This is a genomic window from Planktothrix sp. PCC 11201 (genome assembly GCF_900009135.1).
Taxonomy (GTDB): domain Bacteria; phylum Cyanobacteriota; class Cyanobacteriia; order Cyanobacteriales; family Microcoleaceae; genus Planktothrix.
The window spans coordinates 186,128-301,470 of record NZ_LT797711.1; the positions used below are offsets into that span (position 1 = coordinate 186,128).

Genomic DNA, 115,343 nt, shown 5'->3' on the forward strand with positions numbered 1-115,343 from the left:
GGGGGAGTAGGAGGAGTAGGGAGAGTGTGCTCGCTTGCTAAATATAAACAATCAACTATTAGTTGCTACTATGGGGGAAATTCTCCAAAGTTGCCTATTCCCTCAATAACTAATAGCCTGAATTTTTCGGGACTATCTAAAACCCAACTTTGGGGACTATTACGAGTTTTGGAGTCCGTTGTTTTTGTGCAGCCGAATTTAGAGGTTGTGGTACAGTCTTTATGGGAAGCATTGGTGGAAAATGGAGTTAAACCAATTCAGGAAAAAGAATCAGAACCCCAAAAGCGAATTTTTATTAATTTAGATTATATTCTAGCCGATGAAAACCAGGATCGGGTTGACGGTTATCAAGAACAAATTGAACTGTTATGGCGTGATCCCATTGGTGGGGTAATTAATTTTAAAACCTGGATACCCGCCCAGGAAAAAAAAGTGGAAGTTACGGTTTATCCGGTGTGTTTGCATTATGTTCGCCGGGCAAAATATCTCAGTGCTTTTGGGTTTGACCCGGAGGGAAAGTTGGGCTGGCATAATTATCGGTTAGATAGAATAGCTTCAGAATATCTTAGGGTTTTGTCCTGGGGCGATCGCCATATTCCCCCGGAACTTAACAACCTCTGGTTAACTGAAAGTCTGCCTACTTCTGATCAAATACAAACGGAATTAGATGCGGCTTGGGGGTTTAATTTCTATTTACCGAGTCAATTATTAATTATGCGATTTAACCCATATTTCGACCGTTGGTATGTGAATAATACCGACAGACACCCCACCTTTAAGCCGATTTCCTATACCGATTTACCCCAATTAATTCGCCGTCATATTCCTAATTTAGAGGAACAAAAGGCGGTATTAGATATTATTCGCCAACGTTCTCCCCAGGATTGCTATTATCAAGGATGGATACGGGTGGGGGATATTAATGTGTTAATGCGGTTACGAGAATGGCGGGGAAATGGGGAAGTTATTGCTCCTTTTTCTATTCGTCAACGGTTACATCAGGAGGCGTTAGATGAGTTATCAAATTATTAGAATATGGGATATTTTAGAAAAAATTGCTATAGTGGTTTCAGAGTTTGAATTCTCTAGGGAGGTGTTTCCATGACTATTATAATCTCCGATGAAATTATCCAAGCCTCTCAACTAACCCCAAAGGAGTTTTGTCAAGAAATTGCACTCTATTTATTTGAGACGGGTCACTTAACAGTCGGTTATGCCAGTCAACTGGCGGATATGCCTACTGATGTTTTTCGTCAACTTCTGAAGCAGCGCCATATTCCTCTTTATTCCTATGATGTGGAAGATTTTGAACTGGACTTGAAAAACTTGCGGGAGTTGGGGCGATTGTGATTATTATTAGTGATACATCGGTAATTACAAATCTAGCAGCAATTGGATATTTGCACCTCCTCCCTCAACTCTACAACCAAGTTACGATTCCTGAAGCTGTTTATGCTGAACTTGTAGATATTGATCCTCCTGTCCCTGGGACTTTGGAAATTCAAGCGGTTTCATGGCTTGAAGTTAGACCCGTGTTGCATCATGATTGGGTAAAAAGGCTTCAAGGTGAGGCTAAGTTAGATCTAGGGGAATCTCAAGCGATCGCCCTAGCTTTAGAAATTGATGCAGATTTATTATTAATTGATGAGCGTCGTGGAAGGGCAGAAGCTAATCGTTTAGGACTCAAAATTACTGGGTTATTAGGTATTTTGGTTGAGGCTAAATATCGCCTTCTAATTGTTGATGTAAAACCTCTCATAGATAGTTTGATTACTACTTCTGAGTTTAGAGTGTCTTCAGTTCTGTACGAGCAAATTTTAAAAATGGTAGATGAAGTCTGAATTTATTTGTACTGATTTTACCCCTTTACTTAAAAAATTAAAACTTACGCAAATAAACTATTATATAACTATTTAGTATTGTTTCCGTCCCCTTGCGGGGAAAAGATAGAAAACTACCGGGGGGAGAGATTCAAGTGCATAGCGATCACCTGGTTTTACTCTCCTGTTTCCGTCCCCTTGCGGGGAAAAGATAGAAAACTACCTATAAACCTTCTAAGAGATTTAAGAAATAGTTAAAACATTATAGGGTTTCCGTCCCCTTGCGGGGAAAAGATAGAAAACTACCTGAAGTTGAAATTGCTACACCTCGTGAAGGTTCTACCAAGAGCTCTCACTTGTTTCCGTCCCCTTGCGGGGAAAAGATAGAAAACTACTTGTGGTAGTTCAGGAAGTAGAGATTATTGTTAATGATATGTTTCCGTCCCCTTGCGGGGAAAAGATAGAAAACTACACCAGGCATACTTCCTAGGAACACTTAGTCGCAATACAGAGTTTCCGTCCCCTTGCGGGGAAAAGATAGAAAACTACCCACCCCTTTTGTTCTTCCCATCCCCATTCATTAGCAGGACGTTTCCGTCCCCTTGCGGGGAAAAGATAGAAAACTACTTATGTTTACTCATTTAAAAGGACAAGGACCACGACTGTTTCCGTCCCCTTGCGGGGAAAAGATAGAAAACTACTTAGATACTACTAAACCATCTGGTGATATTAAATGTTCTAAGTGTTTCCGTCCCCTTGCGGGGAAAAGATAGAAAACTACTCTCATCAACTGCTTCGATTTCTCTGATAAAAAGGGTGGTGCCCTTGTTTCCGTCCCCTTGCGGGGAAAAGATAGAAAACTACTTGATGGTAAGTTCGATTGCTTGGCAATCGAAAAACGACGTTTCCGTCCCCTTGCGGGGAAAAGATAGAAAACTACGAAGACTTAAAAATTCAGACACCCAACCGGAATCACTTTTAATGGATTGAAGTTTCCGTCCCCTTGCGGGGAAAAGATAGAAAACTACCTCAGGGAGTAAATCCCCTTAACGTTGAAGTGGATGAATGTTTCCGTCCCCTTGCGGGGAAAAGATAGAAAACTACTGATTTAGTAAGTCCTTTCTCCTTCTTAATCTGAGTAATATTACGTTTCCGTCCCCTTGCGGGGAAAAGATAGAAAACTACACTAATGGTGAGGCTGTTTCACCTCGACTTTTCAACGTTTCCGTCCCCTTGCGGGGAAAAGATAGAAAACTACTTGACACTTTGCTGAATCCTAGTTCAGAGGAAGGTCAGAATTACTGGTGTTTCCGTCCCCTTGCGGGGAAAAGATAGAAAACTACCAAGGATTTGAAGTACGAACTACTACTACTAATAAAGTGTTTCCGTCCCCTTGCGGGGAAAAGATAGAAAACTACTTGAGAAACTCGTTTTTTGATGATGTCATCCTTTCTTTTTAATAAGTCTGGCAGGTTTCCGTCCCCTTGCGGGGAAAAGATAGAAAACTACTTATGCAGCAACAGCTTGCCGCATTAAGTCTGAGTGTCTTTGTTTCCGTCCCCTTGCGGGGAAAAGATAGAAAACTACTTCCGAAGATGTAAAAGATATCCCTGATGTTAAAACAGGTTTCCGTCCCCTTGCGGGGAAAAGATAGAAAACTACAACAAAATAATAGCTCTAGCTTCATCTTCTGTACTTACTTGTGTTTCCGTCCCCTTGCGGGGAAAAGATAGAAAACTACAAAAGATTTATGAGGTATTTAATCTTTGGGATTAAAGAAACCTTAGTTTCCGTCCCCTTGCGGGGAAAAGATAGAAAACTACGCAAGTAAGAAACAAATTAATAGTAAGGATGTTCCATCATTTGTTTCCGTCCCCTTGCGGGGAAAAGATAGAAAACTACTGGATTAAGAGAACGTCATCGGTTAGCCCAACTTGAAAAAGGTTTCCGTCCCCTTGCGGGGAAAAGATAGAAAACTACCGATTCAAATGATGTGAAAAATATCCCAGATTACAAAGTTTCCGTCCCCTTGCGGGGAAAAGATAGAAAACTACATGTTGACTAGTCAAGCACTTGCTTAACATATAAAACTTTATAGGAGTTTCCGTCCCCTTGCGGGGAAAAGATAGAAAACTACAGGGTGTAGTTCTGACTGACAACCTTCAGCAAGCAATGGGTTTCCGTCCCCTTGCGGGGAAAAGATAGAAAACTACGTTATTGCTGATGAAGGTGCTGCAGTCCCTGATAAATATAACATGGTTTCCGTCCCCTTGCGGGGAAAAGATAGAAAACTACCCTACTGGCAAGCATTAAATTTTTGCCAGCTTTAGACTGTAAGTTTCCGGTTTCCGTCCCCTTGCGGGGAAAAGATAGAAAACTACACTTATAAAATATTTAATGTGCTAGTATATATAGTATACCAAGTTTCCGTCCCCTTGCGGGGAAAAGATAGAAAACTACTGTGTAGTCAAGGCGATGATGCTATGTTACGAGAAGGGTTAGAAAGTTTCCGTCCCCTTGCGGGGAAAAGATAGAAAACTACCCTACCCTTATGGAAACCTTACGCTATTTAGTTTTCAAAGTGCGTTTGCGCGAGAGTACGGATAAAGGGCTGGTATAAAAACGAAAATAGGTTATTTTTAACTGCCCGAACCTGTAAATTTCTCGATATTCAAGACTATAACCGAATTTCCCTAACGAGTCAACCCCCAAATCCATAAAAATCTCAAAAAATCTTCATCCCTGACGTCGTAACGCTTTCTAGCTTCTTGCGACAACGAAGGAGAAAACCCCACAAAACATTACAATCCCATAAAACCCCATAAAATAGAACGCTTAACCCCAATTTGTTGATCAAATCCGAGTTAAAACGTTCTAAAAATCTGAGAAAAAGTAATATTCCGTTACAAAATCAGATAATCCGGCGGTTCATAGGGCGGATCACTGCCAAACACCCGGGTCTGTTGCTTGGCCATATTATCCAAAGGATAGACCCGCAAACTATCCTCATCCAACTTCAACACCTTCAGCCAACGCCGTTCTAACAAATGTTCCAAAACCGCAGGTTTCAAGGGACATTCAAAAACCGAATATTGCACCCGTTGACAACGCTGTTCGAGCAATTTTGCCAACTTATTCCGGCGCTTATCATCTCGGACATCGTAACAAACTAACCATAATTCAGCCATCAGCGATCGGTTATTAGTTAACAGTTGTAGGGGCGGGTTCTTTTAGATCTTTGCTAATCACCTCAATCTCGATGAACCCGCCCGTACCAGCTATCAGTCATCAGTTATTAGTAGACTTAAAATCTACTACTTTCTTTCTAGGTTAGATCCCCCCTGGCTTAAAAAAGGGGGGAACCGGACGTATTGTTCACCAGTATTTATTACCTAAACCATAATTAACCCACCTTCGTGATCTTCAAAGTCCCCGTTTTTAATATCTTCAAAGTCCCCCTTTTTAAGGGGGATTTAGGGGGATCTAATCTAGGATAAAAACACTAATCTTCCCCATTCGTAATTCGTAATTCGTAATTACTTATTTCAACACAAAGCCCTGATAATCTAACCTCGACTCCACCAGACATCGGGCCAGCGATCGCGCCTGTTCCAATAAAATTTGACTCAAACTTAACCGACGATTTTGAGCCGGATACAGAAAAGGTTCCCGCAGACGACGCTCTAGTTGTCCTAACAATAACTTTTTCGCCGTTACTCCCAACCAGATCCCCTCCCCATCGGGAGACGGTTGAAAATCCTCCCGTTGCAGTAAATCAGATTTAATTATAGAAATCACCGCCTGATCCACCACCACCGGGCGAAATTCCTCCATTAAATCTAATACCAAATTCGGGCGATAGGGTTCAGTGGCGTGGAAAAACCCCAAATAGGGATCAAGTCCCGCCTGAACACAAGCCGCAAATACCCGCGCCAGTAATACCCCATAACCCCAACTCAATAGGGCATTAATGGGATCAAGGGGCGGGCGGCGGTTGCGTCCGGTAAAATTCCACTGGGGCGGGAAATAATGCCGCAACGCCTGATAATAGGTGCGGGCACAAATTCCCTCAATTCCCATCAATTCGGAACGGTTGAGGGGAGTGGAAGTATTTTTCAACTGGATCATATAGGCGGCGATCGCATCTATCGCTTCAGCTAACTCGCTAATTTGGGCTTTTGTAGACCGATGGCGCTGTTGAAGTAATACCCGTTGGTTACGAATTTTTGCCATCACTAAAAGTTGGGCCAGCGCCATCCCAAAAGTTGTATCAACTATTCGATATTGGGCTAGTCTGAACATCGGGTTAGTTTGAAATTGTCCCTGAAGACGTCCGCGAAACTGTCCATCCCGTCGGAGAAATAGGGTTTCTATTCCTCGATCTAGGAGTTGGGCGATCGCTTCATCGGTTAACTGGACTCCAGGCAAAATCACCACTAAGGTTAATTCCCCTAACCGACAGCTATGGGTTTTATCCTGATATTTGACCGAAAAACTCTGATTTTGATAGCGAACAACCGTTCCAGGTTCTGTTAAGTATAGAGTTGTCATAGCCACAAATTACAAAACCAGCAAACCCGGTTATTGTCTCGGTGCTGTGGAAGACCCCATTTCTACACCCAGCCATAATGAAAGATAAGAAATCAGCAAACCTGGTTTCTCAATTTTATCGAGAATTGCGATATGCCAATTTCCTTAGCTCGACTCCTGGTTCGTTACCGTATTCTGAGTGTAGCGATCGCCAATGCAGGTATTACCTGGATCATCTTAATTATTGCGCCCCTGGGACTTTTTGCCGTGATTACCTGTACCCTAGCTGTGTTTATGGGTAGTCTGATCGTGACTACGTTAGGCGATCGGGCACTCGATCATCTCTTACACCTCGAAGGCGAACAACTGCGACAAACAGACCTGACCCCAAACCCTGGTGCATCAACGTTTCAAAGCGATCGCCACCTATCCCACCCACAACGCCGAGAAATCAGCGATCGCTAATTTACCAAAAATGCGTAAAACCTGAAAATTGAACCGATATGAATATAGATCCCTATTAACCGCCATGTCCGTTTGCTTACATCTAAGTCCATCCCAAACCCATGAAACCCTGTCCTATCAGATATTAACCCTAGAACTGACCGGACAAGACCGAATTATTGAACCCCAGGATATTGCAACCCTGGAACTCCCAACCGGAATTAACCCCCAGGGGGGAATAGTGATATCAGGACGCGGCCCCATTTGGTTATATGGCTACCTGATCCATGAACTCCATCCGACCGCTTGGATCGCCTGTTATGACCCCCGTTTGGGGGCGATCGTGGTTTCCAGTCATAGCCGAAAAGTGAGGGTAGGTCAAGTTTTACCCCTAGCCATTTCTCTTTTTAATCAGTCCCCCGCCCCCGATCCCCTGTGTCCTGCCTTGATGATTGTTGGGCCGCCGGATAGCGGGAAAAGCGTCCTGTCCCATGCCTTATTTAAAGCCCTTCTGCCCGAATATCCTAACATTTATTTACAAAGAGCCCATTGGGATGGAGAGGGCAATTATAGTTTAGAGTTAGGAGAGGATAAAACACCGGAGGTGATCGAAACGTTTAAAGCCCAAAATCGAGGCGGGTTAACGGAGCGTTTTTATCCCTATCATGCCCAGGGTATCCTACAACTGCGACGGCAGAAATCGTTAATTATTGTGGATGTTGGCGGCATGGTACAACCGGACAAGTATCCTATATTAGAGGCCTGTAGCCACTATTTGATTATTAGTTCTAAGCCCGAAGCGGTCAACCCCTGGCACGAATTCTGTGGTCAAAGAGGGAATTTAACCCCTGTAGCGGTGATTTCTAGTGTGTTAACGAATACGGAGGAGGTGCATCAAATTCAACCCTATATTGAGATTACCAGTGGCGCTTGGGTGATGGGTCAAGCTCCTGCTATTCCAGAAGTTTTGTTAAAGAAAGTTAAAGCCTTAATTCATAATTAAACAGAAGGATATCAGATGAATAATTTAGAGGATCATGTATCATTTAAGGCTGCACGGGGAGTGATGCAGCAAGCTGTTGTCGAATTACTAAAATGGTCTAAGTTTAGTTTAAATAGTGAGTTTAAAACAGACTTAGAGAATCAGGCAATTAATAAGGCTAAACAACTATTCTCGTGGACAGAAACCAGCGAAATTAAACCCCTACGTCTATTATTTGATGCGGTTAAACTAGAGCATAAACAAGATAATATCTATTACGCCCAACCCCAAGTTATTGAAAATCAAGATCCAATTATTCCCTATCCAGTCAATCAAGAACCAACAGCAAATGAATTACAGACTCTTAAAGATCAAATTAATAAAGAAATAAAAGAACTAAAATTAAATCAATCTGACTGGGATAATTTATCATTATTAACCCTAATTGTTGAGAAATACGGATCATTTATCAGTTTTGTTTATCCTAATGTCGCCTTAATTGATATAGCGCGTTCAACGGCGGCGGTAGCTTCGGCGTTAGCAGAAAATTCTGAAGCTCAAAACCTCTATTTAATCGCGGGTGATTTATCAGGAATTCAAAATTTTATCTATACAATTTCTTCCGATGGGGCGTTAAAATCTTTACGCGCTAGAAGTTTTTATTTAGAATTAGTCACAGAAGAAATTGTTCAACAACTGTTAATCGAATTAAAGTTACCTAAAACTAGCGTTATTTATGCGGGGGGCGGAAATCTCTATATTCTGTCATCGGGAGATGAAAAAAAAGCTAAAGATGCGGTTCAGGAAATAGGCGATCGCTTTAATAAATGGCTCATAAAAAGTTTTCAAGGTAAAGTATTTTTAGCGTTAGATTATGTTGAGTTACCAACGATAAACGTAAGTCAAAAATCTCTCTCGGAAGCGTGGGAAAAAGTTCCTCAAAAGTTAGGAAAACTCAAACATCGAAAATTTGAAGCAGAAATTAGTGACTTTCTAGCCATAAAATCCAGTTATGAGCCCTGTGGAGTTTGTCATCGAGATGATACGGAAAATTTAAAACCCCTTTCTGATCAAGATTCGGTTTTAGCTTGTCCAACTTGTCGAGATATGTTTGCTTTAGGAGGAGAATTACTCAAAGTTGATCTGATTATTCGCTCTCCAGAAAAAGAATTAACAGGATCACACCATCGGATTGATTTTGAATGGGAGCAAACCCCCATTTACTATCATGTTTTTCGCCAGTGGAAACAGATTACTACTCAAAAATCTGATACGGTATTATTAGTTAATGATTGGGATTTAGAACACTATCGTTTTCGCTGCTTTAAAAATCCATCTCCTTTGTTTTTAGGACAATATGCTCAAGAAAGTTACGAGGAACAAAATTCAACCATTCGTGCTAATGAATTAACGGATATGGCTGAAGGAATTAACCGAGTTGGTTATCTGCGAATGGATGTTGATAAACTCGGTCTAATTTTCGCCAAAGGGTTAGGAGATGATCAAAATTTACCCAGACTCGCGGGGTTATCTCGACAAATGACTTACTTTTTTAAGGTATATCTGAATAGTTTAGCGAAAAATCGTAAGGATAATTTCTTTCAACCTTTGGGAAATTCGGTAAAGTCTTTAAGTCAAAGCGATCGCCAAAATTTAGTATTTATTTATGCGGGAGGAGATGATCTATTTATTAGTGGAGCGTGGAATGAAGTTGTGGAATTTAGCTTTGATGTTTATCAATCCTTTCGCCACTATACCGGTCAACATCCAGATATTACTATTTCCGGTGGAATTAGTTTAGCGGGAGCAAAATTTCCCCTCTATCAAGCCGCTTCAGAATCAGGAAGTGCTGAAGAAAAAGCTAAAGGAAATGGACGGGATAGTTTGGGGTTATTTAATGCAGCATTAAAGTGGGAAGAATGGTTAGGTAAAGAAAATATAAAAGTTGCACAATTACAAACCATTGATGCTAAAATCAAAGAATATTTAGGAACGGATTCTCTCCCGGATCTGTTTGGAGTTCTGCCCTTTGTGCAAAAACTTCAAACCCTAGAATTAGAAGTAAATACCTCCAGAAATTTTGTCCGTAACTTATTAACAACGGCTCAACTCCAAGAGCAGAAAATTAAAGATTTTAAAGATAAACATCAAGAAAAAGGAGATGAACATTCCCTAAATGATATTCGATACTATTTGCATTTACCAAAAGTTGCCTATACTTTAGCGAGACTACCGGATAAGGTTCGCAATAATGAAGGATTTAGACCCGTTATGACTTCCCTAAAAAATCCTTATAATGCTCCTTATTTTCGAGCGATCGCTACTTGGATAGAATACTTAAATCGTCGATCAAATTCTCAGGATTTATGATATGATTACAATAACAACTCCCCCAAAACTTTCATTTGAAAACTATCTAAATTATGATGATGGGACAGATAACCGTTATGAGTTAGAAGACGGAGAATTAGTTCTAATGAATCCCCCAACATTTGATCATGCGTTAATTATCCGCTTCTTAACAAATGCCTTGGAAGCAGAAATTAATCGAGTTAATTTGCCTTGGATAACATTGCATAGTATAAGAGTCAGAACATCTATTAATCGCTCTCGCATCCCAGATATTTCTGTTATAAATAGAGAGCAAATCACCCGCAGGGATATATCAGCTATTGTCGAATCAGCAATTATAGCAGTAGAAATTGTTAGTCCCGAATCCAAAATTAGGGACTACCGCTATAAAAGATCAGAATATAGCGTTGTCGGGATTCCTGAATATTGGATTGTTGATCCAAGCGAACAAAAAATCACCATTTTGCAGTTAGTGGAGGGACTGTATGAGGAACAAACTTATCAAGGAAATCAGAGAATTATTTCTCTGACTTTCCCCGAACTCAATTTAACCCCGGAACAGATTTTTAACCTATAATTTGAGTTACTTATGCCCATTGATAAAGACATTGAAGACTACATCAAATCTCTGAAATTTCTCAAAGACTATTCAATTAGAGATTTAGTTAAACACGCTCAGGAATTTGGCCCTTATCTAAAAGAGCAGAGATTGGAAACTAACCAAGTTCGCAAATTTTTAGATGCTATTAATCGACTGAAAGTTAAAATTACTCAAAATGCTGATCAAAGTGATCAAAATACTGAGGAAAAGAACAAAAAAGTGTTGAGCAAAGAAGAAAGTAACAAGAAAGTGTTCAGTAAAATTGAGCCAGAAGTTGTCTTGTTAAAGCCTAAACTTGCCTATGCTGCCGCTCGACAACCAGCCGCTAAACCACTTAGTAAAGTGATATCTGTCGCCATTGACAAAGTACATAGTATAGAAGACTTTGAACGACTTGTTCAATTCATTGAATCAACCATTGCCTACCATAAAGCTGAAGGAGGAAAATAAATCATGACTGTAATTGATAGACCTCAAAAAAACTTACTCGGAAAAATTATTATTAACAGTACATTGGTAGTTGAAACCGGATTACATATTGGCGGTGGCGGTGAAAATTTAGATATTGGGGGGTTAGATAAACCCGTTATTCGTGACCCCATGACCCAGCGCCCTTATCTCCCTGGTTCTTCAATTAAAGGAAAGCTGCGGGCGATATTAGAACGGTGGTTAAAAAAACCCTTAAATCGTTCAGGAGGAAGCGGAACCTATCGTTATGAAAGCGACGATTTAGAAGACGGATATACAGAGATTTCTCCAGGTAAATTTGTGCGCTATCAAGGGGCAAAAACCTGTGAATTAAGTCGAGTATTTGGGTCAACGGGAGGATCAAGCTGTTATCTCAAAGCTGATATTATTGGATTAGAAGAATTAGAAAATAAAGGCAATCCTCAAACCATTAATGGTGAAACCTATATCAAAACCAAAGGACGGAATCATCCCGCACGATTAATCGTTAGAGACTGTCATTTAACAGAAGAATCCGCTAAACAACTAGAAAAAATTGACACAGGTTTGTATATGACCGAGTGGAAATTTGAAAATGGAATAGATCGAGTGACGGCGGCGGCAAATCCTCGTCAATTAGAACGGGTTCCCGCCGGTTCTAAGTTCAAATTTGAAATAGTATATACCGTTGAAAATGAAACTCAAGCCGCAGAAGATTTAGAGAATTTAGCGATCGCCCTTGCCATTTTAGAAGACGATGCACTCGGCGGTCATGGTTCCAGAGGTTACGGAAAAATCCGCTTTGAAAACTTCAAGATTGAGTATCGGGATATTGAACGTTATCGACAAATTGCCAGTGGCGATGGAAAATTCCTCCCCGTAGCGATTAAAGATATCGGAGAATTCTTGAGTCGTTTTAGTGATGTCAAAGCCCTGTTATCTGACAAAAAATCATAAATTATGAGTAATTGGAAATTAATTAGACTCAATTTCGGGCAAACACCTGCCCATTTTGGAGAAGTGGGAATCGGACTAGAAGAAAGCCGAGAAAGAGTCCGATCCGATACTTTATTTAGTGCTTTAATCAGTAGCTATGCTCGTTTGTTTGGTACACAAAAGGTAGAAGAACTATTAGGAAACTTTCAACAATCGCCTTGTTTTCGTCTGAGCTCTACCTTTATCTATCGTTATCAAAAATTAAAGTATACCTACTATCTTCCTAAACCTTTAGCTTTCCCTAAAAAATATCCAATTGGAAATGATTTAGAGTTTACCAAAACCTACAAAAAACTCTCCTATTTGCCCTTAGAGGTTTGGCAACGATGGTATCAAGGAGAAGGATTTACAGACAGCGATCGCCTAGAACTAATTCATACAACAAACAAAACTGCAAAAGATAACGATCCTTTGCACAAAGCTGGAACCTTTGACTACAATCAAGCCTTCAAAATTGATAAAAATCCAAAAGTTGCAATTGATCGCACCACTCGATCTACTAACTTTTATCATACGGGTTTTGTCCATTTTGAAAGTCACCCCAATGAAGATAAAAGCAAACCAGAGAACCACTCAGGATTATATTTTATTCTGCACTTTCCTACAACTAATCCCCACCTAGAAAAAGAAATTCAGGCGACTTTAATTTTCTTAGGAGAAGAAGGATTGGGCGGAGAACGTTCGAGTGGTGCAGGACGTTTTAAAATGGAGTGGTTAGACTTAACCCCAGAGTGGAAAAAAGTAGTTCAGCATCAACAATCAAACTACTGTTTAATTAGTTTGTTTTGGGATGATTATGATTCAATATCGCCGGAACTATTAAACCATGGCGCTTGTTATGATATTCAAGAGCGAGGGGGTTGGATAGCATCTTCTCCATCCGGTTATCAAAAACGGCGAAAAATGGTGAGAATGTTTACAGAAGGATCGGTTTTTTCCGCTTGTCCTCAAGGAAAACTTGCTAATGTCACCCCGGAGCGATTTAAAGATCATCAAGTTTATCGGAGTGGAGTCAGTTTAAGTCTACCCATTTCTATTAATTCCTAATCAAAATTATGGTTGCTACTCAACAGTCCAAAATCAAAAAACCCGAAGTCTATGACTCTCGAAGAATTAGATTAACCAGTCCTATTTTACATATTGGATCTGAAGTTTCCAAGTTAAGTCCCTTTGAATATGTACAAACCTCTAATAAAGTTTATCTTCCCGATAAAGAAGCATTAGCTAGAGGTTTACAGTCCAGAGGTAAACTGCAAGATTATATTAATGCTATTGATAATAGAAGGGAAATTACAGGCATTCTCAGACAAGCATTTGGGGAAAATTGGCAAACGGCAACGGATACCAATGAAAATCCTATTTTTCCTGAAATCGGGATTAGCAGTAACTGGACAGGGACAGAAGATAAAATTACTGATCTACGTCCAATGATTAGAAATGGTTTCGGACAGCTTTATATTCCCGGAACTTCGATTAAGGGGGCGATGAGAACTGCGATCGCTTATTATCTGATTAAACACGCCGATAAATATAAAACCCCGAAAACAGTCAGCCATATTGAACAACAATTAAGACGAAAATTAACATCCGGTGAACTCAGGGGTGCGTTTAATCAAAAGTTTGCCGATGACAACTTATTTATGAATAGTCTCTTTTCTGATTTTACCTTAAAATATCAGGAGTATGCGCCCCAAACCAGAACAGGGCCAAATACAGACTTTATGCGAGCAATTCATGTGAGTGATACTGAACCTTTGCTGAAAAAAACATTAACTCCTGCTAATGGAAATAAAACTATAGTTAATGTACCCATTGTTACGGAAGTCTTAGTTTCTAGCCACTTTGAGAATAATAATGCTAAACATCGAGCGTCTATTTACGCGGAAATGGTGACAGATGTTAGAACAGAATTTACTCTCACAATTGATCATGAAATGTTGAGTTGGTTTCGCCATCAACAAGGAATGATTATTCCCTTTAAAAATTCACAAGAACTCTTGAAAATTTGCCAAGAATTTGCTCAGGAACAATGGGATGGAGAGCATGATTATTGGAACAATATTGAAGATCATAAAAACCAAGGAAAAAACTTGTATTTTGATAAAATTAGAGATTTTTATGAAGATGAAAAATGTCCTTATCAAACTCGATTAGGTTGGGGAAGTGGGATGACAGGAACAACAATTAACTGGTTATTAAAAGATGATTTAAGATCCCAATTGCGAGATACCTGTGGGATTAAAGCACCGGGTTTTGAAGCTCCAAAATCTCGAAGGACAGTTACTAATCAAGACGGAGACAGCAGTTATCTCCCCGGATGGGTGAAGCTTCAACTCCTTAAAAATCAGCAACCTTAAGCAACAGGGTTTCTTGCTATTACCTAACAATTTTTAATCATGCTCATTCGTTCAACTTGGATATTAACCCCCAATGAAACCACCATTTTACCCCGTGCTTATAGTTTGGAATTGGTGAAACAACTCCATGAACAATTAGGATTAGAAATTGGGAAAGAAGCAATTCCTTCCGTATCTTTTGCCGGATTAACGGGACGTTGTTTAGCATCAGAAGGATTTTTAACCTTTAATTTAGGAGAGTTTTATCAATTATCATTATGTGGATTAGAAGAAAGAGCCGGAAAAGCGATCGCATCCCTCAATCTTTCCGATTCTATCACATTTTTAGGGGCAAATTTTAATATTATTAATCGAGAAGATGAGATTACCAGTTATGAAGAACTTTATACCACCTTAGTTGCCAATGAACCCGAACCCACCAGAAAATTTAACCTACAATTTGTCACCCCCACCGCTTTTTCTCAACAGCAAAACCATTTATCCTTACCTGTTCCAGCGTTAATGTTTCGCAGTTGGTTAGAGCGTTGGAATCATTTTGCACCCATTTATTTAGGAGGTGATGAATTAATTGCTTATTTAAGTGGTTTAATCAAATTACAAAAGCATCAATTAAAAACCCGTAACTTTCAACTCCCCCGTGGTTATTTACCCGGGTGTACGGGTCAAATTACCTTACAAGTTCCCCATCGAATTGATCCATTATTAGCAAATGTGGCTCATTTATTAGTGAATTATGCTACATTTGCGGGGACGGGGGTTAAAACCCGATTGGGGATGGGGAAAACACAAATTAATTCTTATCAAGGTGAACCATGAAAATTATTTCTTTTTTAGGCTTTAACCAGTATATTGAAACAATGTATCTTCATCCTCAAGGAACTGATAAGTGTTTCACAGCTTTTTTTCAAGAAGCACTTGTTCAGTTTTATCAACCTAAAACTTTATATGTATTACTCACTCAAACTGTAGAAACTCAACCCCCAAGAAATGCAACAGAATCTAACTGGACTGTATTACAAAGACTGTTAAAAGATCGAGTTCAGTTAGAAGCTATTAAGAATATTCCAGAAAGGAATAGTCCTGAAGATATTTGGTGTATGTTTCAACAAATTGATAATTGTTTAGAACCTGGGGATAAGGTTATTTTTGACATTACCCATAGTTTTAGATCCGTTCCTATTTTAGCCTTAATTGCCGTGAGCTATTTGCGAGTAGTGCGCCAAGTAACTATTGAGGGATTACTTTATGGTGCTTTTGAAGCCAAAAATAAAGAAACCAATGAAACACCCACTTTTGACTTATTACCCATTGTGAGTTTATTAGATTGGACAACTGCAACCGATCAATTTATCAAAACAGGGAATGGGGAATCACTAGCAAGTTTACTTCATAGTAGTAATTCTCAGACCGAAAAACTAGCAGCAAGTATTGATGGAATTTCCAAAGGATTACAACTTCTAAGACCTATGGATGTTATGCAAGAAGCAGCAATGTTACCCCATCATATTGCAGAAGCATCACCTATAGTTTCTCAATCTGTTCCTCCATTTACCAGTTTACTTGAGCGTGTAGAAAAAGATTATGGTAATTTTGGTTTAGAAAATCCCTCTGATTATATAAATCATCCTCAAGCATCTTTACTGCGACAACTCAAGATCATTGAATGGTATGCAGAAAAAGGGCAAACTGTTCAAGCTTTATCTTTAGCTAGAGAGTGGCTACCTTCTTTATTATCTTATCACTTTAAACTAGATCCTTTGGATAAATCTAATCGAGAAGAAATGGAACTTTTATTAGCTGGAGGTAAAATCAAAGACTCGGAAGGAAATCTAATCAAAGAATCAGTTTACTTAGAACAATGGTCAACTTTACCTAAAATACAAAAAAGCCAACTTAATCGTTTATGGGGTAGTGGTTTTAACCTGGCTAATCTTCGTAATGATGTTTTACACGCAGGGTTTCGTAAAAATCCTAAACCCGCTCAAGAAATTCTTGAAAAAACACAAAGTATTATTCAAGAATTAAAACTGGTAGCAAAAACTTGGAATTTAGAAGATGATAGCCTTTAAAAGTAGGTTTGCTTGAGAAACAAATTTCACTTATTCTCACCCTAACACGACTTTTAATTTTTAATTAATGAAACTCTATAGGTGCGTGCACTTTAATAGCCACACCCTACAAATTTAAGTTATTATTGAATCATGAAAACTACCCTAATTTCTACTGTCGGAACTAGCTTAATTTATCCTAATTTATCAGGACTTCCTGTTGATGAAACAACTTATGAAGCCTGGTTAAAACGTCAACCTTTATCGGAGCAACCTTTATTGAGTTATGAACTCATCTCTAATATTAGAACAGCCCTACAGCAGAAAAACTGGAAACAATTAGCAGACTATTTAGGGCAAATCCCCGGAACAACTCGACTCTGTGGCGCAGAAATTAACTCAATTACCGATTTAATTCAACGAAAATACTGTATCGAAAAATGTACCTTAATGTTCTGCCATTCAGCAACGCCAGAGGGAGAAAATATTGCCGAAATCTTGAAATATTATTATCAAAATAAAGGACATCGTACCGAAACCCAAAAAATTGAAGGGTTACAGGATGATCAACCGAAACTATTTAGAACCAAAGGACTGCGAAATTTAGCAAAAACCATTAGTCAAATTGTGCGGGAACAAACCCCACAATATTGTGCGATTAATGCGACCGGGGGTTATAAAGCTCAAATTGCGATCGCAGTTTTAATGGGACAAGCATTAGGAGTTCCCGTTTATTATAAACACGAACGCTTTAGCGAAATTATCGCTTTTCCTCCGATGCCCATTGGTTTAGATTTTAGTTTATGGTTAGAAAAAACGGGTTTATTAAGTGCTTTAGATCGTCAAGATTTAGTGCAATGGCAAGAGGTTGAAGAAGACTGGGATGAACGCCTGGAAGCGTTAGTAGAACGAGTGGAGATGGATGGAAAAATTTATTTAGAATTATCTCCCACCGGTCAAATTTTTCACGAAACTTTTAAGGGTCGTTTTGCTTCAGAATATGATCAAGTTTTGCCCCCGGCGGTTCCTATTTCTCAGAAACAACAACCGGATTTAACCAGTCATGGTTGGGGAAACGCTAGAACTCCTATTTTAAATTGGTTACAAAAAATCACCGATGATTGTGCTTATGTTCAATCCTGCCGCACCCATTATTGGAATCAACATTTGCCCGCACCTGTGTTATTTAGATTGAGAGGAGAACAAATTGAAGGTGTGTTGAGTAATGGCACTTGGACAGTGAAATTTTATGTTGATACCTCATCTAATACCCCAGGACAACGGGCGGCTTGTGTGGCAGCTTTAAATCAGAAAATAGAACAGTGGAAATAAGGATTAAACAGCAACAAAACTAGAATAATAAAAATGCTTTCTGTATAATAGAATAGGTTGCCTACTTCAACCCCTGACGGGCTAATTTGGCATAGGTTTTAACAGTTTCATAGGGCATTTCTAAATCCTCAGCAATCTCTTTTAACGATTCCCCAAACTCCTGACGGGCTAAAATTGTAGCCCTAGTTTCACAGACCTGCATAGCTCTTGTCCCTCCCGTGCGTTTTTGAGTTTGCATTAGGGTTTGGGTAATTTGTTCCACCCGTTGAGCAAATAATATCTCAACCGTTGTTGTTTCTAATAATTGTTGTTGCGTCCATCCTAACTGAGTTTGACCTAAACCAAATGTAGTTTTATGTCCGGTTCCACAATAGGGCGCAAATTCACCTAATGCGGAGAACAATTGTACAAATTTCGGTTGATTATAGGCTTCTTCTGCTAATCTATATTCAATCGCTCCCGTAAACCCAGTGACTGACCCTTTTTTACCCGCAGAAACTTTTAAAGATTGTAATTGATGACGCAAAATGATCACATTTTCATCAACCCAATTTAAAAATGTGTCCTGGTCAAAAGACTGTTGAGAAAAATCATTCCAACGTCGCAAATAACTATGAAATACATTAAAGGGTAAGGGTAAGGGAAAATGATGTCCTTTACGCCTAAAGCTCGTAGGAGAAATAAAACTTAGGGCTAAATTTTGAGTTATAGAGGTCTGAAATAACTGTTGGTATGTGGCGGGAGTTTGAGCGATTTTAATTTCTTTAATATTTAGTTTGACTTGTCGTAAATCAATGGTTTGAGGTTGATTTTTTAACCAATTAATTAACCCAGATACCATAGATTTAGACAAGGCACTAACTGACCATTGGTAGGTTTGATTAGCATAAATTTGTAGTTGTTTTCCTGCTGTTCCTATTTCTCCTTGTAACCCCGATAATGTGAAGGGTTTTTCGGATTGTCCATCATGCAAATATTGAGATAATTGGGGATCAATTTGACGGATTTGATCCAAAAACCAAGCATGAAGTCCAATCGTATATTGAGGAATTAATAAGGCATCGGTTTCAGGAACCAATTGAAAGGTCACGGCTACAAGTTCGGTGGTATCTGGTAAATTTAAAGGAGAAGATGATGTTTTTTTTATCATATTATTTTTTAAATGAATCAAGTAAAGTGAGAAGATGGTTATAGAAAATTAGGGAAATAAAAACTCAATAAATTGAGTATCTCAGATGTCTTGAAGAATATAAACTCTATATTGTTTATATAAGATAGATTATTATTTGACCTGAATTATTTTCTTATATTCCTCAATGTACTTAAACGGAAAAGGAATTACGGTACTTTGACCCGTGCGAACAAAATCAACATCCATCGTTGTTAGCAGTTGTCTGAATATCAATTCCGAACCATCTACCGCAACAATTTTACGAAGATGGCAGCTATCTTTAAAAGAAGATTGTACATTTTCTTTGCGATTTCCAACAAAGTAATAAGCCTCTGTTGCGGTTTCACCAAAATAATTTATATTGAGAGAAGCAGCAAAGATGTCATCCAGACTGTGTTTATCTTTTGGGAAATGTAATCTAATCTGATGTTTAGTTAAAAAATAATCTCTTAGTTCAGATGCAATTGTCGATTGTTTTCCTAGCTGTTCATTAAGAATTTTTTTGAAGCTATTTTTATCAATTTCACTGTCACCTAATTTTTTTAACTCCTCATGAAATTTGACCAGTTTATCTCTATTTTCTATGACTCTTTCTTCCATAAATCCTTGTATAATTTCTGCTAAAGCATCTCCATTTCTCTTGTTTTCAGGAAAAAGCATTTCAACTTCTTCGATAATAGTTCTAATTTTATCAAGGTCGGGAATAGTGATTTCCTCAGTACGGAATATTTGATTGATGTCGCCTACATCAGAGACAACAAGACCTTCTAATGTCCTGAGTTTCTTGGAGTTATTGTCATCCGTCATAAAGTTTTGATATTGTTCAAATTTTTTCCAATTAAATAGGTCTTTTACCCTATGGAATTCAAAATCCCCATTGGGTTGAATTTCCATAAAAATAACGTGACTTTTATCTTCATCCCAAGCAGCAAAAGTCCAAACTCCTTTGCACTGAAGTTCAGCCCAATTAAACAGGTTTAACTTACCGGAGCTAATATCACGCTTGATGAGCAGTTCTTTTATACTTGTTTTAACAATAGCTTGATTTAGACTTGCAGTTGATTCAATAGTAAGATTCTGTCGTTGTGTATTTTCGTCAGAGGCGATATACTCATCATCAAGTCCATTTTTTGAATAGTAGGATTCATTATGAATAATTCTAAAATTCAAAGCATTTTTTTTGTCAGTTTTTTCATCGGTAATCAGTTTTTGATCAGTCATATAGGGAAAAATTAATTTTTTCAGTGTAGTCACTAAACTAGCAGAATCTTCACTATTAACTCTATCAACTATGTTTATTTTTTGCTCATTAAGTAGGGAGTGCAGTTGTTTTGGTTGTTTCATCAGAGTGCGTTTTAATGGAATTTCTTCATCGATTTTACGGGGACTAAAATTAACATCCATGTATTCAGATAAATGTTCTTTAATACTCGTTATCACCGAGTCAAAAATACCCGCACGACTTTTATTAAAATCATCAATACTTGCAAAATCAAGAAATGGGGTAGATGCTTTTTTGCCTTTTAACCCAGATGCAATATATGTTAGTTTGGCGTCACTTTCACCATCACGCTCTAAATGTCTTCGCAGACTGGATGTTGAAGGTTCAAATATATAATGAGGTTTATTATAAAGAGCAGTATTCAGTTCTTTTTTGCGCTGATTATCAGTAGTATTTTTTAGTTCTTTAAGGATAGAAATTTTAGTTCGGTGACGAACAATTTCAACCTTTAGTAAGTAATCATATCTTAAAGTGATTTTAGCAATATCAAGACAATCTTTATTTTTACCTTCAATGTTTGGGACAAGTAACAAGGCTCCGGTTAAATTACAATAATGATACTTAACAAAACGTGATCTTGAGGAAGAAAGGGAGTTGAGCAAAATTTGAGCCAGCCATGCTTCACAAATACAATCTTCAGCATCATCGCGTGAAACTGTCGGAATAACTTCCATAACAGCATTATCATTAAATTCCTTATTTGATCTAATATTAGAAAGACATTGATAAATATCAACGGGTTTCTTAAACATAGCATAGGCATATTTTCCATATTGAAACATGACAGCAAAAGCATGGAAATCTTTACCAAGAAGATAATCTAATTCTCTGGCTCCAGACCAGTTGCCTTTGATTTCTCGTTCTAATCGAATAAATATGAAGTCTCGTTTAATAGCATCAATATTAAAATTGATCTTGAGACGGTTGGTTAGAATACTCATTTGGAAAACTCCTGTTTAATAAATTCCAGTGCTGAATTATCTATTTTATCATTCTTACATAGATAAGGAATTTGAACAATTTTTCCATCAGGTGAAATAATCTCCTTAAAATCGGTAGTTGAACTACCCAGGATATTGATGATAAAAACTCGATCAGCCCCAACATCCTCCATTTTCTCACGAATTTTATTAGTTAACTCATCTGCTTCTACTGCAATTGTATCATTCCAGAACTTGAAGTCTATATAAATGTTCTGATTTGTTTTAAAATCAAAGCGTTCAAATTCATGTATATCCAGTTCTAATAGAGGAATATTTAAGAAATTTTCAAAGATATGTTTTCCACAAACTTCGCCTAATGCTCCTTTATAAATATTGTTGAACATTGGAGGCGTTAACATCCGTTCAGATTCAGGGAATTCTGTAGCCCAACCCGAATTAATAAATAATTTATGAAAACTATCAATTCTCATTAAATCTGTCAATCTTGCTGTTTCTTGACTCACTGTTTTGACTGCTTTTTTTCCATAGCTATCAGAAAAGAAAACTTCAATATCATTATAATCATTTTCCTGTAAAAAGTAATAGAAATTGGCTGCTTTTGGCAATTTTAGGTAAATAGGATTCCATTTTTGATCCCATTCTGAATCTTGGGAAATTGTCGGTTGACGAAGAACTTGCACTCTGAGATCTTGCCAGTCTTGAATACTTTTAGATTGCCAGGGTTTACTGAGTTGGCTCCGAATATAAGCAGCAGTCTGATTGCTTCTATGGGATGCAATATTTTCTGCTTCTTTTACGTCTTCAGATTGATGATTCAACTCACCGGCTGATTCCAGGAGAGCCGTGTATTCACCAACAGGAATAACATCCTCTGGTACAGAAAATCGGGTTAGATGTTTTCGGATTGAATCGTCAGCAAGAATATGAATGGTTGGAGCTTTCATATTTGTTCGACAGATTCGACCAATAGCTTGAATAATTACTTTATTCAAGAACAAGGAGTAAGCCTTTGTGTTATATAAACTGATAAAATCTTCGGCTTTGCGCTTTGACTTAGATCTTCCTACAAATCGATGAAATGCTGTATCTAAATAATTTTTAAATGTCCGGCGAGAAATAGCTCCATTTTCTCGCAAAAACTCTAACTGAAAAATATATTTAATAAAGTCCTCATCCTGAATATTATCACCATAAAGATTCACCAATAGATGTCTTGGGCTATCTAGGTAAATCCCATTAATATCCATATTTTTATCCTGGGGAAAGCTATTAATTTGTATGGGTTTTATAGAATCAGGAATTGGAAATTGCAGATTTTGCCCCACGCCAAGGGTCTGGTAAGTAGACAAAATGAATCGACGTTTATTCTCTTTTAAATCCTTGAGCAATTGTGATTTATTTTGATCAAATTCATCAGTAGAAAGTACAACTATTGTTTCTTGTATACCACTATCTATAACATCTTTTTTTCCTTCTAAAAGTAATTCTGCATATTCATTAAATATATCCCTATCAAACTTCGGATCGGAAGATTTTGGAAATTTAGTAAACAAGCAAAGAAACCCATGGCAATCAGGATGATCAAGAAAATATTTCCATGCTGTTAACGCTCTGACATAACGACTAAACGAAAATTCAATAGTTTTTTCATCCTCATCCTTCATTTTCTGGCGAACAGTGTTCCAAAGAGCCTGGGCTGCTTGTTGATCATCCAAAATAAATTCTAACTGTTTAATCGCTTCATTTTTTCCATCTGTTTTAATAAATTGAGTTTCTATTTTAATTTGATTATATCCTTGAGTAGCTTGAGAATAAGACTCTTTGAGATGATCAATCTTATCTTTCTGAAGACGGATAAAAGAATCTTTCAAACGATATTTTAAATACTCAAGATCATAATTTCCAATGTTAGTATAAAGTCCAGCCGTTGCAGAAATACCAACGACCATTGCTTTTGAACAGACTCCAGCCAAAAAAGATTCCGGTGTGCGGCTGAAGTTAAACATATATATTTTTGACAAAGTATCATGTTCATCGCTATCAACAATATCATGGTAGCGAAAACCTCTATCATAAAACCCTTGACCCTGGATGGTTCCAGTCTCAGTTTGCAAGTTAGAGAGTAGGTCACCTTCGATAATCTTGCGAGTCAATAATTGGATATATGTACTATCAATTTTAAAGTCATGAAGAACTGTTTTAACTGCGGATTCAAGATGATAAAGTTCTTTAATTCTGTCATCTTCTTGCTTTAAATGGCGATAGTTGTCAGCTAAATACTTAACTCCTCTCTGGAAATACATTAAAAATCCAGCAATTTCACTCAGAAGTGAGCGAATATCAACACCCGATCCTTTTGTACCTGCATCAAAAGCTTTAATCCAATTTGTCCGGTTTTCTGAATCTTCAACAATCTCAATTCGCTTATTACTCGCATCTAATACATAATGAAATTCATAGTCATAGAATAAAAAGTTGCGTTTTTTAACTGAAAATTGATCGTCAGATTTACAACTATGTTGGAGTTTATATTTATTAAATATTTGATCAGCTTTTGTTTTAAAAGAGTTAATCTGTTCCAGCAAAGATAGCCAATTTTTCCTAGAGGGATGTTTTTTTCGCCAATTAGATTCCTGAAAAAGTATTGTCGGGCATTCACTTTGCATCAAATGGTTATGAATATTCAGAAATGAATTTATCATATCCAATCGATGCTCCAACCCTGATTGAATGATGTTTGTAAGGACAGCTTCTTTTGTACTATCAAATTCATCAATAAATATGAGTGCCTGATCAACCAGCCGCTCATAGCAGTAATAAGAATCCTCAATAAGCGTTGCGTTTTTAACAAGGAATTTATCCATACTCAAAAACAATACCGTACGCTCATCTGTAAAGACACTGGGATAGAGTTTTCCGATCCATTGATAATCTTTATTGTTTTTAATCGCTGACAGTTTAGCCTGTTTGGTTTTAAAATTTTCTTTTAATTTATTTTGAACAAATTTTCTGAATTTTGGCTCCAGATCTTGACGAATATCTATTTCAAATTTAGATTTAACGAATGAATGGAGTTTGGGATCTCTAATAATTTCCACATATTTTTTTAATCGATCATAAATTTCCGTCTTGAACTGTTCAGGAATTTCAAAAGCAATGGAAAGGAGATTGTTAATAATGGTTTCAGAATTAGAATCAATAAAAAGTACATACTTATCAAAATTATCTTCTTGGTTGTCGTTGATAAAACGTTTTTTAAAATCCTCTATAGGTAAATTTTTTTTGAGGTTGGTGATAAAAATAATTTTTCTATTTTGATTTGCAAATTCCTGATAATTAGAATAAATAAAATTGAGGACGTTGTGGGTTTTTCCAAAACCAGTCGGCATACTGAGAAGAAGCAGTCCAGGATTAGGTTGTTGACAGTATTGATTTAATATTTCTTGCATATATTCTTTATGACTTTAGTATATTCTATATCTTATAATCATAACACGGTTGATCATAAAAGTGATTTTTTTGGTTTATAATTTAGTTATTGTTAGGGCAAGGAGATTACACACTTAGCGTGAATAGTTTTATTATAGTCTATAATCCGTTTGTTTCTATGATAAAATTCAATCAGACCTAAATCAGTAAAAATCACTTAACATAAAATTGTAGAGTGTATAAGCGTAGCGCCCGCACCAACTCAAAAGTTTTAATCATCAATCAACAACAGGAGGTTTATGGTTGGAATAGAAGCACGGAAACAAACCAATATTATTTACCCTGATAGTGATGGAAAACCTATGTCAGATAATACCAAACAATTTCGCTGGATTACGGTGATTTACCATAATTTAGAATGGTTATTTGCTCATGATCCTAACGTATTTGTGGCGGGTGATTTACTTTGGTATGCTGTTGAAGGAAATAATAAAATCCGTCAAGCACCGGATGTTATGGTGATATTTGGTGTTCCTAAAGGCGATCGCGGATCTTATATGCAGTGGAAAGAAAATCACATTTCCCCCCAAGTTGTCTTTGAAATTCTTTCCCCTGGAAATACCTTAACGGAAATGAATAAAAAGCAGGTTTTTTATCACCGTTATGGTGTGGAAGAATACTATATTTATGATCCTGATAAAAACGATTTAACGGGTTGGTTAAGGGGAGAAGATGGTTTAGAAGTAATTGAAATAATGGAAAATTGGGTGAGTCCTCGTTTGGGAATTCGTTTTAATTATTCTGAGGAAGAATTAAAACTTTATCGTCCCGATGGTCAACCTTTTGTTAGCTATTTAGACATTTCTCAACAACTGAATACGGCGTTACAGGAGGTTGAACAAACGCAACAACGTTTACAAGCAGTTGAACAACAAGTAGAACAAGAGCGAGAACGGGCTGAAAGGTTAGCAGAACAGTTGCGATCACTCGGAATCAACCCCGAACAAAAATAGGAGTGCGAGCGTCCTCGCTCGCTAGAAATATATTGTTTAAATACAAAGACAACTTATCATTTTTTCCCCATCCGATTATCTTGAAAAGATGTCCCAATACCCTGTAAAAGACCTTTCCCAATTAAACCTAATCCTCGACCGACAACATTAGTTAAAACATAAATAATCGCACTTCCGACAAAGGAAATCGCCGCCCGTAGAGGAGGAGCAAACGCATCGCGGGTTTCTAAGATTAATGTTACCGTTAATGGAATTCCCGATAACTTTTCTAACTCATCTCGGCGGGGAGAATAAATGACTTGTTTTTGAATTCCCCTTTCGCCTAAAACTAGGAGTAAATAAGAACTTTCAAAAATTGCTTTGGGTTCGGCGACATATTGATCCAGACGATATCGCCAGGATAAACTATTTCTAAATCTCTCAATTTCACGGGTTGATAATAAACGTCGATCATAAAATTTGAGTTTGATTTCTTCATAATCTGAAAAATAATTGAGTAAAGGTTGAATAATTGCATTAGCGACTTGAATTAATAAATTTTGTAATAATGCTTCTGCACGTTCCATGGCGTCTAAAGTTCCAGCCGGACAGGATAAATTATTAATAGTTAAGGGTCTACAAAATAATAAATGCTCAAATAAATCCTTAGATAAAGGAATTTTATCTAAAATATTTTTTTGAATGATCTCAGCATCTTTTAAGATAACAGCAACAATTTCAATGTTTTCTTTGTCCGTGGTTAAAGTATAATATTTCCCAAAAAAATCAATAGTTGCAGATTGCCAAAACTCTGCGATTAAACTCGACATTTTTTCAGCCAGTTGTTCATATTTAATATCGGATAATATTAATTCATCTAATAGAAGTTCTAACTGTTTTAACAAGACATACAACAATTCTCGTTTTTTAGATAGGCGTAAAATATCAATTTCTAAAGGCATTCCGGTTAAATTAATTAATCCAGATTGCAATTTCATGACGGTTTTATCAAATAAAACTGATTTTAAATTATTAGCTATAATTCCTGAACTTTTCTCATTGGTGGGATTAGAAGTGATAACTAAAGCACTATTTTGATAATTATTCAGAGGTTCATAATTATCAGAATTAAAATCATTACTAGCAATAGCAGCAGATTCCTCAAGACTGGCTGCGGTTTTGTCCGACGAAAGTTGACTAATAATCCAACGGGCTGTTAACAGTTCTCGCCGTTTTCCCGTCAAAATTAACTTATTAATAATAGTAATAGTATCCTGTTGATTAAATTCTTCTAAATTCCGTTTAATTTCTTGGTTAACTTCCGCGATCGCTTGTTCAATTTGTTGGAGTCCCGGTTGAACTAAAAACCCTTGAATCTTTCCCAATAATGAACCCGTTTTTCGAGATACAATACCCACAAATGGTTCTCGATTCAATGCTGCCAAGGATTCTAACCAATAGCGTTCTCCCGCCACCAATTGATGAATAATTATCACCAATTCCCTGACTGGAATCCCCTTATTACAATAACCATCTACTCCAATTTTTTGGGCTGCCAGTAATAAATATGGTTGTTTAACTGTAGTTAATAACAAAATCGGAATTTTAGGATATTGAGTTTTCAACTGTTGGCAAAAATCTAAAATAGGATGATTTTTAACCGCCGGATTTCCCCTGATTTTTAACCCCAATTCCAAAATAATTAAATCAACGGGTTTCTGCTCCTCTGAATTAATCTTAGTTTCATTTACCGTTACCAAGACTTTTAATGCAGCCTCCAAACTTTCAACCTCTGCGACCACTTCTAAATCCGAAAATGGCTCTAATGCAGTTAGTAACCCCATCCGAAAAATAGGGTCATCATCAATGATCAAAAGTCGCACAGTAGATGAAGTCATAAAACTTTAAATGTCGGGTTTCGGGTGGTGGCTAACTAAATCCACTAAAGTATTAATAATTCGATCCCGTTCCATCGGAATAATTTCCTTACCTTGCAAAATCTCTTGCATTAACACATAATGGGCTAGGGTTCCAATGATCACCCGTGCCATCGCTTCAGGGTCACGAATAGCAATATAGCGCTGAGTTGTTAGGTATTCTGTTAAAACTTCAATTCCTGGTTTTCCCAAATGGTGTACAAAGGTTTTAGCTAACTCGGGAAATCGCCCCGACTCCCCAATGACAAGACGAACAAAAGCTAAATGTTGCTGATCATCCAAGGAATTATCTAAAATTGTATTGGCAATTTGTCGCACCACAACAGCCGGTTCAGCTTCCATTAATTCTGCTCTGTGGGACTCCACCATAATTTGACATTTTTTCTGGGCTAACCGCTTGACCAAGGCAATAAATAACCCTTCTTTGTCCCCAAAATGGTTATAAACCGTCGCCTTTGACACTCCCGCCGATGCAGCAACCCGATCCATACTGGTGCCTGCATACCCATGCACTAAAAATTCTTGCAGCGCCCCTTCAAAAATTTGTTCGGCTTTCTCGCAAATACTATCCAACTGGGAGATTTCGGTCTGTTCTAATGCGTTCATAAAAAATACAGGGGAGATTTGTAAATGAGTGTGTTTTAAAACCACCAGAGGAAAATTTACTCAGGCCAATACATTCAATAGAAATTCCTCCTATAATTCTCTACATTGTAGCAATTTTAGCCGATAATCCCCCCTAGGCAATAATGGGAAGGTTTTTTCTGGAATTTATGCCTGGGTTGATGTAGCAATCTGGAGTAATCAGTTATCAGTCATCAGTGAACAGTTATCAGTGTAAGAGTTAATCGTTAAATGTTAATTTTAATTATACAAAAAACCAAAATTATGAGCAACTTTTTTGGACAACTCCGACAAAAACTGAGCAAACCTGTACTCTTTGGTTTGTATGGAGCGATGGGTTGTTTAGGTGCTGCAACACTATTGGGTGAACCCCTATTACAATTAACAAAAATTTCCCCCAAAGTCGATCAATCTCCCTTAGCAATTGTGCTATTAATTGATACTTCTGGCAGTATGAATGAAGATGGCAAACTCCGAGAAGTCAAAACCGCGGCTCAAGCCTTTGTCCAACGACAGGATTTATCAGAAAATCGTTTAGCGGTATTTGGCTTTGGGAGTAATATTCAAGCTGCTGCTAATTTAACCGATAATAAACCCACTTTAGAACAAGCGATCGCCCAAATTTCCGATGGTGGTGGTACTAATATGGATCAGGCCCTGCTCGCCGCGACTCAAGAACTCCAGTCAACCCCACAACGGCGCAATATTCTTTTATTCACCGATGGACAACCCGGATATGCCGGGGCAAACCTCAACCGAGAACAGGCAAAAACCTTGTCAGCGATGAGAATAGCTGCATCCGAGGGTATTAACCTCGTGGCCGTTGCTACGGGAGATGCGGATACCAATTTTCTCGCTAAACTAACGGGCGACCCTGACCGGGTTTTTTATGTGAACTCTGGTGACTTTGACCAAGCCTTTCGACAAGCCGAAAAAGCCCTATATAGCAGTCAATTAGTTGAGTCTGGCCCTACGGGAAATTATGGGGTTGTTTACTCAGTTTTACGGATAGGCGGATGGACGGCCCTTTTAGCCATGGGTACATCCCTAGCCCTCATTGCTGGCCAAAACTATTACCTCCGTCGCCGTCTTCTGACTCCCCAACAAGCGGCCATAGGTGTTGTCGGAGGTTTAATGGCGGGACTGGTGGCTGGAGGAGTGGGTCAACTGTTATTTATTCCGTTTGCGGGCATTCCTATTCTAGCCATTGGGGGAAGAATCATCGGTTGGGCAATTTTAGGCTCGGTGGTCGGGGGAGGAATGTCTTTCTTTGTTCCGAACTTGCAACGGGGCCAGGCGGTGCGGGGTGGGACAATAGGTGGAACAGCCGGAGCCATTGGATTTCTGATTATTTCGGCAGTATCGGGTGATTTAGTGGGGCGATTAATTGGGGCGGCCATTATTGGATTTTTTATCGGTTTAATGATTGCTTTAATTGAACAATTCAGTCGGGAATCTTGGTTAATTGTTTCTTGGACACCTAACGAACAAACGAAGATCAATTTAGGAGCAGAACCCGTTTTATTAGGCAGTTCAGAAAATAACCATATTTACCTGAGAAAAAGTCAAGGATATCCCCCTATTACCGCCAAAATCTACACCGAAGGAGAAAAAATTATTATGGAATTTGACGAGGAAATGAAGGAAAGGGGGATGAAAATTCTCAAACAAGAACTCCATGATGGGGAGCAACGCAAATTAGGAGATGTCACCCTAGAAGTTAGAACTACTAACAAACCCGTTGTTGGGCTTTAGCCCCTCCTGGAGCGAACCCACCCGTTGTTGGGCTTTAGCCCTTCTTGGAGCGCTGAAGCGCAACAACGGGGCTTTTTTGTGATATAGTAAACTAAACAGTTTAGTTTCAAGATTGGGCGGGAGGAAAAATTATGGTACGCCAAACAACAGTCGGTAAACTTTCATCCCCGAAACTGCCTCGAACGGGGATTTTGGTTGCCGTAACCACCTTCGCAATTAGTGGTTTAATGGGCTATACTTTCTGGCGGTATCGTCCCACTCCCGCCGAACCCGCAGCCCTACCCGAAACCGTTGTCCCGGGAATCAAAACCGTTACCGCCTTGGGTTGGTTAGAACCCCAGGGAGAAATTATTAAACTATCTGCCCCCCAGTCCAACCAAGGGAGTCGGGTGGATCAATTATTGGTGAAAGAGGGAGACTTGGTAGAGGCGGGACAAGCGATCGCCATTTTGGATAGTCGCGATCGGCTACAAGCAGCCCTAGAACAAAGCAAAACCGAAGTAGAAGTTGCCCAAGCCCGTTTAGAGCAAGTCCAAGCGGGGGCGAAACGGGGGGATATTCAGGCTCAAAAAGCCCGATTTCAGGGCAACCAGGCGGAGTTAGATGGACAAATTATCACCCAAAAAGCTACCATTGCTACCCTAGAGGCCCAACTCCGGGGAGAACGGAGCGCCCAAGAAGCCACCCTAGACCGAATTCAGGCAGAACTCAACAACGCTGAAACCAACTGTCAACGCTACGACAACTTATATCAGGATGGGGCCGTATCCGCCCAAGATCGCGATAGTCAATGTTTGCAGGCCGAAACCAGCCTTAAACGCTTACAGGAAGCCCAAGCCAACCTGAACGAAACTATTAGCAGCCGCACTGAACAAATTCGAGAAGCCCAAGCCAACCTCAGCCGCACCATCGCCACCGTTGACCAACAAATTGCTGAAGCCCAAGCTACTTTAACAGCCGTTAGCGAAGTCCGTCCAGTGGATGTCCAATTAGCCAAAAGTGAATTAACAAAGGCTGAAGCTGCTGTTAAACAAGCGGAAGCGAACTTAGAACAAGCTTATGTGCGATCGCCCCAAACCGGACGGGTGATCGACGTAAATACCCACGCCGGGGAACTGATTTCTAATGACGGCATTCTCGAACTAGGACAAACCGAACAAATGTATGCTGTTGCTGAAGTTTATGATAGTGATATTCCTAAAATACATTCGGGACAAGCGGCAACCATTACGGCGGATGCGTTACTCCAACCGTTAAAAGGTACAGTTGAAGAAGTTGGATTAAGAGTCAAAAAACAAAGTGCTTTAGATATTGATCCGACCACAAATATTGATGCCAGAGTTATCGAAGTTAGAGTTAAATTAGATGATATTTCTAGCAAAAAAGCCGCGAGTTTAACTAATTTACAAGTTAAAGTCACAATCACTCAGTAATTCGTAATTCGTAATTTATGATCGGATTTATACAGAGATTAGTAAATAGAACACCGTTGGGATGGTTGCAATTAAGTCATGATAAAGCCCGGATGTTAGTGGCTTTATCAGGAATTGCCTTTGCGGATGTTTTAATTTTTATGCAATTGGGATTTCAAACAGCATTATATGATAGTAATACCAGATTGCATAATCATTTAGATGCGGATATTTTTATTATTAGTCCCCAAGCCAGAAATTTAGTCAATTTATCAACTTTACCCCGGCGACGTTTATATCAAGCCATGGATGTTCCGGGGGTGAAATCCGCAGACCCCTTATATGTTAATTTTTCCGATTGGAAAAACCCCAAAACAGGGAAAAAAACAGCGATTTTAGTCATCGGATTTGATCCCCGTCATTCGGCTTTTAATTTACCCGAAGTTCAACAAAATTTAGACGTGATTAAATTAGCCGATCAGGTTTTATTTGATCGGTCTTCGAGGGGGGATTATCAAGAAGTTATTGCTAAAGTTGATCAGGGTAAAATTGTTAGTACCGAATTAGAAAAACGCACCCTCAAAATTGCGGGATTATTTAAAGTCGGTGCTTCCTTTGCTGCGGATGGAACATTAATTACCAGCGATCGCAATTTCTTACGATTATTTCCCCGAAGAAAACCAGGGGGAATTAGTGCTGGAATGGTTAAAGTTGAACCGGGTTATGATGTGGAAAAAGTAGCAACAGACATACAAAACTATTTACCCAAAGATGTAAAAGTTTTAACCAGTGAACAATTTTTAGCCTTTGAAAAGGATTACTGGTCAAAAAATACTGCGATTGGATTTGTGTTTAGTTTAGGGACAGCCATGGGGTTTGTAGTCGGGGTGATTATTGTTTATCAAGTCTTGGCTACGGATGTCGCTGACCATACGCCCGAATATGCCACTTTCAAAGCTATGGGATTTCGTAATACCTATTTATTGGGAATTGTTTTTGAAGAAGCAATTATTTTAGCAATTATGGGATTTATTCCCGGTGCTACGATTTCTTTAGGCTTATATCGTTTAACCCGACAAGCTACCAATTTACCGTTATATATGACCTTATTTCGAGCAGTTCAAGTGTTAGTATTAACGATTATTATGTGTATGTTGTCCGGTGCGATCGCCACTCGTAAATTACAAGCCGCCGATCCTGCTGATATCTTTTGATTCTTACTTCTAAGTGTCTGGTTGTGAATGAGGAGTAAAAAAAATGGGTTGATATTTATTTGAGTTCAAAAAATTGTTTAAATCCTTTATTTTTTAAGCCTAGTTTTAATTTTTTGTCTCCAGTCCATAATAATCCATCCAATTGCAGCGTTAATGCTACATGAGGGGTATCACTCACATCAACACCTTGGCATAGTTCGTAAGCTAGTCTACGATATTCTAAAGTAATTAAATCTTCTTTATAGAGATGAAGGCGTTTTAGCAAAATATAATAGATTTGAATAATTTCTTCTTCGGTTAAATGACTAAGTTGAATGATTTTTTCCTTGCGCTTAAATAGTTCTACAAATACAAGTTCGCAAACAAAAAACGCATACTCTGAAGTTAGCAATAATTCACTGAAACGAGAATTTTCCCTAAGCAATGCAGAAAACAATATATTAGTATCAACAATAATCGGCTTTTGAGTTAACATAATTAACTAACCCAAGACTTGGACGTTAAGGTATCCCAAACTTCTTGATTAACTTCTTGACTCAGGTTAGTTATTTGTTCTGCTGTCAGTTGACTACGATTACGAATTGATTCTAACTCAAGATATTCTAAAAATTGAGTTAATAACTCCAAATTTACCATCTCTCGATTAAATTTAATAATAATATCTTGATTTTCCAGACTAATACTGTATAGACTTTGATTTGACATCAGTTTGATTCCAGCTAGACTTGATAATATCTATTATAGATTATAAAGTCAGTTATGGAAAAGTTATCGGAAAAACCCGGTTTCTGGAGGGATTTCCGATCTACCCCGACTATATTTAACAGCTTGACGTTCTTCAAAATTAAAATAGGGAAGTTGATGTTCACTAAATCTAAACTGTTTTTCTAAGGTTAATCCTAGCTTTTCCATAACTCGAATTGAACCTTGATTAGCTACTAATGCCCAAGCAATAACTCGTTTTACTCCCCATTCTAAAAACCCTTTATCTACTAGAATTTGACAGGCTTCCGTTGCGTATCCTTTTCCCCAACTGTTATAAATCAACCGATATCCTAACGCAATTTCATTGGGTTGTACCAGATTTAACGCCATGGCAAAAGGGTGATCAATGGCGGGGAAAAAATGTACCCAACCGATCAACTCTCCGGTGGCTTTTTCAACAATAGCCCAAACCCCAAAATATAAATATCTGCTATAATATCCCATAAATCTCGGTAATGTTTGAGTCTGAATAAATTCTTTAGGTGTGGAATGTCCACCATTAATATACTTCATCACCCTAGGATCGTTATCTAAATTCCATAAAAAATCTGCATCCAGTTCAGTAAACTGCCGTAAAATTAACCGTTTCGTTTCTAAAAAAATATCCATTTTTAGGGTAACTCCATGCAAACTCAAATCCAAGATATTCAAGATTCCACAAAAACCAATACAGCTATCGCAATTCAAAATTTAGACCATTATTTTGGTCACGATCAATTGCAAAAACAGGTGTTATATGATATTAACTTAGAAATTACCATTGGTGAAATTGTGATTATGACTGGCCCCTCTGGTTCAGGAAAAACTACATTATTAACCTTAATTGGAGCGTTACGTTCTGTACAGTCTGGAAGTTTAAATATATTAGGACGAGAACTCTATGGTGCGCGTTCAGGAGAGTTAGTTAAAGCCCGAAGAAATACGGGTTATATTTTCCAAGCTCATAATTTACATCGGAGCTTAACGACCTTACAAAATGTGCAAATGGGGTTAGAAGTTCAGGGTAAATTTTCTCGTTCAGAAATGCAGCAAAAAGCCACGGCAATGTTAGAAAAAGTTGGGTTAGGAAATCGCTTAAATTATTATCCTGATAATCTCTCGGGAGGACAAAAACAACGGGTGGCGATCGCCCGGGCATTAGTTAGTCATCCCCCCATTGTATTAGCAGATGAACCCACCGCCGCCCTGGATAGTCACTCGGGGAGAGATGTGGTTAATTTAATGCAAACCTTAGCCAAAGAACAGGGTTGTACTATTTTAATTGTTACCCATGATAATCGAATTTTAGACGTGGCTGATCGGATTATTCACATGGAAGACGGAGCCTTAATTACTAATTCTGAACTAACACCCAATAACAATTTGAAATCAAACACTTAACCTAACCAGAATATCCGATATCATTTTATTTTTACCTTCCAGAACAGGATTTCAACACCCAACCGATCACAATTCCTAACCCTCCAAAACGAACCGCTTGCCAAAAAGGTTCCTTAAAACTTCCCCAAGTCACCAAACGACTTTCTAAATTAAATTCTATAGTTTCTAACTGCGTTTTTAACTGGTTTAATTCCTCTTTTAACTGTTGTGATTTCGTTTGACGAATTTGAGGAATAACTTCATCAATACGGTTTTTTAATTCTATTTGGCGTTGTTCATCCCGTTGAATTTGCGTCAATCGTTGTTTAAGATTAATCAAAGATTGTTCAACCTCGATTAACCCCTGTTCAATAGCTTGAGTCCCATCCTGATCAGAATTATTCGTTGATGGGGGTTGAGATGATGGTTGACTTGCCATAATAGTAAAAGACCGAATTCACCCCGCAATTAACACTATCATTTATGACTGACTCCAATTCCACAACTACCGACCTTTCTAAGCATAATATCAGTCCACGCACGGCTAGTCTCAGCGAGTATAGCACATTGGAACTCGCCCAAGCCCTATCGGAACGGTTAGCCATTCCTGAACGAGACTGGCATCGCCTTAAATCCGACCGCAATGCCCGCGCTGGGGAACATTTGGCGGCGGCTTTAGTGTTTTTGCTTAAGAATCAGCCTAAAGAAGTGATTCCTCGGTTAAATCAAGCGGTAGGTTGGTTAGAAAGATTGATTTCCGCTCCGCCTTGTCCCACCCATGGCACAACAAAAAAAATCAGTCATAACTCCTAGCAACTTATTCTAGCATTGGGAGTTGAAATCAAGTAATTGGGGACAAAATTAGAGATAAAATCTCCACTGGTAACCACTCAACTCCCTATCAAATAGGTGGTTTTGACGAATTTTAACGGATTAAAACCATTACCAATCCTGTCGTTTATAAGCAGTTGTCACTTTCTTACATAACGTCAGTTCTGTCCCAGTTCGATTCCATTGCACACGATCAAAGATTTGATAGAGAATGTACAAACCTCGTCCACATTCATGTTCATCATGGGGTAAATCGGAATCATGGGTATGTTTATCGTTTTCCTCCTCCCGCAATTGACACTGACAAGGAGGTTTAAAACCGCCGCCCTGATCTGATATAATCCACCAGCAATAATCTTGAATTAAACAAAAACGGACAACTACTGTTTTACTGGGGTCTAGCTTGTTGCCATGCTTGGCGGCATTGACAAGGGCTTCTTGTAGTCCCAGGCGAATTTCGGCTTGCAACGGGTCTGGAATTTCAGACAGAAGCAAGTCCAAAACTGGACAGAGATACAACGTGGAAGCAAAGCTAATTGTGACCCAGTTTCGTTTAACCGGACGCGATGTTAAAGCAATCACACGGAAAACTCCCTGGCAACGTGGTGGATAAACCTCACACCCTGTATAGTTATAAATTCTCTCCCAGTCTGGAACTTAACCTTGGTGGGTGAGCGTGAGTACCCGTTCATTCATTAGATTACCAAAAGAATAGGAAAAAACACAATTAATTTTGAAAAATAGTGTATTTTTTTGTATTACATTTGAAATATAAACAGTCTCAACTTGAGAGAAATCAAGGAATTTAGCAGAAAACAAGCCAAGAGCAGACTTAGATTTGACTGTTGATCGGGATAACAAAATCAACCCTCTTAATTTATCCTAATGGCTAAAACTTAGTAGCTATCGATACAAAAGATCAAATCACCCTTGATACTTTTAATCGTCTTGCTAATATTATTAATGTAAATTAACATTTTTTGATAAAAAGACATGATAGCCCCTGTAACTCTGACTCCAGAATTGATCCCGGGACAATATTGGCAGTGGCGGGATCACTCGATTTACTATGTCCGCGCCGGAGAACGTCATCCCCAACGTCCGCCGTTGCTTTTAGTGCATGGGTTTGGAGCATCTACTGACCACTGGCGTAAAAATATACAAGGGTTACAATCGGATTTTGAAGTCTGGGCGATTGATTTATTAGGGTTTGGTAGGTCTGCAAAACCCAAGGTCGAATATAGTGGTCAACTGTGGCGGGATCAACTCCATGACTTCATTACCGAGGTGATTGGTCAACCCGTGATTTTAGCGGGAAATTCTTTAGGGGGGTATGGGTGTTTATGTGTTGCCGCCCAATTTCCATCAACGGCAAAAGGCGTGATTTTACTCAATAGTGCTGGGCCATTTACAGAGACAGAACCCCGTCCAGAACCTCCCCAGTGGAAAAAAGCGGTTTCTGCTACCATGCGATCGCTTTTCCGTCAAGATTGGGTGAGTTTTCTGATTTTCCAATGGACAAAACGCCGTTCTATTATTCGTAAAACCCTCCTGAAAGTCTATGTTAATCCCGATGCAGTTACCGATCAATTAGTCGAAGAAATTTATCGCCCCTCCTGTGATTCCGGTGCCGCCCAGGTCTTTGCCTCGGTATTCAAAAGTCCCCAAGGAGAAAAAGTCGATGTGTTATTAAATCAGTTAACCGCTCCTCTATTATTAATTTGGGGAGAAGGAGATCCCTGGATGAAATGTCGAGAACGAAGTGGCAAATTTCATCAATATTATCCCCAGTTACAAGAATACTTTCTAAGTGCGGGTCATTGCCCCCATGATGAAGTTCCTGAACAAGTTAATGATATTATTCATTCTTGGGTTTTGGAACAGATGTAAGCTACCTGTTTGAAACTATATTAGCCAGTGAGCTAGGACGCTTAAACTGCTGGTTATGATTTTAAAGTTCAATATTCAAAGTCCCCCTTTTTTAAGGGGGATTTAGGGGGATCTGATCTGTAGCATAATCATAAATTTTCAGCAACTTTTAACACTAAGATGCGATGAATCGCAACAACGGTTTAATAATATTCATATCGGGGATGAATCCGAGGGTTGAGTCTATCTTGGACGGGTTCGCCTTGTTTGAGGTGTTGTTCAACGATCAGGGGAACGTCTTCGGGTTTAACCCGATAATACCAAATTTCATCAGGAATTACCCGCACCGTCGGGCCAGTATTACATTGACCCAGACAACCACTGGCTTCTAGGGTAACTCCCTCAATATTAAGATTTTGGAAAGCCTCCAGAACTTTACTAGACCCTTGGAGTTGGCAAGACTGATGTTGACAAATTAACACACAACGAGGAGGCTGAGTTGGCATAAAGGATTAATAATTGTAATGGAGCAATCTACAGATATTTGATAGAAATTTCAGGCTAACCATTAACTCTTTCCCTAATTTAACTTAAAAATAGGATAGTTTCCGTCGGTGTGCGTTGCTGAGATACCCGACAAAAAACTGCTCTAGCAGATGCTAAAGCAGAGATTGACTTACACTATATTTAACTAATATCTGTCTAAATCCAGTAGGGGCGAATGGCCATTCGCCCCTACCGTTGATAGAATTCGCCCCTACCGTTGCTTAAAACGATGCTTCCATCTGAGCAATATCCAAAGTTGTCCTCAACACCGAATCAGGATTTAAACTGATGGAATCTATTCCTAATTCCACTAAGAAACGAGCAAATTCAGGATAATCACTCGGTGCTTGACCACAAATTCCGATCTTGCGATTATATTCTTTAACGGTTGCGATCGCCATTTGAATCATCCGTTTCACCGCTTCATTCCGTTCATCAAAAATATGGGCAACCAAAGCAGAATCTCGATCCAATCCTAACGTTAATTGGGTTAAATCATTCGATCCAATCGAGAACCCATCAAACACCTGACAAAACTCATCCGCCATCAAAACATTACTCGGTAATTCACACATCACATAGACTTGTAACCCCTGTTGACCGCGAACTAAACCATGTTTTGTCATTTCCGCTAAGACTTTTTTCCCTTCTTCCGGTGTCCGACAAAAAGGAATCATCGGGATCACATTTGCCAATCCCATTTCATTTCTGACTCGTTTTAAGGCTTCACATTCTAAGGCAAAAGCCTCTTGATATTTCGGGTCATAATATCGGGAAGCACCCCGCCAACCAATCATGGGATTTTCTTCGATAGGTTCAAATTGCCGACCCCCCAATAAATTCGCATATTCATTACTTTTGAAATCACTCATCCGCACCACCACCGGATTCGGATAAAAAGCCGCCGCAATCATACTAATTCCCTGGGCGAGTTTATCGACAAAGAAATCCGGTTTATGGTCATATTGTTCGGTTAATTGGGCAATTTGTTGTTTAACGGTTTGATCCTCTAATTGATCAAAATGAATTAACGCTAAGGGGTGAGTTTGGATATGATTGGCAATAATAAATTCTAACCGAGCTAACCCGACCCCATCATTGGGAATCGCCGACAATTTAAACGCTTCTTCTGGGTTTCCCACATTCATCATGATTTTAGTGCGGGTTTTAGGAAGATGGTCTAAAACCGTTTCTTCCACCACAAAAGGAACTAATCCTTGATAGACTTTTCCTTCTTCTCCTTCTGCACAGGAAACCGTAATTTTATCCCCAGTATTTAGGATTTCTGTGGCATTAATTGACCCGACAATTGCCGGAATTCCTAACTCTCGGGCAATAATCGCCGCGTGACAAGTTCTGCCCCCGGAGTTAGTAATAATAGCACTGGCTTTTTTCATAATTGGTTCCCAGTCGGGGTCAGTGCGATGGGTTACTAAGACATCCCCGGGTTGAAATTGATCCATGTTTTTAACATTAGTCATAATACAGGCTTTTCCCTGTCCAATTTTGTCCCCAACTGCCCGACCAGTAAGCAATACCCGACCTTTACCTTGCAATTTATAATGCTCTAATACCCGACCTGTTTTTTGGGATTGTACGGTTTCCGGGCGAGCTTGAACAATAAATAATTCTCCAGTTAAGCCATCCTTTGCCCATTCAATATCCATCGGAGAGTAACATTGTCGGACTTGGGAATAGTGATCTTCGATCATCACTGTCCATTGGGCTAATTTCAGAATTTCATCTTCCGAGAGGGCGTATTTTTTTTGTTCAGAAATCGGAACATTAATATTTTTGGTGGTTTGTCCCATTTCATAGACCATTTTAATCGCTTTTGTGCCTAAGCGTTTCTCTAAAATGGGTTTGAATCCTTCGCGTAAGGTGGGTTTAAAAACCAAATATTCATCGGGATTAACGGTACCTTGAACAACGGTTTCTCCTAACCCGTAAGCCGCCGTAATTAAGGCAGCATTTTTAAATCCGGTTTCGGTATCAATGGAGAACATTACCCCCGATGTGGCTAAGTCAGAACGTACCATTTTTTGAATACCGACAGATAGGGCAATATTCAGATGATCAAATCCTTTTAAAGCCCGATAGGAGATGGCGCGATCGGTAAAAATAGACGCAAAACATTGACGAGTTGCATTTAGGACAGCTTTACCGCTTTTAATATTTAAGTAGGTTTCTTGTTGTCCGGCAAAACTCGCATCGGGTAAGTCTTCGGCGGTGGCGGAGGAGCGCACGGCGACATCGGTATTTTGACCATAGCGATCGCAAAGTTTTTGATAGGCGGATAGGATTTCGGTTTCTAATTTGGGAGGGAATAAAGTATTTAAAATCAGCGATCGCGCCCGTTGACCACAATCACGCAGATTTTTCAGATCTTCGACATCCAACTTGGCAAATAATTGTCTGAGTTGTTGTTCTAAATTAGCATAAGTAATAAAATACCAATAGGCGTAGGCTGTAATTGCAAATCCTTGAGGAACATTAATACCTTTAGGTTGTAATTGTTGAATCATTTCTCCCAAGGAAGCATTTTTTCCTCCTACTAAACCAATATCTTTAATTCCCACTTGATCAAACCAGAGAATTAAGGCTTGTTCTTTCTGTTGAGATAGGGGTTTAAATGGTAAAGTTTTTAACATGGTTTAAATCTCTCCAAACGCAACGGACTATCTAATGGTTAGATAGGGTGTGTGTACTTTTGTTGCAAAATAAGTCTGTTGAGGGAAAAGGTTAGTTTTTTCTGTCTTTCGACAGAGTTAACGTTTCCTCTAAAATATGAAAACCCTTGATCCCCAATATTTAAACGTCGAGTTTTATTTTGTTAGAGTTGGAGAGCAGGGGGTAGCCGACTCAATTCCTGGCGTTTAATTGTTCCTACTTTTATCTTATTTCGTCTGTGGGAAATCGACATCCCTCTTGGTAAAATAGTCTTAGTTACTTAAAGGAAAGAATGGCGACCTATCGGCTTCTGAGAGATAGTTTAAGAAACATTAAGTTTTTTTAGGAGGCGCGAATGAAAGTTAAGGAATGTTACAAAACCACGGAGATCTGGGAAAGCAACCAATGTCTGGACGCCATTTGTCCCATTGAGTTCATCCTGGAGTTAATCGGAACAAAATGGTCAATCTCCATCCTGCGGGAGTTATTTCGGGGACATCAACGCACCCATGAATTATTAGAATCGTTACCCGGAATTAGCACCAAAACCCTCACCATCCGGTTGCGGGAATTGGAAAAACATGGGTTAATCCTCCGTACGGTTTATGCTGAAATTCCTCCACGGGTAGAATATTGTCTAACCGATAAGGGACGGGAACTTCAACCAATTTTACTCGCCTTAAAACAGGTGGGAGAACACTGGTTAAAGGATAGCCACTGTGTTTGTCCCTTAGAATTGGGGGTTTAGGGACAGTTTAGGGGCGGACAGAGTTTTCCCATTCCTGTCGATAACCCGCGCTAAAATGGATTTCAGAACTAACATCGAACGTCTGTTTTCCGGGATTGTTGAGGTGAGATGATTAGGAAAATCCCAGACCGGGTGCGGGTTTCAGGAACATCAGATCTGATGTAGAATTCTGATGGATATTGAATACTCAAAACAATCGCAATTCTTGACAAGAATGCTTTGCTAATGTTGTATATAAAAAAATTATTTAGCCCGTCGGCCATCATGCGTCCCCTAATCAATTGGAGTTGTCGGTTATTGGGATTACCGAGTCTGAATGAATTAGAAGCTAACCTCTTATCAGAAACAACCAAGATTGAGCAGATGAAGCAACAGCAGAATGCTCTTTATCGTGTGATTAGTAAGATTCGAGCCTCTTTAGACATTGATTATATTTTTCGCACGACAACTAAAGAAACCTGTAAACTATTAGGAGCAGAACGGGTCGCAGTTTATCGTTTTTATGAAGATTGGGGCGGGGAATTTGTCAGTGATTTTGAATTTGCCGAACCCGGTTGGATCGATCATGAAAGTTTAGGAAAAAATACGGTTTGGATTGATACTTATCTTCAAAAAAACCAAGGAGGGCGGTATAAAGAAAATCAAACTCTAGTGGTTTCTGATGTACTGAAAGCCGAATTATCTCAATGTCATCTCGATGTTTTACAACAGTTTGGTATCCAAGCCTATGCAACGGTTCCTATTTTTACAAAACAAAAACTTTGGGGAGTTTTAGCGGCTTATCAACATTCAAACCCTCGGGAATGGCAAGATTCAGAGGTAGAATTTTTAGCTCAAGTTGCCACTCAGTTAGGGTTTGCTGTACAGCAAGCTGAATTATTAGCTCAATCGGAACGAAAAGCCAAAGATTTACAAGAAACCAGCGAACAACAGCAAATTTTATTAACCGTAATTGCGGCAATTCGGGAATCTTTAGATTTAGATATTTTATTCAAAACCACGGCTAGAGAAGTTCTCAGAGCCCTCAATGCGGATCGAGTGGGCATCTTTCGCTTTGATCCAGAAACTAACTATTGTTCGGGTCAATTTGTTTCAGAAAGCGTTTTACCGATCTATGATTCTGCTTTAATCACTCCAATTAACGATCGGTGTTTTGGAGAAAAATATGCCCTGGATTACCAACAGGGTCGAATGCAAGTTTTAAACAATATTTATGAATATGGATTAAAAGATTGTCATCTTAAAATCTTAGAAAAATTTCAGATTCAAGCCCAAATTGTTTCGCCTTTAATGAAGGGTAAAATACTCTGGGGATTACTCTGTATTCATCAATGCGATCGCCCCCGTCAATGGACAAAAACCGAGCTCCAATTTGTCAAGCAGTTAGCGGCTCAATTCAGTATTGCCCTGAGCCACTCGGATTTATTAGTTCAAACTCGTTCCCAAGCAGAACAATTAAACCTAACACTTAAAGAACTGAAAACCGCAAACTTAAAATTAGAAAAACTGGCTCGCAGAGATGGGTTAACGGGCATTGCCAATCGTCGTTATTTTAATGCTTTTTTTAACAAGACTTGGGAAACAGCTAAAGACAATCATCAATATTTATCTCTGATTTTATTTGATGTCGATTATTTTAAACTTTATAACGATTTTTATGGACATCCTGCCGGAGATCAATGCTTAATTAGTATTACCCGATCCGTGCAAAAAATTCTACGCTCAACGGATCTTTTAGCCAGGTATGGCGGAGAAGAATTTGCGGTGATTTTACCCAATACCAATCCCGATCAAGCCTATCGTGTGGCTGATAAAATTCAAGCGGTGGTCAGAAACTTAACGATTTCCCATACCAATATTCCGACGGGAAAATCCATCGTTACAGTCAGTCTGGGAGTTTCCAGTCAAATCCCCCGATCGGATCTACTTCCCCAAGACCTAATCAACGAAGCCGATCAAGCCCTCTACAGTGCCAAAAAACAAGGACGAGATCAATGGGTTTCCTGGGCGCAACCCTTATCAGTGATCGGTTATCAGTGATCAGTTATAGCAAGAGGCAATAGGGAATGGGCAATGGGCAATAGGTAAATACTTACTATAAGTAGCTTTTAGCTTTCAAGAATGTCCTAATAGATGTGGCAACTGCTATATCAGTTAATAAGTTATCAGTTAATAGGCAACGCCCCGTATTACTCATAAAAGTAAAATTCTGTAACAATTATTACAAATTTAATCTTTTCTTCGGGATCACAGGTTAGGCTACAGATAGGAAGACAAATTCAACTCTCTGATCTCAATAGGAGGTCTGCAAATGGTATCCTCTCCCGTCAGAATTAATCCCGCACCGACTCCGGCCTATATTTGTCCCTACGATCGCACCTGTAGTTATTTGGGACAGGCCGCAGTTGAGTTAGATCTCGATGACAATGTGCTGGTGGTGTTACAACAACCCCGCAAAGTTGTCACCGTCTCAATTCCCGTCAAACTGGATAACGGTAAAGTTGAGGTGTTAGCCGGACATCGTGTGCAGCATTGCGATGTACTTGGCCCCTATAAAGGAGGTTTACGGTATCATCCTTCGGTGAACTTGGGGGAACTCTCCGCCTTAGCGATGTTAATGACTTGGAAATGCGCTTTATTGGGAATTCCCTACGGGGGTGCTAAGGGTGGCATTGGCTTTGACCCCCATCAATATAGTATTAATGAGTTAGAACGGATCACCCGTCGCTACGCGAGTGAACTGATCAAAGATATTGGGCCAGAAACCGATATTCCCGCCCCCGATGTGGGAACCTCCGCTCGAGAAATGGCTTGGATTATGGATACCTATTCGATGAACATGGGACGGGCCGTGCTGGGGGTGGTGACTGGAAAACCTCTATCTATTGGTGGGTCAAAAGGACGGGAAATGGCGACCGGACGGGGTGTGATGATTACCGTGCGCGAAGCCTTAGCCGAACAGGGCAAATCCCTCGAAGGTGCAGCGATTGTGATTCAGGGTTTCGGAAAAGTGGGGGCGGCGGCCGCGCAATTGTTTTATGAAGCTGGGGCGACGGTCTTAGCGGTTTCTAATGTCCATGGTGGGATCTATTCCGAAAATGGCTTAGATATTCCGGCTCTGCAAGCCTATGCAGCCCAAAACAACCATGATATCACGGGATTTCCTGATAGTGAACCGATTAGCAATGCCGAATTATTAACATTAGCTTGTGATGTGTTAATTCCAGCAGCCATGGAAGATCAAATTACCGAAGAAAATGCCGATCAAATCAAGGCTAAAATGATCGCCGAAGCAGCTAATGCCCCGATTACATTATTAGCAGATCAAATGTTAGAAGCCCGGGGAATTATGGTTTTACCCGATATTCTCGCTAATGCGGGCGGTGTGGTTGTTAGTTATTGGGAATGGGTACAAGGTCAATCCTTTGTCTTCTGGGATGAGGAACGGGTGAATCATGAAATGGAACACCTGATGGTACAGGCCTATGCTCGGGTGAGTGAACTAGCCAAACAACGGGGGGTTTCTATGCGATTAGCCGCCTATACTTTAGGCGTGGGTCGAGTAGCTCAAGCCTTAAAAGATCGGGGTTTGTATCCGTAATGTTTGCTAAATATTCCCGGTGTAGAGACGTTGCATGCAACGTCTCTACGACTGGTGGGGTTAGGGGGAGTGTCAAGCGATCGCCTATTTAAAAATAACATTACGGTAAATTTCTGCTCAAATTGCGTATCCCCAAGCACAACACACAAATAGGTCAAAATATTGCGACCAATACGACTGTGGTTGAGCGATCCTCCGGGCATGGGTACGATTTCTCCATCACGATATTCACTACGTCCTTCTGCTTTTTCTTCAAGGGCGCGATATTCGTCCAAACTATAGTGATGAGCAACTTTCGCAATCATCGAATTATGTTGGTTATACACTTATAAATTTTACCGCCCACCTACTGAATGGAGATTAAAATAAACAATGAATATTAAAAATCAACAACAATTATGGCTTTAAAGTTTATCTCCATTCCCCCTGAAACTGGCAAACCCCCTCAAGGATTAATTGTGCTGATGCACGGTTGGGGCGCAAATGCTGAGGATCTCACCTCCCTAGCTCCGATGTTGCGTTTGAGCGACTATCAATTCATCTTTCCCCAGGCCCCCTTTCCCCATCCTCAAGCCCCGATGGGAAGGGCCTGGTACGCCTTAGAAACCCCTGAATATGAAGGATTAGCCGAAACCCAACAGCAGGTCAAGGAATGGTTAGAATCCTTAGAAGCGAGTACCGGAGTTCCCCTATCCCGAACCATTTTAGGGGGATTTTCCCAAGGGGGGGCGATGGTGTTGGATATAGGACGTTATTTTCCTTTAGCGGGCTTAATTATTTTAAGTGGTTATTTGCATTTTTCCCCCGAACCTTTAGACCATGATTTACCCCCGGTATTAATTGTTCATGGAAAACAAGATCCGATTGTGCCAATAGAAGCCGCCGGGCAAGCCAGAACTGCCTTTGAACAGTTGGGGGCAAAAGTTCAGTACCAAGAATTTAATATGGGTCATGAAATTCGACCCGAGGTTTTAGGCTTAATAAGAAGTTTTGTAATAGATTCGATACCACAATCAACCTAATAGCCTTAGTATAGAGATGGGGTTATCCATTAATGGTAACTCCGCCCAGTCAAGCTCAAAGCAAATGCAATTCACGGGAGGTTTAACTCATGGCAACCTTGACTCAATCCTCACCGAATATTCCCACTCTAACAGCCGAGGATGTGGCGGAACTGGCTGCTCGTCTGGAACGAGATGATTATGATAATGCCTTTGAAGGACTCAATGATTGGCATTTGTTACGAGCGATCGCATTTCAACGTCCCGAGCTAGTGGAACCCTATGTTTACTTGCTCGACCTTGAGGCCTATGATGAAGCCTAACCCTTTGATCGTCTTTAGGTTGGAATTAGGTTAACAAATGGAAATGATTTTGCCTTCCACCTTGAACAAGCATATTTTAGTTGGAATTAGTGGGGGCATTGCAGCTTATAAAGTCTGTGAAATTGTTTCAACTTTAGCGAAAGCTGGGGCTGATGTGCGGGTGATTTTGACCGACTCAGCCCAAGAATTTATTACTCCTTTAACCTGCGCGACTCTCTCCCGCCATCGGGCCTATACGGATCAAGAATTCTGGCAACCAACTCACGGCCGTCCCTTACATATTCAGTTAGGGGAATGGGCGGATATTTTTTTGATTGCACCCCTGACGGCTAATACCTTAGCTAAATTGGCTACAGGATTTTCAGATAATTTGCTGACTAATACGGTTTTAGCCTCCAGTTGTCCGGTGTTACTCGCTCCAGCTATGAACCGGGAAATGTGGAAACAAATTTCGGTACAACGCAATTGGCAAACCCTATTTTTAGATCCTCGGTTTCATGGGATGACCCCCGTCGATGGAATTCTTGCCTGTGATCTTCGGGCTACAAACCCAGGCAATTCCACTCGGGAAGGGGTAGGAAGAATGGCAGAACCCAAACAAATATTAGCTCATATTAATTCTTTATTAAATACCAACGGTAAACGAGATTTAATGGGAAAACGGATATTAATTAGTGCGGGCGGAACCCGGGAACATCTTGATCCGGTGCGGTTTATTGGCAACCCGTCAACGGGGAAAATGGGACTGGCTTTAGTACAAGCGGCGATTCATCGAGGAGCCTCAGTCACCTTAGTACATGGCCCGATGAATACGGAATTAGTCGCAAATTTACCCGAAGTGGAGTTAGTCTCCGTCACCAGTGGGGAAGAAATGTATCGGGAGATGCTGACAGGATTTCCCCAAGCGGATATAACGGTAATGGCGGCGGCCGTGGGTGATGTGAAACCGGCGATTTATAGTCAGGATAAATTGCCCAAAGCCCTTCTACCCACAGAACTGCCATTGGAAACTATTGTTGATATTGTAGCAGAACTGGGAAAAATGAAGCAACCCCACCAAAAATTAGTCGGGTTTGCAGCGCAAACAGGGGAAATTGTTAGTCCGGCGGAAGATAAATTACAGCGAAAAAATTTAGATGTTATTGTTGCTAATCCTATCGATTTAGCTAACGCTGGATTTGGCAGTGAAACCAATCAAGGGATATTATTAAGTCGTCAGGGACAGAAGTTAGAAATTGGGGCTTGCAGCAAGTTACAATTAGCCCATCAGTTATTTGATTTTATAGCGAACAACTGCTATAACTAACAACTAATAACTGATAACTGATAACTAACAATTGATATAGCGCTACGCATTACAGTTAGGACACTTTTGAGTCCCTATTCCCTATTCCCTATTCCCTATTCCCTATTCCCTATTCCCTATTCCCTATTCCCTATTCCCTATTCCCTATTCCCTATTCTAAGAGTGCCTAGGGCTATAACTAGCAACTGATAACTAATAACTGATAACTGATATGCCAAGATCCCACAATCCTCAGTTTTTAACAGAAAATAGAGTTTTCCGTGTTGATGATCAAAGCAGTCTTATTAAACAAACAGAAGCAGAATTGCAACAACAAAAGCTAGATTTTCAGGTGGTTAACCGGGCACTGGCGGTATTAAGTGCTTGTACTCAAGCTGTGATCCGCGCTACCGATGAAATGACGCTCCTGCAAACCCTTTGCGAGTTAATTACCCAAGAAGCAGCCTATCGTATGGCTTGGGTGGCTTACGTTTGCCAGGATCAGGCTAAAAGCGTCAAAGCAATGGCTTGGGCGGGTTATGAAGCCGATTACTTAAAAACCCTGAATATTACCTGGGCGGATACCGAGCGAGGTATGGGCCCCACGGGACGGGTAATTCGTTCTGGACATCCGGTAGCTTGCCAAAATATGCTCCATGACCCCAATTTTGCCCCCTGGCGCGAAGCCGCCCAACAGCGTGGCTATCAATCCTCCATAGTGCTTCCTATGCTTAATAATGGCGAAGTATTTGGGACTTTGAATATTTACTCCGCCGAAGCCTATGCTTTTAATCCCAGAGAGGTTGAACTATTAACACAACTCACAGATAGTCTGAGTTTTGGAATTATAGCATTACGCGCTGAACAATCCCTACGAGAAAACGAACAACGCTATCGTTTATTAGCGGAAAATATTAGTGATTTAGTCTGTATTCAAGATCTGGATCGCCGTTATCTCTACCTGAGTCCTTCCTGCGAATCTTTACTCGGTTATGGTTATGAGGAATTAATTGGAGAAGACCCCTATATTCTATTCCATCCCGATGACCGCGATCGCATTGCTGAAGAATTTTGCGCTGCAATTTTAGGTAAAAACAATATTTCTATAACCTATCGCATTAGTCAGAAATCAGGAAACTATATTTGGTTAGAAACTTTAACAAAACCAATTTTAGATGAGGCGGGTCAGGTCGTTCAAATCCAAACAACTTCTAGGGATATCACAGAAAGAATTTTAGTCCAAGAGCGTTTCAAATATGAAGCCCTACATGATGCCCTAACGGGTTTACCTAATCGAAATCTCCTGATGGAAAGGCTCAAATTAGGGATGAACCGGATTCACAATTTTGAAGGCTATCACTTTGCCCTTTTATTCCTCGATCTCGACCGATTCAAAGTGATTAATGACAGTCTAGGACATTTAGTAGGGGATCAGTTATTGATCGCTATAGCGCGTAAGTTTCAGTCGATTTTGCGCTCAACCGATCTTGTCACTAGAATCGGTGGTGATGAGTTTGTAATATTATTAGATGAAATTAAAGATATTCAAGAAGCAATTAGAGCGACTGAGAAGATTTTTAAAGCCTTAGCTTGCCCATTAATCATCGAAGAAAGGGAAATTCATGTAAGTACAAGTATTGGGATTGTGTTTGGGACAAAAGACTATATTCGAGCCTCGGATATACTACGCGATGCCGATATTGCCATGTATCGTGCCAAAAATCAAGGTAAGGCTAGATATGAAATTTTTGATCGAGAAATGCACGCGATCGCTATTAATCGACTCCAGTTAGAAAATGATCTTCGTAGAGCGATTGAACAACAACAATTTTTAGTTTATTATCAACCAATTATTGATATTTATAATCATCGCCTCATAGGATTTGAGGCATTAATCCGTTGGCAACATCCCACTCGCGGGTTTATTTGTCCCGCAGAATTTATTCCTTTAGCCGAAGAAACTAACTTAATTTTAGCGATTGATAGTTGGATGTTATCCACCGCTTGTCAACAACTCGCAACCTGGAACAAAAAATTTCCCAGTCGCCAACCTCTGAAGATTAGTATTAATCTTTCGGCTCAGGATTTTCGCAAAGTTAATTTAATCGAAGAAATTGATACTATTTTAAAAGAAACGGGTTTAGAAGGGAATGCAATAACCTTAGAAATTACCGAAAGTATGTTAATTGAAGATATTAATAAAACCATTTATGTCTTGAAAGAAATTAAGTCTCGAAATATTGAAATTAGTATTGATGATTTTGGTACGGGATATTCCTCTCTTAATTATCTTCATCGTTTTCCTGTGGATCATTTGAAAATTGATTATTCTTTTGTGAGTCAGATGCAGAAAGAAAACCGTAATTATCAAGTTGTGAGTACCATTATTGATTTAGGTCATCATCTGGGTTTAGCTATTGTTGCTGAAGGGATTGAAACATCCCAACAAATGCAATGGTTACGGGAACTGGACTGCGAATTTGGTCAAGGTTATTTATTTGCTAAACCTTTATCTGCTCAAGACATTGAAATCAAATTTTTAACCTAAATAAGAAATATAGCAAGAGGCAATAGGGAATAGGGAATAGGGAATAGGGAATAGGGAATAGGGAATAGGCAATGGGCAATAGGTAAATACTTACTATGAGCAGATTTTAGCTTTCAAGAATGTCCGTCCTAATAGATGCAGCAACTGCTATATATAGTGGGGAATGGGGAATAGTAAGCATGGACTATTATTATATTCTAAGGCTGATGGAGTAATAAGTTTGTTTCCTGATTTTGAAAATTACATTCCTTTCCCCTTAGAATATTATGGGTTAAATAATCTCGAACAAAATTACACCCATAACTCAATAAATCCAAATTCAAAACATTTTCAACATTCCATAAAATTAAAGTATTATCTTCACCAACCGATGCCACAAACGTACCATCAGGACTATAGGCTAACCCCCGAATTGCCGCACTATGTCCCCGTAGGGTGGTGAGTTCCTTTCCTTCCAACGTCCATAACTTCACCGTATTGTCAACACTACCCGATGCTAGTCTATCTCCCCTGGGACTAAACGCCACCCCCCAAACCGCCGCCGTGTGACCTTCCAGGGTTCTCAATAAAGTTCCATCCCGTTTCCAGAGTTTAACTGTATTATCGGCACTTCCCGACGCCAACATTTCACCGTTAGGACTCCATGCCACCCGCCACACAGCCGTTTCATGACCCTTGAATGTTCTCAGTAAAGTACCATCTGATTTCCACAATTTAACGGTTCCATCGGCACTTGCAGAAGCCAACCACCGACCATCGGGACTAAAAACTACCTGCCATACCGTCGCCTGATGTCCGGTCAAGGTTTTCAGTAAAGTACCCTCTCGGTTCCAGAGTTTAATGGTATTATCCTCCCCTCCTGAAGCGATAATCTGAGCATCGGGACTCAAGGCGACAGCCCAGACTAAAGCCGTATGCCCAACTAACCTCTTGACTAAGGTTCCGTCCCGTTTCCACAACGTCACCGTATTATTATTACTGGCTGCAACAATCCATTTTTGATCCCGACTCAAATCAACGGCGACTGACCCCCTAAGCTCACTTTTCAGAGTTTTTAACAGTTGACCTTGACGGTTCCAGATCTTCACCCAACCGTCCACGGTTCCCGTGACAATGGTCTGACCATCCTGACTAATATCAACACCCCAAACCCCTCCCTGATAAGGATTAATCATCGTTCGGAAGGGATTTTGACTTTGCCACAGTCGCACACCATTTTCTGCCCCCGCCGAGGCAATAAACTGACCATCAGCACTCCAATCCAAGCCCCAAATGACTCCGAGATGTCCTTTCAGGGTATTCAGAGGTGTGCCGTCCCGTCGCCATAACTTAATGGTTTTATCCACACTCCCAGAAGCGAGGGTCTGACCATCGGGACTCCAAGCCACACCATAAACAGCAGCACTATGACCTTCTAGGGTTCTGAGCAAAGTCCCATCAAGTTTCCACAATTTAACGGTTTTGTCAGCACTAGCCGATGCCAGAGTTTGACTATCGGGACTAAAAGCCACCGACACCACTAACCCGGGATGACCCCGAAAGGTTCGCGAGATAGTCCCATCGGATTTCCACAATTTAATGGTTTTGTCGAAACCTCCAGCCGCTATCCATTGACCATCGGGACTCCAAGCCACCCCCCAAACCCCTTCTCCCCGTTGCTCAAGGGTTTTGAGTAACCTCCCATCCCGCCGCCATACCTTCACCGCCCCGTCCATACTACTAGAAACAATCTGCTCACCATCGGGACTAAAGGCCACGCCCCAGACCCCAATTCCATTCCCCGCAAAGGTATTTAACAGTGTGCCATCTCGTTTCCACAGTTTAACTGTACCATCATCACCCCCGGAAGCAATAAATTGACTATCGGGACTAAAATTAAGGGTTCTAACGGTTCCTTGATGACCTTTGAGGGTGGCCACGGACTGACCGTCCCGTCCCCAAAGTTTGATCTTTTTATCCACACTCCCAGAAGCAATTAAAGAACTATCAGGACTGATATCAACGGTCATCACCGCCGCTTTATGACCCAATAAACGGTTATATTCATCGGTTTCATAAACCGCTTGTCGCAGCACATTTTTAACTTGATCCTGAATAGTTATATCAGTTTTTTGGAGGTTTTGGAGACGATGTTTAGCTTTGATGGCTTCAATTAAAGCATCTAAACGACGGTTAGAAACAAAGAGTCCATCGGAGGCGGAAACCAGGGCTTGAATTTCACTCAGTCGCGCTTGATATTCACTCAACAGTGAACGTCGATATTGAATATAACTGGTAATCCCTAAACCACAGGCAATTAATAAAGCAAAACTTACCGCTATTAGTAAATTTTTTTGACGTTTTGCTGCCTGTTCTTCTTGAGTTAATCTGGCTTTAACTTCTTGGGTTCTTTGAGCTTCTAAAACCAGTTGTACTTCCTGTCTATCTGCTTCTACACTAGCTGCTAAAAATTGATAGTCTAAATCACTTAAACTTTTGCCCATCGCCCAGGTTTGAGCGTCTTTTAATGCTTGTCCTCGTAATAGGCGGGATTCATCGGTTCTTCCTGTCAAAACCCAAGCGTCTAAAACCTGAGAATAGGGTCGCAGTTGCCCTAATTGTTTTTCGACCCAGGACTGATTAAAGACTTCTTGATAAATGCGATTTTTGATTTGTAAGTAGCCTTGTTTTTTAATTAATAATCCTGATAATAAAAGTTCTGTTTGTTCGGGACTATCATCGGTTATAATTGGGGTATTTTGTAAAACTTGTTGATAAACACCGAGTAATCTTCCGGCCCGTTGTTCATTTCTCAAAAGGCGATCACAGATAGTTTTTAAATGTTCCGGTTCGTCCTGACTTTCCCAATGTTCAATAATTTGCGATCGCACTAAATTTTCTATCCAAAAAGATTCCGAACCCAGGGGAGGAATTAAATTTTGAGAAATAGAATTCTGTATGGCAAAATCAACTAATTGACAGAGTTTTTGGGTTAAAAAAGGTTGTCCCCCCGTCCAAGCAATAATTTGTTTTACGATTAAATGGGCTTGGGTAATTTTTCCTTCTAATTCTTTTGCTAAAGATAACGCTTCTTCTGCCGTAAAACCACATAAGTTAATCGCTTGACCAATATTAAAAGGAGTCCGAGTTTTATCTAAAATTAAATTACTGGGAGTGGCGACACCAAATAAGGCAAAAGTAATCCGTTTATACCCAGGATTAATCGCTCTTTGATTATAACAATAACGAATCAGAGCAAAAAAATCATCAATGGGAAAATTCAGGCTTAAAACACTATCAATTTCATCAATAAAAATACAAAGCTGTTGTTCAGGAAATTGCTGAAATAATAATTCCTCAATAAAATCACTGAGTCGCTGTAATAACGAAACATCTTCCCGTTCTTTCCACCAAGTTTTTAAATTAATTTTTCCTACACAATTAAACCCTCTACACAAATCTCCAACAATCCCTTTATACCATTGTAAGGGAGTAATTTGTTGACTCCCAATCCGAGTCATATCCAGAATTGTACAGCTATATCCCTCTTTTTCCAGTCGGGATTTCGCTCGCACCATTAAGGAAGATTTCCCCATTTGTCGAGCATTAAAAACATAGCAGAAATTCCCGGCTTTGAGTGCGGTATAAAGTTGTTCATCCGCCCGACGCTGAATATAGGTTGGGTTATTCTGATCTAAACTCCCCCCAACTTGATATGGACTGGAAATCATAAGTAAGCACAGACTTGATTTTGAGCGAGTGTCTAGCGGGTTTTTGGCTAACCCTTTAAGGATTTACGTCTCTTAAGAATCCCCGCCGTTTTACGGCGCGGGAGTGTCAATTGGATTGAAAAAGATTAGGCTAGTTTTATCCCCGGTTTCAGTCCCCTCACCCCAAGCCCCAGGGCTGTTTCATTTTAAGAAAAAAGCTAAAATGATGGGTTGATAGGGAGATAGGGAAATGGGAGAGATTAACACAACCCTGGAATAATAGACCAACGGCGGTAAAACCTTTTCCTCCGGTGTTGCGGTGTTCCCAACTATAACAGTTTACCCATTCCCCATTCCCCATTCCCCATTCGTAATTACCTATAAATATCCCCTCTTTACTTCCGTTTTTGCGGTTTAGTTTGAACACTAATAGGGCCATTAACAATAGTTTGACAGGCCAATCTATAGCTATCGGGTTTTTTCTTAAGAATACGCGCTTCAACTTCCGTGCGGGCAGGAAGATTATCTATCCCTTCGACAATTTCCACAATACAAGTCCCACACTGACCATAACCGCCACAGTTCATCATTTTGCCCGTGAAGGTATATAAGTCAATCTGGTTTTCTAGGGCTTTAATTCTGAGATTGGCCCCATCCGCAGCAATGATTTCCTTGTTTTCACTCACGAATCTGATATTACCCATTTTGATGTCCTAGCTGCATTAACATAGCGTCTCTTTCAAATTATTACAAAAAGTTAACATTTCAACCCTACAAAGGATAATCCGACAGGATATTACCCGGAAGGTTACTTACAGCCCGTTGCAGGGCAGACAGAGCGCGGTTATAACCGATGATGGCATTGAGGAGTCGGTTTTGGGCGCGAGTTAAGTCCGTTTCTTGGTTAATCACCTCTAACTGAGTTCCCACCCCCGCTTGAAACCGTAAACGCGCTAAACGTAAGGCTTCGGTTGCTTCCTCCACCCCTAAACTAGAGGTTTGAATATTATCAAAGTTAGCTTGGAGGTCATAGTAAGCCCGTTCGGCATCCAAACGAATTTGATTGAGTAATTGATTAAAGCGCTCATCTGCGATGCCGATATCTAACTCCCGTTGTCGGGCTTGAGCTTTCGCCGCACCCCCATCAAAGAAATTCCAAGACAACTGGACTTGAGCATCATAGCCATCGGCCCAGCCATGGACAGCCTTGTAATCGGTGTTATCATTGATTCTACCCAAGACGTTATAAGTCGCCCCCACGGTAACATTCGGACGAGTGGCGGCTAGGGCTGCCCGGCGCAATTGTTGAGCGCGATCGCGTTCAGCTAACTGTTCCTCCAACTCCGCCCGATTTTGATAGGCTTGAACAATGGTTTCTTCCAGGGTTAAATCCCAAGCTCCCGCCAAAGCAATCGGGTCAGCCGCCAATAAATTCGTATTTTCATCAATATTCAGAATCGCGGCTAACTCCCGCCGGGTTTGAAATTGACTGCGCTGGGAATTAGTCAGATCCTGTTGGTTATTGGCAAGGGTGACACGAGCTTGCAACACTTCAAAACGGGTTCCCACTCCAGCCCGTTCCAAAGCTTCGGCATCCTCTAAACTCTTTTGAGAGTTTCGCACAGCAGCCGCTTGAATTTCCACCGCAGCATCTGCTTCTTGCAAATTGTAATAGGCACGAGCTACATTAAATCGGACTTCTTCTAAGGCCGTTTCTAACCTTAACTCCAGAATCCTTAACTGTTCTTCTGAGGCCTTAATTCTAGCCCCCCTCAATCCATTAATTCCCAGGTCGTACTGCAATTGAAAGGAATTATCAAAGGAATAGGTTCCATAGAGGGTCTGAAATTCCCTCTGATCCGCCCCGGGAACATTATTGAACCGAGCCACTCGTAGGGCGCGATTTTGAGCCCGAACTTGTAAGTCCTCCACTGCCGAGACGTTGCGAGAAAAACCGGAACGAAAGACCAAACTCGGATATAAATTCGCTTGGGTTTCCCTGACCGCCGCCAAGCTCTGTTCGACTTGCAGTTGGGCAATGCTGACATTTTCATTATTCCGAATCGCTAAATCAACCGCTTGTTGAAGGGTCACAGGAACCGTTTCCTCAATATTCACCTGTTCGGGTAAGGTGGGGCGATACAGAGGATCACTACTTGGGAGCAGAATTTGAGGAGGATTGGTTTGTAAGGTTCCGTTGGGAGTCGGAGGGGGAAAGGGAGTCGTGGGAGGAGTCAGGTCAGGAACCGTTAAGGCGGGCCTACTGACTTGAGCCAGTTGAGTCGGTTGAGATTGCCTAACTCGATTTACAGAATCCGTTAGGGTTGCAGCCTGGGTAGAGGGATTTGGTAATGCAACTTCAATCTCTTGGGGACTATTGTCTGGCGAGGATTGTCCATTGTTCCCCAGGGGATGGGGTAAGTTAAAAACGGGGTTGACCCTAGTTGTCGGTTTTGGGATAGGGTCTGCGGTTGTTGGGCCAGAAGCAGCCGGGGCGATCGTCGGCGTTGCTCCAACACCAGTAGATGCCGTTGTTATGGGTGCAGACTGTCGAGCGGTTTTTGTAGGATTTTGTTTAAAAACTGGTGCAGGGAACTCCGATGGTACGGAAGATCTAGCCATGGACTGAGGTGTCATCAACAGATGATCAATAATCCGACGGGGAGAACTGGAGGTTCCTAATTGAGATTTTTTAGGATTTTGCTTAAAGGTTGAACTTAGGATTTCTGCGGGTAAAGACGTTTGAGCAGAAACGCTTTCCACTTTCTCTATGGGGGCGGGTTCAGATGTGGAGTTATCACTCCGTTGTTCTGTTTCCGTAGCAGCATCTGGAACTAAATCCCTGGAATCTTCCTTTAAGGCAGGTGTCGAATCTATGGACAACGATTCCGACCCTGCCTCTGCTTGCTCAGGAGCCGGATACTGAGACTTTGTGGGATTTTGTTGAAAACCCTGCGGTTGAGTTGTATTCGAGTCAGGCAATTTATCCCGAGACTCAATGGGGGAAGGAACTGCTGTTCCTGGCCCCACATTGATAAAGGTGATTGCTCCACTCACTCCCACAGCCATCAAATTACGAAGAACGGACATAAGGCTTCTTTTCTTGTCTACAAGTCCAGAAACAATTTTAGACTAAGGCAGCAATATTCCTAAGTTTTTTGATGTTAGATAGCTGATAGGATTGCTCAAACCCAACCGGATCAGGGATTACTCTAGCAGGCAATGTGTTCTGCTTCTAAATCTAATAAACGCAGTAGATGTAGATCGCCCCGGGCTGCTGCCGCTTGACGTCTACGGTCGAGTAAACGGCATAAATGATTGGCATGAACTTTTGCCAGATTCTCGTCCAGGGGCTTCTCAAATGTAGCTAAATGGAGTAACGCTCCTCCCCTGGTTTCCGCCGCTTGGCTTTTGTTGGGAGCGATGGCTTGAACTTCTTGTAGAGAATGTTGTGGCCCCGTACTGCTGTAGGAAATGCCCCGATATTTCAGGGGGTGCGGGGTCTGAGGCACGGGAACATGGCGAGGGTAGTGAAACTGGACGCCCTGACCCCGATATTTGCCTGTTAATTCCCTTTCCACTATATCGCTCGGCGAAAAAGATGTCTCGTACTGATGACCACGATAGGTGGGTTTCATATGCTGTTTCTCCTGACCTTAGTTTTAAATGGGCTGTCTTCAAGACAAATTTTAAACGAATCTTAAACGATCTTGTTATTTCTGTATTCATTGTTACATTTTTTCAGGTTAAATCGGGAAACTTAATAATTATTTAAGAATGATCTCTCAATTTAGGTTGGGTTAGGTTAGGGGGTTGATTCTGGTTGGGATCTATGGCATCCTTTAACCCATTTAAACCCGTGACCTGGGTTGATCTTCGGGGAGGGGGAATTGCTCCCGGGCTATTTCCAGTTTGGGCAGGAAGGACTGGAGTACGGAGCGATCGCCAACGGCTATAAAACTTTTATTAAGAAAATTATTAAGAAATATAAAGAGTGTTAATATTGTCTTAACTGAAGTCTTAATCAAACCATCCATGCTAAGTTCCAACTTGCCCGAAGAGTCAGAGCTTCTCAAATCGATCTTAGAACCGCTACTAGAGGATTTTGAATACTGGTTTGAGCGATCGCGCCATCTTTTGGAAACGGAGGAGATATCCTTTTTGACTCGGCTCCAACAATCTGACCTGCTGAACCGAATTACCCAAGCCCAACAGAAGGTGATGGCGACTAAAACTCTGTTTTATGCTACGGGGGGACAAGTTGGAATCGAAATGACCGTACTAATGCCTTGGCATAACCTATTGACAGAATACTGGCAAGTGGCGACTCGCTTTCGGATGGAACAAGCTAATCAAGTCAAAAATTGAGATGGGAGGGTGAACTCCCCCAAAATTAATCAACTTTTTAAGTAGAAAGGTTTAATTTGTTGATAAAATATGTCAGAATCCAGGTAGATGAGCGTTTCAATGACCCCCCCGGATCAAGCTCTAAAATAAAATACCCTTTCTATTAGAAAACGGCTTTAGATTAATCAAATAAACCCTAGCCTTAAGGAGACAAAAATGTTACACTTAGTTTACGTCCTGGCTTTTACAATTTTGGCTTTTCTAGCGGTTCGGAATTTAATTCACAGTCTTTTGACAGTGAGTATGGAATCCCATAAACTACATGATCCTCGCAACTATGGAGGGTTAAATAATTCAGGACAGATGGGAAAAGTCCCGCATCCAGAACTACTCGATGAAACGGGAAATTTAATTAATGAACCTTTGTTAGTGATGCGCTCTTTGTCTGTTCAAGACGCGCGAAATCAATTAGATAATTTATATAAATCTTCTCCCGGTTATGGGGATGATATTCATGAAAATGAATAAAAATATTAATCATTAGAAATTTAATAATGATCAGGGTTGACAATTGAATTGCTCATTGATTCACAATAACCGCTCATTGTTAACCTGGGTAACTCCTTGAAAACCTACGTCATCAGGATTTAGAAATTAGTTTTGATGGACAATTAATCAGCCTGTATGATCTTCTGGGGGACTGGGGCTAAGTCCCCCATGCTCCAATCTTCTGATAGACTAAGCTCAAATATTGATCGTTAACCGTGATTTTCAGTTAAATTAGAAATTATGGGAAATAAGTTTCCCTGTACAGACTTGCCTTAGTGCATCTCTAACCCACCAACGAATTTGGGGGCTGGAGTCCTGGGATTTTCGGTCAACAGCTTGCGGTTCTATATATGTTGTTAAATAAAAAAGATACATCGATAGTGACCTTAACGTTATTGTTATCAATAGCGACGAGTCCTATGGCCTGGGCGACCTCTCGGTGGAACTCCAACTCTAGCGTCAATTCTTCTGCGCTTTCAGAGTCGTCCTGGTTGTCTCCCGCACAGGTTAGGAGTATTAATACTGTTCCCCAGGTAGGGAAGTTGGAGCCCAAACCTGGATCAGATTCTGGGTTAGGGTTTAATTCTCAACAACAGATCCTCTTGAGCCAGATTGATTCGCGTTCACTCCAAGCTAACACGAACAATGATAGCCTAGTGGGGCAATCTTCCCAAATACAGCCGACAACAGTTCCCGCAACGGAAATCCCGATTTGGTTGTGGTGGTTACTCCCTGTGATCCCGTTTTTGGGTTTATGGGTTAATTTACAATTCAAAGCTCAACGTTCTAAGTCCCCAGTCAAAAAACAAGAAGACCCTATTTCTGTTCCCTTATCTACAAAACCCGATGTCACCGGGGCGCAACCTCAGAAAAATTCTGCTCAACTGGATTTTAACAGTTTGACAGAACCTCTGAAAAATCCATTTTCTCCTAATATTAATCGTCAGTTTATAGAACCTTTAAAAACACCATTTTCTCCAGCAGTTACTACTGTTTCTCTCCCTCGTACTATTATTCAAAAACGGCATCAGACAGAAACGGTTCAATTAGAAAATAATCTACAACCCCAAGGATTGTCTATTAGTTTAATGCCATCGGAGGTGGATAATTTAGATTCTGCCTTATTTGAAAATCAGGTTGAAATCCAACCAGAAGGAGAATTTTTTATCCCAGCCAAGTCTCCTGAGCCGGAATTTTATCCCGTTGAAAATGGAGAAATTGAGGAAGTTTCGGAAGTCGTATTAATCAAGGACATTGATCCGAATGAAGCTGAAGCTGTAATTGCAGAATTTTTGACGACAAAAACACAAATTGAGAATATATCGGTTTCAGAAATAGTAGAATCCGAACCTGAGATTCAAAATGAATCTATTATTTTGAAACCGGATATTACAGAAACAGAATCAACAGTTGTTACGGTTGATGATGAATTAACGGAACCGGAAATATCAGTTTCAGAAATAGTAGAACCTGAGCCTAAGATTCATTCTGAATCTATTATTTTGGAATCGAATGGTACAGAAACAGAATCAACAGTTGCTACGGTTGATGATGAATTAACGGAACCGGAAATATTAGTTTCAGAAATAGTAGAATCTGAGTCTGAGATTCAAAATAAATCTATTATTTTGGAACCAGATATTACAGAAATAGAACCAACATTTGTTACGGTTGATGATGAATTAACGGAACCAGAAATATCGGTTTTAGGGATAGTAAAACCGGAAACCGAAGTAATAGAATTAGGAGTACCTCACCAAGAGGTTCGTTCAGAAACAGACGTAGCAGCTACTAAATTTAATGTAGGAAAGGAAATAAAATTTGAACCCTCCCTTGCGGATGTAGACCAGGGACTTCCACCATTACCCAATGGATATGGTCAAAGTCAGATTTTCCTATTACCCCGTGACCCAAATTGGGCCTATGCGTATTGGGATATTCCCAACGAACATAAAGAACATATCCGTCACCAAGGCGGAAAACACCTTCTCCTGCGGGTTTATGACGTCACTGCAATTGATCTCGATACCCAGCCGCCCTTGTCCACCCAGGAATATGAGTGTGATGAGATGGCTAGGGAATGGCATATTCCTATTCCCATGAGTGATCGAGATTATATTGCAGAATTGGGTTATTTAACCCTAGATGGGCGTTGGTTAGTCTTAGTCAGATCTAATCATATTCATATCCCCCCCATTTATCCGACGGACTGGGAAAACTATCAATTTATTAATATTCCTTGGGATGAAGACCTGAGAGGAAAAACCTTTTTCAAACTCTAACAATTCTACCAGATTAATTTTAGATATTAAACAGGCTGTTAGTGAAAACTGACAGCCTATTTAATGACTACCCTATTCACCGGATATTAACAAGATTGAAAAATGTTAGTCTTGGTTATGGAGAAAACAATACTTTTAAATCTTTGATAGTTGAGCTATATTGGAAACACAAAATACCCTGGTGTCTATGCCTAGCCATCCTTCAAATCAATTATCCTCTGAACCAGAAAAATATCTTCAAGAAAAACTAACGGGTTCCATCTGGATACAAAATAAGAAATACCCTTATTTATTTGAACCCAATGGCACTTGTGAGATATTAAACCATAGTCGTTCGGGTCATTACACCATCTCAACCGATGGGTGCTCTGTTTTGCTAAATTGGACAAACCCGGCTTTCACTGAAGAATTGTTTGTCCTAGCGGATGGAAGTTTTTTCTTGGGTGGGAGTGTGTTAGTTCCCAGTAATAAACCACGGAATCATTACTTTCCTTGCTATCCTATAGCTCAACCCGATCTAAATAACTATCAGTTTGAGATCGATACGGGTAAAATGCCTAATTATGGGAATATAATCCTAGATGGTCGCCAGGTAAGGTTAATTAAGAGTGGTTACGGCGGGAATCTTTTGTCTGACGAACTGCGTGAGTTTGATTCCGAAGAAGCAGCCGAAGAATACTACCATTCCACTATTCGTGGTGAAGACCCCTACTATGCGCCCGGTCATATCAACGAACCCATTTACCTAGAATTGTCCGATGACAAGTCCCACAAATTCTATGAAGTCACGGTGAATGGATTAACTGTCACATTCGGCTATGGGCGCATTGGTACGACTGGACAAACCGAAAAAAGCACCTATGGCAGTCCGAGAAAAGCCCAGGCCGCTGCCCAGAAGAAAATCAATGAAAAGTTGAAAAAAGGCTATGTGTTATTCCCTAAAGGGAAGCCAAGCCGATCCAAATCTACTGAGGTACCTCTGCCTGCCCAAATGGTAAAAGAAAGTTCCAACGATGATTCTCCTAACTCTGATCTCGATATTACCCAATTTGTTCGTCCTGCTTGGAAGCCCATTGTAACGGAAGGGGATGGCGATCGCCTGGCTTCCAAGTTTTCCGGTCGTCCTTGGCTGGCAATAGATGAAACCTGGCCCGGTTGCCCCTGTTGTGCCGAACCCCTGCAACTGTTTGTTCAACTGAATTTGAGTCAATTGCCAGAACCTGTCCGTGAGGAGTTTGGTACAGGTCTGTTGCAAATGTTCCACTGTATGTCTGATAAGTGTGGGTTCGAGGTAGAAGAAGGAACAATTTATTATGGTAGAGTTCCATTCTTAATTAAAAATATCAAAATTCGTCTGGTACAGCCCGTGGGTATGGGATCAACCCCACCCCTACCCCAAATCGGTGGAGAAGATTATGGAACTTATTTGCCAGCCAAGACCATCACCGAGTGGCTAGAAATTGAAGACTATCCCGACCCTGATGAATTGGTGGCCCTGGTAAGCGGCTGGGAGCGGTTAGGGGAAAATGACTTGTGGGATGCAGTGGTGGAGCGTTTAGGTCTGGATGATTTGGATGACTACGATCAGCTATACCCCACCGATGAGAGCGATAAGCTGGGGGGCTACCCGCGCTGGGTTCAGGGTTTGGAGTGTCCAGGCTGTCCCGTTTGTCAGGCTCCGATGCGGCAAGTATTTCAACTAGCTTCGGAGCAAAATCTTAACTATGCGTTTGGTGATCTGGGAATTGCCCATATTCTGCAATGCAAAACCCATAAAGATCAGTTTGCCTTTGTTTGGGCTTGTGGCTAAATCTATTTATTTGGTTTAGATTCTGATTTTGATTATAATTCTTAATGCCAATTGCAATAAAGCTCATGAAAAAATATATTTCTCGTCTGTTAGCTCTAGTTCTTGTGGCTGCCATTACTTTAGTCGGATGCAGTGGGAGTCCTTCGGGAATGTTAACAGGCAATTATTCTAAAGATACTTTAGCCGTTGTCGATAGCTTGAGAACCGCAATTCTTTTACCTGAAGATGCACCCGAGAAAGCCGAAGCCCAAGGTCAAGCCAGGGAAGTCATTAACGAATTTATTGCTCGTTACCGTCGGGATAATTCTGTCACCACCCTGAGTTCCTTTACCACCATGCGTACAGCCCTCAACGCCCTAGCAGGTCATTATAGTTCCTATCCCAACCGTCCTATCCCGGATAAATTAAAAGAACGTTTGGAACAGGAATTTAAACAAGTGGAAGTCGCCGTGAGTCGAGGAGCGTAATCAGTTACCAGTTATCAGTCATCAGTTAACAGTTATTAGTTATTAGTGTAGAGACGTGCCACGGCGCGTCTATATTATTGAGCATTAATCTGCCTAACAGCCTAATCACTTAAATCACCGATAAACTCGCCCGCATCCATTATCAGTGTGTTTCCCTACTGATTTTGTTTGGAACGTTGTGAATACTTGAAAATGTAGTAAAGTCAAATAAAATTTTATGTCAAATTTAATGATTCAGCAACGCCGTTTTTCCGGGTTATTATTAAATTTTTTGATCACCCTTTCCTTGAATCCTTTTTTATTAATTTCTGTAGCTAATTCTCAAACCCTGGCTCAGTGCAAATTATCTCCACAAGCGATCGCCCAGAAAGAAAGTTTACGACAGGCTGTATTAACGGGAAATTCCGAAGCTGTTAAAAACTATAATACTATTCTAACTCAACACGCGCAACAAGTCAATCAATGTCGTCAACAAATTAATCCTAAAAATCAAGCGATTTGGTTAAGATTATATCCCTGTGATACGAGAACCGGAGAAATTGATCGGATTTTAGATAATATTATTAATAAAGGCTATAACAAGGTTTATTTAGAAGTCTTTTATGATGGTCAAGTGTTGTTACCTTCTGGGAAAAATCCCACCGCCTGGCCAGCAGCTATCCGCACACCTGGAACAGAAAACCAAGATTTATTAGCAGAAACTATCCAAAAAGGCAGACAAAGAGGCTTAAAAGTATATGCTTGGATGTTTATGTTAAATTATGGCTATACTTACACCTTAAAACCTGACCGAACATCAGTTTTAGCGATAAATGGGAAGGGAGAAACCACCACAACGGCAGTTTTAGACCAAACCAAAATAGACGAATATGGGGAAAGTTTTGTGAATCAAGGGTTTGTTGACCCCTATCATCCCATAGCTAGACAAGATTATTTAACCTTATTAAATGCCGTCTTACAACGTCATCCTAATGGAGTTTTATTTGACTATGTTCGCTATCCCAAAGGGTTAGGAGCAGATTCGGTTGCCTCCAAAGTCAAAGACCTATGGATTTATGGAGAATATTCTCAACAGGCATTTTTAAATCGAGCCAGTAGTCAGAAAGGACGAGACTTGATGCAGCGATTTTTACAGCAAGGATTTATTACAGAAATTGATGTTAAAACCGTGAATGAAAAGCATCCTAATGAAAAGGATAAACCCTATTGGCCCGATGAAAAAGAGTGGAAAACCTTAGCCTCTATTCCCAAGATGGGAGAAACCTTACAGCTACAATTATGGCGGCTAAGTGTTGCCCATGCTAGACAGGGAGTTTTGGATTTTTTAACAATAGCAAGTCAACCCGTACAAAGTCAAGGAATTCCCGCCGGGGCGGTATTTTTTCCCGAAGGAAATCGCCGAATTGGGCAGATGGGATTTGACTCTCGAATGCAGCCTTGGGATCAATTTTCGCCCTCCATAGAATGGCATCCCATGTCCTATGCTGTCTGTGGTCAAGTCAACTGTATTACGGCTCAAGTGCAGCAAGTTGTAACTCAAGCTCCCCCAGGAACTCAAATTATCCCAGCCTTAGCGGGAGACTGGGGAAAATCGATCAAAAATCGCCCTTCTTTACAACAGCAAATGGCTGATATTTACGCCACAATTCCTCAAATTAATGCCTTTAGTCATTATGGTTATGATTGGCAAGATTCTGAAGAAACCCGAGAACGAAAATTTTGTAAACGTTAATAGTTATTAACTACAAAAAATCTCGAGATTTTTGAGTATAAAATCACTCATCCCTATGGGATTAACCTTAGCTGTGGTTCAGATTTGAACAATGACGCTATAATTGTTTCATCAATTGGAGTTAATTTTATGAAAAGTGCAGAACCTCAAGCTGGTTTAACCAGTATTTTTTTGGGAATTGCCTTAGCCGTATTAGCATTAATTTCGGTCAATTCTTTTGTGATTATTAACCCAGGTCAAGCGGGGGTGTTGAGTATTTTAGGAAAAGCTCAAGATGGGGTATTATTAGAAGGCATTCATTTCAAACCCCCTCTGGTTTCTGCGGTTGATATTTATGATTTGACGGTACAGAAATTTGAAGTTCCGGCTCAAAGTTCTACCAAAGATTTACAACAATTATCGGCAAGTTTTGCCATTAACTTTAGGCTTGACCCGATACAAGTAGTCAGAATTAGACGAGAACAGGGCACTTTACAAAATGTTGTTTCTAAAGTTGTGGCTCCCCAAACCCAAGAATGTTTTAAAATTGCAGCAGCAAAACGAACCATTGAAGAAGCTATTACTCAACGAGAATTATTAAAATCAGACTTTGATGAAGCTTTGAATGAACGATTAGATAAATATGGGATTATTGTATTAGATACCAGTGTGGTTGATTTAGCATTTTCTCCTGAATTTGCCAAAGCCGTTGAAGAAAAACAAATTGCCGAACAACGAGCCAGACGGGCAGTTTATATTGCTAAAGAAGCGGAACAACAAGCTCAAACTGACATTAACCGAGCCAAAGGAACGGCGGAAGCTCAACGTTTATTAGCAGAAACTTTGAAAGCAACCGGAGGACAATTAGTCCTGCAAAAAGAAGCTATTGAAGCTTGGAAACAGGGAGGTTCTCAAATGCCAAGAGTGTTAATTATGAATGGGGATAATAAAAGCATGATTCCCTTCTTATTTAATTTAGGGAATGCTTCAGAAATGAGTTATGAATAAACACAATTCCTGAATAATTAGAGGGTTTATAGCGGCAAAAATTACTAAACCCTCTAATTATTTAGCACCATAAGCAATACAAGCTAGAATATCTTCTCGTTCTATTCCAGGGTATTCTTCTAAAAGGTATTCAATGGTGACTCCACTGGCTAAAAAATCTAAGATTAGAGACACTCAAATGCGATGACCCCGAATACAGGGTTTACCAAAACAAATATTAGGGTCAATAGAAATTCGAGACAGTAAATCTGCTGGCATCATACTTTACCTATTGTCATTGGTGTAAGATCGACTATTTCATAGTATAATTATACTAGATTCCTGTGAATTAATTGCTTCGGCTACGATTATCTATTTTTAATCTCTTAACACTTATGTCTATTTTTACCTTACAATCCGTTAAAAAAGAATTTGGAACCAAAGAAATTCTCCGAGATGCTAACTTTAGTTTAGATGCCACAGATAAAGTCGGTTTAATTGGAACCAATGGCTCAGGAAAATCCACTTTATTAAAAATGATTGCGGGACAGGAATCAATTGATGAAGGGCAACTTTGGGTTAATCCCAGGGCAAAAGTTATCTATTTACCCCAACAACCGAATTTAGATGAAAACCTCACGGTTTTAGAACAAATTTTTGCCGATAGTGGCGAACAAATGCACCTAATTCAAGAGTATGAAGACCTATCTCATAAATTAGCAAAACATCCCGAAGATTCCCAACTGTTAACCCGATTTTCCCAAGTCATGCAACGCATGGATGCCACCAATGCTTGGGAGTTGGAAAACACAGCTAAAATTATTTTAACTAAATTAGGAATAGAAGATTTTGATACTCCGATTCGCCAGTTATCAGGGGGATATCGCAAACGCATTGCTTTAGCAACGGCGTTATTAGTAGAACCGGATGTTTTATTAATGGATGAACCCACAAACCATTTAGATGCGGCTTCGGTGGAATGGTTACAGGATTATTTGAAAAATTATCGTGGGGCTCTATTATTAATTACCCACGACCGCTACTTTTTAGACCAAGTAACTAATCGAATTTTAGAACTAGACCGGGGGGATTTATTTACCCATGCAGGAAATTATTCTTATTTTTTAGAAAAGAAAGCCGAAGCCGAGGATATTGCTGTTAGTCAACAACGCAAACATCGGGGGGTTTTGCGTCGAGAATTAGAATGGTTAAGACGGGGGCCAAAGGCTAGGAGTACCAAGCAAAAAGCACGGATTCAAAGGGTTGAAGGGCTGCAAGACATGGAATTTAAACAAGTCCAGGGGAAAGTTGAAATTTCCACGCCCGGTCGTCGTATCGGTAAAAAAGTGATTGAATTAAACCATGTTTCTAAATCCTATGATAATCGCCCTTTAATTCAAGATTTTACCTATAGTTTTAATCCCGATGACCGTTTAGGAATTATTGGGGGAAATGGGGTCGGAAAATCAACTTTATTAGATATGATTACAGGGCGAATCCAACCGGATGAGGGCATAGTAGAAATTGGGTCAACCATTCATATCGGTTATTTTGACCAACATTCGGAGGATTTGTTGGCGGCGATGAACGAAAATCAGCGCGTGATTGATTACTTAAAAGAAGTCGCAGAATATGTAAAAACCGCCGATGGAACCCAAATTACAGCCTCGCAAATGTTGGAACGGTTTTTGTTTCCACCGAATCAACAATATTCTCCCTTAAACAAACTTTCTGGGGGGGAAAAACGACGATTATTTTTATTACGGGTGTTAATGAGCGCGCCCAATGTGTTGATTTTAGATGAACCGACTAATGATTTAGATGTCCAAACATTATCGGTTTTAGAAGATTATTTAGAGGATTTTAATGGTTGTGTCATTGTGGTTTCCCATGACCGCTATTTTTTAGACCGAACTGTTGAAACTATTTTTTCCTTTGAATCTGGGGGAACTTTACGACAATATCCAGGGAATTATTCGGTTTATTTAGATTACAAAAAAGCCGAGGAATTAGAGCTAAGTCGTCAAGGGGTAAAGGTCGAAGAAAAAATCCTATCTGGGGTTGCAGACGGGGACAAATCCCAACGCTATTCTTGGGATAAAAGTGGACAGCGTAAATTATCTTCTAAGGAAAAGCGAGAATATGAAAAGTTAGAGACAAAAATTGCTGAATTAGAAGCGAAAAAAATAGACTTAGAAAAACAACTCTATCAAGCTCCTCCGGGGGCTGTTTCTAAGGTTCAAGACCTGCATCAACAGGTGGAAAATATTATCCTAGAAATTGATAATGCCACGGAAAGATGGTTAGAATTAGCGGAAATTGCGGCTTCTAATTAATGATCAATTGATAATTGATAATTGATAATTGATAGTTATTTTTTTTCGAGGTTTAAAACCTTTCCTGTTAAGGGGAAAAGAGCAATAAAATCTGCTTTCTCAATCCTCTTTTTTTCCGGGAGAGGTAGTTGTCAATTGTCCATTATTGAAATCCGGTGGAATTTCAACTGAACGCAAAAACGTCGCACTTTCTTCGGGTAAAGCCGTATTAATATACATCCCACTGCCTAATTCAAATCCGGCGGATAGGGAAACCCGAGGAATTAAGGCAATATACCAATGGGAATAATCCGTGCGTTGTTCGGCGGTAGGAATAGAACGAATTGTATAATTATAATCGGGATTATTTAACCCATAGTAAAGTTTAGCTAGAACATTTTTTAAGGTTTTAGCTAAATCCAAGATTTCCTCATTGGTAATTTCATCAAAAGAGGAACTATGACGACGGGGAAAAATCCAAGTATGAAAAGGAGAAAGGGCGGCATAGGGAATAAAAGCTACAAAATGTTCACTGGTAAAAATAATCCGTTCTTGGGCTTGTAATTCTTCCTTTAAGGTGCGACAAAAAAGACATTCTCCGGTATCATCATAATGGCGAATTGCTTCTCGCGCGCGGTCACGCCATTGATAGGGAACAAGGGGAATTGCAGCAATTTGAGAGTGAGGATGTTCTAAAGAAGTTCCCGCTCCTTGACCATGATTTTTAAAGATAATAATAGTTTCTACCCGAGCGTCTTGGCGAATTTCAATATACCTTCGGCGATAAACTCGAATAACATTTGCAATATCTGCGATTTCCATTAACGCCATTGTTAAATCATGGCGAGGGTGTTCAATAACAACTTCATGAAACCCAAACCCTGATAAGGCGTGAAAAATTCCCTCGCTTTCTCTGATTCTTTCACCTTGAGGAGATAGGGCGGGATATTTATTAGTAACCACCCGGACTCGCCAATCTAAATCATCGGATAACCGTAAGGTTTCTTGACCTCCTGTTAGCAATTCATTCCCTGGACAAAAGGGGCAATTAGAACGATACTGAGGGGTAGGAATTAGTTGGGTTTCAGTTTTGGTAAATTCATCGGGTCGTTTTGCCCTTTCAGTGGCAATAATTACCCAATCTCTTGTGATTAGATTCTGTCTAAGTTCAGTCATATAGGAGGGAACAGGGAATAGGGAATGGGGAATAGGGAATAGGGAATAGGGAATGGGGAATGGGGAATGGGGAATAGGGAATGGGGAATAGGGAATGGGGAATGGGGAATGGAGAAATAAAAATAATTGATTATTTTTTGTTGCTATTTAAACCTCTTTTTGTTCCTAGATAAACGGCAAAACTTCCTAACCAATGACTGCCACCATAGAAATTACCAGATACAGGATTTAACCCGACTTGGTGATGAAGATTTGCTACGCTTTTTAAAGCGGGTATGCGGTTATCTGTGGGTAATAAACCAGAGATTATCCCTTCTAACATCCACGCCCGACTCAAGTTTAACCCATCAAAATGAGATTGTCCGTAATCTTCAGGATTATTAATAATAATCGGAGAAAACCAATCGGTTTCTAATTTTTGGGAAAGTTCGGGTAAAAAAATAGTTAACCATTCTCCAAATTCTAAAGCCGGGAGAACCCGACGCATTAAATCGGCTTCTGCTAGACTAGGAGAGAGAAAATCATCCCCCAATGGTTCACAGTGAAGGGAATAATTGTAATCATGGTAATAGAATTTTTGGATTTTATGTGCAACTAATTCTAATAATGGTTGATGGTGGGTAAGGGTTGCCCAATCCCAAATTAATCCCAAGGCAAAAGCTGTTTGATTGTGTAATCCGGTGCGGTTGGGATAGGATAAATTTAATAACCAGTTGTGAATATTATTAATAATAACGGTTTCTAAAGGTTGTAAATATTCTAATAAGAGTTGACTCTGTTCGTCTTGCCATTCAGTCAGTTCTGCCATTAATTGTAAAAACCAAGCTAACCCATAGGGACATTCAAATCGGGGCTGAGATTGTAAAAAATTAGCCTCGATTTTAATATGTTCCGGGGTGAGATTTTGGGTTAAAACTTCTCGAGCAGAGGAGACAAAATCTGCCTCGGGAAAATATCTAATTAACCGAGTTAACATCCAATGGTTATGCACCGCCGAATGCCAATCTAAACAGCCATAAAAGGCGGGATTAAGTTGTCGATGGGGAATCAAATCTCGGGAACTTTCTAACCAATAATATTGAACATGAGGATACTCTTGTACAACACATTGTAAGCCAAATTCAGCAAATCGACTGGCTAAGTTGACCGCAAATATTTCTGATTCTAAATTCACGATTTTTTAGGTTAATTTATGCTATTATAAAATTACTAGGTTAAGTTATCATACTTTTTTGTTGCGCTCGTTGTTGCGCTCGTTGTTGCGCTTCAGCGCACTCCTAACAAATATAGCATTATTTCGGACTAACTGAAGGTCTAGGAGTCGGTTGAGGTGTAGGAGGTGTAGGAGGTGTTTGGGGAATTTCCGGGGGAAGTTTCCACTCCTCCAGAGGACGATTAATAGTAGATAAAATATCTTTAGAAATCACTAAAATACTGACTTCTTTTCCAGAAGATTGAGGGGAATCAATTTGAGCATATAAAGAATCTCCGCGAAAATCAATGTTTCCTAAATTTAATCTATGGATGGTATTATTTTTAAGTTTAATTTCTATTTTATCCGTTACGGTATCTAACCCATAATCCTTAATTTTTTCAGCAGAAACCGTTAACTTCTGAATCCCTGAGTTAACATCCGAGGGATTACTTTGATTTTTAAACAGTTCCCTGAGTAGGTAATCTACCGAAGCAGGATTAGCTAAAAATTGTATTGGGGCTGTAATTTTCCAAGGAGATTTTTTCAACTCATCGGCGTTAGTAACCCGTTCCAAGGTAAGTGTTTGTTGAGGATTTGTAATAGTAAAAGATTGAATTTCATCCTTGGGAAAAGAAAAAATTTGTTGTTGTTTAGCTTGAATTTCTTGCTGTTGAGTTTTCCCCTGAATTTCAAATACATAAACAACCCCGGTCAAACCCAAGGCTAAACCCATTAAAATTAATGTTGAACGTTGAAATTTCATTAGTTAGCAGTCATTATTTGTCACTTACCCATTATCAGTTGTAGGGGCGGGTTCATCAAGATTTAAGTAATTAACAAAGATCTAAAAGAACCCGCCCGTACCAGTAAACAATTATCAGTTACCAGAAATATTAACTCTTACACTGATAACTGTTTACTGATAACTGATTACTCCGTAGGTGTAGGATCAAAACGCTCAAGTTTAGCACCCAATTGTCGGAGTTTAGCTTCCAATTGTTCATAACCCCGATCCAAATGTTTTAATCCTTGAATCGTCGTTTCTCCTTCGGCGGCTAAGGCTGCTAGAACTAAGGCAGCAGAAGCGCGTAAATCCGTCGCTGTCACCGGAGCACCCGAAAGCAAAGGAACACCGCGGACTAAAACCGTATTCCCTTTGACCCGAATATCAGCACCCATGCGACTGAGTTCAGGAACATGACCAAAACGATTTTCAAATACCGTTTCACTGATCAAACTATTGCCCTGACACAGCGTTAACAGAGCCATAAAAGGGGCTTGCATATCCGTGGGGAAGCCTGGATAGGGTAGGGTCTCAATATCCGTCGCCTTTAGCTGTTCTCCAGCCAGAATACTTAAATGGTTTAGCCCTTCCATGCGGATTTTGACACCCATGGCTTTAAGTTTAGCCAGTACAGGAGTTAAATGTCCTGGAATAATGGGGGATAGGTTGATTTCAGAACCTGTAATCGCCCCAGCTATTAAAAAAGTTCCGGCTTCTATTCGGTCAGGAATAATCGAATAATCCGCAGAATGTAGACTCGGAACCCCAGAAATGATAATAGTTTTACTGCCAGCCCCATGAATTCTAGCTCCCATCGCCCGGCAGAAATTCGCTAAATCGATGACTTCCGGTTCTTGAGCCGCATTTTCAATGATGGTTTCCCCATCCGCTAGGGTGGCGGCCATCATCAAAGTTTCCGTCGCCCCAACACTGGGATAGTCCAAATAGATGCGAGCGCCCTTGAGCCGACGGTTAGCCCCGACCACATGGGCATGAACAATGCCATGCTCGATGTGTACTTCCGCACCCAGGGCTTGAAGTCCACGAACATGAAGATCTACAGGTCTAGCTCCAATGGCACATCCCCCAGGCAAGGGAACCCTGGCTACCCCTAAACGAGCCAATATTGGCCCAATGGCAAAGAAACTCGCCCGTAGTTGGCTCACCAGTTCATAGGGAGCTTGTGATTCTGATAACTCACCCGCCTTAATATCGATGATGTCACCCTGGCGGTCAATTTGGACACCCAGAGTCATGAGGATCTCACTCATGCTATTCACATCGGCTAAAGAGGGAACATTCCGTAGCCGACAATCTTCGGAACAGAGTAATGCACCCGCCATTAGGACTAAAGCAGAATTCTTAGCTCCGCTAATCGGAACATGACCTCGCAGGGGTTGACGTCCCCAAATTTTGAGGCTGGACTGGTTAGCGTGGGACGCAGTTGAAACATTCGATGAACGTATAGCTAGTGTAATGGGTCTATCCTCCAAAAATGAATTGTACGTTTACTTTACTTAGATTTTTTGTTCTGATTCTACCGAAAAGATTCTAAATGTCTAGGGGTTAGACAAATTTTATGTCCCTGATAAACCCGCAATCAGGCATGGGGAGGGTTTTATAGGAATATCATTCTTGGTATACCAAAAGTCTTATCGATCTTTAAATCCAGTGTAAAAATCTAATCAACACTTACGAGAAATCAGAATTTATGGAAATCGGTATTCCCAAAGAAATCAAGGATCAGGAATTTAGGGTGGGCTTGAATCCTGATAGTGTCAGGGTTTGCACGGAAAAAGGCCATCAAGTTTTTGTAGAAACAAGTGCCGGGGAGGGTTCAGGGTTCAGCGATCGCGATTATACACGAGCCGGAGCCACAATCGTTAATTCTGCGATCGATGCCTGGGGTCGGGAACTTGTAGTTAAGGTCAAAGAACCTTTACCCGCCGAATATGGGTTAATTCAAAAAAATCAACTGTTGTTTACTTACCTACATCTAGCTGCTGATCGGGAACTCACCGAGGAATTAATTAAAAGTGGTGTCCATGGAATTGCTTATGAAACCGTAGAACTTCCCGATGGCCGATTACCGTTATTAACTCCCATGAGTATCATCGCCGGACGTTTATCTATTCAGTTTGGCTCCCGTTATTTAGAACGACAACAGGGAGGTAGAGGAGTTCTTTTAGCCGGAATTCCCGGGGTAAAAGCCGGAAAAGTCGTGATTTTAGGCGGGGGTGTAGTCGGGACTGAAGCGGCGAGAATTGCCATCGGAATGGGGGCACAGGTTCAAATTTTAGATGTGAATTTGGATCGGTTAGCTTATTTAGAAACGGTGTTTGGTTCGAGTGTGGAATTACTCTATAGTCATCCCTCTCAAATTGAAGAAAGCGTTCCTGAAGCTGACTTATTAATTGGTGCGGTTTTAATCCTCGGAAAACGCGCTCCTAAATTAGTTTCTCGTAATTTAGTTGCCCAAATGCGCCCCGGTTCTGTGATTGTGGATGTAGCGGTGGATCAAGGGGGATGTATTGAAACCCTACGTCCGACCTCCCACACCTATCCCACCTATATTCAAGAGGGTGTTGTTCATTATGGGGTTCCTAATATGCCCGGAGCCGTACCTTGGACAGCAACCCAAGCCCTAAATAATAGTACCTTACCCTACGTTATTCAGTTAGCTGATAAAGGACTCAAGGCCTTAGAATTAAATCCGGTTTTAGCCAAGGGATTAAATGTGGAAAATCATCATTTAGTCCATCCGGCTGTGCGGGAAGTTTTTCCTGATTTAGTTTAATTCCTATTCTGGGCGAGGAGACCTCGCCCCTACAACCCGACTTGTTTTAAAACCGTTAAGGGATGATAGGATTTCAGGTTTTGAAGTTGTTCTGAATTTTTAACTAATAACGCCCCGGCAAATCCTAAAGAATTAATCGAAATTCCCTCAAATTTTTCTTGAGATCGAGGAACAATCATCATCCAATTTCGAGTCGCTAATAAATTATAAGCCCCGGATTGAAAGGGCTGATCTCCAACGGATAAGCCCACTTTTTCTAATAACTCAAAATATAATTCTAAAGTAAAAATTGCGGCGGCGGTCGGTTGATTAATCCAGTCAGAATTAAAGGAAGCGATCGCATGAACAAAAGGAAATTCAGGAATTATACCAATAGAATTATTAAACTGTACAGAAGCGATCGCAGGTTCAATCGGAAGATTAATCCCCTCTGGAACTAATGGAAAGGGAACTAATTGTAAATGTTTATGCCGCTGACTCGCCCCGGCTAATTTTCCCCCATTATAAAAAACTAAACCGTCAATTTCTGCTAAACCCAGCCACATCGCCTCAAAATCCGATGAAGTAAGCCAGGTTTCCTGTTCTTCAAATTGTCGGGTAACGATTAATAAATGATGATCAACAACATTAAATTTATTCAGTAAACATAAATGAGTTTCTGATAAATCGCCAACAAATAAATCCTGTTCATAGGGCAGAAACGGATTAAATTCTTGACCGGATTTAGCTAATTTTTTTTGCTGTTTTTTCTTGGCTTTCTGTTTTTTTGCTAAGTTAGACAGAACTCTCACCAAAAAGCGAATATTTCCCGCCTCTATAAAATTATAATCCGTGGGAATTGATGCCAATGCACCACAATTGATCGCATATTCGGTTTGAGTAATTATTCGTTGCCATAATGTACCCGACGGTAACATCAAGTTTGCAGGTGTTGTACTGATCATTTGAACAATAGCTATGATTTAATAGTTTTAAAAATTCAGAGGATTTAAGGGTTTAGGAATGAGGGTAACTTTAGTTTTAGGTTTCCAGTCATATTCCATATATTTGGCCGTTTTTAAAGCCTTACTATCCCCTAAAAGTTTGGCTACAACATAAAGAGACATATCAATTCCCGCCGAAATTCCCGCCGCCGTAATAATTTTTCCATTATCAACAAATCGTTGATTATCAACAACCGTGGTTTGGGGTGCCATCGCCTGTAATTGATCTAAAGCCAGATGATGAGTTGTTGCCACTAAACCATCTAATAAACCCACTTTTGCTAAGAGTAAAGACCCCGTACAAACTGATAAAATTAATTCAGCATGATAGCCTTTAGATTGAATCCAGGCTAGAATTTGCAGTTGATTCAGAGCCTCTCTAGTCCCAATCCCCCCGGGAATAATAATAATATCAGGGGGAGGACTATCTAATAGGGTACAATCGGGATTAAAACTTAAACCATAATGGCATTGAACCGCATTTAAAGTTTCCGCCACTAGGAACACATTAAAAGGTTTATCCTCATTAATTTCTGATGTAATAGAAAATACCTCAAAAGGGCCAATAAAATCCAGCAGTTGAACCCCATTAAAAATTAAAATAGCAACATTTGTTTGAGTCATGGGTCAGTAATCCTAAAAAAAAGGGATAAAAGATTAAAATATGTTAAAAAAGTGTCTGAGGCTCCAAAATATTGTTCTGGTTATTTTGATCACTCTAGCAATTGTACTGGGTTGGAATCATTTAACTTTAGCACAAGGCTCTACCACTCAGCTTGAATATCGGATGAGTCGATTAGAAGCACAGGTATCTCAACTCATTGGACAGATTAATAGTCTGCAATATCAAACGTCAGGTACAACAGTAATCCAGGTTAAACCCGATCCCACAAATCCTGCTCCCGAACTCAAAAATCCTTTGATGTCCGGCGATCCCATGTTTGATCGGTTAGCAACATTAGCGATTGAAACCAAACAAGATGTCCAAGAACTTCAGAAACAAATGGCGGAGTTAAAAGCACAATTAGAAACTCAATAATTTAGGGTTAAAATTAGTCATCTAATCAGGCCCAAAAAATAGGTGCTGCCATGATCTGAGGAGTTAAAGATGTTCTCCTCATCTTAGAAGATTGATCAGAAGCAGCACAGTGTTTAAAAATTGATGATGTTTAAACTATACAATGATGCCGAAATAGTAAGCGGCAACTAAAAAGTTAATTCCTAACAGAAGAATTGCCCAAAATGCACGAAAGGTATAAGAGCCGCTGGATTTTTGAGTTTTGCTAGCCATATTTGGTTCCTAAATACAATGATCCAATTAAACCACAGAAGCAACTGAATCGGGATCGGACTCTCCAGCATGATAGGAACTCCGAACTAATGGCCCAGAGCGGACATGAGCAAACCCGATTTTGGTCGCGATCGCTCCCAAACGCTCAAATTCCTCCGGTGTCCAATATTTCCGCACGGGCAGATGTTCCAGGGACGGACGCATATATTGACCCAGGGTAATTCGGTCGCATCCGGCTTCGCGTAAATCTTCTAGGGTTTGAATAATTTCGGCTTCGGTTTCTCCGTGTCCCAACATGAGGCCGGATTTTGTAGGAATGCCGGGATTAAGTTGTTTCACAATTCTTAATACATCTAACGATCTCCCATACTTAGCCCCCCTTCTCACGGGTGCTTGTAGCCTTTGGACTGTTTCGACATTATGGTTATAACAGGCGGGTTCTGCTTGAACTACGGTGGCAATCCGTTGATATTGGAGTTCTTGGGGATTACCGCCCCCTTGCCCGCCCCAAAAATCCGCCGTTAGGACTTCGATCTGGGTTTCGGGGTTAAGTTCTCGAATTCTGTCCATCGTCGCCACAAACCAGCCCGCCCCCCCATCGGCTAAATCATCCCGGGCCACGGAAGTTAAAACCACATAGCCTAACCCTAAAATTTGTACGGCTTCGGCTACTTTTTGAGGTTCTTCGGGATCAAGGGGCATCGGTGCATGGCCCTTATCCACCTGACAAAAGCCACAGGAGCGGGTACAAGTCGGCCCCATTAATAAAAAAGTTGCGGTTTTCTGGGCATAACATTCCCCCCGGTTGGGACAACGACCTTCTTCACAAATAGTATGAATTTGACGCTGTTTGATAATCCGTTGTACGGAGGATAATTCACTGGCTTTACCGATGGGACGACGTAACCAATCAGGTATTGGTTGAATCACATTTTGATCCCGATCACGATAGGATGGTGCTGGGGCTGAATCAGCGACAGACGACATATTCAAGTTCCGTTGCTATTTTGGCTTCTTCTCAGATTAATCTAGTTATGTATTCTAAAGATGCAGGTATTTTTAATCATTGGGTGACTTTAACCCAATATAATAATAGTTAACGCATCATTATCATTATGGGAGTTCGTTGTGACAGGTCGGAAAATACTGGTTATTGATGATAGTAAAGTCATTAGAGTTCGAGTGCGAGAAATGTTACCCCCTGGTAACTTTGAGGTATTAGAAGCCAAAGATGGCAAAGAAGGTCTCGAATTCGTGCAAAAAGAACACCCCAATTTAATTATGCTGGATTTCCTCCTGCCTAAGTTAAGTGGCTGGGATGTATTTCAGCGAATTCAAGCGGATGAAACCTTGCGGCGGATTCCCCTTGTCCTGATGTCGGGACGGAAGGAAGAAGTCACGGAAAAAATTTCTGAACCCTTTCAATATTTTGAATTTATTGAAAAGCCCTTTGAGAAGAATCAACTGATTTCTGCGATTAAATTGGCTTTCCAAAAAGCTAATCTCCCCCGGCCACCCCTATCCACCCCTGGAACTCCTGCACCTACCCCTGCACCTGCTCCTCAAGCTGCTCCGGGTGGAGATGCAACGGATATTGCAGCAATTAAGGCTCAAATGGATAAAATGCAGGCAGAAATAACGGCTCTGAAAAAACAAGTGTTGCAACTGAAAACATTTATTCAGAAGAAATTACAATAGGGAAGTTGACAGTTAACTGTTGAGGGTTGACTGTTAACTATTGATTGGAAATTGAACAGAAATTATGATACTGGATGCTTCATTTTTGACACAATTAAACGCCGCCATGGATTCATTATTAAAACGAATGAATCTATTTTCCCAGGCTCGGGTTTTGGTGGTAGGGGATTTAACTTTAGATGAATTTTTGACGGGTCAAGTAGAACGTTTATCCCGTGAAGCTCCGGTATTAATTTTACGTCATGAACATACCCATCAAATTCCTGGGGGGGGTGCAAATGCGGTTTACAATTTGGCGAAATTAGGAGCATCGGTTAAGGTTGCTGGACTGGTGGGAAAGGATGATCAAGGAATTGCTCTTTGTGGAATTTTTGAACAGGCGGGAATTGATATTGGGGGAATTTTTATTGATCCTAACCGTCCCACGGTAACAAAAACTCGGATTTCGGGTCATGCGCGGCAATCTGTTACCCAACAAATTGTTAGGGTGGATCGCAAATCTGACGAATTACCCGATCTGGAATTACAGTTAAAATTAGCTGAATATATTCGTGAAAATATTGATACTGTAGATGCGGTGGTTTGTTCAGATTATGGGGATGGTGTCTTAACTCAAGCGGTAATTGAAGCCGCATTAAAAGCTCCTTTAACGATTGTTGATACTCAAAAGGATTTACACAGATTTGCGGGTGCAAGTTTATTTACTCCTAACCTGCCTGAAGCAGAAAAAGCCGTGGGATATTCGATTAAAAATCAGCCAACTTTACAACAGGCGGGACAGGATTTATTAAGATTAACTCAAGCGAGTTCCATGTTAATTACCCGGGGGGAGGAAGGAATGAGTTTATTTGAGGGAAATCAACAATTTCAAATCCCACCTTTTAATCGCACGGATGTTTTTGATGTGACCGGGGCTGGGGATACGGTGGTAGCGGCTTTAACCTTGGGTTTATGTACGGGTTCATCGTTGTGGGAAGCGGCGGTTTTAGGGAATTTAGCTGCTAGTTTAGTCGTGCGTCAATTTGGAACCGCAACAACAACAATTGAAGAAATGAAAGAGGCGTTGCGATCGCTTTTAAACCCAGAATAGGAAATTACGAATTACGAATAGGTAATTAACTGTTAACTGGTAAGGACGGGTTCTGTTAGATCTTTGTTAATCACTTAAATCTCGATGAACCCGCCCCTACAAATGATGACTGATTTCGGGTAAGGGCGGGTTCTGTTAGATCTTTGTTAATCACCTAAATCTCGATGAACCCGCCCCTACAACTGATTACTTGACAAATATTGATTTTAAGATAAAATTCTGGGGAACCGATATTTATAGGAAAGCGGATGTTAACCCAAGATCAACCTTTAACTGAAACAGCATTTCTGGCTAAACTTAACGAAATTATTGAAAGCAATCACCTACTCAAGCATCCCTTCTATCAAATGTGGACGGAAGGGAAACTGACATTAACCATGTTACAGGAGTATGCCCAAGAATATTATTTGCACGTTCATAACTTCCCCACTTATGTTAGTGCCACCCATGCAGCTTGTGATGATATCAATATTCGCAAAATGTTGTTAGAAAACCTGATTGAAGAAGAACGGGGTTCAGCCCATCATCCCGAATTATGGTTACGGTTTGCCGAAGGTTTAGGAGTAGAACGGAGTGCTGTTCTTGAGCGCCAACCGTTAAATAAAACCCAAGAATCTGTTCAAATTCTGAAAAAATTATCGCGTAGTGAAGAAGCAGAAAAAGGGTTAGCCGCACTGTACGCTTATGAATCCCAATTTCCTGAAGTTTCCACCACTAAAATTGCCGGATTAGAAGAATTTTATGGGATTGATGAAGAATCGGCTTTATCCTTCTTTAAAGTTCATGAAAAAGCCGATGAAATTCATAGTCAAATGACTCGCAAAGCCTTGTTACAACTGTGTCAAACCGCCGAACAACAACAAGCAGCATTAGACGCGACACAAAAAGCCGTTGATGCGTTTAATTTGCTCTTAGACGGTGTTTATGAAGAATATTGTCAGAACTAGAATTTTAGGCTGAATTTCGTTTGATTTTTCCTAAAAATATTACCCCTCTTGTTCCCTACCATTAATAAATGGGAGCTAGAATAGAGCCCCACCCAACCCTCCCATGAGTAAGGGAATGGTTGGGTGGGGTAGAGATAAATATAAATATCACAACTGATTTAGAATTTAATATTAGTATTTTATAGAGGCGTTAAAAATAACACCTCTATATGAATTCAATCAGAAGAAATTAAATCAGTTCAACGATTCCATTGGAACCAATACTAATACTCTTATGACCTGCCCCTCCAGAGGAAATATTGACGGTTAGTTCATTTTTTTCTGCATCAAAATTGCCTTTAAATCCCAGAGGAGTCCCATCTATGGTATAAATTAAAATGTTGACTGCCCCCGTTTTAATCTGCGAAAATGCTAGAACGGTTGATTGTCCACTGGCTAAAATTTTAGACGAATTTTGGCTTAAACCATACTGAATCGGTTTTCCTGCTTCATTGATGAGTCGAACTGTAACCTTTTGATCGGTTTTTACCCGAAATCCGGTATAAACCTGGGCAGAAATGGGACTAGGGGAGAATATAACGGGAGTAGCGAAACCTAATATTCCGACCAAAGCAACCGTCGTTAGAAGTTTGATTTTCATAGATTTTATGGAATTAAATCAGAATGAGTTTGTCAATTATTCTAATCTATATTTTTGAGATCACAACACAAACTAATAATTTTTCCGGCTTGTCTCCGATGAAAATTTTAGATTTTCTCAACATTTGATCGGATCACAATATACAGCAAAAATCTCCTAAATTCCATGACTCTTTCCAATCACCCAATTCCGACGGAAAAAACGGGATAGGGCCGATTCTTCTAGTTGTAAAACAATTGGACGACCATGGGGACAGGTGCGAGGATTGCGGGTTTTAATCCATTGATCTAATATAGTTTGCATTTGGGTTAAACTCAGTGGTGTGCCATTTTTGATCGCACTCCGACAGGCGGTGGCGACCTGTGCGGCTTGTAAATCTCCTCCTAAACTTAATTCTAATAAGGCTTCTGGACAATCACTGCGTTGGATTAATAATTCCGGTGCGTTTCTAACTACCCAAACCCCATCTCCAAAGGGATCAACTTCTAATCCTAAACGGTGCATTTGTTCTAATTGTGCTGTTGATAAGGATTGTAAAATAATCCCGGGTTCTAGGGGAATTAATCGCCATTGATCACAGATTTGTTCATATAAAATCCGTTCGTGGGCAATATGTTGTTCAATTAACCATAATCCGCTAGAATGTTCGGCAATAATATAGGTATTCAGAACTTGAGCGATCGCTTTTATTTCTAATATTCCTAATTCGGTTTTAGACTGAGTTGGAGACGTTTCAGATTCTGGGTGAATTGCAGAATTTATATTATAACTTCCCTTTTCTTCCGATACTTTTAATAACTTCTCAATTCGATTTTGGGGAGGGGAAATTCTCTCGAAATTCAACCTTAAAGCCTGTTCAATTCCTTGACTAATCAGTTCTTGCCATTGGTTCAAATTTTGGAGATAAACTTCACTTTTATCAGGGTTTCTATTCCAGTCTACTTGTTCGGGTAACAGGTGCAAATGCACAAAACAAATGGGATAGCGATCGCGGGGACAGGTTCGTTCTAGGGCGGTTAATAGGGTTTGTTCTAATTCCGGCGATCGCACTATGCGGCCATTAATAGCTACCTTCACCCAATCGGGTCGGCGACGATGACAGCGATCGGGTAATCCTAATATTAATTCAATGTCTTTTAAGTTAAAATTATCATAATCTGGCGGAATTTTCAAATAAAATAAATCACTGAATTGAACATTTTTAATAATCTGAGGTAAAACCTGTTGAGCATTCACCCCCGGACTAATTTGAAACCAAGGATTATTGCCTTGACGCAGTTGCCAAGTTACCTGGGGATGACATAAAGCAATTTGCTGAATTATTAACTGAATACCGCGCAATTGTTGAGCCGAAGTCGGTAAAGATTCACGTCGATTTTGCCAATTTTCAAATAAATTAGAAACCGTAATCACTGTTCCCTGGGCGACAGCAATAGTTTCGGTTTGAACAACTTCTCCTTGATGATTATAACTAACACGCCAACCGGAATGAGAAAGGGAAGGAGAACGGGGCCGACTAATAATTTCTAAATCCGATAATTGAGCTAAACTGTGTAAGGCTTCCCCCCGAAATCCTAAACTATTAATTTTAAATAAATCCGTAATTGTGTTAATTTTGCTGGTACTATGGGCGGTGGCGGCTTGTTTTAAATTAGTTAAATCCATACCCCAACCATTATCTACCACTTGTACCCGCCAAGACTCCGGCCAGACTGAAATTATAATCCGATTTGCCTCGGCATCTAAGGCATTTTCCACTAATTCCCGAACCACCGCCACTAAGGAGTCAATAACTTCACTGGCTGCAATTAAATCAACAACATCTTTGGGGAGAGTCCGAATATAATTCAAGGGTAAACAGGTTGAATTTAACATTTCAAAGGCAATAGGCAATCTTGCTATAACTAATAGGTAATAGGGTGAAATATAATTTTAGTTTAATTTGACTTCTTCGGCAACTTCAGCGTGCATTTCTTTGAGTTGAGTTTGGGGAAGTTTAATATAAAAAGTAGTTCCTTCATTGGGAACGGATTTAAACTGAATTTGACCGCCATGGGCATCAATAATAGATTTAGCGATCGCCGTTCCTAACCCCGTACCACTGCGTTTTCCATGGGTAACAAAGGCATCAAATAAATGTTCACGAATCATATCGGGAATTCCAGGGCCATTATCAGCAATAGCAATTTCTGTCCACTCTCCGGTTAATTTAGCCGTGATTGAAATAGCTCCTCCTGGTTTTTCAAAGGCTTCTACCGCATTTCCCACTAAATTTTGAAAAACTCGAGTCAGTTTATTTTCATCAACATAAATCCGACAATTTTCATCGGCTTGCACAGAAAAATTAACCTGGGTAGATTGAAAATAAACCCGATTTATTTTTTCAAAATTTTGTAGCATTTTTGCCACGGAAATCGATTTTCTGTAGAGTAGGGCACTGCCTTTCGTGAATTCTAATACCTCCTCTGCCATGCCTAACATCCGTTGAATTTGCATAGAAATCAAATCACACCATTCTTGAGTTTCTTCATCGGGGTGCATCTCCTTGAGCATGGAACTCGATAACTGAATTCCGGTAAACGGACTTCTAAAATCATGCAAAATGGTATTCACCATTTCCCCGACTAATTCCATTTTTTCTTTATGGACTAATTGATGGACATATTGATTGGTAGTAACGCGCAAATGACTAATAATATAAGTGAATAAATTCAGAATCACTTTACCCTTAGCATTGCTTAAAATTTGCATCAAATCCGGTTGAGAAATTTTAGCTAATTTTACCTGTCCGGCCGTTATTGCCCTGGCGCTGCGGGGCTGTCCATCTAAGACCCCAAATTCTCCAAAAAAGTCATTAGCTTTGGCAACAGCAATGGTTTGATATTGGCTCAATGGAGCTTCTTTTTTAAACTCCACCCGACCTTCTAACACTAGATATAAAAAATTAGGAGCTTCTCCTTCTTCAAAAATAATATGTTGGTCGGCAAACTGTTCGACGATTGCCAGTTCACAGAGTTGTTGAGCTTCGGGAAGATCAAAATAGCTAAGAAATCGGTGGGAGGATATATCCATTTTTATAAACCGGGTTGTGATCAAAGATTAGGGAGATCTACTTTTGTGACATTAATATTATGGGAATAGAAAGAGTTGGGCATCTGAAAACAGAGGGATTCTAGGGGAGAAATGGCTTTTAGCAACTAGAATATTTGGACTCGATACTATTATCAATTATAGCGTAGATGTTCCCAGTAGTTGAGCCAAAGATGCTTGTAATACCGGGGGTAAACGACGCATAATTTTCCCCGTTTGTCCATCGATGGGAACTAAGGTAACTTGGGCACTGAGATAATGGGATTGGCCATCTAGGGATTCAATCCGGTATTCCCAGGGAATTCGCATTCCTTTAGTCGGTAGAATTCGACTTTTAACCACCACCTGCATTCCCATTTTAACGGGTTTATGGTAGCGAATATTCAACTCGACAACGGGCAGTTCGCAGCCCATTTCTACTAAGGCATGATATTCCAATCCTGCCAAACGTAACCGTTCTACCCTGGCTTCTTCCATCCAAGATAGATAGGTTCCATGCCAAACAATACCACCATAGTCGGTGTGATGGGGAGAAACCCGCACAACATAGTCAAACCAAGGGGTTGACCAGGGGACATCCGTTGAGGACGGGGGCTGGGGGAAAGGATTTGTTTCAAACACTTTACAAATATATTCAGAACGCAACATTTCTATAAATTATCTGTCAACCAGGGGGATTATTCTAGGTATGAAGACTGTTTAATCCGTCTTGGAAACCATCTGACCACTGATAAATCACCTATTTTAATCACAAGGAAAACCCATGATAAAAAAAATTCTAGTTGCTGTTGCAGGTCGGGGATTATGCGAAGAAATGCTGAATATGCTCTTGGATATCCCCTCTTTCCAACAAGCATCGATCACGCTTCTACACGTTGTTTCCCCTGAAATTAGCTCGGATACGATGTCGGAAAAGTTAACCGAAGCTGGAAAGATTCTGGCCGAAGCTGTTACCTCGATTAAACTCGACTCCAAGCAAATTAATCCTCTACTTAAACAAGGTGATCCTAAAGATATCGTTTGTCAAGTGGCTGATGAGGAAGATGTGGATTTAATTATTATGGGTTCTAGGGGTTTAGGACGCATCCAAGCAATTCTGGAAAACTCCGTCAGTCAGTATGTATTTCAATTAACTACTCGTCCCATGCTATTAGTCAAGGACGATACCTATGTCAAAAAACTGCGTAAAATTATGGTGGCCGTGGATAATTCCGAAGCCTCCAAACAGTGTTTACAGTTGGCAATTTCCTTTGCTAAAGATTTAGCTAGTTCTCAACTGATTTTAGTCCACATTAATAAGGATATATCAGGGAAATCGAGCGAAGATTTCAGTAATAATGCTGAAAAAGATCCTGTTTTAGCCCCGGCAATTGAAGCAGTAAAACGTCTGGGAATCGGCTATCGTTGCGTGAGTGGGATTGGTAAACCAGGCCCAGAACTGTGTAGTATTGCTGAAGAAGTCGGGGCTGATTTATTAATGTTAGGTTCCCCAGACCGTCGCCCCAACATGGCTAAGAGTTTTATTGACTTAGACCGATTGTTGGGGAGTTCCCTCTCAGATTATGTGCGAGTTTATGCTAATTGTCCTGTTTTGTTAACACGGACAACGACAAAATAATCCACTCTTAATTAACAAACATAATAAAAAGCGCCACAGTAACAGTCTGATGGCGCTTTTTTTGAATTAAAATTCAATCAAAATTCAGGAAAAAATGGTATTAACCTTCTTTACCATCCCGACTTTGGGTTTGAATATACAGAATCAACAGAAAAACCGCAGGAACTGCCACAAACAAAATGCTGGCAACAAATCCTAAATCATTAACTTGCATAATTGCCCTACCTTAACTTAAATGGGAAATTCAAATACCCCTAGGGTATCATTAATTGACGTTTTTGAATAGATTGATTTTATAGCGGGTAATAGGTAATGGGTAATTACAAAAAGAGTTTACTTCCTTCCCCTACCTCCCCTGCTCCCCCTGCTCCCCCTGCTCCCCCTGCCTCCCCTGCTCCCCTTATATCTTTCTCCAATATGGCTTATATTACCCAACGTCGTCGCTCCGTTAGAAATTATTCTGTTCCTCATCGTTCTAACAGGCAATCTCCTGTTAGAGTAGGGACTAGAATACCTCATAGATTAGCGAAATTAAAATACTCTCGAATTATATTTTTAATTGCCNATCCTGTTGTTCGGGTGTTAAAGATTCCCAACGTTCTCGACTGACCCAGGAAGCATCAGGAGCGCGGTCAGCACCATTCGGCAGGGTAAAACCCGTATTAGAATCAAAAACTTCACCTAAACGGGTTTTTGAGTTCCATAAATCAAGTTGAGTGGTAATTTTAACATTCCGTTTCCCTGTATTTCCTCCAGTTGGTGGCATAATAATTAACTCTCCTGAGTTCGTGCGTTCAAATTGAAAATCATTATTTTCCTGACACAATTGCCAAAATTGTTCCGAGGTTAAATCAAGTTTCAATTTTAAAATTGGGGGTAAGTTCAGAATATTGGTTTCCATAATAATTTGGGTTTTTGAATGGAATGGGGATTAAATACTTAATAGCCTACCAAATCGAAGTTAAATCTAATACAAAACCTGGTAAAATATCCTCGCCTGAAATTTGGTTAGGATGTTCCAATATTTCAACATCTTGATGCAAACGATAAACTTCTATTTGTTGCTGTTTACGATTAATTAACCAGCCTAACTTTGCCCCATTCTCCTGATATTCTTGCATTTTTTGACGAGTTTTTTCTAAACTATCACTTGGAGACATTAATTCCACCACAAAATCAGGACACAAAGGTACAAATTTGTCCTGTTGTTCGGGTGTTAAAGATTCCCAACGTTCTTGACTAACCCAGGACGCATCAGGAGCGCGGTCAGCGCCATTTGGCAGGGTAAAACCCGTATTAGAATCAAAAACTTCACCTAAATTATTCTGACGTTTCCAGACTAAAAGTTGAAAAATTAAATCAGCATTCCGTTTCCCTGTATTTCCTCCAGTTGGTGGCATAATAATTAACTCTCCTGAGTTCGTGCGTTCAAATCGAAAATCGTTATTTTCTTGACACAATTGCCAAAATTGTTCCGAGGTTAAATCAAGTTTCAATTTTAAAATTGGGGGTAAGGTCAGAATATTGGTTTCCATAATCATTTGTTCTAAATTTCCTATTTTTCTAAAAGCTATTGCCCATTGCCCATTCCCTATTCCCCCATTATATAATAGAGAATATCAAAATCAACTGTCATGATGAACAAACTCATCTCTAGTTAAGGTTAATTTTTGTAACAAAATCGATCAGAAATTGAGGTTTTTTCCCATTTTTGAAGCTCAAACATAAACTAAAATTAAATCTTCTGGAATATTCTGGGATTTTGATTAAAATATCTGTTATTACATAAGAAACTATCATAACTGAATCCGATGATAAATTCTAGCCGATTTCGCTTAATTCGCAAGCGGTTTGTCTTCGTTTTTCTGTTTATATTAACCTTGGTGGGATGCCGAATTATCAGTAATTCCCCCGTTAGCGAAGTCATCCCGATGATTGCCGACTTACCCAAACCGCAACTTCCAGAATGGATTGAAACAATTAATCCCCTGGGTGAGAGCCCAGAATTAAGTCAAATTCATGTTATTTTTAAAAACCCTTTAATTCCCCTAGAAAGTTTAGATAGTTCAGGACAAAAAAAACTCCTGAATAACTTTGAAATCAGCCCCAAAATACCTGGTGAGTTTCGATTTTTAACTCCTAGAATGATCGGATTTCAAGCCGATAAATCCTTACCCTTAGCCACTCGTTTACAAGTTACTATAAAAAAAGGATTAGCCGATTTAAACAAAAATCAATTAGACCAGGATATCGCCTGGACATTTGCCACCGAACCAATTAAATTATCTAATTTACCCGGAAGTGAAGAACAACCCGGTTCTCCAGAAAATCCCATAGGATTGAATCCTGAACTCAAATTTAATTCCAACGTAGAATTAGATTTAACCTCTTTAAAAGAACACTTACAACTAATTTCTCAAAAAAACAATCAAGTTGTTCCTGTTGAGGTTAAAATTGCCCAACCAGAAGAAAATAAAACCCCCATTGAACCTTTAAAAAGATTCAATTCAGTAACTCAAAATCCAGAATATATTGTTACTGCTAAACAACCATTACAAACCGCTACTAAATATCAATTTAAAATCACACCAGGGTTACGTCCAGTTCAAGGAAATTTAGAAACCCAAGTTGAGATTTCTAGCCCAATTAAAACCTATGATACTTTAAAATTTGTTAATTTAGAACTTCAGGGCAAAGCTTCAGAAGAAGGAACATCAGGGCGGTTTATTACGGGCAATCCTCAACTGGAATTTAATAATGGAATTATTGCCGAATCAGCCCTAAAAAATATTACTATTAAACCCGCACCCAAGCCCGATATTGAAGTCATTCAAGCCTATAATGATTATGAGCGGGTAACCATCAATCCTTGGGCTTTAGAACCCCAAACCAATTATACCATTACGATTGGTGCAGAAGTCGAAGATAAATTTAACCAGAAATTAGGAAAACCCGTTACTGTTAGTTATAAAACCGGAGATTTAACCCCAGATATTTCTGTGCCTTCGGGATTAAATATTTTCCCCTCTCAACAAAATTTAGAACTGAATATTTCCACCTTAAATTTACCCGAATCAAAATATCAGGCTACTTATCAAGTTGTGCAACCCACGGATTTAGTTTATACCAATACAGCTGACCTGAGAGATAAGGGAAAAAATCTATTACTTCCCAAGAAAAAATGGGCAACTTTTCCGGTTCCTACCCCGAAAAATAACGTTCAAGAAACCTCAATTAATTTAAGAGAAAAATTAGGGGGAAATACGGGAATGTTAGCCTACGGAGTCAGGGCAAAAACCACCCGTTATCAACGAGAAGGTGAACAAAAATGGAGTGAGCCAGAATTTTATGGACTGGTACAATTAACTAATTTAGGAGTATTTGCCCAATGGTTTCCAGAGTCAGGAATGGTGCGGGTTAATCACTTAGATAATGGCTCCGTTGTCGCAGGAGCAACCGTTGAAATTTATTCCTCTAAACTCGATGCCAAATCCTATCCTAAACCTCAAAAATGTGCAACGGGAATTACCGATAATCAAGGTATATTATCCTTAAATTCTCAACAGTTAAAATCCTGTATGCAAGGGGAAAGGTTTGCCCAAGCACCGGAATTATTAGTGATTGCCAAAGAAGGTAAAGATTGGGCTTTTACCCGCACTTTATCCTATAGTGGAAAATATGGATATGGAATTGAAGCCAATTGGGAAGATAAACAAACCCTATCCCGGGGCGTGATTTTTTCAGACCGTCAACTGTATCAATCCGGTGAAAAAGTTGCTTTAACAGGTGTCGCCTATTCCCTAGAAAATGGCACATTAAAACCCCATAAAAATCAAACCTATCAAGTTACCTTAGAAAATCCCAAAAAACAAAAGAAAGAGTTAGGTGAGTATCAAACCAATGAATTTGCTACATTTTCTGTAGAATTTTCCTTAGAAGAAAACCAACCTTTAGGAAATTATATTATTCGGGCAAAAGACAATAACGGGGTGGAACTTTTAGGGGAATTCCGCGTAGCTGAATTTAAACCCCCTAATTTTAAAGTTGCCCTGAATTTAGATCAAAAATTTGCCAAAATTGGAGATAAAATTACCGCAAAAGCCCAGAGTGAATATCTGTTTGGTGCTCCCGTAGCCGACGGTGCTGCTAAATATTATGTTACTCGAAATGCAACGGATTTTGTCCCGAAAGAATGGGAAAATTATTCCTTTGGTCGTCAATGGTTTTGGCCGGAAGAAAAACCCAATGTTTCTGATAGTGTATTACAGGAAAATCAAGTTTTAGATTCCCAAGGTCAGGGGAGCAAAACTATTGCCGTAGATAAGGATTTACCCTATCCCATGACCTATCGAGTCGATGTGGAAGTGACTGATATTTCTAACTTATCCGTTACCAATTATGAGTCCTTTACCGCCCTTCCCAGTGACCGTTTTATTGGGTTGAAAACGCCATTTATTGCCGAAGCGGGTAAGGCGTTTCCCATTGAGATGATTGTCACCGATATTCAAGGAAAACCCCTAGAAAATATTGGGGTAAATTTGCAACTGCAAAAAATGGATTATAGCCAAGTGACGCGAGTTGTTGAAGGGGCACAAACCAATAAAAATCAAATTCAATATCAAACTGTTGCTCAAGTTGATATTAAGTCAGGTCAGAAGGAACAAACAATTAATTTAACTGCTCCAGAGTCCGGTTCCTATCGAATTCGAGCTAATTTTAGCGATGGAAATAATGAAATTACTGCCACGGATTTACAAATTTGGGTCACAGGTAATGAATTAGTCTATTGGGGAGGAGAGGAAGATCAATTAACAATTAAACTGAATAAAACCACCTATAAACCAGGGGAAACCGCAACCGCTTTAATTCAATCTCCCTATCCCGAAGGGGAACTATATTTTGCTGTAGTGCGGGATAAACCGCTTTATGAAAAGGTGATTCAAGTTAAAGGAGGCGCGCCAGAAATTCAGTTTCAAGTTACCCCAGAAATGTTACCAAATGCGGCGGTTGAAGCGGTATTAGTGCGACAAGGAAAACCGATTTCTGAACTGGAACCTGGGAGTTTAGAAAACTTAGCTAAAATTGGATTTACGCCCTTTAAAATCAACCTAGAAGATCAATATTTGCAAGTGCAAGTTAGTCCCCAACAAGCCAAACTAGAACCCGGTTCTCAACAAACCTTAGACCTGACTTTAACTGATAGTAAAAATCAACCTCTGCGGGGACAATTCATCGTGATGGTGGTGAATGATTCAGTTTTACAACTCAATAATTATCGACCTCCAAATTTAGTAGAAACGGTCTATGCAGAACAACCAATTTCCACGCGATTTAGTGATAATCGTCCGGCGGTTATTTTAAATCAATTAGCCTCTGCTTTAGAAAAAGGTTGGGGTTATGGAGGCGGTTTATCAACGGCGACAGCTAATCCGAGAATTCGTAAAAATTTTCAAGCCCTAGCTTTTTATCAAGGTTCAATTATTACCAATAATCAAGGAAAAGCCACAGTTAATTTCAAACTTCCTGATGATTTAACGACCTGGCGAGTGATGGTAGTGGCAACGGATGGAAACCAAAAATTTGGGTCGGCTGAAACTACATTTATGACTACTCAAGCATTAATATCTAACCCAATTTTACCCCAATTTGCTCGTCCTGGTGATCGGATTTTAGCCGGATTATCAATTACAAATTTAACCGGAGAAAAAGGCAAATTAAATATTACGGGAACTGTTAACGGTGGGATTCAATTTTCCCCTGGAAATGCCTCTCAACAAACCTTAAAAACTAACGCAGAAGCCGGAACTAATGCCTATCGCTTTCCGATTTTAGTACAACAATCAGGAGAAGCTCAAGTTCAATTTACCACGGAATTTAACGGTAAATCCGATGGGTTTGAAGTCCCTTTGACGGTTAAAACTTTTAACGTTACTGAACAGGTGATTGAGTCAGGACGAACAACTAATAATGTTACTATTCCCCTAAATATCAGTAAAAAAGTGGTTCCCGATTTCGGAGGATTAGAAATTAATTTAGCCAGTACCCTAATTCCTCAACTCACGGCCTCTGCTCAACAGGTCTTTAATCGAGAAAAATGGCCGTTTCTCGAACCTGCGGTTAGTGAATTAATCATCGCGGCGAATCTGCAAATTTTGAGTAAAAAATACAATCAAAATTTCAGTAATTTGCAGTTACCCGAACGGGCTAAAACGGCTTTAGCTGATATCAAAAAATTGCAACAAGAAGATGGTGGAATTTCAGCCTATCCGGGTTCAAGATTCTCTAGTCCTTTCCTTTCCGCCTATACCGGAGACGCTTTAGCTCAAGCTCAAACTGCGGGATTTTCGGTTAATTCTGAGTTGATTAATTCTCTCAAAACCTATTTAACTCAAGGTGTAAATGATCCCTTAAAATATGATTTTTGTAGCGATGAAGTGTGCAAAAATCAAATCCGCTTAAATGCTTTAATAGCTTTAGACGCACTGGGAGAAAAACGCAGTGATTTCTTAGATGATATCCTGCAAAATTTTGATCAATTTGATCCCGTAACCCAGATTAAACTGGTACGCTATTTATCTCAATTTCCCCAATGGAAACAGGAGTATGATACTCTATTTGAGCAAGTGCAAAAACAGATTTATGTCACGGGAAGAACGGCAACATTGAACTTACCTCAAGGCTATAGTTGGTTACATTCTGATACCGCAATTCAATCCCAAGGGTTACGTTTATTGTTAACAGAAAATCCCCAATCTGCCACCGTTGATAAGTTGGTGGAAAGTTTATTAAATCTGCGTCGAGATGGAACTTGGGGGGGCAGTTATGATAATGCCCAGGCGTTAACCGCTTTAACTGCCTACAGTCAAACTGAAGCGACACCCCCTAACTTTAATGTGGCGATTACTTTAGCAGATCAAACATTAGGAGAAACTCAATTCAAAGGGTATAAAGATTCTAATTTTAGTTTGAATCTACCTATGTCAGAATTACCCAAAGGCAAAAATGATTTAATTTTAGAACCGTCAAATCAGGGTAAATTAAATTATTGGGTCGCCTATCGATATCGTTTAGAAGGAAATCAACCCGGACGTTTAAATGGGTTAAGAATTACTCGCACAATTCGCCCAGCAAATGAGGATAAAGTCCTAAAAACAATTGACTTAAATTCCCCGAAAGATCTACTCAAGGTATCACCAGGACAAGTGTTTGATATCGGTTTAGATATTATTACGGATCATCCTATTAATCAAGTCATGATTACTGACCCCCTTCCTGCCGGATTTGAAGCCATTGATGCTAGTTTTAAAACCAGTAATTTGGCAGTAGAAGCTCAAAAAAGTAGTTGGCAAATTAATTATCAAACAGTTCATAATGACCGAATTACAGCCTATAGTGATCGCTTAGAACCGGGAATTTATCAACTGCATTATTTAGTTCGTTCTGTTACTCCTGGGGAATATTTATGGCCGGGTGCGGAAGCGAAATTACAACATACTCCCGAACAATTTGGTCGCAGTGCATCGACAACTTTATTGGTTTCTAAACCTTAGTTGAGATCCCCCTAAATCCCCCTTAATAAGGGGGACTTTTAAATCCGTTTCCCCCCTTTTTAATGGACTAAGATCCCCCTAAATCCCCCTTAATAAAAGGGACTTTTAAATCCATTTTCCCCCTTTTGTAAGGGACTAAGATCCCCCTAAATCCCGGTTATTAAGGGGGACTTTGAAATCCATTTCCTCCTTTTTTAAGGGGGGTTAGGGGGGATCATCTTACAAAAAAAAATTTTAATAAAGCAGAAAAAATGGTAAAATCAGAATAATTTCAACCCACAGGATAAGGAATAAAATCAATGTCTGCGATCGCGGTAATTGACTATGATATGGGTAACTTACACTCGGTTTGCAAAGGTTTAGAAAAAGCCGGGATAAAACCTCAAGTGACTGACTCCGCTACAGTGATTAAAAATGCTGATGCGGTTGTATTACCTGGGGTGGGTTCCTTTGACCCCGCTATGCAACATTTGCGATCGCGAAATTTAGTCGAACCCATTCAAGATGTCATTGCTTCCGGTGTTCCCTTTTTAGGCATTTGTTTAGGGCTACAAATTCTGTTTGAATCTTCAGAAGAAGGTCAAGAAAAAGGCTTAGGAATATTCCCTGGAACCGTGCGCCGTTTTCAGTCAGAACCGGGGTTAACGATACCCCATATTGGTTGGAATCAACTATCTTTAACTCAACCTAATTTACCTTTATGGAAAACTATTGGTTCCCAACCTTGGGTCTATTTTGTGCATTCCTATTATGTTCATCCAACTGATAGTAATTTGACCGCCGCGACGATTCAACATGGAAGTCAAATTATTACGGCTGCGATCGCTAAAGATAACGTGATGGCGGTACAATTTCACCCGGAAAAATCATCAAATGCTGGACTCAAAATATTGGATAATTTTGTGGAATTAGTTCAAGGTAAACCTCAAACGTTAAGCCCTGTTTCTGTATAAGATAAACTGGATTTGTTATTAATTGGAGGAATAAATTTTTGAGTTTAAGAATCTATGGAAACCGCTTAATTAAAACCTTACCTGGAGAAGAAACTAGACCCACATTAGCTAGGGTCAGGGAAGCGGTTTTTAATATTTGGCAAGGTAAAATAAAAGGCTGTCGCTGGTTAGATTTATGTACGGGTAGTGGGTCAATGGGGGCAGAGGCATTATGTCGAGGGGCAGCGGTTGTGATCGGGATTGAACAACACGGAAAAGCCTGTAAAGTGATCCAAGAAAATTGGCAAACAATGGCGGATTCTTCCCAAACAATTCAAGTAATTAGAGGAGATATTTTAGGAAAGTTAAAGACCTTATCCGGGCAAAAATTTGATTGTATTTATTTCGATCCGCCCTATAATAGCAATCTTTATCAACCTGTATTAGAGGCAATATCTCAATATCAACTCCTATCTGAGCAAGGAGAAATTGCCGTAGAACACCATCCCCATCGTTGGCAAATTCAACCGATTATAGACCTAGAAATTTGTCGAGAAAAAACCTATGGCAATTGTGCTTTAACATTTTATAGTAATCATTTGTAGGGGCGGGTTATGTTCAATTTTTGTGAATCACCTAAATCTGGATAAACCCGCCCCTACAAGCATTTATCAGTCTGATAATTGTTTACTATTACCCATTACCCATTACCCACTATCGGAGTTTTTATGTCCTACGAAAAAGAAAAAGAAATTGCCATTGCAGCCACATTAAGCGCCTGGAAACTGTGTGAAAGAGTGCGCCAAAATATTCCGCAAGCTATGGAAAAAATTGATAAAAGCCCGGTGACGGTAGCTGATTATGGATCTCAAGCAATTATTTGTAAAGCTTTAGCAGAAGCATTCCCCAATGATCCGGTAGTCGGGGAAGAAGACGCCACGGAATTACAAACCCCAGAAATGGCGGAAAACCTAGCAAAAATCACTGAATATGTCCAAGAAATTATTCCCGATGCTACTTCAGAACAGATTATAAACTGGATTAATCAAGGGAATGGAAAAGTTGAAAAAAGGTTTTGGACATTAGACCCCATTGATGGGACAAAGGGCTTTTTAAGACAGGATCAATATGCGATCGCTTTGGCTTTAATTGAGGATGGAGAGGTGAAAGTTGGGGTGATGGGATGCCCAGCCTATCCGTTGGAAAATCATCAATCTGGGGCCTTATTTGTAGCGGTTAGGGGACAGGGATCAACGATGTTAATTCCGGCAACCGGGGAAGAAATTCCGATTCAAGTTGTCGCTGAAAATGATATGGAAAATCTGCGATTTGTCGGCAGTATTGAAGCCAGTCACGGAGATATTGATCGTCAGGATGCTGTGGCTAAAGCGGTGGGAATTGTAGCGCCAGCTATTAAGATGGATTCCCAGGCAAAATATGGGGCGGTGGCGTGTGGAAAAGCGGCTTTATATTTGCGACTTCCTTCTCCTAAAACCCCTAATTATCGGGAGAATATTTGGGATCATGCCGCCGGGGCAATTGTAGTAGAAGAAGCGGGGGGACGGGTAAGTGATATGTTGGGTAAACCTTTAGATTTTGCCTCTAATCCCAAGATGTTAGAAAATCGGGGAATTATTGTGAGTAATGGGATTATTCATGACACGGTTTTAGGAGTATTAAATCAATAAATTCTCCTAATTATTTTAGGATTATTTTTGATTAATTCTCTGTAGGGGCAAGGAGACTTTCATTAGTGTTAACTTAAGCATCCGAAGCCCGGAAATAAATTTCGGGCTGTATAGATGTTCCATGGCTTTAAGCCTGAAATTAATTTTAGGGCGATCGCAATATTGAATCATAAATCCGTAATTTCACTGATGCAAAATTACAACATTTGTGCATTCAACTTAATTGAAAAAACTTTACAGACTTTTCCGTAACTCATCACCTAGGTTTTGTTGAACTGAATAGAACCTTAAAAACCTCAAAAATTGGATCATGCACATTTATAACCGTAGGATTGTGACTCGGAATTTTGCTATTGCTATTGTCAATGGAGTAATTACACTGATTATTCTGTTGATTGCACCGTTAGGATTAACGGCAGTTATTAGTAATACTTTTTTAGTCACCGTTGCTAGTTTTTTTACAGCGACTTTTGCCGATAGAATTGTCCAACTTCTGCAATCTTCTGCTTCTGTTCCTGAAGTTCCATTACATAGGGATATTCCCTATTCTTCTCAATTAGATCCTCGTTCCTCCCATGAAATAGAGCACTAATTTATGTTAACTCTCTATGTTTCTCAACAGGGATGTTATCTGACCTTAGAGGCGGAAAATCTGTTAATCAAAAAGGGGAAAGCGGTGTTAGCAGAAGCTCAAATTCCCCTACTGGAACAGGTGTTAGTCTTTGGTCAATCTCAAATTACAACTCAAGCCATTCGAGCTTGTTTATCTCGCAATGTTCCGATAGCTTATCTATCTCGGATGGGATATTGTTATGGTCGAATTTTACCCGTTGAACGAGGATATCGTCATCTGTCTCGGTATCAACAACAACTGACTCGAATAGACCGTTTAATTATTGCTCGTTGCCTTGTTCAAGCTAAACTAAAAAATAGTCGAGTTATTCTCCAACGCCAAGCTCGTCGTCAATCTTCTGAGGTGATTACTTTTGCAATTCAAAGTTTGAATCATCTCATGGAAAAGGTCAGAGAAGCAGAAAGTTGGGAGCGATTAATGGGGCTAGAAGGTGCAGCAGCGGCTCAATATTTTTCGGCTTTTGGGGAGTGTTTAAATCATCCTGAATTTGTGTTTACGGTGCGATCGCGTCGTCCCCCAGGAAATCCAGTGAATGCGATGTTGAGCTTTGGTTATCAACTGCTTTGGAATCATCTTTTAAGTTTAATTGAACTTCAGGGACTTGATCCCTATTTTGGTTGTTTACACCAAGGAACAGAACGCCATGCGGCTTTGGCTTCCGATTTAATTGAGGAGTTTAGAGCACCGATTGTGGATTCTTTGGTGATGTATTTAATTAATCGTAATATGATTGATGCAAATACAGATTTTACCTACCATGATAGCGGTTGTTTTCTGAATGATTCGGGTCGAATTAAATACTTAAAAGCTTTCCTACAACGAATGGAGGAAAAGTTAACTACCGCCGCCGGAGAAAATCAACCCCGATGGGATACTTTGACTCAACAAGTTAAGGCTTTTAAGCAGTTTGTTTACAACCCAATTGAAGGGTACAAACCTTATGAAATTCGCTGATGTTATTTTACATTGTCGCTTATGATATTCCCTGTGATAAACGTCGTCGTAAAGTGGCGAATTTATTAGAAGGATATGGGAAGCGGGTTCAATATTCGGTGTTTGAGTGTGTGTTACCTCAATCGAAATATATTGAGTTACAGAAGCGCTTGAAAAAACTGGTGAATTTGACTGAAGATAATCTGCGGTTTTATCCCCTTTCTCGCCATACCTGGGGAAGTGTGGAAACTTGGGGTCAGGGGCCAAAGATTACGGAGTATCCGAGTTCACTGATTATTTGATGGTTTTTGCGAGGCTGCGGGTAAAATGGCTATGATGTCGATTCTGCTATTCAGAGCCTCGCCTAACCTCTCTGTAAGGGTTCTACGGGTTTGATGGTGGGGGGAAATCTTGTTTGGGCTAACGGTTTTTCCCAGCCTCGCAAACTGCCCCTAGACAGCCGATGGTGTCTGGGTTTAAAATAGAGGGGTCGCTTCTATTCGTAGAAGTGGAATTAATGGAAACTTCAAAATCCAAATAGGATCTTTAGCTTGAGTATCTGTATGATTTCCAAAGTCGCTTCTATTCGTAGAAGTGGAATTAATGGAAACTATTATCAAGTCTTTTACAGTAACCAAATGCGCTCGGTTATAGTCGCTTCTATTCGTAGAAGTGGAATTAATGGAAACGTTAGATAGTCCTTCATCTTAACTCAGTACCCTTGAGTCGCTTCTATTCGTAGAAGTGGAATTAATGGAAACACTAACTGGAATGGACAGTTAATATGGTTTAGTTATACACCGTCGCTTCTATTCGTAGAAGTGGAATTAATGGAAACATCCCTGGAGTAGGAGTCATATCATTCAACTCCTTGTCCACCAGTCGCTTCTATTCGTAGAAGTGGAATTAATGGAAACATTAATGCTCCCTGTTACTCTTCAAGGTAGTATTCAATTGTCGCTTCTATTCGTAGAAGTGGAATTAATGGAAACCATCCCCATGAGAAAAACCTAGGGTTTTTCCTAATCTGGAATTTTCCCAGTCGCTTCTATTCGTAGAAGTGGAATTAATGGAAACTTCTTCAAAATTGGGCCACCACAAACCTCCAGACCAATCAAACCAGTCGCTTCTATTCGTAGAAGTGGAATTAATGGAAACGGGTTAAGGGTTGATTAAGTTTGGACTGGCGCAAGTTAACACCAAGTCGCTTCTATTCGTAGAAGTGGAATTAATGGAAACTAGAACGCAACACAGGAGCAGTAAATTGAGCAACCATAATATCAATCTCTTTTCTAAATATCAGAAGTCGCTTCTATTCGTAGAAGTGGAATTAATGGAAACTTTAGAGGTACTTAATACCTCTACCAACAACATTAATGTCGCTTCTATTCGTAGAAGTGGAATTAATGGAAACTTGGGGTGGGACGATTGGTTCGTCCTGACCGTCCAGAACCCGATAGGTCGCTTCTATTCGTAGAAGTGGAATTAATGGAAACTGAGATTGTGATGAGAGATTTACTGAAGCAGTCCTTCAGTTCCTTTGTCGCTTCTATTCGTAGAAGTGGAATTAATGGAAACTTCGTTGTAATACTTATGAGGAACCACAGTAGGTTTCCGCATAGATAAGTCGCTTCTATTCGTAGAAGTGGAATTAATGGAAACTCCCTGGTGGAAGGCCTTGTACCTGAGCCAGGATGGAGTCGCTTCTATTCGTAGAAGTGGAATTAATGGAAACAAGATTGAGCTTGCTGAGAAGAATCTTCATCATATCCCCCCATCATTTCAGCAGTCGCTTCTATTCGTAGAAGTGGAATTAATGGAAACCCAGGATGAGAATTACTCATTCCTTGTTGGACAGCTCCAACAATGTGTCGCTTCTATTCGTAGAAGTGGAATTAATGGAAACGCCTTCATGACTTTAATAGTGGTCATTCATTGGATTAGTCGCTTCTATTCGTAGAAGTGGAATTAATGGAAACAGAGTTACGGAACACCCCAAATTCACCTCCACTGCACTTGGAGTCGCTTCTATTCGTAGAAGTGGAATTAATGGAAACAGCTCATATCAAGATGCTAACAACAAAACTCAGCCTTGCTACTTGTCGCTTCTATTCGTAGAAGTGGAATTAATGGAAACTGGAAATAGATTGAACAGTGATTTGATTGATAGTAGACAGTCGCTTCTATTCGTAGAAGTGGAATTAATGGAAACTACCAGAGTTTGAAACCTTATACATTACATCCACTAAGTCGCTTCTATTCGTAGAAGTGGAATTAATGGAAACTTGAGAAATCAAAGCAATCGATGAGGAGATTGACCAGAGGCTCCATAATGTCGCTTCTATTCGTAGAAGTGGAATTAATGGAAACTAATAATTCTAGCATAGAAATTCGAGAAGATGGGTACTTTAAGTCGCTTCTATTCGTAGAAGTGGAATTAATGGAAACATACCATTCTTGAAAGATCCCCGTAACAGATTAGTAGTACATATTTTTAGCCCTGGTCGCTTCTATTCGTAGAAGTGGAATTAATGGAAACTTGGTGTGCTTCACTCACCCACTGAAGAAGGGTTTCAGTGGTCGCTTCTATTCGTAGAAGTGGAATTAATGGAAACACCCAGAGCATGGACTCTGGAAGAGGGAACAACTGAAGTCGCTTCTATTCGTAGAAGTGGAATTAATGGAAACGACCATCACGGAGGGCTTTCATCTCTGCAATGGTCATCATTCGGTCGCTTCTATTCGTAGAAGTGGAATTAATGGAAACACTTTGAGAAGTGCATAACCACGGTACACCATAGGGGTGCGTCGTCGCTTCTATTCGTAGAAGTGGAATTAATGGAAACATGAAAGTTAGTATTTCTACAAGCAGAGTTCACTTGCGGTCGCTTCTATTCGTAGAAGTGGAATTAATGGAAACCATCCTTGTCAAGTTTGGGCGACATATCATCCCCGAAGTGTCGCTTCTATTCGTAGAAGTGGAATTAATGGAAACCCTCATCATATTTATAAATCAAAACACTATTCCAATCGTCGCTTCTATTCGTAGAAGTGGAATTAATGGAAACTACAAACGCTACTAAGTAAAGGGGAATTAACTACTTGAGTTCGTCGCTTCTATTCGTAGAAGTGGAATTAATGGAAACGGAAGACCTTCTTCAACTCTATTATGCAGCTATCGAGTCGCTTCTATTCGTAGAAGTGGAATTAATGGAAACTTCCCATCCTTCTCAACACAATGGTCAAGGAATGCTTGTCGATTAGTACGTCGCTTCTATTCGTAGAAGTGGAATTAATGGAAACTTATTAAGTAGTTAATAAATATGAGAGGGGCCCTTATTACTTCCTAGTCGCTTCTATTCTTAGAAGTGGAATTAATGGAAACTCACATCAATTAATAGTGTCAGCAATTATTTGACACTATTAATTAGTTAAATAATTCTGAGATGTGGAATTATAGCGGTTTTCAGACGAACAGTTTCTAGGGATAAAAACCCGGTTTCTCAAAGAAGCCGGGTTTTTAGGTTTGTCTCACAAAGCCATGATCAAAAACAGGATAGGAAAAATAATCCCATCCTGTTGAATAATTGATATAAAAATCCGTTAAATCGATCTTAATTTTTTAACATCACATCGCTGTTACCCGTCGTTAAAATCCAAGTTGTCATCTTTTTTTTCCTTAATTAACAGAATTAATTTTGACCATTGATTGAGGTTGTTTATAGTAAGAGATCCCCCCTAACCCCCCTTATTAAGCGACAGGATTGGCAAGTTCTCCTTTTCAATGGGGATATCCGCTCTCAAAGTCCCCATTTTTAAGGGGGATTTAGGGGGATCTTATTAGTCTAACTAACCTCCTCCCCAAAGTTTTTCAAACTCACCAGATTGAGCTAAAAACATTAAAAAATCTTGGGTTTGTTGAGAACTATCGGGAAAAATAGTTAACAATTCAATGTATTCATTAGGAACCCGTTTAATCTTTTTATCCTCCACAATATAACGGGGACACATCCGATGCCAAATCCGGCCAATTCTTCCCATTTTTCCCGTCAAATCCGACTGTTTAATCGTTTTTGAACCGTTATAGTTCCCATGAAACCACTCAATAGCTATTGAGTCCAATTTATTCTCAGCAATTCGGCCCCAAACCTGCACGTTTTGGGGATGCCAAGCTTCTCGCCAATTTGCTCCTTGAGGACTCAATTGTTTTCCCTGAGTTTGACTCACCCAGTTCTTAGTTTTTGAGTGAATATCATTCAAAAATTTAGTAATATCCCCCAACTCCTGCACCGGACAATAGAACTTTTGGGAAGAAGAAATAAACTCCCAATGACAACCAATCATCGGTTTATTTCCCTTTTCCAAATATTCCTCAAAAAACATCCGATGATCAATTCGTCGCCAAGATTTACCAAATCCTCCTAAGAGTAGAGAAAACTTAATTAACCGCGTCACCAAATTGCGATACGGGACTTGTTCGGGTTCACTCAAATTCCCCATCAGGAGAATATCTAATTGCCCTTTTTTCAAGTCATAAATGGGCATGGAAAAAGGGTTTTTGCTGGGAGTATAAGTAAAATCATCTAACTCTAAATCCTGAGCTTGAAATGCGATTCCCAATTTCCCTACAATTGACCCATTAGCACCCGCAAAACCCCCCCAAAGGTGTTTAGTTAGTTCCTCAGCCGTGCTTTCATTTGTCACCCCTCCCAGTAGCCGCAAAGTGTGACCCCGTAGAGCCGCTTTGAACATATTGGCGCGGAATTCTCCCTCTTTATTAATCAGTTGGGAAGCTAATCCTTGACCCTTCAAATTAACAGTTAATAAAGAATTTTCCGGGTGAATTTTCGGTTGACCATAACCCGCACTCACCCGCGAACCAATTCCCCGACCTAACGCCTTTTCCCAAATCTGCCAAATGGTTTCCCATTCTTGATCTTCTAGGGGTTTTTGACAGGAAATTCCAAAAATTAATTCCGGTTTATACAGAGAAATTTGGATAAATGCAGAATGATTTCCTGAGTTTTTGACCTGCCAATTTTCCTGGGGATGGACAACATCAACTAATTGATCTTCGTCCTTCCAATCTGCATTTTTCGGATAACCCCCATGAAACCTCAGTAACCCTGGTTTGGTTTCCGTCCCCACAGTCCCGCCACAATATTTAAGCCCTTCTTGGGACGTACAGGCCCGCAGAAAGGCCCCTTTCATACTCGCCCCCGGATAGTAGGGATATCCCCGCGCCCCAATGACCGGACGAATAACGCCCTCATCCTGTCCACTATTAGTAATAAATCGCCAAGTAATCGCGTAGCTTTTGACTTGAACTTGATCACTAAATTCAGGATTTTGAGCCCCAATTGCTTCCATCCATTCTTCCGCCCAAATATAGGCTTGTTGATCTCTTTGACTCGGTATTAAACGTTGAATTTGACTGCGGGTTTCGATTTGGGCGCGAAACATTAAAGGCACAGAATTACTATCAACCATTATTCCCGCCTCCCGATGGTTTATAGCGTTGTGTCCACCAAACCATATTTTCACAAAGTTGAGTTAAAATTGCTAAAGCAACTTTGCGTTGTTGCGGATCAAAATTCCATAATTGATCCGTCATTTGCTTAATTTGTTGACTGTTACCACTCCCGATAGAATCATTCGGAATTTTGACTCCAGCCTGCTGCATAATTTTAACTAAGGTTCCCCAGGTATCCTTCCAATAGCTGGCTTTCGCCCCATCTAAGCGAAACTGTTCACCCCAAAAACGTTCTAACCCATAAGCTACCGTCATCCGCATTTTATAGGCTTGAGCGGGGGCATCTTTTTGATCCCGATATTTTAAGACTAAATCGTGAGCATATTGGTCTAATTTGTAAGTAGTCCAAGCCATTAGTTAACTCCTTTTAAGGTAATATTACAGTGACCAAAACCAATAGATTCTAAACCGCCTAAATAGACCTCGGCTTGATCCTCTCCGTTGAAGGGTTGCCAAGTTTCTTTTGTCGGTCGAATGGCGATCGCAAACACTAAAATTGTTTCTTCGGGTAGGGCTTCCGTATTAAAAAATGCTCCTTTTGTGACTTTCTTTTCCTGTTTATCTAAAGCCACCCGACTTTGGCGATATAAAGCCATATCATGAATCAGGGAAATTTCATCATCCCCGACTACAACCGCCGGAAGTTCCTGTCCTAATGGAAACCAAGGTTTCAAGTCTTCAGTTTTATCAATAGTCAGAAAACCGAAGTTAAAAAACAAGGTATTTGTACCCTTAATATTCAGGGCTTTTAAGGCTTTTGAACCCGTATAAACCGCAGGAATATTGTTAGAAATTCCAGCAATTCGTTGATAGCGTTTTAACAGTCGAGGACAAGTAACCCAGACTATCGGTTGACCGGGGCAAAACACAGGTAACCAGACAATAGAAGCATATTCAAACTTGACAAAAGACTCACTGGTGCTATCGGGTTTTCCCGATTCTGCTTCGCTACCATACCATTGATTCGCGTTAGATTCTCCTTGGAATTGTCGCATTTCGGCGCGAAATCGACCCCGAATTGAACTACCTGGAATAATCCCAGTTTGGGTAAATTGATCTCGGAAAATTAAATTGAGATTTCCGCTTTCTTCTCCTGCGGTTGCTCCCACATGGAGAGGAGCTAAGGTTTCAATAATTCCGTAGGCTTTTTTATACATTAAGCAACTCCTTGAATGGTTAAAGGTAAACACAAACCACAGCCGACTTTTTTCAGACTGTAGCCTTCTTTGGGAAACCAATCTTCTGACCAGTTCCACCAGGGCAAATTAAGCGGTTTATCTAATACATAAACACTCCCCGCACTAACGGCATAACGTCCTCGCCCCATGCGTCCTCCCGCCCGATAGCGATAGGGAACAGCCCGATCTGTTAGCATGAGTTGAGGTTTGGGAAAATCGGGGTTTTGGGGATAGCGAAACGATAAACGATTTGAACCCCAAACCGCCGGAGTTATTAAAGCAAATGCGGTTTGAATCGGTTGATTTAACAGCTTAATCAAAGGATGGTTATTATCCAATGCCAAACTATTAATTTCAACCAGATGATTCTCGCCCCCAAATCGATACCAGCCAGAGGGTAATTCATGGGTGGAAAGATATACTAAACAAGCTTCTTGATCCAGTTGCACAGCATATTCTAAAAACAAGCCATCTTCGGCTTGAACTTGTCGTTGTTCCGTTTGAATTTTAGGATGCAGCATGGAAACAAATTGCCAAGGAGTTTTAGCAACAGCCGTACTCTCTTTTACCTGTTTAGCCGTGCGATTCCAGGCGACAACCTCTTGCCAAAAATAATCGGATTCTAAGTCATAATCTCGGTTTTTAACATTCCATTTACCCTGTTCAATTCTCCATTCATTTGTTCCTTGATCACCAATAACTTTAGTTTGGGGAATGGGAAGATAAAAGTTTTTTTGCTGTAACTTTTTTTCCTCTGACCAAAACGGCCCCGCCACATATAAATTATCGCGTAATTCCTCTTGAGTAGCAAAGGAATTAACTTTATTAGCACTGAAAAATAGCCCCGACAAAGTTGCCGCATCGGGAGGAAACTTTTCCCGGGAACGACCGACTAAATTTTCCGGTGATAGAAACCCGCCGGAACTGCCATACATTAACCCCAGGGGGTGAATTGTAATTAAGTATTTGAACATTCTGTTTTTTCCTGTTAATTAACTGAACTACAGAGTTGCCATCCGACTAAAATTAAATCTTCAATCCATTTAACCAAAGCAGCCGGAGTGGTATCTCCCACTAATTTTTGCTGATTTTTTAAAATCATTTTTCCCGAATTTTGGAAGTAAATGTTCATCAGAGATAGAGCCAGTTTATAATCAGGTTTAGCAGCATTAACATCAATAGCATGGCGGGCTTTTAATTGGGCTAAATCACTATAAACTTGACTCCAATTGTTTCCACCATTGCGATCTTGATATTGGTTTAAAAGGGATAAATGTTCCCAAGGACAAGTCCATTGCACATATTGTCCACTATTAAAGACAATTCGCAGCGTCACCCGATTTCGACCCAGGGATTTCGCCCGTTTTTCTGCATCTCGACAATGTTGTAAAACATCCCGTTGGGGAACACTATGACCCGCCCAAACAAATCCCACGCTTAAGGTGATATCTTGTCCGTGCTTTTTCCATTCCGTGTTTAATTCTGTTAACCAATTTAAGGCTGTTTGGGAAGAAATGGGCTGATTGGGATTTTTACTATAAATTACCCCCAAAAAATCATCCCCTCCCGCATAAATTACTCGACCTAAATGGGAGGGAAATTTACCCATAAAATCCCGTCCCCAAGTTCGCATGGCAGTGCTAAAAAATTGTAGTCCTGCGTCTCCTTTTTTCTCGGCAATTTTTTGCAGGGTTTCACCCACTTTATCCCCATCTCCCATAAACCATCCTGTCCATTGTCCTGAATGGTTTTTTTCCGGGTCAGGTTTACGTTCTAAATCCGTAAATCGTTTTAAAGGAGGAATTTGTTCAAAGTGACGACGGATTTCATAACGAGTAATTAAACGCTTGACTAACTCAGGGATACTTAAGCGTTCATGGGGGTCAAGAAATTTACCTTCGGGTTGTTCTTCTTCCCCAGGAGAGGATGGAGCTACAGGAGTTTCTAAGACCGTTGCTAGTTGAGTGTAAAATGATTCTATTTTTTCATTTTCATTGGAATGTTTTAAGGTTTTGGGATTACGACTACCACTGCCTAATCCCGGCCAGGCGATCGCATCTATTCCCGTTAAACTGGAACTTTCTCCAATCCAATTAATTCCTGTCCAATTGCGAGATAATTTTTGAGTTTCTAAAGCTTCCATTGCTTCTTGAATGGTGTTACCTGACCCCCAAAAAACTTCCCAAGCATGGGTTCCCCACATTTCCCAATCTCGATGCCAATGATAGAAAAAATCAGGAGAATGTTCGGGAATTTTTTGCTCAATCCATTGTTTACATTCCGATAAAATCTGTTTCCAAGCTGATAGGATAGTGTGATTTACCCACTCGTCTATTGGATGTTCAGAAAAATCCCCTTTGATTAAAATGCGGTTAGGCATTCCTTGAGCGACATCAACTAACCCCGGAGAAATCACTTCTAGTTGATAACTTGTTGCCACCTCCACTAATTGTTGACTGAGATAGGACAAAATAATTGATGCCCCATACAAGTCTCTGAGCTTGCGAGATTTCTCAATAAATCCCTGTACGGGTGAAAAAGTAAGAGCAGCGTAGGTCATTTTTTTTAACTTGATATCCCTTATAGAACAGCATCTGGAACGATAATAGCTATAAATTAATATTACTTTACAGATAAACTATGCGTCAGAAAACCGTATATATACTGATTTTTTAAACCTCTGTAGAGACGTATTGTGGCACGTCTCTACAGAGGTTTAACCTTTGATATAATAGTCTCCCCGTCAGACTGAATCACATAACTTTTTAACGAAATTTACGTTCGGATTCCTGAATTGGTAAATCGTTAATACTGGCTTCCCGTCGCTGCATTAACCCATTAGGAGCAAATTCCCATTGTTCATTCCCATAGGCGCGATACCATTTACCGGAATCCGTACGATATTCATACTCAAATTTAACAGAAATTCGGTTATCGGTGAAACTCCATAACTCTTTTTTCAAACGATAATCTAGTTCCGTATTCCACTTGCGAGTGAGAAATTCTCGAATCTTTTCCCGTCCCGTAAAAAATTCCGCCCGATTTCGCCAAACGGAATCCTCTGTATAAGCTAATGCAACTCGTTCGGGATCACAGGTATTCCAAGCATCCTCAGCGGCTTGGACTTTGGCTTTAGCGGTTTCCAGGGTAAAGGGCGGTAAGGGGGGTCTGGTTTCCATGAAGCGTTCTCCTTTGTTATATGAAATCCCTAAATGTATACTACATATTCTACAAATTCCCCCCTTTTTAAGGGGGGTTAGGGGGGATCATCTATGGCGTTAATAACTATATTTCATATTACTATTGTTAGGTTGATGGGTCGTTGCCCATTTCTATACTAACGACGGGGTGGACTTAAAGAACGAATAAAACCCATAATTTCTCGATCTCTCGGTTTAAATTTTAACGCCATTAATGCCGAATTTCTGGCATTTTGATATTGCTTCATCCGCGCTAAAATTTGAGCTTTTAACATCCAGAGTTGGGGATTTTGATCAGCTAAATTTAACGCTTTTTCCACAGAACTTAACGCTTGAGAATAGAGTTGCAATTTCATTAATATTTCCCCCCGTAATTGCCAAATGGTTTCCTGTTGATCATCGAGTTTTAACCCTTGATCAAAAGAGAGAATCGCTTCTTGATAATCTTGGATTTGATAATAAGCAATTCCTCGATTAATCAAAGCCGGAACAAAATCAGGTTTTAAATTAATCGCCCGGTTATAGGATTGAATTGCTTCTTGATGCTGTTTTAACTGATTCATCAATAAATTTCCCCTTAAATACCAAATCTGATAATCCTCGGGTTTAATGATTAACATTTGATTCCACGCTAAAAGAGCATCTTCATATTGTTTTAATTTAATTAAAACCTTGCCCTTTTCCCGCCAAGCCAAATAAAAATCACGCTGAAGTTGTGTTGTCCTAGAATAAGATTCAACGGCTTCTTGATACCGTTTTAACTGTACCAAACTATTGCCCCTACCATACCAAGCAGGATGAAAATTAGATTGAATGGCTATAGCTTGATCAAAGGCTTTTAAAGCCTCTTGCCATTGTTCTAATCGATAGAATTGGTTCCCCCGATTTGACCAATCTAAAGCAGTTGATTCTCCTGTAAATTCCGGGGGTTTTAAGGCTTGATGAATCGATTTTAATTCCCGGGCATTCATGGGGTTAGGAGGTTGATTGCTAATGTTTAAATTCAAGGTTATTCCTGATTGTAAAAACTTTTGGAGGGGAATACCAGCACTATATCCTAATGTCACCCGAGACACCGAGCCCAATTCTGGATTACTAAAAATTTGTCCCTCCGATTGACCATGAATTCCAATCACTCGACCCTCCCGATCTAAAATCGGAGATCCGCTCATTCCCACCTGCGTCCTATTAGTATAGAATAAATCATATCCTCGGGTAAAAGGTTCTTTAATTAAGGAGTTTTTTTCGGCTTCACTGATTAATAAACCCGTGGCAAATACTCGTCTGCGATCGGCAATGGGCAACTTAGAATCTGGCCATCCTGAAATAAAAATATATTCCGATTGGCTATCATAATTATAATCGGCTAGACGAGCAACAGCATAAATTTTATCACTGGTAAAAGGGATAATCGCTAAATCAACTCCGGGTAATTTAATTACCTGATTGTAGTCAATCGGATATTGTTCACCATCAACGGTAATTACCGTATATTCATCGGGTGTTTTAACCACATGATTTGCTGTTAATACATAATAAGTATTTTGATTTTTAGCAATAATTACTCCCGACCCGGGATTTAAACCATCAATTAATACGGTAATCGACTGACTGATTTGGTTAATCTCCTCGGCGGTTAATGCCATGACTTGAGGATTGAAACCCAAAGTTAATATCAAACCGAATATAATAAATAAACCCATTTTAAAAAACCGATAACGGATGAATCGAAAGCTCATTTTTTCCTCCTAATTTGTTGTGACTTATAACTCCTTCTTTCTTCCAGCCGTTTTTTATTAATCCGGTTTGGAACACTGATTAATTACCTATTCCCTATTTGCGTATTCCCTGCTATATAATTAATATCACCTTAAAAAAGGGATTGTTCCCCTTGATTTTGGTATCCTAATCTTGAACATTTATTATGCTGGCAAAACGAATTTTACCTTGTTTGGATGTGAAAGCAGGTCGAGTGGTAAAGGGGGTTAATTTTGTTGATTTAAAAGATGCTGGTGATCCGGTGGAATTAGCGGCGGCTTATAATGATGCCGGAGCGGATGAATTAGTATTTCTGGATATCACCGCCACCCACGAAGACCGAGATATTATTTTTGATGTGGTTTATCGCACCGCCGAACAGGTATTTATTCCCTTAACGGTGGGGGGCGGAATTCAAAACTTAGAAATGATTAAAAACTTATTAAGAGCCGGAGCAGATAAAGTTAGTATTAATTCCGCCGCCGTGCGTGATCCTGACTTAATTAATCGAGCCAGTGATCGCTTTGGGGTGCAATGTATTGTAGTAGCAATTGATGCCCGTAGGCGTACAAATCCTGATAATCCGGGTTGGGATGTTTATGTGCGAGGCGGTCGGGAAAATACGGGAATTGATGCCCTAAACTGGGCGAAAGAAGTTACAAAAAGAGGCGCCGGAGAACTTCTAATTACCAGTATGGATGCCGATGGAACCCAGGCGGGCTATGATTTAGAATTAACTCGAACTATTGCCGAATCCGTGGAAATTCCGGTGATTGCGTCGGGAGGCGCGGGGACTTGTGAGCATATTTATCAAGCCTTAACTCAAGGGAAAGCTGAAGCCGCTTTATTAGCCTCCTTATTGCATTATGGTCAATTAAGTGTGGCAGAAATTAAGACCTATTTAGCGGAACATCAAGTCACGGTGAGGAATCCTGATATTGTGTAGGGGTGAAGTCATCTTGATCAGAAGCAACTAAAGTCGAAAACCCCTAATGACTGCCCCTATCTATTCCCCCTAAATCCCCAGAAAAAAGCTGGGTTAGGGAGAATAGATTACCCCTTGCATAATTAACGGATTTAGATTAACCTGGATCAAAGAATTCATCACATAAACGATTTAGATGTTAGATCAAGCCAACGAGTTATTTCAGCAAGGGATTTTACACTATCAAAATACAGAATATCAAGCCGCTTTAGCATCTTGGCAAGCAGCCCTTCACGCTTACCGAAATCTAAAGGATCGCAAACGCGAAGGCGCAGCCTGGGGGAATCTAGGGGCTGTCCATGAAGTTCTATTAAGCCCGGAATTGGCAATCAATTGCTATCAACAACACTTAGAGATCTCTCGGGAAATTCAAGATCCCAAAGGTGAAATGAATGCTTTAATTAATCTGAGCAATATTTCCTATAATTTAGGAGACTATGTTAACGCCCTGGAATACCAAAACCAACGGTTAGCCCTCGCTCGTCAATTTTTAGATCCCCACACGGAAGAACAAGCCTTATCAGTATTAGGAAAAATCTATCTCGCCCAAGAACAATTTGAACTGGCAATTGAGGCTTATCAACAACAATTAATCCTGGCAAAAACCCACAAAAATTATCCAAGTCAAGGCAATGCTTTTAACCATTTAAAGTTAATTTATGAACAATTAGAACAATGGGAAGAAGTTGAATCCTATCATCAACAGCATCAAGCTATTTTTCGAGAGTTTTTAATAGAAAATCCCGGCAATATTCTACAGCAAGCCCAAAATATTGGCTTAGATCCTTTGTTTGACTTTGCGGGTATGGATTTAAGTCATCTTGATTTTAATTACGCCGATTTACGAGGGGCAAATTTAGAAAAAACTAACCTCAGTTATGCTAATTTAACCTTAGCGGATTTGAGCGGAGCCATTTTAAAAGAAGCTAACCTCAGTTATGCTATTTTAACGAATGCTAATTTACGCGATGCCGATTTAACAGGTGCTAACCTCAGCGAAGCCGATGTCAGGACGAAAATGCCTAGGGCTAATCTGAGTCATGCCAATTTAGGCCATGCTAACTTAATAAGTGCCTATTTACCCTATGCCAACTTGACCCAAGCTAACCTCAGCCACGCCAATCTGAACTATGCCGACCTAACCGGGGTAAAATTTCAAGGTGTGAACTTAACAGGGGCTAATTTCAGCCAAGCCGAGACTAAAAATGCCCAGGTCACAAACGTTGATTTTACCGAGGTAGTAGGAATTTCCCAGCGAATTAAATCCGAGTTAGTCAAACAAGGGGCAATTTTTAAGGAAAATAAAGATTAGGTTAGTAGAACATCCTAGGTGTTAGTGGTTAACCCTCTGTGATGTTTAATGATATTAATAAACAAAACCATTAAAACTATTATGACTGGTGTAGAAGGACTTTGGCCCCATAATCTGAGCCCAAATCGCTTGGCGGTGTTGGAGCGTAAACTGGTACTTTGGTTACAAAAACAACCTTTACCTGCTGATATTCACGAAATGGCACTCCATTATGATAACCATGAAGATTTGCAATTGTTAACCCAAAAAGCAGCATCTCAAGGGTGTCATTTTTCTGATTTGCAAACAACAGTTCAAGCTATTATATCCGCAAAAACCGATAATTTTTTAGAATTAGCGGAAATTGCGGGTTTAAATCCCTTAGAAGATTTTGCCCAAGCGAAACTATTAGGAGCTAACTTAAGTGGACTGGATTTAATCGGAGCCACACTGCCGAATGCCTATTTACGAGGGGCGGATTTAAGCGATATTAACTTAACGAATGCTGATTTAAGAAACGTGAATTTAGGAGGGGCGGATTTAAGTGGAGCCTTATTAAGTGATACGGATTTAAGCGGTGCTGATTTGCACCGGGTAAGTTTAGCTTTAGCGAATTTAAGTGGAGCTAATTTAAGCCATGTTAATTTGGAAGAAGCTAATTTAAGCAACTGCAATTTAAGCGATGCCAATTTAACGGGAGCTTGTTTAAAAAATGCTGACCTATATCAAGCAGGATTAGCTTTAACCAATTTAGCCGGAGTGGATTTTACCGGAGCTAATGTTAAAGAAGCTCGACTTTGGCATGATGCGGGAATTTCAGAAACCGTGAAAGCAGACTTAATCAAAAGAGGAGCAATTTTTGATGAAAAGATAGAAAAGATCAAACGAGATTAAACCTTATTGTTGTTGCGCTTCAGCGCACTCTAAAAATATGGAGCGCCGCATCGCAACAACAAATGTTTTTATAGGTTCAAATAATGATGATTACTTTTTAAAATCCCCATCAAAAATTATAGGTTGGATTTATCTTCTTTTTTCTAAAAAATAGAGTGTTCAATTAGATGACAGCTACTAATTCAAGTTGTATAATACTATTAAATTAATGGATTGAAGCACAATTGCGGCCCTTTCAATATTATTATAGAGACTGACGCCCATTTGTTCCCTAAAGAAATTGCTATGTTTGATGCTCTTGCCGAACGCTTTGAATCCACTTGGAAGAAACTCCGAGGTCAGGATAAAATTAGTGAGTCTAATATTCAAGATGCCCTAAAGGAAGTCCGTCGCGCCCTACTCGAAGCCGATGTTAACCTGCAAGTCGTCAAGGAATTTGTCGCCGAAGTTGGCGAAAAAGCCCAGGGAGCGCAGGTTGTGTCCGGCGTACGACCCGGAGAACAGTTTGTTAAAATCGTCCATGACGAATTGGTCAACGTTATGGGGGAAAGTAACGTTCCCCTCGCCCAAGCGGACACCGCCCCAACCATTATATTAATGGCTGGGTTACAAGGGACAGGAAAAACCACCGCCACGGCAAAATTAGCCCTGCATTTGAGAAAGGAAAATCGCACCGCCTTATTAGTCGCTACGGACATTTATCGCCCCGCCGCGATTAATCAATTAATCACATTAGGCAAACAAATTAACGTTCCCGTCTTTGAAATGGGAACCGATACCGACCCCGTAGAAATTGCCCGCCAAGGGGTCGAATATGCCCGAAATCAAGATATTGATACCGTCATTATTGACACCGCCGGACGTCTGCAAATAGACGAAAATATGATGGCGGAATTAGCCCAAATTAAAGAAACAATTGAACCCCATGAAACCCTGTTAGTCGTGGATGCGATGACGGGTCAAGAAGCTGCTAATTTAACCCGCACATTTAACGACCAAATTGGGATTACTGGGGCAATTTTAACTAAGATGGATGGGGATAGTCGCGGCGGGGCGGCGTTATCCATTCGTCGGGTATCGGGGGCTCCGATTAAATTTGTCGGGGTGGGGGAAAAAGTCGAAGCATTACAACCTTTTTACCCTGACCGGGTTGCCTCTCGAATTTTAGGCATGGGGGATATTTTAACCTTAGTTGAAAAAGCCCAAGAGGAATTCGACTTGGCGGACGCCGAGAGAATGCAGGAAAAAATTGTGACGGCAAAATTTGATTTTACCGACTTCCTGCGTCAAACTCGGATGATGAAAAATATGGGGTCTTTGGGAGGATTAATTAAGTTAATTCCGGGGATGAATAAGATTTCCCAAGACCAATTAGACCAGGGAGAAGCGCAACTCAAACGCTCGGAAGCGATGATTAATTCCATGACCGTTGATGAGCGCAAAAACCCCGATTTATTAGCCAGTTCTCCTTCCCGTCGCAAACGCATTGCGAAAGGTTCAGGAATGCTAGAAAAAGATGTGATGAAGTTAGTTAGTGACTTCCAGAAAATGCGGGTGATGATGCAACAAATGAGTCAAGGAATGATGCCCGGTATGGGAGGAATGCCCGGTATGGGAATGCCCGGGATGCCCGGAATGCCGGGTATGGGAGGCGGTTATCCCGGGGGGGCTAAAGCTAAGAAAAAGAAAGAGAAAAAGAAAAAAGGGTTTGGACAACTTTAAAACGGGTTAAGTTTGAATTGTTTGATTAGCTTCCCGAATCAATGTTTCATCCATCCAAGCATTAATACTTTTTCCTGCTTTTTTGGCAGCTAAGAAGATTTTGCGATGGTTTTCTGGGGTAGTCCGAAAGGGCAGTTTTCCTGAAAAGGGTTTATCAGGTTCCTGCCCTAATTCTTGACAAAATTCTAAATAATCATCAATAGAATTCTTAAATTCTTGCCTGATTTCTTCAACTGTTTTTCCTTTAAAAGTAATCACATCGTTAATGTCTAACACTTGACCAAACAAAATTCCAGCATCTACATCAACTTCAATTTGAGCCGTATAACCTTTGTAATTGAGCATAATAATCTGATTTTTTTGTTGAAGATTTATTATGGTTTATTAAGATTCATTGAGGTTTTATAAATTAAGTTTAGCACAATCAGAATGCAAATGATATCATGATGTAGTGTCATAATCTAATAATCAAGCTATCTACTTTCAAATAAGTAAAAAAATCTCCTAAATCCTTATATATCAAAAAAAATGAGTTGGTTAAATGAATTAGACGAAATAGAATTAGAGATTTATCGAAAATATAAATATGCTTTATTACATATAGGAGTCCAATTAAATTGGGATGAAGTACAAGAGTCGATTTTCTTAAATATAAGCAATATGGAAAGTGCTTTTCAAAGAACAATAGAAGTCTATAAAGCAGGACAATTAAAACACCCAACAGGGTTTTTGATGAAAGCATTAGCTGAAGGTTATAAATCCTATCACTGGAATGATGAATGGTTGAATGATCCTAATTTTAAAAATCCCTGTTTAAAATATTGGGAAGAAGCAGCAATAGTTTGGGGTTATGATTTAAGAAATGCTTTGATCATTGATGTTAAAGAAGATCGAAACGGGAATCAGTCAGTTGTCTTTGCGAATGGTGGATCAATGCCTTTAAATAGAGCAATATCTTTAGGTTGGCAACAAGTTTTAGAGTATGCCCAATCAGGTAGTATTAGAGGAATCTAATAATTTACCCTGCCCAAAAGTTAATATCACTCCTAAACTAACATGGAATTCAGTTATTATTTAGAGTTAAAAATATTGATTGTTATTGTCTACAATTCAAGGACTAACCCATCCTTTTACCTCCGTATCCGTTAAAGGTTTTTCCATCTTCATACTTTCACTACGAGCCGCATTTAATAAATGTTTCATCGTCACAACTTCATTAGAATCCGCCGCCAAAAAAGCAGCATTCATCGCAATATTACGAATATTTCCCCCGGATACACTCAGTTTAGCTAATTTGTTCACATCCACCCCTTCCAAGGGCATTTCCTGGGGAAAAATCCGCCGCCAAATTTCAGCCCGTTGGG

The 115,343-nt window shown here is 40.0% G+C and carries 96 protein-coding genes, 2 pseudogenes and 2 CRISPR repeat arrays (1 of these 100 cut by a window edge); of the genes and pseudogenes, 54 read left to right on the forward strand and 44 right to left on the reverse strand.

The features are described from left to right. From PL11201_RS23140 to PL11201_RS23150, 3 genes are all read left to right on the forward strand, one after another. Positions 1 to 1,032, forward strand: a 1,032-nt coding sequence (locus PL11201_RS23140) for a TIGR03985 family CRISPR-associated protein (RefSeq protein ID WP_144017884.1), incomplete at its 5' end; no start/stop codon positions are given. Positions 1,033 to 1,101: 69 nt separating this feature from the next. Beyond that, positions 1,102 to 1,350 (forward strand): UPF0175 family protein, encoded by a 249-nt coding sequence (locus PL11201_RS23145; protein ID WP_079681213.1) that lies wholly within the window; start codon positions 1,102 to 1,104, stop codon positions 1,348 to 1,350. After that, a complete protein-coding gene (locus tag PL11201_RS23150) occupies positions 1,347 to 1,841 on the forward strand; it encodes a PIN domain-containing protein (RefSeq protein ID WP_079681214.1) in 495 nt (164 codons plus the stop codon). Before PL11201_RS23145 ends, PL11201_RS23150 begins: the two co-directional genes overlap by 4 nt. A gap of 80 nt (positions 1,842 to 1,921) precedes the next feature. Next, positions 1,922 to 4,362: direct repeats of the CRISPR family, unit length 37 nt; unit sequence GTTTCCGTCCCCTTGCGGGGAAAAGATAGAAAACTAC. A 361-nt stretch (positions 4,363 to 4,723) separates the two neighbouring features. Here the strand turns inward: PL11201_RS23150 and cas2 (PL11201_RS23155) are convergent. Together cas2 (PL11201_RS23155) and cas1 (PL11201_RS23160) are read right to left on the reverse strand one after the other, a co-directional pair. Continuing rightward, positions 4,724 to 5,008, reverse strand: coding sequence for a CRISPR-associated endonuclease Cas2 (gene cas2 / locus PL11201_RS23155; protein WP_079681215.1), 285 nt, complete (start codon positions 5,006 to 5,008; stop codon positions 4,724 to 4,726). Positions 5,009 to 5,360: 352 nt separating this feature from the next. Then, positions 5,361 to 6,371 (reverse strand): CRISPR-associated endonuclease Cas1, encoded by a 1,011-nt coding sequence (gene cas1, locus PL11201_RS23160; RefSeq protein WP_079681216.1) that lies wholly within the window; start codon positions 6,369 to 6,371, stop codon positions 5,361 to 5,363. A 132-nt stretch (positions 6,372 to 6,503) separates the two neighbouring features. Here cas1 (PL11201_RS23160) and csx18 (PL11201_RS23165) point away from each other — a divergent pair, with 132 nt between their 5' ends. The 11 genes from csx18 (PL11201_RS23165) to PL11201_RS23215 all read left to right on the forward strand — a co-directional run bounded on the left by csx18 (PL11201_RS23165) (position 6,504) and on the right by PL11201_RS23215 (position 17,909). Then, the gene (gene csx18, locus PL11201_RS23165) at positions 6,504 to 6,815 is read left to right on the forward strand and encodes a CRISPR-associated protein Csx18 (protein WP_079681217.1); all 312 of its coding nucleotides are present in this window, start codon (positions 6,504 to 6,506) and stop codon (positions 6,813 to 6,815) included. 64 nt (positions 6,816 to 6,879) lie between these two features. Next, positions 6,880 to 7,797, forward strand: coding sequence for a CRISPR-associated ring nuclease Crn3/Csx3 (gene crn3, locus PL11201_RS23170; RefSeq protein WP_079681218.1), 918 nt, complete (start codon positions 6,880 to 6,882; stop codon positions 7,795 to 7,797). A gap of 15 nt (positions 7,798 to 7,812) precedes the next feature. Continuing rightward, positions 7,813 to 10,146, forward strand: coding sequence for a type III-A CRISPR-associated protein Cas10/Csm1 (cas10, locus tag PL11201_RS23175; protein WP_079681219.1), 2,334 nt, complete (start codon positions 7,813 to 7,815; stop codon positions 10,144 to 10,146). Between the two features lies 1 nt (position 10,147). Next, positions 10,148 to 10,705, forward strand: a complete 558-nt coding sequence (locus tag PL11201_RS23180; RefSeq protein WP_144017874.1) for a Uma2 family endonuclease — start codon at positions 10,148 to 10,150, stop codon at positions 10,703 to 10,705. A 12-nt stretch (positions 10,706 to 10,717) separates the two neighbouring features. Next, positions 10,718 to 11,179 (forward strand): type III-A CRISPR-associated protein Csm2, encoded by a 462-nt coding sequence (gene csm2, locus PL11201_RS23185; RefSeq protein ID WP_079681220.1) that lies wholly within the window; start codon positions 10,718 to 10,720, stop codon positions 11,177 to 11,179. 3 nt (positions 11,180 to 11,182) lie between these two features. Continuing rightward, on the forward strand, positions 11,183 to 12,133 hold the full coding sequence (gene csm3, locus PL11201_RS23190; protein WP_079681221.1) for a type III-A CRISPR-associated RAMP protein Csm3: 951 nt from the start codon (positions 11,183 to 11,185) through the stop codon (positions 12,131 to 12,133). A 3-nt stretch (positions 12,134 to 12,136) separates the two neighbouring features. Further along, positions 12,137 to 13,219 (forward strand): type III-A CRISPR-associated RAMP protein Csm4, encoded by a 1,083-nt coding sequence (gene csm4, locus PL11201_RS23195; protein ID WP_079681222.1) that lies wholly within the window; start codon positions 12,137 to 12,139, stop codon positions 13,217 to 13,219. Positions 13,220 to 13,227: 8 nt separating this feature from the next. After that, entirely contained in the window at positions 13,228 to 14,529 is a 1,302-nt protein-coding gene (gene csm5 / locus PL11201_RS23200; RefSeq protein WP_079681223.1) for a type III-A CRISPR-associated RAMP protein Csm5, read from the forward strand. A 39-nt stretch (positions 14,530 to 14,568) separates the two neighbouring features. Continuing rightward, the gene (cas6, locus tag PL11201_RS23205; RefSeq protein WP_079681224.1) at positions 14,569 to 15,345 is read left to right on the forward strand and encodes a CRISPR system precrRNA processing endoribonuclease RAMP protein Cas6; all 777 of its coding nucleotides are present in this window, start codon (positions 14,569 to 14,571) and stop codon (positions 15,343 to 15,345) included. Then, on the forward strand, positions 15,342 to 16,598 hold the full coding sequence (gene csx2 / locus PL11201_RS23210) for a TIGR02221 family CRISPR-associated protein (protein ID WP_079681225.1): 1,257 nt from the start codon (positions 15,342 to 15,344) through the stop codon (positions 16,596 to 16,598). Before cas6 (PL11201_RS23205) ends, csx2 begins: the two co-directional genes overlap by 4 nt. A 132-nt stretch (positions 16,599 to 16,730) precedes the next feature. Continuing rightward, entirely contained in the window at positions 16,731 to 17,909 is a 1,179-nt protein-coding gene (locus PL11201_RS23215) for a putative CRISPR-associated protein (protein WP_079681226.1), read from the forward strand. 61 nt (positions 17,910 to 17,970) lie between these two features. Here PL11201_RS23215 and cas6 (PL11201_RS23220) read toward each other — a convergent pair whose 3' ends face one another. From cas6 (PL11201_RS23220) to PL11201_RS23230, 3 genes are all read right to left on the reverse strand, one after another. After that, positions 17,971 to 19,059 (reverse strand): CRISPR-associated endoribonuclease Cas6, encoded by a 1,089-nt coding sequence (gene cas6 / locus PL11201_RS23220; protein WP_079681227.1) that lies wholly within the window; start codon positions 19,057 to 19,059, stop codon positions 17,971 to 17,973. Positions 19,060 to 19,191: 132 nt separating this feature from the next. Next, the gene (locus PL11201_RS23225) at positions 19,192 to 21,303 is read right to left on the reverse strand and encodes a hypothetical protein (protein ID WP_079681228.1); all 2,112 of its coding nucleotides are present in this window, start codon (positions 21,301 to 21,303) and stop codon (positions 19,192 to 19,194) included. Further along, positions 21,300 to 24,755, reverse strand: coding sequence for a hypothetical protein (locus PL11201_RS23230; RefSeq protein WP_079681229.1), 3,456 nt, complete (start codon positions 24,753 to 24,755; stop codon positions 21,300 to 21,302). Before PL11201_RS23230 ends, PL11201_RS23225 begins: the two co-directional genes overlap by 4 nt. A 279-nt stretch (positions 24,756 to 25,034) precedes the next feature. Between PL11201_RS23230 and PL11201_RS23235 the strand changes: the two genes are divergently transcribed. Continuing rightward, positions 25,035 to 25,748 carry a Uma2 family endonuclease gene (locus PL11201_RS23235; protein WP_079681230.1) on the forward strand — a complete coding sequence of 238 codons (714 nt, stop codon included), beginning with the start codon at positions 25,035 to 25,037 and terminating at the stop codon, positions 25,746 to 25,748. A 56-nt stretch (positions 25,749 to 25,804) separates the two neighbouring features. Here the strand turns inward: PL11201_RS23235 and PL11201_RS23240 are convergent, their stop codons facing one another. Then, complete coding sequence (locus PL11201_RS23240) at positions 25,805 to 27,625, reverse strand: DUF3685 domain-containing protein (protein ID WP_079681231.1); 1,821 nt, start codon at positions 27,623 to 27,625, stop codon at positions 25,805 to 25,807. A 6-nt stretch (positions 27,626 to 27,631) separates the two neighbouring features. After that, entirely contained in the window at positions 27,632 to 28,270 is a 639-nt protein-coding gene (locus PL11201_RS23245; RefSeq protein WP_079681603.1) for a TetR/AcrR family transcriptional regulator, read from the reverse strand. A gap of 282 nt (positions 28,271 to 28,552) precedes the next feature. Between PL11201_RS23245 and PL11201_RS23250 the strand changes: the two genes are divergently transcribed. The 3 genes from PL11201_RS23250 (at position 28,553) to devC (ending at position 32,669) form a co-directional block, all read left to right on the forward strand. After that, the gene (locus tag PL11201_RS23250) at positions 28,553 to 30,043 is read left to right on the forward strand and encodes a vWA domain-containing protein (protein ID WP_079681604.1); all 1,491 of its coding nucleotides are present in this window, start codon (positions 28,553 to 28,555) and stop codon (positions 30,041 to 30,043) included. 131 nt (positions 30,044 to 30,174) lie between these two features. Further along, entirely contained in the window at positions 30,175 to 31,476 is a 1,302-nt protein-coding gene (locus tag PL11201_RS23255) for an ABC exporter membrane fusion protein (protein WP_079681232.1), read from the forward strand. 17 nt (positions 31,477 to 31,493) lie between these two features. Continuing rightward, positions 31,494 to 32,669, forward strand: a complete 1,176-nt coding sequence (devC, locus tag PL11201_RS23260; protein ID WP_079681233.1) for an ABC transporter permease DevC — start codon at positions 31,494 to 31,496, stop codon at positions 32,667 to 32,669. Between the two features lie 55 nt (positions 32,670 to 32,724). Here devC and PL11201_RS23265 read toward each other — a convergent pair whose 3' ends face one another. The 3 genes from PL11201_RS23265 to PL11201_RS23275 form a co-directional block, all read right to left on the reverse strand. After that, positions 32,725 to 33,144, reverse strand: coding sequence for a PIN domain-containing protein (locus PL11201_RS23265; RefSeq protein WP_079681234.1), 420 nt, complete (start codon positions 33,142 to 33,144; stop codon positions 32,725 to 32,727). Between the two features lie 2 nt (positions 33,145 to 33,146). Continuing rightward, positions 33,147 to 33,374 (reverse strand): hypothetical protein, encoded by a 228-nt coding sequence (locus PL11201_RS23270; RefSeq protein WP_079681235.1) that lies wholly within the window; start codon positions 33,372 to 33,374, stop codon positions 33,147 to 33,149. A gap of 63 nt (positions 33,375 to 33,437) precedes the next feature. Beyond that, entirely contained in the window at positions 33,438 to 34,043 is a 606-nt protein-coding gene (locus PL11201_RS23275; protein ID WP_079681236.1) for a GNAT family N-acetyltransferase, read from the reverse strand. Between the two features lie 15 nt (positions 34,044 to 34,058). On the opposite strand from PL11201_RS23275, the gene PL11201_RS23280 reads away from it, so the two are divergent. Continuing rightward, positions 34,059 to 34,814: a DevA family ABC transporter ATP-binding protein gene (locus tag PL11201_RS23280; protein ID WP_079681237.1), complete on the forward strand. Its 756-nt coding sequence runs from the start codon at positions 34,059 to 34,061 to the stop codon at positions 34,812 to 34,814. Between the two features lie 31 nt (positions 34,815 to 34,845). Here the strand turns inward: PL11201_RS23280 and PL11201_RS23285 are convergent, their stop codons facing one another. Next, on the reverse strand, positions 34,846 to 35,232 hold the full coding sequence (locus PL11201_RS23285) for a sll0565 family protein (protein ID WP_079681238.1): 387 nt from the start codon (positions 35,230 to 35,232) through the stop codon (positions 34,846 to 34,848). A 44-nt stretch (positions 35,233 to 35,276) separates the two neighbouring features. Between PL11201_RS23285 and PL11201_RS23290 the strand changes: the two genes are divergently transcribed. After that, entirely contained in the window at positions 35,277 to 35,606 is a 330-nt protein-coding gene (locus PL11201_RS23290; protein WP_079681239.1) for a DUF6439 family protein, read from the forward strand. 129 nt (positions 35,607 to 35,735) lie between these two features. Here the strand turns inward: PL11201_RS23290 and PL11201_RS23295 are convergent, their stop codons facing one another. Next, positions 35,736 to 36,206: an ATP-binding protein gene (locus tag PL11201_RS23295; RefSeq protein ID WP_079681240.1), complete on the reverse strand. Its 471-nt coding sequence runs from the start codon at positions 36,204 to 36,206 to the stop codon at positions 35,736 to 35,738. Between the two features lie 411 nt (positions 36,207 to 36,617). Between PL11201_RS23295 and PL11201_RS23300 the strand changes: the two genes are divergently transcribed. Beyond that, positions 36,618 to 37,514 (forward strand): alpha/beta fold hydrolase, encoded by an 897-nt coding sequence (locus PL11201_RS23300; protein WP_079681241.1) that lies wholly within the window; start codon positions 36,618 to 36,620, stop codon positions 37,512 to 37,514. 182 nt (positions 37,515 to 37,696) lie between these two features. Here the strand turns inward: PL11201_RS23300 and PL11201_RS23305 are convergent, their stop codons facing one another. Both PL11201_RS23305 and ppsA read right to left on the reverse strand, forming a co-directional pair. Beyond that, positions 37,697 to 37,999, reverse strand: coding sequence for a (2Fe-2S) ferredoxin domain-containing protein (locus tag PL11201_RS23305; protein ID WP_079681242.1), 303 nt, complete (start codon positions 37,997 to 37,999; stop codon positions 37,697 to 37,699). A gap of 261 nt (positions 38,000 to 38,260) precedes the next feature. Next, entirely contained in the window at positions 38,261 to 40,690 is a 2,430-nt protein-coding gene (gene ppsA / locus PL11201_RS23310) for a phosphoenolpyruvate synthase (protein WP_079681243.1), read from the reverse strand. 374 nt (positions 40,691 to 41,064) lie between these two features. Between ppsA and PL11201_RS23315 the strand changes: the two genes are divergently transcribed. The 3 genes from PL11201_RS23315 to PL11201_RS23325 all read left to right on the forward strand — a co-directional run bounded on the left by PL11201_RS23315 (position 41,065) and on the right by PL11201_RS23325 (position 45,058). Further along, positions 41,065 to 41,457: a winged helix-turn-helix transcriptional regulator gene (locus PL11201_RS23315; RefSeq protein WP_079681244.1), complete on the forward strand. Its 393-nt coding sequence runs from the start codon at positions 41,065 to 41,067 to the stop codon at positions 41,455 to 41,457. Positions 41,458 to 41,721: 264 nt separating this feature from the next. Next, entirely contained in the window at positions 41,722 to 43,497 is a 1,776-nt protein-coding gene (locus tag PL11201_RS23320; protein ID WP_079681245.1) for a sensor domain-containing diguanylate cyclase, read from the forward strand. Between the two features lie 271 nt (positions 43,498 to 43,768). Continuing rightward, positions 43,769 to 45,058 carry a Glu/Leu/Phe/Val family dehydrogenase gene (locus PL11201_RS23325; RefSeq protein WP_079681246.1) on the forward strand — a complete coding sequence of 430 codons (1,290 nt, stop codon included), beginning with the start codon at positions 43,769 to 43,771 and terminating at the stop codon, positions 45,056 to 45,058. On the opposite strand, the gene PL11201_RS26945 is transcribed toward PL11201_RS23325, so the two are convergent. After that, entirely contained in the window at positions 45,025 to 45,363 is a 339-nt protein-coding gene (locus PL11201_RS26945; RefSeq protein ID WP_079681247.1) for a Uma2 family endonuclease, read from the reverse strand. The two genes, PL11201_RS23325 and PL11201_RS26945, sit on opposite strands and share 34 nt — an antisense overlap. Positions 45,364 to 45,456: 93 nt before the next feature. Here PL11201_RS26945 and PL11201_RS23335 point away from each other — a divergent pair, with 93 nt between their 5' ends. The 4 genes from PL11201_RS23335 to PL11201_RS23350 all read left to right on the forward strand — a co-directional run bounded on the left by PL11201_RS23335 (position 45,457) and on the right by PL11201_RS23350 (position 50,215). Further along, positions 45,457 to 46,080, forward strand: coding sequence for an alpha/beta hydrolase (locus PL11201_RS23335; protein WP_079681248.1), 624 nt, complete (start codon positions 45,457 to 45,459; stop codon positions 46,078 to 46,080). Positions 46,081 to 46,169: 89 nt separating this feature from the next. Then, positions 46,170 to 46,382 (forward strand): protein IsiD, encoded by a 213-nt coding sequence (locus PL11201_RS23340; RefSeq protein WP_079681249.1) that lies wholly within the window; start codon positions 46,170 to 46,172, stop codon positions 46,380 to 46,382. Between the two features lie 37 nt (positions 46,383 to 46,419). Continuing rightward, positions 46,420 to 47,688: a bifunctional phosphopantothenoylcysteine decarboxylase/phosphopantothenate--cysteine ligase CoaBC gene (gene coaBC, locus PL11201_RS23345; protein WP_200816855.1), complete on the forward strand. Its 1,269-nt coding sequence runs from the start codon at positions 46,420 to 46,422 to the stop codon at positions 47,686 to 47,688. Positions 47,689 to 47,899: 211 nt separating this feature from the next. After that, a complete protein-coding gene (locus PL11201_RS23350; protein ID WP_079681250.1) occupies positions 47,900 to 50,215 on the forward strand; it encodes a bifunctional diguanylate cyclase/phosphodiesterase in 2,316 nt (771 codons plus the stop codon). A gap of 197 nt (positions 50,216 to 50,412) precedes the next feature. Here the strand turns inward: PL11201_RS23350 and PL11201_RS23355 are convergent, their stop codons facing one another. The 4 genes from PL11201_RS23355 to PL11201_RS23375 all read right to left on the reverse strand — a co-directional run bounded on the left by PL11201_RS23355 (position 50,413) and on the right by PL11201_RS23375 (position 57,542). Further along, positions 50,413 to 53,925 (reverse strand): WD40 domain-containing protein, encoded by a 3,513-nt coding sequence (locus tag PL11201_RS23355; RefSeq protein WP_079681251.1) that lies wholly within the window; start codon positions 53,923 to 53,925, stop codon positions 50,413 to 50,415. Between the two features lie 374 nt (positions 53,926 to 54,299). Further along, positions 54,300 to 54,608, reverse strand: coding sequence for a 2Fe-2S iron-sulfur cluster-binding protein (locus PL11201_RS23365; protein ID WP_079681253.1), 309 nt, complete (start codon positions 54,606 to 54,608; stop codon positions 54,300 to 54,302). A gap of 67 nt (positions 54,609 to 54,675) precedes the next feature. Beyond that, the gene (locus PL11201_RS23370; protein WP_079681254.1) at positions 54,676 to 56,994 is read right to left on the reverse strand and encodes a TolC family protein; all 2,319 of its coding nucleotides are present in this window, start codon (positions 56,992 to 56,994) and stop codon (positions 54,676 to 54,678) included. Positions 56,995 to 57,116: 122 nt separating this feature from the next. Further along, positions 57,117 to 57,542 (reverse strand): DUF4278 domain-containing protein, encoded by a 426-nt coding sequence (locus tag PL11201_RS23375; protein WP_079681255.1) that lies wholly within the window; start codon positions 57,540 to 57,542, stop codon positions 57,117 to 57,119. 397 nt (positions 57,543 to 57,939) lie between these two features. Between PL11201_RS23375 and PL11201_RS23385 the strand changes: the two genes are divergently transcribed. The 7 genes from PL11201_RS23385 (at position 57,940) to PL11201_RS23415 (ending at position 66,078) form a co-directional block, all read left to right on the forward strand. Next, positions 57,940 to 58,272, forward strand: coding sequence for a DUF2605 domain-containing protein (locus PL11201_RS23385; RefSeq protein WP_079681257.1), 333 nt, complete (start codon positions 57,940 to 57,942; stop codon positions 58,270 to 58,272). Between the two features lie 195 nt (positions 58,273 to 58,467). Continuing rightward, positions 58,468 to 58,779: a DUF2973 domain-containing protein gene (locus PL11201_RS23390; protein WP_079681258.1), complete on the forward strand. Its 312-nt coding sequence runs from the start codon at positions 58,468 to 58,470 to the stop codon at positions 58,777 to 58,779. 677 nt (positions 58,780 to 59,456) lie between these two features. Beyond that, positions 59,457 to 61,082 (forward strand): DUF4912 domain-containing protein, encoded by a 1,626-nt coding sequence (locus tag PL11201_RS23395; RefSeq protein WP_200816856.1) that lies wholly within the window; start codon positions 59,457 to 59,459, stop codon positions 61,080 to 61,082. Positions 61,083 to 61,269: 187 nt separating this feature from the next. Further along, positions 61,270 to 62,892 (forward strand): WGR domain-containing protein, encoded by a 1,623-nt coding sequence (locus PL11201_RS23400; RefSeq protein WP_200816857.1) that lies wholly within the window; start codon positions 61,270 to 61,272, stop codon positions 62,890 to 62,892. 65 nt (positions 62,893 to 62,957) lie between these two features. Then, the gene (gene psb27, locus PL11201_RS23405) at positions 62,958 to 63,359 is read left to right on the forward strand and encodes a photosystem II protein Psb27 (protein WP_079681259.1); all 402 of its coding nucleotides are present in this window, start codon (positions 62,958 to 62,960) and stop codon (positions 63,357 to 63,359) included. A gap of 217 nt (positions 63,360 to 63,576) precedes the next feature. Next, positions 63,577 to 65,091, forward strand: coding sequence for a family 10 glycosylhydrolase (locus tag PL11201_RS23410; protein WP_079681260.1), 1,515 nt, complete (start codon positions 63,577 to 63,579; stop codon positions 65,089 to 65,091). Between the two features lie 129 nt (positions 65,092 to 65,220). Beyond that, positions 65,221 to 66,078, forward strand: a complete 858-nt coding sequence (locus PL11201_RS23415; RefSeq protein WP_079681261.1) for a prohibitin family protein — start codon at positions 65,221 to 65,223, stop codon at positions 66,076 to 66,078. A 57-nt stretch (positions 66,079 to 66,135) separates the two neighbouring features. On the opposite strand, the pseudogene PL11201_RS23420 reads toward PL11201_RS23415, so the two are convergent. Next, a pseudogene (locus PL11201_RS23420) lies at positions 66,136 to 66,339 on the reverse strand (DUF433 domain-containing protein). Between the two features lie 113 nt (positions 66,340 to 66,452). Between PL11201_RS23420 and PL11201_RS23425 the strand changes: the two are divergent. After that, positions 66,453 to 68,393: an ABC-F family ATP-binding cassette domain-containing protein gene (locus PL11201_RS23425; protein ID WP_079681262.1), complete on the forward strand. Its 1,941-nt coding sequence runs from the start codon at positions 66,453 to 66,455 to the stop codon at positions 68,391 to 68,393. Positions 68,394 to 68,492: 99 nt separating this feature from the next. Here the strand turns inward: PL11201_RS23425 and galT are convergent, their stop codons facing one another. From galT to murA, 4 genes are all read right to left on the reverse strand, one after another. Continuing rightward, entirely contained in the window at positions 68,493 to 69,548 is a 1,056-nt protein-coding gene (gene galT / locus PL11201_RS23430; protein ID WP_079681263.1) for a galactose-1-phosphate uridylyltransferase, read from the reverse strand. A gap of 130 nt (positions 69,549 to 69,678) precedes the next feature. Then, a complete protein-coding gene (locus PL11201_RS23435) occupies positions 69,679 to 70,722 on the reverse strand; it encodes a DUF2891 domain-containing protein (protein ID WP_079681264.1) in 1,044 nt (347 codons plus the stop codon). Between the two features lie 118 nt (positions 70,723 to 70,840). Further along, on the reverse strand, positions 70,841 to 71,506 hold the full coding sequence (locus PL11201_RS23440; RefSeq protein WP_079681265.1) for a DUF4340 domain-containing protein: 666 nt from the start codon (positions 71,504 to 71,506) through the stop codon (positions 70,841 to 70,843). A gap of 167 nt (positions 71,507 to 71,673) precedes the next feature. Continuing rightward, entirely contained in the window at positions 71,674 to 73,020 is a 1,347-nt protein-coding gene (gene murA, locus PL11201_RS23445) for a UDP-N-acetylglucosamine 1-carboxyvinyltransferase (protein ID WP_079681266.1), read from the reverse strand. Positions 73,021 to 73,238: 218 nt separating this feature from the next. Between murA and ald the strand changes: the two genes are divergently transcribed. Next, a complete protein-coding gene (gene ald, locus PL11201_RS23450) occupies positions 73,239 to 74,324 on the forward strand; it encodes an alanine dehydrogenase (protein ID WP_079681267.1) in 1,086 nt (361 codons plus the stop codon). 29 nt (positions 74,325 to 74,353) lie between these two features. Here ald and PL11201_RS23455 read toward each other — a convergent pair whose 3' ends face one another. Both PL11201_RS23455 and PL11201_RS23460 read right to left on the reverse strand, forming a co-directional pair. After that, positions 74,354 to 75,241 (reverse strand): ATP adenylyltransferase family protein, encoded by an 888-nt coding sequence (locus PL11201_RS23455; RefSeq protein WP_200816869.1) that lies wholly within the window; start codon positions 75,239 to 75,241, stop codon positions 74,354 to 74,356. Positions 75,242 to 75,295: 54 nt separating this feature from the next. After that, a complete protein-coding gene (locus PL11201_RS23460) occupies positions 75,296 to 75,931 on the reverse strand; it encodes a DJ-1/PfpI family protein (protein WP_079681269.1) in 636 nt (211 codons plus the stop codon). Positions 75,932 to 76,016: 85 nt separating this feature from the next. Between PL11201_RS23460 and PL11201_RS23465 the strand changes: the two genes are divergently transcribed. Further along, on the forward strand, positions 76,017 to 76,346 hold the full coding sequence (locus PL11201_RS23465; protein ID WP_144017875.1) for a hypothetical protein: 330 nt from the start codon (positions 76,017 to 76,019) through the stop codon (positions 76,344 to 76,346). A gap of 135 nt (positions 76,347 to 76,481) precedes the next feature. On the opposite strand, the gene psaX is transcribed toward PL11201_RS23465, so the two are convergent. Together psaX and lipA are read right to left on the reverse strand one after the other, a co-directional pair. Continuing rightward, entirely contained in the window at positions 76,482 to 76,598 is a 117-nt protein-coding gene (psaX, locus tag PL11201_RS23470; protein WP_079681271.1) for a photosystem I protein PsaX, read from the reverse strand. Between the two features lie 27 nt (positions 76,599 to 76,625). Beyond that, positions 76,626 to 77,585 carry a lipoyl synthase gene (lipA, locus tag PL11201_RS23475; protein WP_079681272.1) on the reverse strand — a complete coding sequence of 320 codons (960 nt, stop codon included), beginning with the start codon at positions 77,583 to 77,585 and terminating at the stop codon, positions 76,626 to 76,628. Positions 77,586 to 77,726: 141 nt separating this feature from the next. On the opposite strand from lipA, the gene PL11201_RS23480 reads away from it, so the two are divergent. The 3 genes from PL11201_RS23480 to PL11201_RS23490 all read left to right on the forward strand — a co-directional run bounded on the left by PL11201_RS23480 (position 77,727) and on the right by PL11201_RS23490 (position 80,333). Continuing rightward, the gene (locus PL11201_RS23480; RefSeq protein ID WP_079681273.1) at positions 77,727 to 78,296 is read left to right on the forward strand and encodes a response regulator; all 570 of its coding nucleotides are present in this window, start codon (positions 77,727 to 77,729) and stop codon (positions 78,294 to 78,296) included. A 64-nt stretch (positions 78,297 to 78,360) separates the two neighbouring features. Further along, positions 78,361 to 79,386, forward strand: a complete 1,026-nt coding sequence (locus PL11201_RS23485) for a bifunctional heptose 7-phosphate kinase/heptose 1-phosphate adenyltransferase (RefSeq protein WP_079681274.1) — start codon at positions 78,361 to 78,363, stop codon at positions 79,384 to 79,386. Positions 79,387 to 79,634: 248 nt separating this feature from the next. Further along, positions 79,635 to 80,333, forward strand: coding sequence for a CADD family putative folate metabolism protein (locus PL11201_RS23490; protein ID WP_079681275.1), 699 nt, complete (start codon positions 79,635 to 79,637; stop codon positions 80,331 to 80,333). Between the two features lie 229 nt (positions 80,334 to 80,562). On the opposite strand, the gene PL11201_RS23495 is transcribed toward PL11201_RS23490, so the two are convergent. The 4 genes from PL11201_RS23495 to PL11201_RS23510 form a co-directional block, all read right to left on the reverse strand. Further along, on the reverse strand, positions 80,563 to 80,973 hold the full coding sequence (locus PL11201_RS23495; RefSeq protein ID WP_079681276.1) for a hypothetical protein: 411 nt from the start codon (positions 80,971 to 80,973) through the stop codon (positions 80,563 to 80,565). 156 nt (positions 80,974 to 81,129) lie between these two features. Beyond that, positions 81,130 to 82,848 (reverse strand): DNA mismatch repair endonuclease MutL, encoded by a 1,719-nt coding sequence (gene mutL, locus PL11201_RS23500; protein ID WP_079681277.1) that lies wholly within the window; start codon positions 82,846 to 82,848, stop codon positions 81,130 to 81,132. Between the two features lie 57 nt (positions 82,849 to 82,905). Beyond that, complete coding sequence (locus tag PL11201_RS23505; protein ID WP_079681278.1) at positions 82,906 to 84,045, reverse strand: ATP-binding protein; 1,140 nt, start codon at positions 84,043 to 84,045, stop codon at positions 82,906 to 82,908. Between the two features lie 156 nt (positions 84,046 to 84,201). Then, a complete protein-coding gene (locus PL11201_RS23510) occupies positions 84,202 to 84,711 on the reverse strand; it encodes an acyl-CoA thioesterase (RefSeq protein ID WP_079681279.1) in 510 nt (169 codons plus the stop codon). A 115-nt stretch (positions 84,712 to 84,826) separates the two neighbouring features. Here PL11201_RS23510 and PL11201_RS23515 point away from each other — a divergent pair, with 115 nt between their 5' ends. Next, the gene (locus PL11201_RS23515) at positions 84,827 to 85,681 is read left to right on the forward strand and encodes a universal stress protein (RefSeq protein WP_079681280.1); all 855 of its coding nucleotides are present in this window, start codon (positions 84,827 to 84,829) and stop codon (positions 85,679 to 85,681) included. A 100-nt stretch (positions 85,682 to 85,781) separates the two neighbouring features. Here PL11201_RS23515 and psbM read toward each other — a convergent pair whose 3' ends face one another. The 3 genes and pseudogenes from psbM to PL11201_RS23530 form a co-directional block, all read right to left on the reverse strand. Further along, a complete protein-coding gene (gene psbM / locus PL11201_RS23520) occupies positions 85,782 to 85,895 on the reverse strand; it encodes a photosystem II reaction center protein PsbM (protein WP_079681281.1) in 114 nt (37 codons plus the stop codon). A gap of 351 nt (positions 85,896 to 86,246) precedes the next feature. Then, positions 86,247 to 86,582: pseudogene (locus PL11201_RS23525) on the reverse strand (Uma2 family endonuclease); the annotation flags it as partial. Between the two features lie 46 nt (positions 86,583 to 86,628). Then, on the reverse strand, positions 86,629 to 87,216 hold the full coding sequence (locus tag PL11201_RS23530) for a Uma2 family endonuclease (protein ID WP_079681608.1): 588 nt from the start codon (positions 87,214 to 87,216) through the stop codon (positions 86,629 to 86,631). A gap of 276 nt (positions 87,217 to 87,492) precedes the next feature. On the opposite strand from PL11201_RS23530, the gene PL11201_RS23535 reads away from it, so the two are divergent. The 7 genes from PL11201_RS23535 to cas2 (PL11201_RS23565) all read left to right on the forward strand — a co-directional run bounded on the left by PL11201_RS23535 (position 87,493) and on the right by cas2 (PL11201_RS23565) (position 97,720). Next, a complete protein-coding gene (locus PL11201_RS23535; protein WP_079681283.1) occupies positions 87,493 to 93,231 on the forward strand; it encodes an alpha-2-macroglobulin family protein in 5,739 nt (1,912 codons plus the stop codon). A gap of 299 nt (positions 93,232 to 93,530) precedes the next feature. Next, positions 93,531 to 94,184 carry an imidazole glycerol phosphate synthase subunit HisH gene (hisH, locus tag PL11201_RS23540; RefSeq protein ID WP_079681284.1) on the forward strand — a complete coding sequence of 218 codons (654 nt, stop codon included), beginning with the start codon at positions 93,531 to 93,533 and terminating at the stop codon, positions 94,182 to 94,184. Between the two features lie 38 nt (positions 94,185 to 94,222). Next, complete coding sequence (gene rsmD, locus PL11201_RS23545; protein WP_079681285.1) at positions 94,223 to 94,768, forward strand: 16S rRNA (guanine(966)-N(2))-methyltransferase RsmD; 546 nt, start codon at positions 94,223 to 94,225, stop codon at positions 94,766 to 94,768. 123 nt (positions 94,769 to 94,891) lie between these two features. Continuing rightward, a complete protein-coding gene (locus tag PL11201_RS23550) occupies positions 94,892 to 95,851 on the forward strand; it encodes a 3'(2'),5'-bisphosphate nucleotidase (protein ID WP_079681286.1) in 960 nt (319 codons plus the stop codon). 310 nt (positions 95,852 to 96,161) lie between these two features. Beyond that, positions 96,162 to 96,443 (forward strand): CRISPR-associated protein Csx18, encoded by a 282-nt coding sequence (csx18, locus tag PL11201_RS23555; RefSeq protein WP_079681287.1) that lies wholly within the window; start codon positions 96,162 to 96,164, stop codon positions 96,441 to 96,443. Positions 96,444 to 96,446: 3 nt separating this feature from the next. Then, a complete protein-coding gene (gene cas1 / locus PL11201_RS23560; RefSeq protein WP_079681288.1) occupies positions 96,447 to 97,439 on the forward strand; it encodes a CRISPR-associated endonuclease Cas1 in 993 nt (330 codons plus the stop codon). Next, on the forward strand, positions 97,439 to 97,720 hold the full coding sequence (cas2, locus tag PL11201_RS23565; protein WP_079681289.1) for a CRISPR-associated endonuclease Cas2: 282 nt from the start codon (positions 97,439 to 97,441) through the stop codon (positions 97,718 to 97,720). The genes cas1 (PL11201_RS23560) and cas2 (PL11201_RS23565) overlap by 1 nt, the downstream gene beginning before the upstream one ends. Before the next feature lie 187 nt (positions 97,721 to 97,907). Next, positions 97,908 to 100,803: a CRISPR direct-repeat array (repeat unit 36 nt; unit sequence GTCGCTTCTATTCGTAGAAGTGGAATTAATGGAAAC). Positions 100,804 to 101,267: 464 nt separating this feature from the next. Here cas2 (PL11201_RS23565) and PL11201_RS23570 read toward each other — a convergent pair. From PL11201_RS23570 to PL11201_RS23600, 7 genes are all read right to left on the reverse strand, one after another. Continuing rightward, entirely contained in the window at positions 101,268 to 102,908 is a 1,641-nt protein-coding gene (locus tag PL11201_RS23570; protein ID WP_079681290.1) for a hypothetical protein, read from the reverse strand. Further along, positions 102,901 to 103,305: a hypothetical protein gene (locus PL11201_RS23575; protein ID WP_079681291.1), complete on the reverse strand. Its 405-nt coding sequence runs from the start codon at positions 103,303 to 103,305 to the stop codon at positions 102,901 to 102,903. Before PL11201_RS23575 ends, PL11201_RS23570 begins: the two co-directional genes overlap by 8 nt. Continuing rightward, complete coding sequence (gene cmr4, locus PL11201_RS23580) at positions 103,305 to 104,108, reverse strand: type III-B CRISPR module RAMP protein Cmr4 (RefSeq protein ID WP_079681292.1); 804 nt, start codon at positions 104,106 to 104,108, stop codon at positions 103,305 to 103,307. The genes PL11201_RS23575 and cmr4 overlap by 1 nt, the downstream gene beginning before the upstream one ends. Continuing rightward, complete coding sequence (locus tag PL11201_RS23585; RefSeq protein WP_079681293.1) at positions 104,108 to 105,103, reverse strand: type III-B CRISPR module-associated Cmr3 family protein; 996 nt, start codon at positions 105,101 to 105,103, stop codon at positions 104,108 to 104,110. The genes cmr4 and PL11201_RS23585 overlap by 1 nt, the downstream gene beginning before the upstream one ends. Positions 105,104 to 105,117: 14 nt before the next feature. Then, positions 105,118 to 106,689: a Cas10/Cmr2 second palm domain-containing protein gene (locus PL11201_RS23590; RefSeq protein ID WP_079681294.1), complete on the reverse strand. Its 1,572-nt coding sequence runs from the start codon at positions 106,687 to 106,689 to the stop codon at positions 105,118 to 105,120. 205 nt (positions 106,690 to 106,894) lie between these two features. Beyond that, complete coding sequence (locus PL11201_RS23595; protein WP_079681295.1) at positions 106,895 to 107,308, reverse strand: nuclear transport factor 2 family protein; 414 nt, start codon at positions 107,306 to 107,308, stop codon at positions 106,895 to 106,897. A gap of 158 nt (positions 107,309 to 107,466) precedes the next feature. Further along, on the reverse strand, positions 107,467 to 109,068 hold the full coding sequence (locus PL11201_RS23600) for a tetratricopeptide repeat-containing S1 family peptidase (protein ID WP_144017877.1): 1,602 nt from the start codon (positions 109,066 to 109,068) through the stop codon (positions 107,467 to 107,469). Positions 109,069 to 109,253: 185 nt separating this feature from the next. Between PL11201_RS23600 and hisF the strand changes: the two genes are divergently transcribed. The 4 genes from hisF to ffh all read left to right on the forward strand — a co-directional run bounded on the left by hisF (position 109,254) and on the right by ffh (position 113,979). Then, positions 109,254 to 110,033: an imidazole glycerol phosphate synthase subunit HisF gene (gene hisF, locus PL11201_RS23605; RefSeq protein WP_079681296.1), complete on the forward strand. Its 780-nt coding sequence runs from the start codon at positions 109,254 to 109,256 to the stop codon at positions 110,031 to 110,033. A 175-nt stretch (positions 110,034 to 110,208) separates the two neighbouring features. After that, the gene (locus PL11201_RS23610; RefSeq protein ID WP_079681297.1) at positions 110,209 to 111,384 is read left to right on the forward strand and encodes a pentapeptide repeat-containing protein; all 1,176 of its coding nucleotides are present in this window, start codon (positions 110,209 to 110,211) and stop codon (positions 111,382 to 111,384) included. 81 nt (positions 111,385 to 111,465) lie between these two features. Beyond that, positions 111,466 to 112,257 (forward strand): pentapeptide repeat-containing protein, encoded by a 792-nt coding sequence (locus tag PL11201_RS23615; RefSeq protein ID WP_079681298.1) that lies wholly within the window; start codon positions 111,466 to 111,468, stop codon positions 112,255 to 112,257. 285 nt (positions 112,258 to 112,542) lie between these two features. Then, positions 112,543 to 113,979, forward strand: a complete 1,437-nt coding sequence (ffh, locus tag PL11201_RS23620) for a signal recognition particle protein (protein ID WP_079681299.1) — start codon at positions 112,543 to 112,545, stop codon at positions 113,977 to 113,979. Positions 113,980 to 113,985: 6 nt separating this feature from the next. On the opposite strand, the gene PL11201_RS23625 is transcribed toward ffh, so the two are convergent. Next, the gene (locus PL11201_RS23625; RefSeq protein WP_079681300.1) at positions 113,986 to 114,324 is read right to left on the reverse strand and encodes a type II toxin-antitoxin system HicB family antitoxin; all 339 of its coding nucleotides are present in this window, start codon (positions 114,322 to 114,324) and stop codon (positions 113,986 to 113,988) included. A gap of 183 nt (positions 114,325 to 114,507) precedes the next feature. Here PL11201_RS23625 and PL11201_RS23630 point away from each other — a divergent pair, with 183 nt between their 5' ends. Continuing rightward, entirely contained in the window at positions 114,508 to 114,993 is a 486-nt protein-coding gene (locus PL11201_RS23630; RefSeq protein ID WP_079681301.1) for a hypothetical protein, read from the forward strand. A gap of 96 nt (positions 114,994 to 115,089) precedes the next feature. On the opposite strand, the gene PL11201_RS23635 is transcribed toward PL11201_RS23630, so the two are convergent. Beyond that, positions 115,090 to 115,343: the 3' end of an ATP-binding protein gene (locus PL11201_RS23635; RefSeq protein ID WP_079681302.1), read on the reverse strand. Its footprint extends 1,708 nt past the window's final position; the window shows 254 of its 1,962 coding nt (coding positions 1,709–1,962); its start codon lies off the right edge, out of view; it ends in the stop codon at positions 115,090 to 115,092.

Excerpts from the sequence above, each read along its gene's own strand:
- PL11201_RS23145 (WP_079681213.1), top strand. The coding sequence starts at position 1,102 with ATGACTATTATAATCTCCGATGAAATTATCCAAGCCTCTCAACTAACC.
- cas2 (WP_079681215.1), bottom strand. The coding sequence starts at position 5,008 with ATGGCTGAATTATGGTTAGTTTGTTACGATGTCCGAGATGATAAGCGC.
- cas1 (WP_079681216.1), bottom strand. The coding sequence starts at position 6,371 with ATGACAACTCTATACTTAACAGAACCTGGAACGGTTGTTCGCTATCAA.
- csx18 (WP_079681217.1), top strand. The coding sequence starts at position 6,504 with ATGCCAATTTCCTTAGCTCGACTCCTGGTTCGTTACCGTATTCTGAGT.
- crn3 (WP_079681218.1), top strand. The coding sequence starts at position 6,880 with ATGTCCGTTTGCTTACATCTAAGTCCATCCCAAACCCATGAAACCCTG.
- cas10 (WP_079681219.1), top strand. The coding sequence starts at position 7,813 with ATGAATAATTTAGAGGATCATGTATCATTTAAGGCTGCACGGGGAGTG.
- PL11201_RS23180 (WP_144017874.1), top strand. The coding sequence starts at position 10,148 with ATGATTACAATAACAACTCCCCCAAAACTTTCATTTGAAAACTATCTA.
- csm2 (WP_079681220.1), top strand. The coding sequence starts at position 10,718 with ATGCCCATTGATAAAGACATTGAAGACTACATCAAATCTCTGAAATTT.
- csm3 (WP_079681221.1), top strand. The coding sequence starts at position 11,183 with ATGACTGTAATTGATAGACCTCAAAAAAACTTACTCGGAAAAATTATT.
- csm4 (WP_079681222.1), top strand. The coding sequence starts at position 12,137 with ATGAGTAATTGGAAATTAATTAGACTCAATTTCGGGCAAACACCTGCC.
- csm5 (WP_079681223.1), top strand. The coding sequence starts at position 13,228 with ATGGTTGCTACTCAACAGTCCAAAATCAAAAAACCCGAAGTCTATGAC.
- cas6 (WP_079681224.1), top strand. The coding sequence starts at position 14,569 with ATGCTCATTCGTTCAACTTGGATATTAACCCCCAATGAAACCACCATT.
- csx2 (WP_079681225.1), top strand. The coding sequence starts at position 15,342 with ATGAAAATTATTTCTTTTTTAGGCTTTAACCAGTATATTGAAACAATG.
- PL11201_RS23215 (WP_079681226.1), top strand. The coding sequence starts at position 16,731 with ATGAAAACTACCCTAATTTCTACTGTCGGAACTAGCTTAATTTATCCT.
- cas6 (WP_079681227.1), bottom strand. The coding sequence starts at position 19,059 with ATGATAAAAAAAACATCATCTTCTCCTTTAAATTTACCAGATACCACC.
- PL11201_RS23225 (WP_079681228.1), bottom strand. The coding sequence starts at position 21,303 with ATGAGTATTCTAACCAACCGTCTCAAGATCAATTTTAATATTGATGCT.
- PL11201_RS23230 (WP_079681229.1), bottom strand. The coding sequence starts at position 24,755 with ATGCAAGAAATATTAAATCAATACTGTCAACAACCTAATCCTGGACTG.
- PL11201_RS23235 (WP_079681230.1), top strand. The coding sequence starts at position 25,035 with ATGGTTGGAATAGAAGCACGGAAACAAACCAATATTATTTACCCTGAT.
- PL11201_RS23240 (WP_079681231.1), bottom strand. The coding sequence starts at position 27,625 with ATGACTTCATCTACTGTGCGACTTTTGATCATTGATGATGACCCTATT.
- PL11201_RS23245 (WP_079681603.1), bottom strand. The coding sequence starts at position 28,270 with ATGAACGCATTAGAACAGACCGAAATCTCCCAGTTGGATAGTATTTGC.
- PL11201_RS23250 (WP_079681604.1), top strand. The coding sequence starts at position 28,553 with ATGAGCAACTTTTTTGGACAACTCCGACAAAAACTGAGCAAACCTGTA.
- PL11201_RS23255 (WP_079681232.1), top strand. The coding sequence starts at position 30,175 with ATGGTACGCCAAACAACAGTCGGTAAACTTTCATCCCCGAAACTGCCT.
- devC (WP_079681233.1), top strand. The coding sequence starts at position 31,494 with ATGATCGGATTTATACAGAGATTAGTAAATAGAACACCGTTGGGATGG.
- PL11201_RS23265 (WP_079681234.1), bottom strand. The coding sequence starts at position 33,144 with ATGTTAACTCAAAAGCCGATTATTGTTGATACTAATATATTGTTTTCT.
- PL11201_RS23270 (WP_079681235.1), bottom strand. The coding sequence starts at position 33,374 with ATGTCAAATCAAAGTCTATACAGTATTAGTCTGGAAAATCAAGATATT.
- PL11201_RS23275 (WP_079681236.1), bottom strand. The coding sequence starts at position 34,043 with ATGGATATTTTTTTAGAAACGAAACGGTTAATTTTACGGCAGTTTACT.
- PL11201_RS23280 (WP_079681237.1), top strand. The coding sequence starts at position 34,059 with ATGCAAACTCAAATCCAAGATATTCAAGATTCCACAAAAACCAATACA.
- PL11201_RS23285 (WP_079681238.1), bottom strand. The coding sequence starts at position 35,232 with ATGGCAAGTCAACCATCATCTCAACCCCCATCAACGAATAATTCTGAT.
- PL11201_RS23290 (WP_079681239.1), top strand. The coding sequence starts at position 35,277 with ATGACTGACTCCAATTCCACAACTACCGACCTTTCTAAGCATAATATC.
- PL11201_RS23300 (WP_079681241.1), top strand. The coding sequence starts at position 36,618 with ATGATAGCCCCTGTAACTCTGACTCCAGAATTGATCCCGGGACAATAT.
- PL11201_RS23305 (WP_079681242.1), bottom strand. The coding sequence starts at position 37,999 with ATGCCAACTCAGCCTCCTCGTTGTGTGTTAATTTGTCAACATCAGTCT.
- ppsA (WP_079681243.1), bottom strand. The coding sequence starts at position 40,690 with ATGTTAAAAACTTTACCATTTAAACCCCTATCTCAACAGAAAGAACAA.
- PL11201_RS23315 (WP_079681244.1), top strand. The coding sequence starts at position 41,065 with ATGAAAGTTAAGGAATGTTACAAAACCACGGAGATCTGGGAAAGCAAC.
- PL11201_RS23320 (WP_079681245.1), top strand. The coding sequence starts at position 41,722 with ATGCGTCCCCTAATCAATTGGAGTTGTCGGTTATTGGGATTACCGAGT.
- PL11201_RS23325 (WP_079681246.1), top strand. The coding sequence starts at position 43,769 with ATGGTATCCTCTCCCGTCAGAATTAATCCCGCACCGACTCCGGCCTAT.
- PL11201_RS26945 (WP_079681247.1), bottom strand. The coding sequence starts at position 45,363 with ATGATTGCGAAAGTTGCTCATCACTATAGTTTGGACGAATATCGCGCC.
- PL11201_RS23335 (WP_079681248.1), top strand. The coding sequence starts at position 45,457 with ATGGCTTTAAAGTTTATCTCCATTCCCCCTGAAACTGGCAAACCCCCT.
- PL11201_RS23340 (WP_079681249.1), top strand. The coding sequence starts at position 46,170 with ATGGCAACCTTGACTCAATCCTCACCGAATATTCCCACTCTAACAGCC.
- coaBC (WP_200816855.1), top strand. The coding sequence starts at position 46,420 with ATGGAAATGATTTTGCCTTCCACCTTGAACAAGCATATTTTAGTTGGA.
- PL11201_RS23350 (WP_079681250.1), top strand. The coding sequence starts at position 47,900 with ATGCCAAGATCCCACAATCCTCAGTTTTTAACAGAAAATAGAGTTTTC.
- PL11201_RS23355 (WP_079681251.1), bottom strand. The coding sequence starts at position 53,925 with ATGATTTCCAGTCCATATCAAGTTGGGGGGAGTTTAGATCAGAATAAC.
- PL11201_RS23365 (WP_079681253.1), bottom strand. The coding sequence starts at position 54,608 with ATGGGTAATATCAGATTCGTGAGTGAAAACAAGGAAATCATTGCTGCG.
- PL11201_RS23370 (WP_079681254.1), bottom strand. The coding sequence starts at position 56,994 with ATGTCCGTTCTTCGTAATTTGATGGCTGTGGGAGTGAGTGGAGCAATC.
- PL11201_RS23375 (WP_079681255.1), bottom strand. The coding sequence starts at position 57,542 with ATGAAACCCACCTATCGTGGTCATCAGTACGAGACATCTTTTTCGCCG.
- PL11201_RS23385 (WP_079681257.1), top strand. The coding sequence starts at position 57,940 with ATGCTAAGTTCCAACTTGCCCGAAGAGTCAGAGCTTCTCAAATCGATC.
- PL11201_RS23390 (WP_079681258.1), top strand. The coding sequence starts at position 58,468 with ATGTTACACTTAGTTTACGTCCTGGCTTTTACAATTTTGGCTTTTCTA.
- PL11201_RS23400 (WP_200816857.1), top strand. The coding sequence starts at position 61,270 with ATGCCTAGCCATCCTTCAAATCAATTATCCTCTGAACCAGAAAAATAT.
- psb27 (WP_079681259.1), top strand. The coding sequence starts at position 62,958 with ATGAAAAAATATATTTCTCGTCTGTTAGCTCTAGTTCTTGTGGCTGCC.
- PL11201_RS23410 (WP_079681260.1), top strand. The coding sequence starts at position 63,577 with ATGTCAAATTTAATGATTCAGCAACGCCGTTTTTCCGGGTTATTATTA.
- PL11201_RS23415 (WP_079681261.1), top strand. The coding sequence starts at position 65,221 with ATGAAAAGTGCAGAACCTCAAGCTGGTTTAACCAGTATTTTTTTGGGA.
- PL11201_RS23425 (WP_079681262.1), top strand. The coding sequence starts at position 66,453 with ATGTCTATTTTTACCTTACAATCCGTTAAAAAAGAATTTGGAACCAAA.
- galT (WP_079681263.1), bottom strand. The coding sequence starts at position 69,548 with ATGACTGAACTTAGACAGAATCTAATCACAAGAGATTGGGTAATTATT.
- PL11201_RS23440 (WP_079681265.1), bottom strand. The coding sequence starts at position 71,506 with ATGAAATTTCAACGTTCAACATTAATTTTAATGGGTTTAGCCTTGGGT.
- ald (WP_079681267.1), top strand. The coding sequence starts at position 73,239 with ATGGAAATCGGTATTCCCAAAGAAATCAAGGATCAGGAATTTAGGGTG.
- PL11201_RS23455 (WP_200816869.1), bottom strand. The coding sequence starts at position 75,241 with ATGTTACCGTCGGGTACATTATGGCAACGAATAATTACTCAAACCGAA.
- PL11201_RS23460 (WP_079681269.1), bottom strand. The coding sequence starts at position 75,931 with ATGACTCAAACAAATGTTGCTATTTTAATTTTTAATGGGGTTCAACTG.
- psaX (WP_079681271.1), bottom strand. The coding sequence starts at position 76,598 with ATGGCTAGCAAAACTCAAAAATCCAGCGGCTCTTATACCTTTCGTGCA.
- lipA (WP_079681272.1), bottom strand. The coding sequence starts at position 77,585 with ATGTCGTCTGTCGCTGATTCAGCCCCAGCACCATCCTATCGTGATCGG.
- PL11201_RS23485 (WP_079681274.1), top strand. The coding sequence starts at position 78,361 with ATGATACTGGATGCTTCATTTTTGACACAATTAAACGCCGCCATGGAT.
- PL11201_RS23490 (WP_079681275.1), top strand. The coding sequence starts at position 79,635 with ATGTTAACCCAAGATCAACCTTTAACTGAAACAGCATTTCTGGCTAAA.
- PL11201_RS23495 (WP_079681276.1), bottom strand. The coding sequence starts at position 80,973 with ATGAAAATCAAACTTCTAACGACGGTTGCTTTGGTCGGAATATTAGGT.
- mutL (WP_079681277.1), bottom strand. The coding sequence starts at position 82,848 with ATGTTAAATTCAACCTGTTTACCCTTGAATTATATTCGGACTCTCCCC.
- PL11201_RS23505 (WP_079681278.1), bottom strand. The coding sequence starts at position 84,045 with ATGGATATATCCTCCCACCGATTTCTTAGCTATTTTGATCTTCCCGAA.
- PL11201_RS23510 (WP_079681279.1), bottom strand. The coding sequence starts at position 84,711 with ATGTTGCGTTCTGAATATATTTGTAAAGTGTTTGAAACAAATCCTTTC.
- PL11201_RS23515 (WP_079681280.1), top strand. The coding sequence starts at position 84,827 with ATGATAAAAAAAATTCTAGTTGCTGTTGCAGGTCGGGGATTATGCGAA.
- psbM (WP_079681281.1), bottom strand. The coding sequence starts at position 85,895 with ATGCAAGTTAATGATTTAGGATTTGTTGCCAGCATTTTGTTTGTGGCA.
- PL11201_RS23530 (WP_079681608.1), bottom strand. The coding sequence starts at position 87,216 with ATGGAAACCAATATTCTGACCTTACCCCCAATTTTAAAATTGAAACTT.
- PL11201_RS23535 (WP_079681283.1), top strand. The coding sequence starts at position 87,493 with ATGATAAATTCTAGCCGATTTCGCTTAATTCGCAAGCGGTTTGTCTTC.
- hisH (WP_079681284.1), top strand. The coding sequence starts at position 93,531 with ATGTCTGCGATCGCGGTAATTGACTATGATATGGGTAACTTACACTCG.
- PL11201_RS23550 (WP_079681286.1), top strand. The coding sequence starts at position 94,892 with ATGTCCTACGAAAAAGAAAAAGAAATTGCCATTGCAGCCACATTAAGC.
- csx18 (WP_079681287.1), top strand. The coding sequence starts at position 96,162 with ATGCACATTTATAACCGTAGGATTGTGACTCGGAATTTTGCTATTGCT.
- cas1 (WP_079681288.1), top strand. The coding sequence starts at position 96,447 with ATGTTAACTCTCTATGTTTCTCAACAGGGATGTTATCTGACCTTAGAG.
- cas2 (WP_079681289.1), top strand. The coding sequence starts at position 97,439 with ATGTTATTTTACATTGTCGCTTATGATATTCCCTGTGATAAACGTCGT.
- PL11201_RS23570 (WP_079681290.1), bottom strand. The coding sequence starts at position 102,908 with ATGGTTGATAGTAATTCTGTGCCTTTAATGTTTCGCGCCCAAATCGAA.
- PL11201_RS23575 (WP_079681291.1), bottom strand. The coding sequence starts at position 103,305 with ATGGCTTGGACTACTTACAAATTAGACCAATATGCTCACGATTTAGTC.
- cmr4 (WP_079681292.1), bottom strand. The coding sequence starts at position 104,108 with ATGTATAAAAAAGCCTACGGAATTATTGAAACCTTAGCTCCTCTCCAT.
- PL11201_RS23585 (WP_079681293.1), bottom strand. The coding sequence starts at position 105,103 with ATGTTCAAATACTTAATTACAATTCACCCCCTGGGGTTAATGTATGGC.
- PL11201_RS23590 (WP_079681294.1), bottom strand. The coding sequence starts at position 106,689 with ATGACCTACGCTGCTCTTACTTTTTCACCCGTACAGGGATTTATTGAG.
- PL11201_RS23595 (WP_079681295.1), bottom strand. The coding sequence starts at position 107,308 with ATGGAAACCAGACCCCCCTTACCGCCCTTTACCCTGGAAACCGCTAAA.
- PL11201_RS23600 (WP_144017877.1), bottom strand. The coding sequence starts at position 109,068 with ATGAGCTTTCGATTCATCCGTTATCGGTTTTTTAAAATGGGTTTATTT.
- hisF (WP_079681296.1), top strand. The coding sequence starts at position 109,254 with ATGCTGGCAAAACGAATTTTACCTTGTTTGGATGTGAAAGCAGGTCGA.
- PL11201_RS23610 (WP_079681297.1), top strand. The coding sequence starts at position 110,209 with ATGTTAGATCAAGCCAACGAGTTATTTCAGCAAGGGATTTTACACTAT.
- PL11201_RS23615 (WP_079681298.1), top strand. The coding sequence starts at position 111,466 with ATGACTGGTGTAGAAGGACTTTGGCCCCATAATCTGAGCCCAAATCGC.
- ffh (WP_079681299.1), top strand. The coding sequence starts at position 112,543 with ATGTTTGATGCTCTTGCCGAACGCTTTGAATCCACTTGGAAGAAACTC.
- PL11201_RS23625 (WP_079681300.1), bottom strand. The coding sequence starts at position 114,324 with ATGCTCAATTACAAAGGTTATACGGCTCAAATTGAAGTTGATGTAGAT.
- PL11201_RS23630 (WP_079681301.1), top strand. The coding sequence starts at position 114,508 with ATGAGTTGGTTAAATGAATTAGACGAAATAGAATTAGAGATTTATCGA.